A 115,343-nucleotide genomic window follows, 5' to 3' on the forward strand; every position below is an offset into this window, starting at 1 on the left:
GTGCCGCTGCATCCGCGCTGGAACTGGCATGACGGTCTGACGCGCCGCATCCTGAAAAACGACCCCAGGGAACAATTCTGGCGCGGAGTGACGCCGCGCCAGGCGGTGGAAGCGGCGTTGGAACCGGGCATTCTGCATTACCAGGGGGTGCACAAGCCCTGGCGGTATAATTGGCGTTATGAAGGGGAGCGTTATGAACATGCCATGCGTGAAGCCGGGCTGCTGCATGGCCCGCTGCCCGGAAGAACCCTCCCGGCTATCCTGAAAAAGCACCTTTACAGGCCTGTTTACCGGATGACCAGGAATAAAATTCTCAGACTGCAAAAGCAGTTTGAGAAGGAGGACGGCACATGCTCCTGAAGCCGGATGCGGGTTAATGCTCCTGTTTTATCCTGGACCGGATATCACGTAAAACCGCCTTGTAATACTTCTCGTAATCCGGGCCATCCGCGTTTTTTCCGGGAGGCGCGGGCGAAGAGGAGCAAACCTCCACATCAAACTCTTCCAGAAGGGCCTTCATGGCTTTGACGGGCTGGCCGTAGAAAACGATGCGGTTTTGAATGTAGCGCGCCTTTTTCAAATCGCGCAGCCAGCGTGACCGGAGATTCAGGATATAAAGCAGGTCTATTTCTTCCGAAGAAAGATTCAGGCCCATGATGTAAACGTTGGAAAAGAAAAACAGGTCAATCCATGATTCCCCCTGTTGAAGCTGCGGCTTGCGCAGCTTTTCCGGGATGCTTGCTATTTCTTTTTTCTGTGTTTGAACCGAGTAGGTGTAGGTGCCCTTGAGGTAGTTGTCTATTTTGCCGATGCAGCCGCAATAGTGTTCGTACCCGTATTGGATCGTGAAGGAAGAAGGCCTTTCATCATACGTGCCGTGAATGTTCCAGATACGGAGGGAACGGCGGCCGTTCTCCATGCAGACATGGCGGCGGATGCTGTATTTGGTTTCCGAATTCTGGCGATGGCTCGTCCTGTAGTGTTGTGATTCCAGGATTTGAATCAGGAACGTATCGTAATTGGTGGTCAGGTAATCGTCTACCGGGAGACCGGCAAGCCGGTGTAAAATGGAGCCGGGATACTTCTGCGGGGTGAATTCTTCCAGTTTTTTCCTGATTTGATCACGCACCCCGGAAGATACTTTAACCATGTCGGTTTCCGGATGCCGCTTTTGTTTTTTCAGGATTAAATATTCGTAAATCAGGGGAAAGGGCAGGTAATCCTCCGGTTCCATGAACGGGCAATAGTCGCCTTTTTTGCAGTCTTCATAATCGTTGCAGGGGGGGGCAAACGGTTTCCTTGAGCAGATCGGTGCTGCTCGGGCTTCCCAGTGTGCGGATTAAGCCGTTCCCAAACAGGACGGCGTTTTTTCTGACGGGGGATTTGATATTGGCGGAAGTAGTCATCAGGAAACAGCGGAACCGTTTTCCATGCTGGTCCATGGACGCGAAAAATCAAGAAACAAAGAAAAATCCTTTTCCTGCCGCCGTCTTGTCCGGCATGGGAACCGGAAGGCCGCGTCAGTGCAGTTCCAGCAGGTAAATCTCCGGAGGGCAGTTGAAGCGGAGGGGGAGCGTGCTGGTTCCCAGCCCCTTGGTGATCAGGTAGGTGTTGCCGCCGGAGATGTGCCAGGGGTAGGTGTAGGGCTGGGCGTGGTCCGGGCTGGCTTCAAACCACAGGAGGTCAAAGGGGAGGCGAATCTGGCCCCCGTGGGTGTGGCCGCTGATGATGATGTCCGCGTCTCCGTGGGAGAGCATGTGGTCCGCTTCCGGACGGTGGGAGAGCAGGAAGTGGGGAATATCCGGAGACTGGCGCTGGGGGCGGTGTTTTTTGGAATTGCGCGAGGTGTCCAGGATTCCGGAAAGCTGGAGCTGTCTTCCGTCCCTGAACGTGATGAGAACGCTTTGATTTTCCAGAACCGTGATGCCGGCATCGGACAGTTCCCTGCGCCAGTTGTTCCAGCCAAAGGTGAAGTCATGGTTTCCCTGAATGGCGAATACGCCGTAGGGCGCTTTCAGCCCGTGAAGCAGCCGGCCTGCGGCGGAGGGGCTCATGCTGGCATTGGTACTGGCTCCCCGGGCATAATCCCCCGCCAGCAGGATCAGGTCCGGTTTAAGCTGCATGATTCTCTGGACATAACGCAAGGCCCTTACTTCATCAAAGGCTGTGGGCATCAGGTGCAGGTCCCCGGCAATGACGACTTTCAGGGGTTTTCCCCGTCCGTTCCATTGGGGGACGCGGTAGTCCACCTTCCGGACGAACAGAAGATTGGGCTCTATCAGGTATGCCCAGGTGATGCCGGCCACGCCGAGCGCGCAGGCGCCCAGCAGGATGGAGCCTAAAAGCCGGAGTATTCTGACGGAGAAGGGCATGGAAAAAGAAATGGCTGGGAAAGCCTATAATTCCCAGGGACCGGAAGCGAGCGCTGAGTGCGTCTTGCCGTTTGAGAAAGGCCCCTTTGCGCCGTAGGGCAGGCGGAAAGAAGCCCCTCCGGGAGATTTTAGCAAATTTGATTGACGGGCGCCCGCATGGTATGCTTTTATGCTCCAAGATATTTCCATATCCTTTATCACCCATCATTTAACCACGCATATGAAGAAGATTACCGTTATGGCTCTTTCCGCTTTTGCGGCGAGCATCATGGCTTCCTGCTGTTGTCAGGATCAGGGTGCCCCCCCCCTGACCCCCCTTCCCAAGTTCAATGACCTGAACCAGCCCGCCGTGGATGTGGCGCCGGTAGTCATGAAGTCCAAGAAGTAATCCTCTTCCGGGATTAGATACGACTTTTCAAGCCGCACTTGGTGATTGTCCAAGTGCGGCTTTTTCTATAGAAACGTGGCAGAACATATGGAAGATTGGAAACATTGTCCCGAATTTGCGCCTTTGGCGGACCTGCTGCGCAAACATGACAGCTTTGCGGTAATCGCGCACGTGCATCCGGACGGTGACGCCATCGGTTCCACGCTTGCCCTGGGGGAAGCCCTGAAACAGATGGGCAAGAAGGTGATTATGATGAACGAGGACGGCGTGCCTTCCAATCTGGCCTTTATGCCGGGTGTGGAGAATATCATTCCCACGCCCGACGAACCGGTGGAGGTGGACGTGGCCGTCTCCGTGGACAACGGCGCATTCAAGAGGCTGGGGGAACGGAGCCTGAAGGCCCTGGCGGGAGTGAAAGTGTGGGCGAACATCGACCACCACCAGACGAACGAGCTGTTCGGGGACGTGCAGTGCGTCCTGCCGGACGAGTGCGCCACGGGTGCGGTGCTTTATTACTTGTTCAACTACCTGGGCGTTCCCATTACCCCTGTCATGCGTGATGCCCTTTACGTGGCCGTGAGCACGGATACGGGCTCCTTCCAGTACCAGATGACGACGGCCGCCGTGATGGAACTGGCCGCGGACCTGATCCGGATGGGCGTGGACGTGCAGGACATCAACCGCCAGCTGTACCAGGAAAAGCCCTGGGTGAAGATGCAGCTGATGCGTGAAGCGCTGAACGGCATGAGGCTGACGCCTGACGGCAGAATCTGCACGTTCTGCCTGACGAATGAGGCGAAGGAGCGGATTGGAAGCCGTCCGGAAGACACGGAAGGCCTGATTGACCTCCTGCGTTCCGTGCAGGGAGTCTGGCTGGCCGCCTATCTGGAGGAGGCGGAGGACGATCCGCGCATCCGCATTTCCCTGAGATCCAAGACTCCGGAAGTATCCGTGGCGGAGCTGGCCTCCCGCTTTGGAGGCGGAGGGCACGCCATGGCCGCCGGCGTGCGCATCAGGGGACCCATTGAAGAAGTGCGCCTCATCATCCTGAAGGCCATGCAGGAGGAAGTGGAACGCGTGCTCCAACAGCAGATTTCATGAATACTTCCGATTCCATTCAAGCGCCCTCCGGCGTCCTGCTGGTTGACAAGGCGCAGGACATGACTTCCCACGATGTGGTGGCGATCGCCCGCCGGTCCCTGGGGATTAAGAAGATAGGCCACTGCGGCACGCTGGACCCCATGGCTACGGGGCTGCTGATGCTGGTGGTGGGAAAGGCGACCAAGCTTCAGGACAAGCTGATGTGCGAGCATAAGGAGTACGCCGGAACCCTCACGCTGGGGGTGGAAACCTCTTCCCAGGACGCCATGGGGGAAGTGGTAGCGGAGTATTCCGTGGACGGCGTAACGGAACAAGCCGTCCGTGCGGCGTTTGACCGGTTTGACGGCGCGTTTGAACAGATTCCCCCGATGGTCTCCGCCATTAAAAAGAATGGCGTGCCGCTGTATAAGCTGGCCCGGAAGGGGCAGGAAGTTGTGCGGGAGCCGCGGCCTGTGGAGGTGTTCGGCCACCAGATTTCCCGTGTGGCCGTTCCGGAAGTGGACTTTACCGTGCAGTGCTCCAAGGGTTTTTATGTGCGTTCCTATGCGTATGACATCGGGAAGGCGCTGGGATGCGGAGCACATTTGAGCGCCCTGCGCCGCACCAGGTCCGGCGCTTTTACCCTGGAGCGCGCCATTACGGTGGATACGCTGAAAACCGCTCCCAGGGAAGAGCTGTTTCATGCCATGCTTTCCCTGGAGGAGCTGGCGGATATTCTGATTGCCAGGTAGGAGCATGGTCATTTACCAGGAGTTCAAGGAACTACAGGGCGTTTCCTCCCCCGTGCACTGGGCCATGGGAATGTTTGACGGGTTGCACCTGGGGCATGCCGGAGTGATTGCCGCGGCAGTGGAAGGCGCTGCGCGTGACGGCGGCATTCCCGCCGTGCTGACCTTCCGCACCCATCCCCTGGCCCGGGTGCGCCCGGAAAGCGTACCCCCTGCCATTATGGCGGCGGACGCAGAAAAGTTCGCACTGCTGGAAGAGCTGGGGGTGAAGATGGTGCTGACGCTGGAATTTTCCTTCCGCCTGGCCTCCATGAGCCCGGAGGAGTTTATTAAGGAACTCTGTTCCTCCTGCCGGGTGGCGGAAATTGCCGTGGGAGAAGACTGGCATTTTGGCCGGGGCCGCGCGGGCGATGTGGGAACTCTGCGCCTTCTGGCAAGCCGCTACGGGTTCCGGGTGACGGCCGTTCCCCCCATCCTGCGGGATGGGGAGCGCGTGAGCAGCACCCGGATTCGGGAAGCCGTGCGCGCGGCGGAATTTTTACAGGCGGCGGAGATGCTGGGCCGTCCCTACCGCTGGAAGGGCACGGTGATTCACGGGCGCCAATTGGGGCGCCTGCTGAATTACCCGACGGCGAACATGAAACCCGGCAGCGGAGTGCAGCCTCCCCACGGCGTTTACGCCGTGCGCGCCCGGGTGAAGGGGGCGGAATATGGGGGTGTGGCCAATCTGGGGGTGCGCCCCACCGTGGAAGGAGCCGGGGGGGAATTGCTGCTGGAAACCCATTTGTTTGGGGAGCCGGGGGACATCTACGGAGAGGAAATGGAAGTGGAGCCGGTGCGGTTCCTGAGGGCGGAAGCCAAATTCCCCTCCCTGGATGAGCTGAAAAACCAGCTTGCGCTGGACGCCGCCCATGCCGCGGAAGTGTTGAAACGGGGTAAGTAAGACACAGAAAACCGTAAAATGAAGGATGACGGCTTGACCGCAGGGGCGATCGGGGTTTTGTTGTTCGGACGTCATGTTGGTTGAGCAGTTAAAATCAAAAATCCACCGCGCCATGGTCACCCGTGGCGATGTTCAATATGAAGGCAGTATTGAAATTCCTGCCGATCTGATGGCCGCTGTGGACCTGTGGCCCGGAGAAAAAGTTCTCGTGGCGTCCGTCACATCCGGAAACCGTCTGGAAACCTATGCCCTGCAGGGGCCTGCCGGTACGGGAAACATCATCATGAACGGCGGCGCAGCCCATTTAATCAAGACGGGTGAACGGGTGGTCATCATGAGCTTTGCCTTGTCGGACAAGCCCATCGTCCCCAAGAAAATCGTTTGCAACGAGCATAACGAAATCATTTCCTAGACTTTACAAACCATCGGAATTCACACATACTCCCCGCGTTCATGAACCTTTTTTTAGCAAATTCACTCAATATCAGCATACAATTACTCTTTGCCGTTCTGGTGATTGTGTCACTTCTTCTCCTGGGCGTGGTGCTTATGCAGAGACCCAAGCAGGAAGGGCTGGGCGCCGCCTTCGGCGCCGCCATTACGGACCAGGCCTTCGGTGCGCGCACTACGGACGTGCTGAAAAAAGCCACAGTGTACTTCGGCACCGCTTTCATGATTCTTTGCCTGGTGCTGGGCATGCTGATCAACCGTCAACACGTCAAGAGCTCCGAGAGCCTGCTGAGCCCGGAAATGATGAAGGCCGCCGCCAAGCAGGAAGCCGCCGTCCCCGTCAAGACGCCGGAAGAACTCCAGCAGGAGGAGCTGCGCAAGCGCGCCGCTGAGGCGGAAGCCGCTTCTTCCCAGGCCCCGGCTCCCGCCGCTCCGGAAGTACCCGCGGCGCCCGCCAGCTAAGGAAATTTCCTTTTCAAGCACCCCGGCTGTCTGATGATGGCCGGGGTGCTTGCGTATCCGGGCAGGGCCGCATGTTTGCCGCACCGGAAGCGCGTTTTGAAATTGGCGGCTCCGGTTGTTTTCCGCTTGCCCTGAACCGTAATTGCGCTACTCTTGGCAAAGTATGAAGGCACCTTTTTTGAACCGTAAATCCAGAGGATTCACGTTGATTGAATTGCTTGTGGTGATCGCCATTATCCTGACGCTGGCCGGCATTGCCATGACGGTGGTGAATGGCGTGATGGAAAAGTCCCGGGTTACCACGGCGCGGAGCGATTGCAACGGGTTGCAGACGGCCGTTGAAAATTACATGCTGGACAATGGCCGCGTTCCCGTAGCCTGGAACAGCCGGGAAATGGCCAAGCAGTCCCGCAAGGACGGACAGTATTACGTGACGACGGCCGTGGATGACGACAGCCGCATCATGAGCATTCTGACCAATTACATGGACCGCGGCGACGAGGACAGGAAGCTGAACCCCAAGAAGACGGCTTATTTCAACACCACCACCACGGATGTGGAAGGCTCCCCCGGCCTGTTCTTTGAAAGCCGCGGGCGCGTGGGCCTGATGGACCCGTGGGAATCCCCCTATTACATCATTCTGAATGCCAATCCGGACGACCGCACCCCCCGCGTCCAGGTCGGTTCCCGCATGGTGACCAAGAATGTAGCCGTTTACAGTACCGGCAAGGACAAGCAGGGCAGCACGGTGGACGGGCACATCAATAATCAGGAATTGACGGAAGACAACGTTACTTCCTGGTAACGCATTACCGGACCGTCAGTTGAGAGACGGGCCAATTTATGTTGCGGGGCTTCCGGCTTATGGCCGCGAGGCCCCGTGATATATTCAGGCATAAAGCCGCCAAACCGTATTTTTTTCTTTTCAACCACTCTTAAAAACCCCTCAATAAGCCCAGACATGAACTGGTTCAAAACAGACGACGTACGCATTCAAGACATCGAGCCCCTGATTTCCCCCGCCATCCTGATCAAGGATTATCCGGCGACCACGGAAATCGCCAAAATGGTGGCTACGACACGCAAGAATGCGGAGAACATCATTTCCGGCCACGACGACCGCCTGCTGGTGGTGGTGGGGCCGTGCTCCATCCATGATCCCCAGGCCGCGGTGGACTATGCCTCCCGCCTGAAGGAACAGATGGCGCGCTTTGAAAAGGATCTGGTGATCATCATGCGCGTGTATTTTGAAAAGCCCCGCACCACGGTGGGGTGGAAGGGCCTGATCAATGACCCGTTCATGAACCACACCTTTGACATCAACCGCGGCCTTCACATGGCCCGCGGCCTGCTGCTCCGCCTGGGAGACATGGGAATTCCCGCAGCCACCGAGTTCCTGGACACCATTACTCCGCAATACATTGCGGACCTGATTACATGGGGAGCCATCGGCGCCCGCACCACGGAAAGCCAGGTGCACCGTGAGCTGGCCTCCGGGCTTTCCATGCCCGTAGGGTTCAAGAACGGCACCAGCGGCAGCCTTCAGATTGCCGTGGACGCCATCATTTCCTCCTCCTGCCCGCACTGCTTCCTTTCCGTGACCAAGCAGGGCGTTTCCGCCATTGTCTCCACCACGGGCAACAAATCCTGCCACCTGATTCTGCGCGGTTCCTCCCTGGGGCCGAACTTCGATGGCGAGCATGTGAAGGAAGCCGCGGAAGCCTTGCAGAAGGCCGGCATTAACAACCGCATCATGGTGGACTGCTCCCACGGCAACAGCTGCAAGGATTACCGCAAGCAGCCGTCCGTGGCTGCCAGCATCGCGGAACAGATTTCCAATGGTTCCGACCAGGTGGTGGCCGTGATGATTGAAAGCAACATCGTGGAAGGAGCCCAGCCGCTGAGTTCCGACCTGGTGTACGGCAAGAGCATCACGGACCAGTGCATCGGCTGGGACACCACGGTAGAAGTGCTGGAGAACCTTGCCGGCGCCGTCCGGAAGCGCCGCGCCAAACGGCAGGAAGCGTAAGTCTTCCGGTATGGCCGGAAGGCAGTTGCCGGGGATGAAGGATTAACCGGTTACGCTAGGGATCATTGCGCCCGGAAATTGTAGTTCCAATCTTTCATATCCGGTCATTTTCATTGGCCCTTCGGCGTTTTTGCCGGAGGGTCAATAGTCGTCTCCCCACAGGTAGGAATGGCGTTCGGAAATGGTTTTGCCCCGGTTGTCTTTCAGGACGAGCTTCCATGCAAGAATCTCTCCTTTTGTTTTGGCCTCATCCCCGGTGAATTCAAAAACGGAGTGTTGCGTGCCTCCTTTTCTCCCGACCGGGTAGGAGATGGATTTGTTCAGAACGGTGGAGCCTGTTTTACCCTGCCGGTACATCATGACCAGGGTGGCTGCCTGTTCCGGGTGTGCATCATTCCACGTGACAAAGTAGTATTGGCCCAGCCGCTGGAGGCGCTGTTGCTGGGAGACGGCGCCATGCAGCAGGTAAGTGGCTTGGGAACGGTGCATGCCTACGTCTTCCGCAGGAATTGCCGTGGTTTTCAAGGGAACCTCCCGCACGTGTTCAATCCGGGAAACCTGCTCCGCACAGGAAAACAGGACCGGCAGCACAGCAGCGGTGAAGAGGGGAGCAGGAAACTTCATGGAGCCCATTCAATACATATCCGTCCGGGGAGTCAACACAAAGGTGGGAAAGCCCCAGCATGGAAACGTGGTATGGACGCAGAAAAAATGCAGTCATTCAAGAGGCGGAATTGTTCTGCTGAGGAAGTAGGCGGAGCCCTTGCTTTTCCCGGCAGGCAACGCTGGTTTAAGCAAGGCCATCCGGGCAATGTGCCGCCACCCTAATACAGCGGTACGACCAATGTAGAGCCCAGCGCCAGCCAGCAGGGCAGCGTGATGAAGGAGGCCACGGTAGTGGTCAGCAGGATTTGGGTGCCCAGGTCCGGATGGCCGCCGAAGCGCTTGGCCAGAATGACCGGAATAACGGCGGAGGGGATGGCAGCCTGGATGATGATGACGCGCTTGATGTAGTCGTCCACCGGCAGGAAATAGGCCATCAGGAGCAGGAGCGCCGGAGCCAGTCCCAGGCGCGTCAGCAAGCCGCAGACGATGGGTTTGGGCTCCCATTTCATGTTGTGCCACAGGTCTCTCATGGAGCAGCCGAAGAGGATCAGGCAGAGGGGAGTGGCGCAATTGCCGATCATTTCAAAGGTTTTCATCAGGGGCGGCTGGGCCACGTAGATTCCTAGGCCGGACCAGGCGAGGGTGAGGCCCGCAATGACCGCCAGCAGCGGTCCGCGGAAGAAGACGCCCATGTTCAGGTTGCCCGGCCCTCCGGCAATGATGATGACGCCGATGCTCCAGACGACCAGTTCACACCCTACGTTGTGGACGAAGAGGACGCCCAGCGTGGGATCATTGCTGGCCGTAAACAGCATCTGGATGATGGGAATGACGAAGAAGGCGTAGTTCTGCACCCCCGCCGTCAGGGTGAAGGTGCGCAGCCCCGTGCCGATGCGCATGCGCAGCATTTTGGCGACCAGCCATGCGGACGCGATCCCCAACAGGAGTTCCAGCGCCCCTGCCGCAATGGCCTGAAGGGAGAAAGAAATGCTGCTGAGCGTTTCATTTCCGGAGAGCACCATGTATTTCATGATGCTGTGGAAGACAAGGCAGGGATAGGCTACGTCCATCGCAAGGCGCATGATGGGCGCGTCATGGTCCGCCTGGATAACGTGCTTGTGGCGCAGGTAGAAACCCGTGGCGAAGAAAAGATAAACGGGAATGGTGGAGAGGAAGGAGGTGAGGATGATGGAACCGGTATCCATGGCGGGAAGATTGCTGGGCGCGACTGGTTAAGGCAAAGGAACGGAGCAGGTCAGGTGCCTTCCCGCAAATGGAGCAGGAAATGCGACAGATCCTCAATGCTGAAAAATACCCTTGAAGGATTGGCTTCTTCCAGGCCGCTGATGTCCGCAGTGGTTCCCCAGGCGGCGGACAGGCAGGGCACGTCCGCTTTTTTACAGGCGGTTACATCCGAAACCGCGTCCCCGATGTAATAAAATTCATCCTTTGCCACGTGATAGGCATCCAGTAGTTCCTCAATGGCTTCCGCCTTGTTCGGCCTGTCTTCCGCACCAGTTTTAACAGAGCAGAACAGGTCCTGCATGCCGAATTTTTCAAGAGTGATGCGGCAGCTCTTTTCTCCCTTTCCGGTAATCAGGGCAACGAGTATCCCGGCATCCTTCAGGGTGTGGATCAGCTCGCGAATGCCTTCATACGGTTCCGGGCATTCATCATGCATTTGCTCATAAACCGGATAAAAGTCATGAAGGGCTTCCCGCCATTTTTCCCCGGCCACTACCTTGATCATTCCGACTTCATTGAGGCCGAAGGTTTGCGTGATTTCCCGTTCGCTCAGCGTACGGCCCGCGTAGGGGGAGACCGCCTGCTCAAACGCCCTGATGCACATGGGGACCGTCTCCCCGATGGTGCCGTCCAGGTCAAACGCTATCAGTTTAATCATTGTTCCGGGCTTCCGTTGATTTTACGGATAACTTTGCAGGGATTTCCCGCCGCCAGGCTGTTGGCGGGAATATTCCGGGTGACTACGCTGCCGGCACCGATGACGCTGCCTTTTCCAATCGTAATGCCCGGCAGGATGATCACGCCCCCTCCAATCCAGCAGCCGTCTTCTATCGTCACCGGAAGGGCAAAGGTATGGCGAACGTATTCAATGCCTTCCGCCGTTTCAACGGGGGTGAGGCGCTCATTCAGGTCAATGGGATGCGTGGCGGTGTAAATCTGCACGTTGGGGGCGATCAGCACATTGCTGCCAATGGTGATTTTATTACAGTCCACGAACGTGCAGCCCGTATTGACAGTGACGTTGTTCCCGATATGGATATTGCAGCCGTAGTCGCAGGTGAAGGAATGGCCTATGGAGACTTTGGCGCCGATGCTGCCAAGCATTTCCTTCAATACCTGGTATTTCTCCTCCTTATGGTCGTAGGGCAGGGAATTGTATTTCATCAAGAGGCGGTGCGTCTTGGCCTTGAATTCCAGAAACACCTTGTCGTGGCAGTCATACCACTCTCCCGCCATGCATTTTTCCAGTTCAGTCATGATGGTTCTCCTTTCAATTACCGGCGGTTATTGGCGGCAGGCACCCTGCTGCATGGTCGTCAGCAGGGTGCGGAAGCCTTATTCCCACTCAATGGAAGCCGGGGGCTTGGTGGAAATATCGTAAAGGACCCGGTTGATGCCTTTCACTTCATTGAGGATTCGGTTGCTGGTTTCACGCAGCAGGGCGGGTGGCAGTTCCACCCAGTCCGCCGTCATGGCGTCTTCCGACACGATGGCGCGCAGGTTGGTGGCCCATTCATAGGAGCGTTCGTCGCCTTTCACGCCCACCGTCTTCACGGGAATCAGGCCGGCATAAGCCTGCCAGACTTTTTCATACCAGCCGTACTTTTTCAGATTGCCGATGAAGATGGCGTCACATTCCCGGATGATGTCCAGGCGGTCCCTGGTGACCACGCCGGGGCAGCGTACGGCCAGGCCGGGACCGGGGAAGGGGTGGCGCCACAGGATGTCGTGCGGGATGCCCATGGAGGCTCCCAGTTCGCGCACCTCGTCCTTGAAAAGCTCCGCCAGGGGTTCCAGCACTTTCCCCTGTGCCTGGAGCTCCAGCACGCGTTCCACGCGGTTGTGGTGGGTCTTGATGACGGAGGCCTTGGATTTGGCATTGGAGGCGCTTTCAATCACGTCCGGGTACAGGGTGCCCTGGGCAAGCATTTCCGCGTCTCCCACGGCATCCCAGAACACGTCGATGAACAGGCCGCCGATGATGCGGCGCTTCTTTTCCGGATCGCCTTCCCCGGCCAGGGCCGTCAGGAAGCGTTCGGAAGCGTCCACCGTCTCGATTTCCACGTTCATGCGGGCGAAATTGGCACGGACTTCATCAGCCTCATTCTTGCGCAGCAGGCCGTTGTCCACAAAGATGGCGCGCATGTTCACGCCTGCTTCATGCAGCAGGACGGCCAGCACGGTGCTGTCCACGCCGCCGGAGACGCCGCAAACCACCTGCTTGCTGCCCACGCGCTCCTGAATCTCACGTATGAGCTGCCTCTTGAAGTCGCCGATGTCGAACTTCTTGAGGTTGGCGGCGCAGGAGAGGAAGTTGCGCAGGATGGTGCGCCCTTCATGGGAATGGGTCACTTCCGGGTGGAACTGGATGCCGAAGGTGGTTTCTCCCCACTGGAGGGAGACGGGAACGCCTTCCGCATTGCGGGCGATGACCTGGCAGCCTTCCGCCAGATGGTCCACCGTATCCGAATGGCTCATCCATACCTGGGAGGAGGCTGACATGTCCTGGTACAGGCCCGCGCAGGCTTCCGGCAGCAGGGCGGCGGGGCCGTATTCACGCTTGTTGCTGGCCTTCACGGAGCCGCCGTGCTTGATGTTCAGGAGCTGCATGCCGTAGCACACGCCCAGCACGGGGACGTTCAGGCTCTGGAGCCATTCAAAGTCAATGTCCGGGGCGTCCGCGTCCGTGGTGCTTTTAGGGCCGCCGGAAAGGATGACGGCGCCGGGTTCATGAATCTGGTCCAGGTCTTCCAGCGCGTACAGTTTGGCCATGTAGCCCAGTTCGCGCACGCGGCGCACAATGAGCTGGGTGTATTGGGAGCCGAAGTCAATGACGGCTACGAGGTGCTTGTCGTCCATGTGAGAGGGGGGTTAACAGGAATAGTTGATGGGTTCTTCCGTAATGGTAATGTCGTGGGGATGGCTTTCCTTTAGGCCGCCGGAGGTAATCTGGACAAAACGGGCCTTGTCCCGGAGTTCCGCCAGGGTGTGGGCGCCCAGGTAGCCCATGCCGGAGCGCAGGCCGCCCATGAGCTGGAAGACCACGTCCGCCAGCATGCCCTTGTACGGGACACGCGCTTCCACGCCTTCCGCGACGAGCTTGCCGGAGCTGTTCTGGCCGTAACGGTCGCCGGAGCCGCGGCGCATGGCGCCCAGGGAGCCCATGCCGCGGTACTGCTTGAAGTGGCGGCCCTGGTAGTGGACCACCTTGCCCGGACTTTCTTCCGTGCCGGCCAGCAGGCCGCCCAGCATCACCAGGTCAGCGCCGGCGGCCAGGGCTTTCACGATGTCCCCGGAGTAGCGGATGCCGCCGTCCGCAATGACGGTGACGCCTGCGGGACGCGCTACGGAGGCTACCTCCTGAATGGCGGTGAACTGGGGCATGCCCACGCCGGAAATGACGCGGGTGGTGCAGATGGAGCCGGGCCCCACGCCTACCTTGATGGCCTGCACGCCTGCCTTGATGAGGTCGGAGGCGCCTTCCGCCGTGACCACGTTGCCGGCCACGATAGGGCGGTCCGTCAGTTTGCGGAGGTTGGAGACCACGTCCATGACGCGGGTGGTGTGGCCGGTGGCGGCGTCAATGAACAGGGCGTCCGCTCCGGCGGAAATGAGAGCCTTGGCGCGGTCCAGGTAATCGGGGCCCACGCCCACGGCGGCGCCGCAGCGCAGGTGGCCGTGTTCGTCCTTGGAGGCATCCGCAAACATGGCGCGCTTCTGGATGTCCGTTTCCGTGATGAGGCCGGCCAGCACGCCGTTTTCATCCACCAGGGGAAGCTTTTCAATGCGGTGGGTGTAAAGAATGTGGCGCGCTTCCTCAATGGTGGTGGTGGGAGCTGCCGTAATCAGGCGGGAAAGGGGAGTCATGACGTCCTTGACCCGGACGTTCTGGTAATCGTCCACGCCGCGCATGTCTCGTCCGGTGATGATGCCTTCCAGACGGCGGTTGGCGTCCACCACCGGGAAGCCGGAATAGCCCTGTTCCATCATGATTTGATGGACTTCTTCAAGCGTCATGTCCTTGTTCACCGTGACGGGATTCGGGATGACCGCGTTTTCAAAACGCTTCACGCGGGAAACCATGGCCGCCTGGATGTCGATGGGATTATTGCGGTGAATGACGGCCAGGCCGCCTTCCCGTGCCAGGGCAATCGCCAGTTCCGATTCGGAAACGGTATCCATGGCTGCGGACAGCATGGGGATTTTCATGTCAAAGCCGGGAACAAGCTGGGAACTGATGTCCGCATCACCGGGAAGAATCGCGCTCAGGCGGGGCAGCAGGAGCACGTCATCAAAACTTAATCCAAGAGGGAGATCTGCCATGCGATAATCTACAGCCGAACACCCTCCGACGCAAGCCGAAACACGGGAGAATCTTATTTTTGGACGGCACGGCGGCGTTCTGCGGTTTGCTCCCTGCGTTGTCCCGCCGCGTGTCTGCTTTCCGTGCAGGAAACTCTTCCCTCTTGATCCGGGGAAGCGTCTTGCCTATCCTGAAAGAAAATAATTGTCTCCCATGAATGCTTCCGAACCTTACCGAGTCCTTTTTGTCTGCCTGGGCAATATCTGCCGTTCTCCCGCGGCGGAAATCATTTTTAAAAAGATGGTGGAGGAGCAAGGTTTGGAAAACCTGATTGAGAGCGATTCCGCCGGAACGATCGGCTACCACCGGGGCTGTCCGCCGGATGCCCGGATGGTGCAGGCCCTGGAAAAATACGGTTATCGGAATCCGGGAGTCAAATCACGCCCCGTGCGGAAGGATGATCTGGAACAGTTTGACCTGGTTGTAGGGATGGACCGGGAGAATCTGCGGGATTTGAAACGGCTGGACAAAAGCGGGCAATGGGAAGGGAAAATTGTACCCATGTGCTTTTTCACCACCCGTTTTCTGGATGAGGAAGTGCCGGACCCCTACTACGGAGGCCAGGAGGGCTTTGACCATGTGGTGGAATTGCTTCAGGACGGCTGCGCCAACCTGCTGGAGCATTTGAAGGAGCAGCTCTCTGAATGATAGAAATGTCCCGGCAGAAAGGATATTCTTCCCTTTTGCCTGTAACGGCTCCCGTACCGGGCTCCGGCGGGAAAAGACCGGTTTGATGCCCGGGGGACAGGATTGGTCATCTATTCCGGGCGAGGGGGAGCCAGCCGTTATTCAATGAAGCTTCCACAGTAATGAAAAAATCCCCTCTTTTTGAAGGGAAAGAAGTAGTTTTCCTGCCGCCGGAGTGAATGGAATGGCAGATATTCTTATGACCCTTGGAGCGCGCCTATCCCGTTTTGGACGTGTTGAAAAGTAAAAATTAGTTGGCATAGGTAATGAATTGATAAAGTTATTGCTGGGATTCCCGTACCGGAATCAAGCAATGATTGATAATCAACAATTAATCTATTTCAACCATGAGAGAACAATTTAACGATGATATCAATTCCCTGACAGGCGCGCGCAGTTCCGGCAGCGGAGGAAAACCGACGCCCATTGATGAAAGCGCTCCGGATGCTTTTGACCGGAACTGGAATTGGGAATTTGAGGTGCGCCCGCTGGGGCCTTCTGAAACGGCCAAATGCTTTGTCACCATGGGCGCCGATGATTTGGCGACGCTGACGGTGGATCAAAAGGAGGTGATGGATCTCGGTCCGCGCGGACCGGAAGGAGGCGGTACTTATAGTCCGGAGACAACCTCATTTGATATCCAGGGAGGGAAGCATGAGGCCCATTTGGAATATCATAACATTACCCTTAAGGACCATAAGAAGAACGTCGCCAAACTTACTTTTGACATGAACGTGGTCATCACTGACCATCAGACCGGTTCTTCCTCTTCCTATGTTCCTCCGGATACGGAAACGGAGCCGATGGACAATGATGATGAAGGTGAAGACGATGCATGCGGCTCCAGCAGCGAAGGGAGCAGCAGCTCTCCCAACAGCAGCTCCAGCAATCCATGTCCGGACGGCAACAATGGAGGGGATGAAGACGGTGATGATCCGGTTGGCAACCCTTCTTCCTCGGACGGATGCATGGATAACACAGGTGGAGATGCTCCCCTTCCTACAGCTCGCGGGCTGTTCTCTTCTCCCGCCATGCGCGGCAACATTTCTTCCGCCGGCAGGCGCGTAACCACCCAGACCAGGAAAACCAGCATGGTGTGGCGCACCAATTTCGGCGCTTTCCGGGGGATGGAAGGAATGCCTTATGGCATGCTGGAAATTGTAGCTTACAACTTTTCATCCAAATTGTGGACTCCCGCCGCTCTTCAATACCTGCACCCGATGGCAAGCAGCATCCGGCCGCCTGCCGGAAGTCCCTTGAGAGCGGACACGGCTTTTCAGATCAGGAATGGGGGGACCAATGTCAACTACTATTGCTATGCCGGCGCGGCCAGTGCGGGTTCCATAGGCGGCTCCAAAAAACGGGGAGGTTCCGTTTCCATGACTTACGCACAGGAAAGCAGCCGTACTGCCGATGCGGCTTCTTCCTTTGCCGCGGAAATGCGCGTGAGCAATAACAGGGGGAATTCCGTTCTGTACGGAGGGTCTTCCCTCTCTTCCCTAAAGAATGCTACCGGGTATGTCTCCAAACTTGGTTCTTCCTATACGGCACAGGATTTTTCCCGATACCTGGACATCGTGCGGGGGAGTGACGGAAACATCCGCCAGATATGGAATCTGTGGGATGGCCTTGTCAGCATAGAACATGTGACGGCTGACGGCTATGTGATTGCCTTTTATCTGCCGGAGCAGGTGAGGGAAAAGGCGAATGGCGTTTATCCCGTCACGGGGGCCCCTTTTAAAACTTTCTCCATTTCCGGAGATGCGGCAACCAGCAAGCTCACGGTTACGGAACAGGCTGAAGGCCGTTCCCCATATGTTACCCGTTATTGGCAGGGGACGGGAGGCGCCTGGTGCATGTCCCAGGGTGAAGGAGAAGACGCCATTTACACCCTGCGGGAAAAACAGGCTGTCACTTCCACCACATGGAAATTGATTACTACCGTTCAGCGCAGAGAAACCGGAACACCCATTTCACGCGTATGTGAAACTTATGAACAGACGTCCAAGGGGAACCTTTGCACCAGCCGCATTGAAGCTTACGGCACCGACTATGCCCGGGAAACCACCTACGGTTATAACAGCATAGGAAAACTGTCCCGGGAGACGGCTCCCGACGGGAGTGTCAAGACGTGGGCCTACGATGCTTTTGGCCGTGAAACAGTTCGCATGGAACCCTGGGCCGGAGGAGAAAGAAAAGGCACTTACACTTATTACCGGTACTCCGACCGTCCTGATCCGGATATCATCCACCAGTACGTCGTGCTTACCATTAAAGCCGTGCGGCTGAGGGACACGCGCTACACCTATGAGGAAGCCAATGACGTACGCCGTGTGACCAAGCGGACGACTGCGCTGGGTGCGGAAGGAGAACAAGTGGAAATAACGGAAACGTGGATGCCCTCGGCCTTGAATGTCCATGCAAGGGGTCGGTTGAAGATGCGGCAGGCTATCAATGGAGTGCAGACCTTTTACGAGTATGAAGCAGACAGTCAGCACGGCGCTCTGTACAGGATTACGGCGGAAATCCGGGTTGAGGGAGAAGCTGTGCCGGGGCAGAGCAAGCGCAAATTGACTTACGTGTCCGCGCAGGGTACCAACACCCGGATAGAAAAATACGTTTTTCTGATGGATGGAACCTGGGCATTGACAGATACAGCGGACTACGAATATGACAAGGAGAGGCGATGGATCAAGCGCACGCGCGGTAACGGACGCGTGACGGAACGTGAAATGATGTGTTGCGGCCCCTTGTGGGAAAAGGATGAAGACGGAGTAATGACTACGTATTCCTACAATACGGCCCGCCAGCTTGTGGAAACCATTCGTTCGGCTACGGAAACTACTCCGGAAACCATTGTCAGCTACACGCGGGATGCTTTTGGCAGAGTCCTGGCAATGCGGCGGGACGTCGGTTCCATGGCCACCAGTGAAGGCCGGGAATACGATCTTCTGGGGCAGCTTATTCGTGAAACGGATGTGCTTGGGAGAGAACGTACTTATGCCTATAGTGAGGACGGATTAACGGAAACCGCTACCACGCCGGCAGGAGCTACGCTTGTCACCCGCCGCCATGCGGATGGAACCGTTTTGGAACAAAGCGGAACGGGACAGAGGCATTTGCTTTATCAAACGGAATGCACGGAAGAAGGGATTCTTCACTCCTCCCTTATACCGCAGGAAGCCGGGGAATCGGTCCTCATGGAACAATCTGTAACGGATGGCCGGGGCAATGTGGTCCGCCTTTCCCGGGCCAATGCCAACGGCGGCCTCATCCATGAACGATACAGCTTTGACACGAAGAACAGGCTGTTGCGGAGGGGAGTAGATGGCATGGCTCCGAGGCTCTACGATTATGACTCCTTCGGCAACGTGGTGAAAGAGACATGGAAGTTGTCGGAAGAACCTGCTCCGGCTAACTCCCGTATAACAGAATACTCCTATGCCTGTGAACGGAGGGAAGACGGCATATACCGTGTGAAGACTGTAGTGAATTACAATAGCTACGGGCAGCCTTACTCGAAAAGCACGTCTACGCTGGTCTCTTTCCTGTCTCCCGTTGTTGCTGAAAAGATCATCTCTTCGGATACGAGAGGCAATGAGATTCCGGAATGGATGGAATATACGGCCCCCGGCAAACGAACGATCCGGAAACAGGTTCCTGATTCCATAGTCATTGCAGAAGTACTTGTCATTGACGGTTATGAAGTCTCCAAAAAGGATTTCGCAAACATGACCACGACTGCGGCGCGTTCCTACACGGCCACGGGGAAAAAGGAAATCCTTACGGACACACGCGGCAATGAAACCACGATCATGTTTGATCTTGCCGGACGTGAAGTCGGAAGAACAGACGCTGCCGGCAATACGGTTACGACTGCCTATGATCCGGCGACGGCATTGCCCTCCTGCATCACGGACGCATTGGGGAAAACGGCTTGCTATGCTTACGACTTGCGCGGGCGCAAGACTGCTGAATACGGTACGGCGGTTCAACCCTCTGTTTTTGCTTACGACGATGCGGACAGGCTGATTGAACTCAAAACTTTCCGGGCTCCGGAAGAAACCATTGCAGGTGATCCGCGTGAACGGACGGATGGCGATACCACCGTGTGGAGCTATGATGAAGGCTCCGGCCTCATGACGACAAAAACCTATGCTGACGGACATGGGGAAAACTATTCCTATGACGGGTGGAACAGGCTGGTGGCCAAATCACAAGCCCGGACGATTGATGAACAGGGAACTCAACTTATCACGACTTACGGCTACGATGAGTTGACGGGAAATCTGCTCTCTGTCACCCACAATGATGCCACGCCGGCCATAGGCTACACATACAACCATCTCAATCTCTTAACGCAGGTAACGGATGATTCCGGTACGCGCACGATTTCCTATAACCAATATAATGAAGCGGTACAGGAAAATACGGCAGGTCTGGTGGCCAGCCGGCTTGACTACCAAATTGACAGTCTGGGACGGCTTTCGGGCTATGGTTTGCAATACAAAGACAATGTCGTTTTTCAGACCATTTGGAATTATGATATGTATAAACGCCTTGGCACCGTTTCTTTCAGGCATGCAGGCGAACGGTTTACCTACGGCTATCATGCAGTTCACGGACTTCTGGAAACGCTCACCTACCCCAACGCCCTCAAGAGATGGTATACCCGGGAGGAAAAACGTGACTTGCTGACTAAAATAGCCTACCAGCGTCCCGGGAGCTCCGACTACGTGGCTAAAGTCGACTATACTTACGATGCGCTGGGGCGTCCTCTGGAAAAGAAGGATTACTTCAATACTCCCAATCCCGATCTCACTCATGTGTACATGTATAATGACCGGGGAGAGCTGGCGGCGGACACGATGAGCCGGGGCGGAACGTACAGCTACTCCTATGACAATATCGGTAACCGGTTGACCTCACAGGAAGGAGCGGAAGCGCCTTCCACCGTTTATGTATCAAATAATCTCAACCAGTACGTTTCCGGTGATCGTGCACCTTCCCGGGGAGGTACGGAAGAGGTTGCAATCGTCTATGAGACAAATAGTCTCAACCAGTACACTTCCATTATCGGTGGAGAAGAAAAGCCTTTGGTGCGGGAATATGACGAAGACGGCAACCAGATTAAGGTGAAAACCTCTACAGGCGAATGGGAGGTAAAATATAACGCCCTGAATCAGGCGGTCAGATTCACGCAGGACGCCAAGCGGGTGGAATGCCGTTATGACTACCTGAACAGGAGAGTGGAAAAAGCAGTCTATGAAGGAGAAGTACTGGTTTCCCGGAAACGGTTTATTTACCGTGGTTTCCTCCAACTTGCGGAACTGGATGCTGCCAATGCAACGGAAATGGTACAACCCGTTCTTCGGAAAGCCTATCTGTGGGATACGATGGAGCCCACAGCCACGCGAATCCTGGCGATGACCTTATTCGACGAAACGGGAACCTATGTGGAAAACCTTTTTTACACCCATGACCTGCTGAAAAATACTACAGGCCTATTTGATACCCAGGGAGAATGCCGGGCTCTGTACGAATACGGGCCCTATGGCAATGTTCTCAGGATGGAAGGCAATATGGCAGAGGACAATCCGTTCAGGTTTTCTTCTGAATACTCTGATGACGAATTGGGGCTGGTATATTATAATTACAGGTATTATAATGTTTTTAACGGTAGATGGATCAGTCGTGATCTCATCGGAGAATTATATTCAAAAAATCTCTATGGCTTTGTAGTTAATAATCCTATAATTAGATTTGATTTTGTGGGGTTGGATATGATGCCTTGGGTCACTGATCCCTCTGTGATCTCACAAGCTGCTTTGTCATGGGGGGATTTCCAACGGCAATTAGACGAAGCCGCAAAAACGGCGGAACAAAGGCGAAAAGAAAAAGAAATCCTCAAGAAAAAATATGATGAATGTGTGAAACGATGTGAGGAACAAAAACAATCTTCTTCAGAAGAGTTAAATAAACAAACTGAAGATCCATTATCAACAGCATGGGGAGATGTTATGAAGACTTCTAAAGAATGTGAAAAACCTAAATCTGAACGGATGATTAAATTATTAAGTGAAAGTTTGGGGGCTGCCCAAGCTTGTAGCCCTGTGAATGGTCCTCCTGTACGGTATGATCCGAACTGTCTTGGAAATTCTTATGCAAAAGCTGCGAAGCAGGTGCTCACTGTGGTAGATATTGAGAAGAAATATAGAGAATGTTTAGATAATTGTAAAAAACAATTTCCTTATGAATAATATTATAAATATATATTGTATTGGGATTTGTATGCTTCAAACAGCGTATGGTGGGAATGATCAGGTTTTTGAAAAAAAAGAGAGTTCCCGTTTTTCTGAAGAGAAAGAGGAGATATCTTCACCTGCTAAATCTTTTTCTGTGGAAGAAAAGCAAGCTCTTTTTTATTATATCAATAAAGAATTTATTAATAGATTCCGATTAATTTCTGACTATTACTTAAAAAAATCGAAAGAATCCGGGAAAGTAAGTGATTTCCTTGATTTCTCAGATAGATTCTGGGTAGTGGGATTAAAAGATATTATGGAGAAAAATATGAAATCTTCATGGTTTAAGAAGCTGCCTGTTTTTTATAAAAAACAGTTGGAAATGCAATATGAGGAACTGACGAAGCTTACCCAATCCCATGGCAATAAGGTACCTCCTGGAATAGTTGAAGAGTTATTCAATACGACTTATAGTTTTAGTCGTTCTGACTATTTAAAAAATCTTAAAGAGTATGGGTTTAAAAATAACAATGATTTTTTCTCTGAATTTTCGAATTATAATTTATCTATTGCCGAAGAGGCTGCATCATCTGTTTTTTCTAAAATTTCCTATAGGGAAAACACAAATTATTTAAATTCAAAAGTCTTTTTAGAAATAGCGAAAATATTGGAAAAAAAATTGAGGGAGGGAAAATGTCGTCCATTAGAGAAGATGTTTTCCGAGTTGAAAAGAATGGCGCTTCAGGAAAATGCAGAGGCCCAATATTCTTTAGGCATGTGTTATTTTTACGGATGGGGATGTCAAAAAAATATTGAAAAAGCAAGAGATTGGTTGAAAAAATCAGCAGACCAACTTGATAAGAAAGCTGAAAAGGCTTTAGAACAGCTTTTCAGCAATGAAACAATATAACGATGCTTTCTTTTGCATCATTGATTTCCATCCTTCCATAGAGAACTATAAAGAATGCATTGGATTGATAGAAGAGGTAGGAAAAATATTAAAGAGAAATAGTATAATGGGTGCTCTAATAGTTCTATGTCTTGCTTCATTATCTATGGTTTTACACGCAGAATTTGTTGAAATACCAGCAACGGAAATAAACATGGATAAACAATTGCATGACAAGGAAAAATCGGCAATTAAAAGAATTGCTTTTCAATCTGGTGCATTCTTGCTACGTGCTGTTGGAGAGTCTAAATATCCATCCGAAATACTTAATGATTGTAATCATAAATTTATAATAGAGCAAAATATTAAATTCTATAAAGAAGGAAATTTTTCTGATGCACCTGAAGCAATCAAAAAATATTTCCACGAATGTTTCTTAATAAATTCTTTTCTTTTAAAAAATAAATCAGATAAAAAATTGAAGGAATTTAATGAAAAAAGAAAAGAATTGAAAAGCGACTTAAATAAATATTTGTCTCAATATGGCATGGAATGGGATAATATAATTTTGAGACGACAGGAAAAACAGGAAGCGATTTAATGTGTCCTTTTGTTAAAAAGAATTTTTCAAAATACAGCCTTGAAAAAGTGAATATGAATGATCCTGCAATTAGGGAAAAAGTAATCAAACAGTCTTATGTTGATTTAGCAGATTTTCTCGATGCAGAGTCTTTAAAATTGGTTGATAAATAATAGATTAAATTATTGTGACAGGCTGCTGTCGTCCAACTTGACGTTAATATAAAAGCTGCCTTCCATACTTTACAGTAGAATGGGAGGCAGCCTTTAATTATTTGAACAATATGGATACCATAGTAAGGCTGAAATTTTGTGCCCTGAACAAGAAGCTGGCCCTGGCATGAATCGGGGGGTTATCATTGCATGGAATAAAGAAAAAGCGTAAATTAACATGGCTATGGCTTATTATACTTCCGAGATTTTCAATGATATGATTCACGAAGTAGAAAAAGCATTTCCGTTGGAAACTCCTGTTTTTCCAACAAGTAGCATTCGCGATCTTATCGAAAATCCCGACCATCCGGATGATGAAGGGCGAGAATGTGGTGAACCATTTTTGAACCAACGCTGGATTGATGTTACGGCCATGCAATGGTATGATAACGCCGAGTTTGTGAGTTTTGCTACAAGTAATGCTCTTGCCTATTTTCTCCCTTCAATCATAAGGCTTTCTTATCTTGAGGAATTATCAAATGAAAAAAGGTATATGAGTGACACAAGGGAGTGGATGATGAATACTCTAACTGGCACGGATTTCTGGGGAGAAGAAGTGGATTGGAGGATAAAAACCACGAATGACATCTATCATTCGTATACAAAAAAACAACTTGATTTAGTCAGAGAATGGATTTTATTCGAGAATAGAAAGGATCACTATGAAGTTCGTTGTGTACATGCGTTAGATCTGCTAGACCGGGCAAGAGGAAGGTTTTAAACAGAACCCATCCAAATTGTTTTTTAGTACAGTGAGAATATGCCTGTGAATTCAACTGCTGTTGCGGCTGTTGTTATTTTTACACGCAAGGGTTGCAACCCTTGCGAACCATTTGCGAGATCAAAACGGCATGATCTTAGCACCTTGGAAAATATTCGAACTCCGCCAGAGAGATGCCTGGATAGCTCTCCTTTTTCAAATCCTGAACCTCTTAGTGGGCATTTATAGTAAGTAAAATATAAGAATAATGAAAACCGTTTCTTATCCCGATGGACGGCCAGTGAAAACAGGTGATATTGTGTGGAATAATGAGGGCGTGAATGTACGCAAAGTGATAAGGATTGTCACGGAAGAAGATGCTAAGCAGGTGTTTGTTGCAGATGGCATGACGGACGGAGCCGGATTTTTCTGGTCGCGTTATATTGGTGAATCCGATCTAGGTATCCTTGGATTTGAATCGAAAGAATCTTTTGAAGAAGAAGGCGTGGGAAAACTCTCTCGACCAGAACTATTATGCGTGAAATTTTTATCCCATTTGCTGGGAAAGCAGATCGGTTTGAATATATGGAATAATAAAGATTATCTGTATTATCCTGTTCTGTGGCCGGAAGAAAAGGAAGACGGAAAATATGAATGGATATGGTATTTATTTTTCCAACCGTATCACCTACCAGTCACATCGTTTGATGAAGAACAATGTTTTCGGTTTGATGAACATTCATGGCATTTTGAAAAAGTGGATCGAAAAAAGCAGGATTTGGTTCGAGGCCTGTAACAAGTGCTATGTTTTAAGTACTAAACGTTAATATAGTGGCTGTCTCCTATTATTTAAAGTAGAATAGGAGGAAGCCTTTATAGAATACAGTTCAGAAGCTTGTTACATATTTGATTAAAGTTTAATTCAATCAATGCTAGGCCCGTTTTTTATTTTTTCCTGGACAGAGATATGATGGCATTAAGTACACTTGCCTGCAAAATATGGATCCAGTAGCTGCCTAAATAATCTATTCAATGTATATGAAAAATAAAAAAATGATTTGGATTTTGATAAGCTTGATATTCAGTTATATTATATATTGTTGGGTTTCTCTCTTCATTTCAGGTTTGAATATTGGGAAGGGGTATGAGAACAATAAACGCTATTATGATGCAATTAACAATAATCTGGACTTAGTAAAAGTGTTTTCCAAATATGGTTTAACACTGGATCATGTCTATCATGATTATTATGGTAAAACTTGCGTTTTGCAATTTGTTGTTGATGGCAACTCTGTTCCAGCCATCCCTCAGGAAGTGGATCAATATATTTTACACCATCCTGACCTCGTTAAAGATTGCCGAGTTATTGTAGAAATCATGTTTCCTCAAGGAAAGAATCTTCCTGACAAGATATGTTGTAGAAAAACTTATTTTTGGTGGAGGCTTCTGTACTGACCTTATTATCGTGGCTTCCATCCCTCTGCAGAGGGATGGAAGCGGAACTATGTACTAAATCAAGATGAGGAAACTTGATAAAAATGCATTGGAAATGCATTTTTATTGGCATTAAATAAATTAACCATGATTCCTTTATACATTATCGGGTTTCCGTCCCTTTATGGAGGGGCGGGAGCCGAGCTTTATCACCAGATTAAGGTTTGGAGACACATGGGTGTGGACATTCACCTCATTCCCACACAGAAAAACATTCACCGTGCCGAGCTTTATCCGGAAATGGTTGAGCGGGGCGTCACAGTGCATGAGGGGTATGACTGGTCAGCTATTCCGGAAGGCGCGCCCGTCATCAGTTTTTGCAATGAAGAGTTCCTGGCTGCGCTGCCGGAGATACGGAAACGGACGAGAAAGACAGTGTTTGTTAATTGCATGACCTGGCTTTTCGGACGGGAGAAGGAAGCTATGAATAGGGGAGATATTTCCCTGTTTCTTTACCAGAATGACCGGGTGAGGAAGAACATGATGACGCGCCTGAGAGCCTTGAATGCTGATCCGTCCATCCAGTTCATGACGTTCAAGCCGTATTTTGACGCGACCGATTTTCCCTTCATTGCCCAGCGATCCGCGGACTGGTTCGGCGCGGGACACATTTCCCGGCAGGATGAGGATAAATTCAGCAAGGATACATGGCACATTTACGAGAATTTCGCCTCGCCCGTCCGGAAGAGCGGAACTTTTCTCGGGTTTGACCACCGGAGTGAGGCAAAGACCGGGAAACCTCCCGGGTGGGTGGAGACTTTTCATGACCAGAAGTCCCTGTCCCAGCAGGAGTTTTACCAAAGGTGCCACATTGTGCTGCAACCCACGGATACGACGGAGAATTGGCCGCGTGTTGGGTTTGAAGCGATGGCGAGCGGAAGCGTGCTGATTGTGGACAAGCGCGGAGGCTGGGAACAGATGGTGGAACACGGCAAAACCGGATGGTTGTGCGAGAGCCCCGGGGATTTCATCACCTATGCCACCAAGATGGCCTGGGAGCCGCATTATCGTGAGGACATAGCCTCCGCCGCCCGGGAACGCGGCATGGCCCTGGGAGGGCTGGAGGCGTCCAGGGAAAGCTGGCGGGAGGTGTTTGAAGCAATCAGCCGGTTACCGGGTTAGCATCCTTCTCCCGCTGTGATTGGCATGTGTTCTGTTGCCGTACACGGTCAGATAAGCCACGTGCCATATTGGCAGAGGTTTTTCTGCCTGTTCATGCTGTAGGCGAGGATGTATTTGAGCAGATCCGCCTGGGAGTAGCCGTGTTCCGCGGCAGCCAGGCAGATGGAACCGCTTTTGCCCAGGTGACAGCAGATGTTCATTTCCAGGATGCGACGTTCACCTTTTTCAAAGTCAATCCGGTAGTCGATTCGGAAGTAGTCCATGGGGCCCAGAGCATCCCAGACTTTCTGGACGTCTCTGGCGATGTCCTGTTCCAGGTCGTGCACGGAGACTATCTGGTAGCCCAGGTGGTCATGCAGTTTCAGGTCTTCCGTGATGATGCTGCCCGGTTTGTCGGATTTCGGCTGCACGTATCCCAGGATAATGGGCTTTTCTCCGCCTAGAACGGGGACCGTCACGTCAATGCCTTCGCAGTATTGTTCCACGAGCACTTCGTGTCCTTCCTCCATGAGGCGTTCGGCACACGCGGCGACTGCCTCCCAGGAGCCGCAGATGCTGTCTTCCCGGATGCCGCCGGAAGCGGCTCCAAACCGTTTTTTGACGAAGTAGGGGCCGGGGAAGGGCGCCTTGTCCGGAATGCCTTTTTCCCTGGACAGCCCCATGCCTTCCGGAATGTTCAGGCCCAGGGAGCGGAATACCATTTTGGTCAGGAACTTGTCCTCCGCAATGGCGCGGATGTTGGGCGGAGCGCCCAGATAGGGAACCTGGATGAATTCGCAGTAAGAGGAGATGAATATTTCAGGCTTGGACATGGCGAACCTGTTCATCAGGGAGAACACGTAGTCCACGTTTCCTTTGGCAAATTGCACGGAATAGGGTTTGGAGGTGGAGACGACGTCGTAGCCGATGTCCTGAATGGCCTTGTAAATATTGTAGTGATACTGGGGATAGCCTCCGTTGCCGGAGTAGGGCTTTTTGGAGAAATCGGGAGCGTCGGGGGCATAGGGGGCCAGATACATGATCCTTGCCGGCTTGCCGTATTGATTGAGTTGAATATCCGGTACTTCAAACATGGTTTGTGGCGATTGCGTGGAATGTTTCTTGGATTATGGAAATCGCCGCAGTGTTCAAACAATAGATAAATAATAAGGGACGGCGTGCAGCCGTCCCTCCGGGAATGAAAAACTGGTAGTGGGATTCAACCCCCCTATTTTCTGGCAAATCCCCTGGCCAGGCGCTGGACGTATTGTTCCATGACCGGAAGTTCTCGTTCAATGCATTCCGCCAGCTTGAGCTGCGTGCGGCAGCGGATGAGGTTGTGGTCCGGACGGGAGACTTTGAAGTACTGGTCCCCTTCCAGGTAGTCCGTCAGGAACCGGATGCCGATTTCCAGCGTGATAAGTTTTCCAGAAAAGGCAAGCTGGTCTATTTCCTCCTGGGTCAGGAAGCCGTGGGCGGCGGCCAGGTAACCCTCCACGATGGACTGGAACATGGGCATGCGCATGCGCACCTTGTCCAGGTCTTCCTCATCTTCTTCCGTGGGCGGGGTGACGGTGCGGACCATGTCGCCGAAGTCGTACAGGACAAGTCCGGGCATGACCGTATCCAGGTCAATAACGCAGACGGCGTGGTCCGTATCTTCATCCAGCATGACGTTGTTGATCTTGGTGTCATTATGGGTGATGCGGGTGGGGAGCACGCCGCTGGCCTGAAGGTCCAGCAGGCGGTCTACATCTTCTTCCCGCGCCTTGATGAAGTCCAGTTCCGGAAGGCAGGTGGAAAGGCGTTCCCGGGGGTCCTGTTCCGCCACTTCCATCAGGCGGTTAAAACGGTTCCGGGTATGGTGGAAGCCGGGGATGGTTTCCACGATGTCTTCCGGATTCATATCGCTGATCAAGTCCTGGAAGGAGCCGAACGCAAATCCGGCCTGGTAAGCCTGCCGGGTGTTTTCCACCACGTCATAGGTGTGCGTGCCGGCCAGGTAATTGTAGCAGCGCCAGATGCCGTCACCGGGAATGTCAATGTAGTTGCGCCCTCCGCGGGCCGGATAAAGATTGAGGGTTTGCCCGGCGGAGTCCTTCAGGCGGCGCAGGACCTTCCAGTTGATGTGCCGCGTGACTTTCTCCACATTGCGCATGACGGCCCTGGGATCCTTGAATACGTAGTCGTTGATGCGCTGGAGGATGTAGGAGTCTTCCGTCCCGTCGCTTTTACGGTAGGTGGCCTTGTAGGTGGTGTTGATATGGCCGCTGGGGATTTCCTTCCCGGTGACGAATTCCCCTTCAATGGCGAAGAGGTCTCCAATTCCGGCGATGCGGCACAAAAGCTGGCTGGGGTCTGTTTCTTCAGTAAGCGGAGCGGTCATGTCGGATGGGGAGAGAGGATTGGCGGTTAGCTTTAACGGACGAATTTATAGCCTACAAGCTCATCAAGCTTGCTTTTGAGCTGGGAAATGCCATCCCCGTTGAGGGCGGAGATGGGAATGACGTCCACCTTCGGGAAACGCATGCGGAAGTTGTTCAGGTTTTCCTCCGCGCCTTCCAGGTCCATTTTATTGGCGACGACGAACCAGGGTTGTTTGGCCAGGTCTTCACTGTACAGTTTGATCTCCGTGCGGAGGTTCTGAAGGTCTTCAATGGGGTCGCGGCCTTCGCTGCCGGCCATGTCCAGAACGAAGACCAGCACCTTGCAGCGCGTGATGTGGCGCAGGAATTCATGTCCCAGGCCGCGGTTGTTATGCGCTCCCTCAATGATGCCGGGAATGTCAGCCACGACGCAGCGGCGGAAGCTGTTGAATTCCACCACCCCGATGATGGGCTGGAGCGTGGTGAAGGGATAATTGGCAACCTTGGGCTTGGCTTGCGAGATGTCGCCCAGCAGAGTGCTTTTGCCCGCGTTGGGGTAGCCCACCAGTCCGGCGTCCGCAATGCGGCGCAGTTCCATGAAAAAGACGCCTTCCTCCCCTTCCGTCCCCAATTCGGCTTCCGTGGGGGCCTGGTTGGTCGCAGAACGGAAATGCCAGTTGCCCTTGCCGCCTATGCCCCCCTGGCACAGCGTGAACCGGGTGCCGATTTCCGTCAGGTCCGCAATTTTTTCCAGCTCAATGCCTTCGCCTTCCCGTTCCAGCCATGTCGCCTCCGACATGGAAGACGCATTGCTGCGGTAAATGATGGTGCCGGGAGGCACTTTCCCGATGACGGATTTGCCGTTTTTGCCATGTTTTTTGGCGCCCTGGCCGCCTACTCCATCCGTGGCAATCAGTTTGGGATCATAGAAAAAGGAGCGCAGGTCATTCGTATGCGGGTCCACCTCCAGAATGACGCTTCCGCCGTCGCCGCCGTCGCCGCCGTCCGGGCCGCCCTTGGGCACGAATTTGGCCCTGCGGAAACTGACGAGCCCGTTTCCTCCCTTTCCTGCCCTGGCAAATATGCGGATGTTGTCAACAAACATGTTCTGAATATGAAACATTTCCCCCCCAAACGCAAGACAAGTGCAGGACTGTACGGCTTTTCCATGGCATGTGGCGCTGACTTTTCCAGTGAACAGGAAACAGGCGCCGCGGCAGAAAACGGCGCTGGTGGGGCGGCAAAGCCGTCACCGGTAAAAAACGGCATAAAGAAGCCGTTGCCAGGGAATGCCGATGTTCTGGAACCGGGCTGCCGCCATTCGGAGGCGCTCCGGTGTTTTTTACTGCCGGAGGAGGCGCAAACGGTCTTTTGGATTGAAAATGAGCATCGGCATGGCATCATGCCCGCAAATCATGCCCCGCCTTTCCATCCAACTCCCTGACGGTTCCGAGAAAACCATAGTCCTTCCGAAGAACGGCGAATATTTCGCCCGCATCGGGCGGGACGAACATTGTGAAATCGTGCTGCCTTTTCAATCCGTGTCCGGGGAGCATGCCCTGCTCCAGTTCAAGGAAGGCGGTTATGTCCTTGAAGACCTAGGCTCCACCAATGGAATTAAAATTAACGGGCTGACGCCCATGGGCGGCGCTCCCCTTTACGACGGGGACGAGATAGCCCTGGGGGATGCCCGGCTCCGGTTTGTTGAAGAGCCTTCCCCCGGCCTGTCTCCCGCACCGGATGAAGAGGAGGACGAGAATATGGCCCCGTCTCCCGCCATGCGGAATTTGCAGCAGCTGGCGGACCAGGCTACCCGTACGGCGCGGAAGAATTATTTATGGATGGCCCTGTATGCCGTCCTGATGTTTCTCCTGGCCGTTTTCGCCGGTTTGACGTACAAGCATTACAAGTTGACGGGAGAGCTGCTGCCTCTCCAGTGGCTCGGCATTGAATCTCCCAAGGCTGCCTTGAAGTCCATGGCTCCTCCACAGGAGGACGCGTCGCACTGAGAACGGGCGCGGCTTCTGTGCCGGAATCAGGAATCGGCGGGGATGTCCCATAACATGCGTTCCGTATCCGGAAACAGCATGAACGGGGCTACGGCCCCCTGTTCCAGTTCTAGCAGGTATTGCTTGATGGTCATGCCGCCTGCATAGCCGGTCAGTTTGCCGTTGGCTCCAATGACCCGGTGGCAGGGGATGATGATGCCGATGGGGTTCTGGTTGTTGGCATGTCCCACGGCCCGGCAGGCGGACGGACGCCCTATTTGCCGGGCGATGTCTCCGTAGCTTCTGGTTTCTCCATGGGGAATGGTCTGAAGGGCTTTCCAGACCGTTTGTTCAAATTCCGTTCCCTGCGGGGATAGCGGCACGTCAAAAGTGCGGCGCGTGCCTTGGAAGTATTCGTCCAGTTGCCGGGCTGCGCGGCGCAGCAGGGGAGTTTCCTTCCATTCCACATGCTCCGGCTGCATCAGGCGGCCAAAGAAGACATGCGTGACAGCCGTTCCGTTCTCCACGATGACGATGGAGCCTGCCGGAGTTTGATGAAGAAGAGCCGGACCACGGGGAGGGGGATTTGCCTTCATACCGTACATGATAGCATGCGGCGGAGGGAGGTTTCGATTCATTTTACCCGGTAGTTTTGCCATCCGGAGGGGAGGAAGAAGGGAAAGGCGCCCGTCCGGACGTATTTTGTTTGAAAGGCCGGGGTTCCAGGTACAGTATTGCTCCGTATGAAGAAAAGCCTGTTTGCCGTGCTGTTGACCGCATGTTTTTGCATGTCCGGAAAGGGAGAAGACGTCAAGCCCCCTAAAACCCTTCCCGGCGGATGGGTTTATGTTTGGGGGGATGAGTTCAACGGTTCCAAGATAGACGCCAAGAAGTGGAAGCCGGAACTGGGCGTGGTGCGCAACCAGGGTTCCCAGCAGACTTATACCGGACGCCCGAAGAATATGAGGGTGGAGGACGGCTGCCTGGTGCTGGAGACTCATTTTGAAAAGTTCGCCAATATCAATTACAAGAAGAGCCCGGCGGACTGGATCAGGAATACCAAGTTCATGCCTTACACGTCCGGATCCGTCACCACGATCAAGACGAAAAACTTCATGTTCGGCAGGCTGGAAGTGCGGGCCAAAGTCCCCAAGACCAAGGGCATCTGGCCTGCCATCTGGCTGCTTGGCAAGAACAAGTGGGGCTGGCCCGGCAATGGGGAGATTGATATGCTGGAAAACATCTCCCAGCAGCCGGACGTGGTTTACTCCACCTTCCATTTAAGCCCGGACGGCGTATCCAGCAAGGACGCCTCCCGCGGGGGCACGGTGAAGATTGATCATCTTTCCGATGATTTCCATACTTACGTCATGGAATGGGACAAGGATTCCATCAAACTGCTGGTGGATGACAAGCTCGTGAAGTCCATTGACCTGAATACCACGAATTACACCAAGGATGAGGGCAATCCATTCCGCACGCCGTTTTACCTGATTCTCAATTCCGCTGTGGGCGGCAACTGGTGCGAGAAAGCTCCGAAGGACGGCCAGGGCTATCCCGTGAAGTTCCTGATTGATTACGTCCGGTTCTACCAGACGAAGGAACACGCCCAGCAGGCCAAGCAGTTTGACCCGCAAACCGGATTGCCGAAGAAGAAATAGGGCTGTCTTTTTTCGCGCCGGGGTGCGGCTGTCCGGAGGATCAACGGAGTTTGGGCTTTTTTGAAGCGTCTCTCCGTTGCGCTCCGGAATAAATTGCTCCAGGAAGGCCGGGAGGCCTTCATTCCCGGCTGGCGTTTTTCATTCAAACCGTGGAGACAATCCTTCCACCGGGTCTTTTGACGGCCGCCCTGCTGGGAACAAGAGTCTCCTGGCCCTTGTAAGGGATAATCTCCGTTGTTTTCCGGAATGAACCAGGTATGAAAGCCGGAGACTCCGGTTCCAATTGGCTATGTTAAATTCAAGCCGTGGGAATGCGTCCTTCCCCTTCTTCCGTCTCTGTTGCTGGCCGCTCTGCCGGGAATGCGGGTTTTCGGGCTCTTCCCCTATAAAAACTACGGTCAATGAATCCCATCCGGCTCTCCGGTCCTGATGCAACAAAAACGGCCCCGCCGATTGGGGGGGCCGTTTTTGCTGTTTAAAAGGGAATCAGCGGGTCTCAGAAGTCCGTTCCCGTGGTCTGGTCAGTTCCTGGAAGCGGGCCAGGATGCGGGCCGTCACCGGGCCGATTTTTCCGGAACCCAGTTGGTAGGCGTCCAGCTTGGTGACCGGGACGCATTCCGCTGCCGTGCCGGTCAGGAAGCATTCATCCGCGCAGGTGATGGTAAAACGGTTCATGGTTTTTTCTTCCGCAGGGATTTGCAGTTCCCGGCAAATTTCCAGCACCACGCGGCGCGTGATGCCGTCCAGGCAGCCGTCCGTGACGGGCGGCGTGAAGACGGCGCCGTCCTTCACGATGAAGATGTTGTCTCCCGTACATTCGGCCACGTTGCCCAGGTCGTTCAGCATCAGGGCTTCCGCCACGCCCTGGCGCACGGCTTCCATCTTGGCCAGGATGTTGTTGAGGTAGTTGAGGGATTTGACCTGGGGGCAGAGGGCGTCCGGACGGTTGCGGCGCACGGAGCTGGTGATCAGGGCCAGGCCGTTTTCATATACGGCGGGATCATACAGGGAGATTTTATCCGCGATGATGAAGACGCTGGGGCGTTTGCAGTTGAAAGGATTGAGACCCAGGTTGCCGATGCCGCGGGTCACCACCAGGCGGATGTAGCCGTCTTTCAGGCCGGAAGCCGCTGCCGTATCACATACGGCCCTGGAGAGTTCTTCACGGGTATAGGGAATGTCCAGGAGGAGGTAATGGGCGCAGTCGTACAGGCGGTCCATGTGGTCCTCCAGGCGGAAGACGCGCTTGTTGTAAAACCGGATGCCTTCAAAAATGCCGTCTCCGTATAGCGTACCGTGGTCAAAAACGGAGGTCTTGGCCTCCTCCTGCTCCACCAGTTTTCCATCTAACCAAATCTTCATCTTGTCTAAAATTAGAAATTATTTATGCCAGAGCAGGATAGCCCCATTTGAAGGCAGGGGGAAGCTATAAATTCACCGCAGAAGATAAAAGTTCCGTCACCTGCGGCTGTCACGGCACGCGCGCGCGTAAAAAATATATGGAGGTATTCATGGAGCAGGCTTGACATTTATTTTCCAGTGCTTTTAGCTCTCGCGCGCAATGTCAGACCCTTCCAAGTTCCGCAACCTCGCTATTATCGCTCACGTTGACCATGGGAAAACGACCCTGGTTGACCAACTTTTGCAGGCGGGGGGAGCCTACCGGGCCAACCAGGCCGTGCAGGAACGCGCCATGGATTCCATGGATCTGGAACGTGAAAAAGGCATTACGATCAAGGCCAAGAATACTTCCATCCTCTGGAATGGCTATACCATCAACATTGTGGATACGCCCGGGCACGCCGATTTCGGCGGCGAAGTGGAGCGCGTGATGAAGATGGTGGACGGCGTGCTCCTGGTGGTGGACGCTTTTGAAGGTCCGCAGGCCCAGACGCGCTTCGTGCTCCGCAAGGCCTTGCAGGAGGGACTGATGCCCATCGTGGTGATCAACAAGATCGACCGTCCCCATGCGGACCCCGCCGCAGTGCATGACCAGGTGCTGGAACTCTTTCTGGAACTGGGTGCTACGGACGAGCAGTTTGAAGCCCCCTTTGTATACGGTTCCGCCCGCGACGGCTATTTCATGAATTCCATGGAGGGGGAACCTCCCGTGGACTGCACGCCTCTTCTGTTCAAGATTGTGGAACACATTCCCGCTCCGAAGGATGCCGATCCGGAAGGCGAGTTCAAGATGCTCGTTTCCAATATTGACTGGGATGACTATGTAGGCCGCGTGGCCATTGGCCGCATTACCTCAGGTACCGTGAAGAAAGGGGACACCGTCTGGCTTCATCAGAGCGACGGCACCTGCATCTCCGGTAAGGTGACCCGCATGTTTGAATATTCCGGCCTGGGCGCCACAGATTCAGCCATTGGCGTGGCGGGTAACATCGTAGGCGTAGCGGGGTTTGAAAACGTGAACATCGGGGAGACCCTGGGCGGTTCCGCAGAGACGGAACCCCTGCCGTTCGTGGCAATTGACCCGCCCACCATCTCCATGGAGTTTTCCATCAACAACGGGCCTTTCGGCGGCCGTGACGGCAAGAATGTAACTTCCCGCGTGATTCGCGACCGCCTGATCAGGGAAATGCGCACGAATATTTCCATCCAGGTGGAAGATACGGACAAGGCCGGCGTCTTTTCCGTCTCCGCCCGCGGCGCCATGCAGATCGCCGTGCTGGTGGAAACCATGCGCCGTGAAAATTATGAACTGTGCGTCTCCCGTCCCACCGTAATCATGAAGAGGGATGAGAACGACCGCCTTACGGAACCGTATGAAACGATCTATGTGGAAGTTCCGGACGAACACGCCAATGGCGTCATGAAGCTTCTCCATGCCCGCAAAGGGCAGATGGAAGACATGGTGTGCAAGGAAGGGACAGGCCATACCTTCATTCAAGCCTACATTCCTACCCGCGGCATCATCGGGTTTGAGTTTGAGCTGGTCAACCTGACGTCCGGCCACGGCATTTTCTCCCACCTGTTCAGGGATTACGGCCCTTACGCCGGAGACATCACCACGCGTACCACGGGAACGCTGGTTTCCATGGAAACGGGCGTCTCCACTCCCTTTGCACTGGTGGCCCTGGAAGAACGCGGACGTTTGTTCGTAGGAGCCCAGGAAGATATTTACGAGGGCCAGATCGTGGGTGAAAACCCGCGCCAGATGGACATGCCGGTCAATCCGTGCAAGGAAAAGCACCTGAACAACATCCGGTCCGCCACGAAGGGTGACGGCATCCAGCTTTCCCCTCCCGTCATCTTTTCACTGGAGCGTGCCATTGAATACATTGAACCTGATGAACTGGTGGAAGCCACTCCCCACTTCATCCGCCTGCGCAAGCGCATCCTGAACGCCAACGACCGCGTGAGGGAGTCCCGCAAGGCAGGCAACTAGGGGCGCCGGAACGCCGGAGAGGCGCCTTCTTTCTATGTAGTTGCGTCCTGATGGCCGTTAAGGTACAATCAGGGCGATGGATTACAGCCGGATTCCCTGTCCCCCTGTCCCTGTTCACGCGGTGATGGAGCTTCTGCGTGAGCTGGGGCCATTCCATTATATGATGAACCAGGGGAATGTGGGGGATGCCCTGATTGCCGCCTCCACGGTTGCCCTGTTTGAAAGAGAGAGGCTGGATTTCAGTTCATGCGGGCAGGATCTCCCTGCCGGAAAGGAAGAAATAACGCTGGTCTACGGCGGTGGGGGAGGTTTTGTCCCCTATTTTGGCATGCTGCCCCATTACGTGCGCCTTTTTTCGGATCCGCGCCTCCGGAAGTGCGTGATCCTGCCGCAGAGCTTCAGGGATTGTGATGAACTGGTGGATGTGCTGGATGAACGTTTTACCGTATTTTGCCGGGAACGGGCCAGTTATGACTACTGCCTGTCACGGAATGGAAAAGCGCGGTTCCTGCTGGCGGATGACATGGCCCTGGCCGCAGAACCTGAGATGCTGAAGAAACGGCCCGTCAGACTGCCTTTTCTGGAGATGGAGGAACGGGCGTGGGGCAAATGCATGAAAAAGGATACCAGAACTTCCCTGGTGACGCTCCCCGGCGCCGGAAGGCTTGCCGTCTGCCTGCGGGATGACGCGGAAAGTACCGGCCATGCCCAATCCCTGAAGGAGCTCCCCTTGAATACGGACCTTTCCGCATATTCCGTACGCGTGATTGATGAAGTGGAACACGCTTTTGCCTATACCCGCTGGCTTTTGAAGGCGCTGGATCAGCCTGACATCATTTTGACGGACAGGCTGCATCTGGGTATTTCCGGAGCTCTTCTGGGCAAGGAGGTTTTCCTGATAGATAACGTTTACGGAAAGATTTCCGGGATTTATGAGTTGTCCCTGCGGGAGCGTTTCCCCCGCGTGCATTTGCTGAATGGGCTAAGTGAGTTTCCATGGCTGGACAAGGTTTTGGCTGCTCCGGACATGGACCGCCGCCGGAAGAAGAAGGCCGCGCACGCCCGGCAGATAGGGAAGGCCGTCGCTTTGTCCAAATACCTTTATTACCGCAAGGAGGAGAACGGAGTGCTTCGTGTGAAGGTCTGCGGTTTGCGGGTCTGCAAGAGGCGGCTGGGGCATCCCCCGGTTGGGAAGACGGGGACTCCTTCCTTTTAATGCCGGGACCGCTGGAATGGCTGGAATAACCGCTTGCGGAGGTAAAGAAGGCGGAGACGGCGTTTTTCCTGCTGTGTCAGGGCGGCGGAAATCGGAATGAGGCTCTCCGTTTCCTTCCTGAAGTGCGGGTCTTGCAGCATGCCCAGCGCCAGGAACCGGACAGGGTCTTCCCGGAAAGGCGCCAGATTGAAAACTTTGGAGAATGAGAAAAGTTTTTCCAGCAGGAATAGCTGTGAAATGGTGCGGCGGCATTTGGCGCATCTGCCACAGTTTTCCACACGTTCCAGGCAAACGTTCAAGGCCTGGTATGCCGGAGGGTAGTTCGCAATGATGGCGGTTTTCTGGGCCCGCGTCAGGTCAAGCCCGTGCATCTGGAAACGGGTGGTTTCCGTTTCACAGCCCTGGAGAATGTGAGATTCCAGGTGAAAGGCGCAGTATTCTGTTTTATCCCTTTTAGTAAAGCTGGGATGGTTGATTTCACAGGAGGTGGAATAGTAATAGGAGGAAAACAGGCCGTTCAGAGCCAGAATGCTCCCGGCATCCAGAAAGGGAAAGAAGTTCAGGTACCCGTCATTGCCGTAGAAGTCAGACAGGCTGGAGTCCATCCAGACGAATTCCTTGCGTTGTTCTGCGGCAAATTTCCGGCAAAGTTCTCTGCGGCCATCCAGCAGTTCCCGGCTGCCCCAGTGGGAGCCGCAGTTGTTGTGGAACAGGTGGGTGACGGGCGTGCCCGCCTTTTCCAGTTCTGCAATGGTGCACAGGGAATCCACCCCCAGGGAACCGCCCGTGCCGGTACGGCGGCCGGGAATGGGAGAAAGCGCTTCCGCGTTAACTTCTCCTACCAGTTCAACAGGTTTCAGAAAAGGGCCTATTCCCGTAAGGATATGAGACAGAATCCGTATGCCGAAGTGGTACAGGCGCGGGGAGATGGCGGGAAGAATGCGAGCCTGGCCGCCCTGCCGGGAAATCCAGGGAAGCAGGGCTACAATGGCTCCGTCCGCCCTGCCGGGATTCAGGAAGTCACGGAAACGGGAGTCTACTGTAAACGAAAGAGTGCGCGGCGCCTGCCCGTCCTGAAGAATGGGGTAGGAGATGGTGGCCGCTCCGTTCTCTGTGCGTATGGACGGATGATCAATCGTGATCATGAGCGTTGAAAGAACTGCCGGATTTTACGCCCCATGCCGGTTTGCGGCTTGTCCCTTTCCTCCAACCGCCGTTCCAGGGTGACCACCCAGAGCTCCTGCCCCAGGCCGTTGGCTTTGGCATGCTTGAGTATTTCCTGGGCATAGAGGACGCGGAAGGGTCGGTTGAACTGAATTTGTGAGATGTCTTCATTCAAGGCGTTGCGCGGCATGCACGCTATCCTGTCCCTGGGCACTCCCATGGCCATGAAGTTCATGATGGTCAGGCGGCATTTGGTGCACACGCCGCAGTTGCCGGAAGCGTCTTCACCTTCCCAGCAGCATCTGAGCAGGGACATGGCCTTGTCCCACTGCGCGATGATTCCGGCTTTTTCCGTACGGTCATGGCCCATGCCGTCCGTGACTGATTCCTTGCTGTGAGAGCCGAGATAATGGTCTGTGATAGGGTTGGAGGCCCAGGGGTAGGAGAAGGAGTCATAGGACCCTTCGCTGCCCGCCATGAAGTAGCCGAAGCGGGAGGTGAAAACGCGCATCCCGCCTATGAGCATGGTATGGTAGGTCATTTCATAATCCATTTCCATGCTCCGGAAATTGGTCCGGATGCGGTAGAATTGGCGGATGCCGATGTCTTCCAGCAGTTCGCGGGCCTTGGAAAAGGCCTTGTCAAAGTGTTCCTGGTTGGTTTCCGCAATATCCGCTCCCTGGAACATGACGCAGGCCGTCAGGTTCAGCGTCTGCGGGCCTGCGAGCCCCTTCCGGTGGCGATAGGCGGTGAAGCAGGCGTCCAGACCGCCGGAGAAGCAGGAAATGGCTTCTTGCAGCTGGGGGACTGCGGAGTCCTCCCGCAAGGCGGCATGGATGGTGATGCGGTGAAAGGCGTCAGGCATCCAGCGGTTCCAGGCTTCAGCGTAGCGGTCCAGATTGACCAGCAGGGAGCGGGACAGCCGCCCCGGTCCCGTAACGGTAAATTCCCCTCCCGTCTCCATCATTTTATGGATGAAAAAAATGCACCAGGCGTCCGCCAGGTCGTCTTCGTCAATGTCCACGTTTCCGGTGGATTCAATGTCCATGTATTGATGGAATTCCCGGCCCGCGGTTGTGAAGAGGACCGCTTTCAGCGTGGTTCGGTGCGGAGAGTGTACCTCGGGGGGAAGAATGCGGAGTTCGTGGGTCATGCCGGAAAGGAATCAGTCTTAAAGACGGACGAACCTTAACGGATAAGAAATCCGCAGACAATATGTTTTTTTGAGGGAGAGGGGGTAGCAGCGGAAGAGAGGAGGATGGAAGGAAGAATGGAGAAAAACCGTCCCATGTTTTTTTCTTCTAAACTTCCTGTCAAATGAATGGTTCAGGGAAAATGTTCCATTTCCGTCCGGGTGACGGATTTCTTATCCGCAATCCGCAGATTGAAAAAATGCCCGGTTCCTTTCGGGGAACCGGGCATTGCATCAAAGCAGTTAAGGGGCTGTTTAGATCTTGCCGAAGAGGGTCTTGCCGGCGGACATGAGGTTGTCTGCGGCTTCCTGGAGACGGGCGGCGACTCCCTTTTCACCCTTGGCGAGGTAGGAACGGGGATCGTAGTCCTTCTTGTTGCCCACTTCACCGTCAATCTTGAGCACTCCGTTGATGTGTTCGCACATGTGGGAGACGATCGGGCGCGTGAAGGCGTACTGCGTATCGGTGTCGATATTCATCTTGACCACGCCGTAGGAAACGGCTTCCCGGATGTCGGAAAGCTCGGAACCGGAACCGCCGTGGAAGACGAGGGGCATGCGGGCCGCTTCGCCGTGCTTGGCAACCACGGCTTCCTGGCCGTCGCGCAGGATGCTGGGCTTCAGCTTGACGTGGCCGGGCTTGTATACGCCGTGCACGTTGCCGAAGGTGGCGGCCAGCATGAATTTGCCGAGGGGGGCCAGGGCTTCATACGTCATCAGCATGTCTTCCGGAGAGGTGTAAAGCTTGTCGGCGGGGTGGCCGGAGTTGTCCACGCCGTCTTCTTCGCCGCCCACAACGCCGATTTCAATTTCAAGGACGATGCCCAGTTCGGCGCATTCCTTCAGCAGTTCCCGGGAGAGCTTGAGGTTTTCAGCCATGGGAAGAGTGGAGGCGTCCAGCATGTGGGAGTTGAAGAGGGGGGCTTCACCGCGTTCCACGCGGCGGCGGGATTCGGCGATCAGGGGGCGCAGGAAGGTGTCCACGTGTTCGGGCTGGCAGTGGTCCGTGTGCAGGGCCACAAGCACGTTGTGCTTTTCAGCCAGGCGGCGCGTGGCTTCCGCCAGAACAATGGCGCCAAGGGCGGAATTGCCGATGGATGTGCCGGAGGCGAATTTGCCGCCGCCGATGGAGACCTGGATGATGCCGTCGCTCTTGGCTTCGGAGAAGGCGCGGAGGGCGCCGTTGATCACTTCGATCGTGGTTACGTTGACGGCCGGATAGGCATAGCCTTCCTTCTTGGCCGTTTCAAGCATGGTGATGTATTGTTCTGGTGTGGCTATTGGCATAACGGCAGTATAATAGGTGTTTTTTTTCAGGAGGGCAAGGCTGAACTCCGGCGCGCACAGGGGCGCCGCGCTCTTGCGGGACATGGTCATTCACGGATCATTTTTGCCTCCGGCTGCGCCGGTTCTCCGGAGTCCGTCCGGTAGTTAACGCGCAGCGCGTCCAGAAAAGGCTTGTGCCTGTCCAGGCGCTCCTTGAAATCCGTAAAATCCTTGCGGCCGGGCTGCGTCCAACCCAGTTCCGCGATGGCGAACATGCGCGGAAAGACCATGTACTGCCACTTGGCCAGCGTGGTCATGTATTCGCTCCAGCAGCTTCCCTGCACGCCCAGGACGTTTTTTTCCTGTTCCGGGGTAAGCCCCTTGGGGATGGGATTCATGTTGTAGACTTTTTGCAGGGGAATGGTGGAAAAAGTAGCCATTTCATATTCGGGCCCTTCCGGATGCGGGCCTTCCTGCCGGATCAGGTACGTGCTTTCAAACGGGGTCATGATGACCTTGTTTCCGTGCTTGATGGCTTCCCTGGCAATGCCGGGATCGTGCCAGACCATCAGGGTGGCCGTCTTGGAAAGGCCGCCTTCCCGGATTTCATCCCAGCCGATTATTTGCTTGCCGCGCGCGTTGACGAGCTTTTCTACGCGGTGGATGAAGTAGCTCTGGAGCTCTTGTTCGTTTTTCAGGCCGTTTTTCTTCATTACCTCCTGCGCCTGGGGAGAGTTCTTCCACTGCTGCTTGGGGGCTTCGTCCCCGCCTATGTGGATGTAGGGGGAATCCGGGAAAAGCTGGCAGACTTCTTCCAGGATGCCGTCAATGAATTTGAAGGTGGGTTCCGTGGGACTGAACGTGAAGGGAAGAATGCCCCAGCGCGTCGCCACCCGCGGCTTGTAGCCGGGAATGTCCTTGTTGCCGAATTCGGGATAGGCCGTGATGGCGGCCGCGGCGTGTCCCGGAGTTTCTATTTCAGGCACGATGGTGATGTGCCTGCGTTTGGCGTAGTCCACCAGTTCCTTCACTTCCTTCTGGGTGTAGAAGAAGGTGAAGGGCTTGCCGTCCCCCTTGTTGCGGTTGCCCGGAATGGGGCTTTCCGGCCGGGTGGCGCCGATGGAGGTGAGCCTGGGATACTTTTTAATTTCCAGCCGCCAGCCCTGGTCTTCCGTCAGGTGCCAGTGGATGGTGTTCACCTTGTAACGGGCGAGCAGGTCAATGATGGTTTTCAGCTCCTCAATGGACCGGGGGTTGCGCCCGCTGTCAATCATGATGCCGCGCCATGTGAAGCGCGGGCTGTCCGTGATGGTCATGCAGGGAAGGGCCCAGCGGCCGGAGGCATCCTTCTCCAAGGATTGCTTGAGGGTCTGCGCCGCATAAAAGGCCCCGGCAGGGGATGTGCATGAGACGGTGACGCCCTGCGTGGTGACCTTGACGGAGTACCATTCCGGAGACAGGGAAGCGTCTTTTTTCAGGAGGATCTGCACGGCATTGGCCGCAAAGGGGGCCGGACTGATTTTGATTTGCCGGAGGTTGTCGGAGAACCCCGTCACGAAGGAGGCAATGCAGCTTTTGTCTCCCGTTTTGGAAACGGACAGCACGTTGTTAACCAAAAATCCCGGCTTGTTCTTTTCCACGTCCAGTGTGGAGGGAAGAGGGATGATGGCCGGGTTTCCCGGTACGGGCCTGGAGGGCACGGAGAAGGTGAAGGACGCGGACAGGAGGCCGGCGGCCAGAAAGAGGCTTTTGGAAAACATGACCAAGAAAGGGAGAAAAAAGTTTTAACGTAAATAGTACATTCCGCAGGCGTTTGCAAGGCGGCTTTACGGGATTTGACTTCCGGATGCGGAAAGACTGGAAAGGGGATGCCCATTCCCGGTTTTAACCTGGAGGGACATCCCCTGAAGAGGAATTGAATGGGGGAGAGATTATTCCGGAATGGATTCTCCCCGGATGAGGTCTTCCCAGGTCTGGCGGCTGCGGATGACGTTCCACTGGTTTCCGTCCACCAGGACTTCTTCCGCCATGGGGCGGGAATTGTAGTTGGAGGACATGGAAAAACCGTAGGCGCCGGCGGACAGCACGGCCAGGAGTTCTCCCTGGCGCACGTCCGTCATGTCCCTGTTCTGGGCCAGGAAGTCCCCGGATTCGCAGATGGGGCCCACCACGTCCGTGGTGATGCAGGATTCGGAGAGGTGTTCCTTTACCGGAATGATTTCATGATAACCCTGGTAGAGGGCGGGGCGGATGAGGTCGTTCATGCCCGCATCCACGATTTTAAAGGTCTTGGCCTTTCCCGTTTTTTCATACAGGCAGCGGGTGATGAGCGCGCCGGCATTCCCCACGATGAGGCGCCCCGGTTCCACGATGATGTGCAGTCCCAGAGGCTGGAGGGTGGGCACGACGGCCTGGGCGTAGGTGCTCAGCGTGAGCTGGGCGCAGTCCTCGTTCCACCATTCCTGAACGCCGGAATCCAGCGTGTCCTGGTAAACGATGCCGATGCCGCCGCCGATGGAGAAGAATTCAATGCCGTGCTTTTCTTTCAACGCGGCGGCCAGCGGAGCCACTTTCCTGACGGCTTCCAGGAAGGGTTTCGCCTGGGTGAGCTGGGAGCCGATGTGCATTTGCAGGCCTTTCAACTGGAGGTGCGGAAGTTCGCGGGCCGCCATCTCGTAAAGAGGCTCAATGAGTTCAAAGTCTACACCGAATTTGTTTTCAGCCTTGCCGGTGGTGATGTATTTGTGCGTTCCCGCCTCCACGTTGGGATTGACGCGCACGGCTACCGGGGCTTTCACTCCCATGGATGCGGCAATGGCGTTAATGGCGCGCAGTTCCGCCTCCGATTCCACGTTGAAGCAGTAAATGCCCTGTTCCAGGGCGTAGCGGATTTCCTGCTCCGTTTTTCCCACTCCGGCATAAGTGCATTTGGAAGGGTCTCCCCCGGCTTTGAGGACGCGGAAGAGCTCGCCGCCGGAAACGATGTCAAACCCCGCGCCGTTGCGGGCCATGAGGTTCAGGATGGCGATGTTGGAGCTGGCCTTGACGGCGTAGGCCACTTCCGCGTTAAGGGGCGCCAGGGCTTCCCGGAGGCGGTGGAAATGGTTCAGGATGGTCTGCTTGCTGTAAACGTACAGGGGCGTCCCTTCCTTGTCCGCCAGTTCCTGGAGGTTGACGTTTTCACAGTAGAGCGTGCCGTTTTTGTATGCGAATGAATGCATGGATTATTCCTTGGTTGTGCTTTCGTTGGTTTTCCCGGAATGGAGAGGGGGGAGCGGGAATCTGGGCGTGGGAGGGTTGTCGATAAGCTGGGCGATCCAGGCGAGGTCCTTGGAGCTTTCCAGCCCCAGCTTGATCAGCATGGTGATGGGTACCGCCAGAAGCATGCCGATGGGACCCCAGACCCAGCCCCAGAAGATGACGGAGAGCAGCACCATGCTGGTGACGATGCCGAACTGGCGCCCCAGCAGCATGGGTTCCAGGCAGCTCCCCAGGGCCGTATTAATTACCAGATAGCCGCCGGCCACGATGATGCCCGCCGTAGGGCTGATCAGCAGCATGGCAAGCAGGGTGGGGGGAATGGCCGCGATGATGGAGCCGAAGGTGGGAATGAAGTTGAGCGCAAAGGCCACGATGCCCCACAGCAGGGGAAAGTCCACCTTCATGTAGTAGCAGAGCAGGAAGGCGAGCAGGCCCGTAGCCGCGCTGATGAAGGTTTTGATGATCAGGTATTTCTGGACTCCGGCCAGGGCTTTGGAGAATTTGCGGATGCCCGTGTCGCTGTTGTTCCCCAGCTTGTTGATGTTCATCCGGAAACGGGGTGCCTCTCCCAGGAAGAAGGTCATCAGGATCAGGATGAGGGTGGTGAAGGTCAGCATGGAGGCGAGCTGCCCCATGACCCCCGTGGAAAACGCCACGATGCGCTGGCCATTGAGCAGGTCCGGCAGTTCCTGAAGTACCTGGTCCGCCAGGTTGTTCCAGTCATGTTCAATCAGGAAGGCGCGGAGTTCATGGATTTTTTCCACCAGCATGGGCTGGTATTTGTTCGTAACGGTGTTGGCGAGGTCCTGCCCCAGGTACTGCGCCAGATAACCCAGTCCCGCCAGAATACCAAAGTCCATGATGACCGTGAAGGTCACTGCCAGCCAGTGCGGAAAGCGCAGGCGCCCTTTGAAAAAGGAGGTCAGCGGATAGCTGACAATAGCCAGGAAGCCGGATAGAACGATGGGAAGCAGCACCGGCTTTCCCGCCTGTAGTCCGGCCGTGATGACGATGACGCTGGCGAGCATGAGCAGGATTTTCAGGCCCTCTTTTCCGGATTCTTTCTGGGAAGTCATTGAAGGATTGGTTTTAACGGGGTGAACAATGGTGTCTGATTTCCTGCGGGATTGCAATATTAAAGGCCTTCATTTCCACCATGGAGCGGCGTCGGCCCGCCCGGCGTTCCGGGCGCATGCTCCCGGAAAAAGCGGTCCATGTCTTCAAAGCGGGTCAGCAGGTAGTCCGGCTTCCGTTCTTTCAGCCCTTCCACGTCCGCTTCCGCGGCCCAGCCCGCGGCAAGAATGCGGATGGGAACGGCGCGGCACGCGTCCACGTCCGTGGGGGAGTCTCCAATGTAGATGGCTTCTTCAGCGGTGGAATTCAGGCGGTTCAGCGCCCGCTTGATGCAGTCCGGCTTGATGCCTCCTTCCGGGGAGCCCGTTTCCAGAATGGGAAAGAATTCGTCCAGGTGGAAGAACCGGAGGGAAATGTCTGCGCTTTCCAGGCGCTTGCCGGTGACCATGGCCAGCCGGACGCCGCGGCTGCGGAGGGCGTGCAGCAGCTCGTGGACGCCGGGGAAGGGGGCGGGAGCCAGTTCCGGGTGGAGTTCCCGGTAATAGCGGATGAAAAGCTCCCTGCCGCGTTCGTGGAGCTCCGGCTTTCCGGGAAGCAGCCTTTGAATGACGCCCAAGTCGTCCGGCCCGAACTGGCGTTCTATTTCTTCATCCGTCACCGTCCTGCCGTCCAGATCCCGCACGGCCCGGCGGAAGGCTTCCCGGCACAGGGGCAACGTATCCGCAAGGGTCCCGTCAAAGTCAAAAATGGCGGTTTTGATCATCAGCCGTACCCTACATGCCCCCTGCGGGCGGTTCAAGGGGAAAGCCGTGCCGGAATAGTCATGATGACGTTGTACGTCCGGAACCGGCAGACGTGTCATGCCGCGGGGAAAGGTCAACGTTCCGGGAGCCTGAGCTTTCTAATTCCCTTATGCACGGAAAGGCTCCAAAAGAATATTTATCCCTGTGGAGCGTGATTGCATTGGGAATAGGTTCCATGGTGGGAGCGGGAATTTTCGCCCTTATGGGTCAGGCGACTCTGATGGCGGGCAAAAACGTGTACTGGTCTTTTCTGCTGGGGGGCGCTGCCGCCCTGCTTTCCGGTTATACGTATGCCAAGCTGGGCTCCCGTTATCCCGGTTCCGGAGGAATCATGGATTATTTCAATCAGGCGTTTTCCCACAAGACCTTGTCCGGAGCGCTCACATTGATTTATTTGGGAACGCTGGTCATCACCGTGGCTCTGGTCGCCAAATCCTTTGGCGCGTATGCGTCCCGCCTGTTTTTGCCGGACGGAGTGGTCAGCATGTATTCCACCGCGCTTTTTGCCAGCGTTGCCATTCTTTTGCTGGGGGCGCTGAACATGGGCGGGGCCAAGGCCGTTGGGAAATCGGAGGTGGTGATGGTGGCGTTCAAGCTGCTGATTCTGACGGTGCTGATGCTTGCCAGCTTCGGTTCTACCGTGCCGGTGGGCGCGGACCCCATTCCGGTAAAGGGACTGGACGGCCTGCTGGGCAGCGTGGGGTTGACATTCTTCGCTTTTGCCGGTTACGGCATGATGGCCAATACGGCGGGCAATCTGAAGAACCCGGCCAAAACATTGCCTAGGGCCATTTTCGTGGCGATCGGCATCGTGCTGGTGCTGTATCTAGTGCTTTCCTACGTGGTGCTGTCCAATGTTCCCGCCACTTCCCTGGAAAGCCATACGGAAACCGCCGTAGCGCAGGCCGCCTATCCCGTGCTGGGCGTGTGGGGGTTCATGGCCGTCTCCGTAGCGGCCTTGATTGCCACGGCGTCAGCCATTAATGCCACCATGTTCAGCATGCTGGACATTTCCAGGGCCCTGGCCCACAACGGGCAGTTGGGAGCCATTTTCAAACGGCCATTCTGGGGGAACGGCACAGAGGGCTTTTTTTACCTGCTGCTGGGCATTCTGGTGATGACGAATGCCTTTAACCTGGTAGCCATCGCCAATCTGGCGGGGGCATGTTTCCTGATCAGCTATCTGGCGGTGTTCGTAGCCCATTGGCGGTTACGGAAGGAGACGAACGGGAACATCCTGCTGATTATCCTGGGATTCCTGCTGATGCTGTTTATTCTGGGCGCCTTTTTCTACCAGATGTTCTTCAGCCAGCCTTACCTGATTCCGCTGATTGTCCTGTTTGTGGCCGCCTGCTTCGTTCTGGAGTTCCTGATTCGCAGGAAGATGGCGAAAACGGCGGCGTCCCAGGCCCCCTGAGCCGCGGCAGTAAAGAAGAGGCCCCCGCTCCTGCTTTTAATGCAGGAAGGAAGTGAGGGGACTGGTGGCGGCGGCCTTGGCGGAGACGGAGGGAAGGCCGGACAGATAGGCCATGCGGCCTGCACGGCAGGCCAGGGCAAAGGCTTTTGCCATGCCCGCAGGGTCTCCGGCGGCGGCGATGGCCGTATTGACCAGCACGGCGTCCGCTCCCATTTCCAGGGCTTCCGCCGCGTGGCTGGGCGCCCCCAGCCCGGCATCCACCACGACGGGAACGACGGCTTGTTCAATGATGATGTTGACCAGTTCCCTGGTGAGAACGCCCTTGTTGGTGCCGATCGGCGCGCCCAGGGGCATCACCGCCGCCGCTCCGGCTTCCTGAAGGCGCTTGGCGAGCACGGGGTCCGCATTGATGTAGGGAAGCACCGTGAAGCCTTCCCTGACGAGAATTTCCGCCGCCTTGAGCGTTTCTATGGGGTCCGGCATCAGGTACTGGGCATCCGGGTGGATTTCCAGCTTGATCCAGTTGGGAAGACCGGCCGCCACGGCCAGGCGCGCCAGGCGCACGGCCTCTTCCGCCGTGGCTGCTCCGCTGGTGTTCGGGAGAAGGAGGTGTTTTTCCGGATCAATGAAGTCCAGGATATTGGCGGCGGGATCATGGGAGCCCGTCAGGTCCGCCCGGCGCAGAGCCACCGTAACAATTTGAGAGCCGGAAGCCTCCAGAGCATCTTTCATGCTTTCATTGGAAGAAAACTTTCCCGTTCCCACCATCAGGCGGGAGGTGAATTGGCGTCCGGCTATCTGCAAAGGTGTATCTGTCATTGCGGGGAGAAGGGTACCTCCCCTTTCTTTTCCAGGCAAGGGAGAATGGAGAAAAGGGTGAACGGGGAATAGTGCGGGAGGCGGTTTTCCCGGGCAGAAGACCGGGAAGGAAGCGGCTTGTTGCCCCCGTACGGAGTCCAGGTTTCATCGTTACAAGGTCCGGAAAACCGGTTTTCCCGGAATGTACCGCTTGAACCCCGCAGGGTGTGCAAAATCCAAAAGGTGAAGGAAGCGGCCCCTTGCTTTCAGAAGCGCGTCCATCGGAAGACATGAAGGAGCCGCCGGCTCAACCACGGGGGGAAAGTTCCTCCCTATTCCCCGCTGAAGGAGACGCCCCGGAGGGCACGGGGCTTGCCCAGGATTTCCTGATAAAGAATAGCCGTTTTCAGGGATTGGGAACGGCGCAGGGAATTTTTCAGGGTAAGGGGGCTGTCTGGAGCAACCGCCGGGAGCGGTTCAGGAAGGTTTTCCTTCATTTCCCTTTCCTGTAAACGGCGCAGGGCGGCTTGCTCCGCGTCAGACAGGGCTCGCATGGACTGCTGTGCTTCTTCCGTAGCTTTCACGTACTGCTCCAGAACGTTCCGGGCTGCTTGCTGGGCAGTGGGCACGGCCCGTTCCGGCACGGAGGCCGGTGCAGGGCGCGGCTTGCGGGCCACGGAGGGGTTGGGGAGCTCCACAGGAGGCGCAGAAGGGCGCGGTGCGTGCTGTGGAGGTTGCGGAGGGGTCCGGCGCATTTCCGCAATAACCTCCTTCACGCGTTTTTCATGGTTGTCCTCCGTGTCCAGAATGGGTTTTTCCTTTTCCTCCTCTTTTGGTTTCAGGAAATTTACCACCATCTTGATGAGGTAGATAGCCCCCACGACCACCCAGAACCAGATTTTCAAGTGGTCGTCATCGCCGCCGGAGGCAAGCATGTATGCCAGTAAATCCATAAGGAAGGAGGGGGCCTCCGGAGAGACCGTCCGGGTCTCTCCGGAGGCCGGAAAGTTTATTTAATGGAGGAAGGAGAGGTATCCGGCTTGGCGATGGAGTCCCTCATCCGGGTGTCAGCCACCACGTTCTGGTAACGGGCATAGTCCAGCACACCCAGGTTGCCGTTGCGGAAGGCTTCCGCCATGGCCATGGGGATTTGAGCTTCCGCTTCCACCACCTTGGCGCGCATTTCCTGCGTCTTGGCGGCCATTTCCTGTTCCGTGGCTACGGCGGCGGCGCGGCGCACTTCCGCCTTGGCCTGGGCAATTTGCTTGTCCGCTTCCGCCTGCTCTGCCTGAAGGCGTGCGCCCACGTTGCCCGCTACATCCACGTCTGCAATGTCAATGGAGAGCACTTCAAACGCAGTGGCGGCGTCCACTCCCTTGTCGCTCACGGTGCGGGAGATCACTTCCGGTTTTTCCAGAACGTCCTTGTAGGAGGGGGCGGAACCTACCGCGGAAACGATGCCTTCCCCTACGCGGGCGACCACCGTTTCTTCCGTGGCGCCCCCGACGAAGAGGTCAAGGTTGGTGCGCACCGTCACGCGGGCGCGCACCGCCACGGCAATGCCGTCACGGGCCACTGCCGTCAGGCGCGTCTGGCCGGAGCTGGGGTTCGGGCAGTCAATGACGCGGGGGTTGATGGAGGTTCTCACGGCTTCTAGCACGGTTTTGGACGTGCCTTTCACGGCCAGGTCAATGGCGCAGGCGCGGTCATAACTCAGCGGGATTCCGGCTTTTTCCGCGGCGATCAGGGCCAGCACGCAGTCCACGATGTCGCCGCCGGCCAGGAAGTGGGCTTCCAGTTCATCCGTGCTGATGTCCAGTCCGGCCTTGGCTGCCGTAATGCGGGTGTCCACCACCAGGGGGTAGGGCACTTTCCGGAGCCACATCCCCAGCATGTTGCTCATGGAGACGGGAGCTTTTGCCAGCCGTGCGCGCAGCCATGTCTTGAAGAATTTGGCGATGATGGCGAAGAAGATAACCAGGAAGATGACCAGAACGACTACCAGGATGGTCCCCCAGGCAGTGGTGTTGGAAATGTTTGCTGACAGCAAGTTGTTCATGTTCCCTTCCATACCATATTATCCGGTACAGGCAAAGATATAATTGTGTTACCTATGGTTTAAAGGTATTGACCTTTCAGCGGATTCGTGGCAATGCACTTGGCCGTGCGCACCATTGATTTTGATTATCCGCTGCCGGAAGAATTGATTGCGGACCGGCCCCTTCCGGACCGCGCCGCATCCCGGATGATGGTCATCCACCGGGACACGGGCCTGATTGAGCACAGGCATTTTAGTGATTTGCCGGAGTATGTGCGGGCGGGGGACCATTTTATCCTGAATGATACCAGGGTGGTTCCGGCGCGGTATTTTTCCAATGACGGGTCTATTGAAATTGTGCGTGCGGAGGTGCTTAACCCCCTGCTGTGGAAGTGCATGGTGCGTCCGGGGCGCAAGATGAAGCTGGGGCGTACAGTGGCCATTGGAGAAGCGGTGGGCACTGTGGAAGGCATTGATGAGGAAGGCTACCGCCTCATCCGGTTTGACCGGGAGGTGGATGAGGAGAAGTACGGCCGCTTGGCGCTTCCCCATTACATGAACCGGGAGAGCGACCCGTCCGACAAGGAGCGCTACCAGACCGTTTACGCCAGGCATGAGGGAGCCATTGCCGCCCCTACGGCGGGCCTGCATTTTACGCCGGAGCTGCTGGCGTCCGTTCCCCATGATTTTCTGACGCTTCACGTGGGCGTAGGGACGTTCCGCCCGGTCAAGGCGGACAGGATTGAAGACCACCAGATGCACACGGAGCATTTTTTCCTGCCTGAAGCCACCGCCCGGGCGATCAATGAAGCCGGGAGGGTGTTTGCCGTGGGCACTACCAGCGTGCGCGTGCTGGAACATGTGGCTGCCGCGGAGGGTTTGCCCTTGAAGGAGTGCGCCGGGTCAACGAGCATTTTTATTTATCCCCCCTATAAGTACAAGGTGGTGGATGCCCTGATTACGAATTTCCACCTGCCGCAGAGCACGCTGCTGATGCTGGTGAGCGCCTTTGCCGGGAAAGAGCTGGTCATGAAGGCTTACCTGGAAGCCATCCGGGAACGGTACAGATTCTTCTCCTACGGGGACTGCATGCTGATTCTGTAGGGTTACGGCCTGCGGCCCGGAACGGATTCCCGGTCACGGGAGGCCGCCGGAGTGCATGGGGCGTCAACCGGGTTTTGTGAATATTGTTCCCGGCTGAGTGTCAGCATGTTTTTGCCGTGGTTCCTGATTTGCCGGAGGGAAACCAGGGAGCGTAGAGTTTCCCCCAGCAGGATGTACATGAGGTTGGCATAATGGCGGTCCGTGTTTTCCCGGCATAATCCCGGGAAGTAGTCCTCCTCCAGCTCCGGCGCGTTCCATTTGTCCCGGATGAGGCGGCTCCTGCGGGAATCCGGCGGCCAGCAGGGATGCTGCCTGTCTTTCAGATAAAGGAGGTAGCAGTCTTTTAACATATCAAGCTGGGAAGTTGTTTCAGTTCCCGCGTGCGGCTTGATGAAAGGCGGCTCATCCTTTACCCCCTGGAGCGTCATGTGGATATTCGTTTCCGCGAGGACGGTCCAGTAAAGAATGGATTCCGCCAGGGAGCGGCTTCTCCTGCGGAACCGCAGGTAAAAGTGATGGCTGAGTTCTAGGATGGACAGGGCTTTGATGTAGTGCGTCAGGACCATCAGGCCATACTGGCGGAAAATGAAGTGTTCCAGCTTTTCCCGGAGGGCAGCGGAGTCCATTTCCGTTTCCTTCCGGAGGAGTGCCCATTGTTCCTCGAATATTGAATCTCCCGTCATGAATTTGATAAGGGTTTATTTTCAATAAATATGGAATATATTTCTATTAAATTCAAATAAAATAACAAGTAAGCCTGATAAATATCAAATACATGCAGGGAGGAGGAATGAAAGTTCGCGGGAAACCGTTTGGGGAAGTTGAAGCGGCATGTGCGCTTGAAGTTGGGAAACAGGACATAAAAGCGCCATGCCCGGAGTGCAGGCATGGCGCTTGTCAAATGCGGCTTGGGCCGGATCAGAAGTTATAGCGGTAACCGAGGGCCGCGCCAATGGAGGTGTCTCCGGAGCGGAGGTCGGCGTTGCCGTCCACATAAACCGCGCCGTAGTCGGCGCAGGGGATGTGGAGGCCCACGCCCAGCTGGACGCCGGTACGGCCAAGCTTGGCGCCTCTGATGGTCTGGATGAGGCCCGGATTGGCAAGATAGGCCACGTTGGCCTGCGCCTTGTCATCTCCAACGTCCTGGGAGAGGAGGACGCGGAATTCTCCCATGATGTCGCGCCCGGTCAGGCTGGTGCCCAGAACGCCTTTCAGGCGCAGACCGGCGGCAACGCTTCCGGTGGTGATGTCCATGTCATCCACACGGAGCCCCGCGCCGCCTGCCCCGGCTTCATTGAAGCCGTCCACGGAGGAACGCATGATGCTGACGTTGGCGACCGGCTGGAGGATGGTCGTCTGGCGCTTGTTGAGAGCCAGGTCATAGGTAAGCTCGTACATGGCCCCGAAGCTCATGCCCGTGGTGCTGAAGCTGGTCTGGTAGCTCCCCAGGTCATGGCGTACGCTGCGGGTGATGTCCGCATCCGACCATCCGGCGGAAAGAATGAGGGAGTGCCCCCACTTCTTGTGACGGTAGTGGCCGAAGAGGCTGACGTAGTAGGTATCCAGATTGCCGGAGGCGGAATCGGCTCCGTCGGAGGAGTAATCCCCGTAGTTGGCGGAGAAAGCGCCGCCCACGGTGAAATTCTCCGCGCAGTTGACGTCCAGTCCGGCCGTGCCGCCCCAGGAATTGAGCGTGAATCCGTTGCCTTCATTGGAGCCGTCCAGGGAGTCCCTCCCCGTGTTGGCTTCAATCCAGCCGTTTACCTGGGGAAGGTCCCCCGGGAGGTTGTTGGGATTAAGGCCCATGGTTTCCGCCCGGTTGCGGAGGAAGGTCATTTCCCTCCGCAGGCCGGACCTCTGGGCGGCCAGGATGCCGGGAATGGCCGTACCCGCGGAAGCGCTCAGCAGGCGGTTGGCTCTGGAGTAGTCCCCGTCATTCCAGGCATCGGAAACGGCGCGGTTCAGATAGCCCAGCTCCGTTCCGTCTTCAATCTTGTCACAATTCCAGAGGAGGACGGCCCCGGCGGCGGAATTGGAGGTGTCAGCCGTTGCAAGCAGGGCGTTGTCCGCCTTGCGCGTGCCGGTCAGCACGATCCGTCCGTCCCGGTCTTCCGCATGCAGGTCGGAATAATAGGTGCCCAGAGCTCCATAGGCGTTGATATTGAGATCAGCGCCTACCAGGTCCCCTTCAAAAAGCACCAGTTCCAGCGTTCTTTCCGGCGCGGCGACATTGGATTCAATGTTGAGGGTGGTTCCGTTCCGGTCTCCCTGGACGGTCAGCGTGGCCCCGTCTTCCGTGGAAATGAAGGGCGTGTTGTTCTGCGCCAGCAGGGGATTGATCACGAGCGTGATGGTGGAGCCGTTCATGAACTGGCTTGCTCCGTTGAGAAGAAGCGTGGTGTTATGGGCGGCCCCGGCGGATGCCATGGCAAGCGTGAGCGTGCCGCCGGACGCCACCGTGAGGGAGTTGAGCAGAATGGGGTTGGCGGAATCCCGGATCAGGGACACCCCGCCTTCCGTAATGTTGAGGTTCAGGGTGGTTGATCCTGCTCCGGTATAAGTCCATCCCGCTTGTCCGGTCTTGTTGATCGTGCCGTTCCCCTGGAAGGAGCCGGAGAAGACAGAGGATTTCTCAGCATGGATGCCAAGTTCCCCATTGTTGAAGGCCACGGAGCCTTTCCCCAGCAGGCCGCCTGTTACGGAATTGCGCGTGGAGCCCAGGTCCAGCGTGGCGCCCGCGGAGTCCGGGCCCACGACGACCGCCGCCCCGTCAAATTTTGCATCCCCGGACAGGGTGAAGGTTCCTCCCTGTACAACTAGCAGGCCGGAACCGCCGATGGTGATGTCCGTGTCCAGTTTGTTGCCGTTGCGGACGGTGAGCATGGAATCCGCGTTCAGTTGGAGGATGCCGGTTCCGGTGATGGAGGCTTTTTCCGTCAGGAGGTTGGCCGTTCCGCTGATGGACAGCGCGGCGTCATTCAGCGTCAGGGCGCCTTCCTGTCCGTTCAGGCGCGTGGTGGAGGAGGCATGGAAGATGGAAATGCCGCCGCCGTTCAGCGTCATGGCGCCGTAGGAGGAGGATTCTGCGGTCAGGATGATGGTGCCGCTGGAGGAGTCCAGATGGAATCCCGCAGTGCCTGCGCCGCCCAGCGTCAGATCGCCATCTCCTTTTTTGTTGAGCGTGCCCGTGCCCTGGAGAGTTCCGTTCCAGGTAAGGGGATTTGCCGTATCCAGCGTGATTTTACCGCCCTGGGCCGCCAGAATGCCGTCTCCCGTGATGGAATGGATGACAATATGCTGCGTGGCTCCCGCATTAAGGGTGGAAGTCCCGGAATCCAGGGCCAGTGCGGCTATTTCCATCCGGGCCTGGTTGGTGAAGGACAGCGTGCCCCGGGTGATGTGCACGGTTCCGTTCCGGGACCCGTCAATGTAGATGGCGTCTCCAATGGTATTGCTGCCGTCAAACGTAAGGGACTTTCCCTCCGCCAGGGCGATGGTGCCGATGCCCACCAGTTGCAGGCCGCTGTAAATGGTGTTGTCCGTTCCGGTCAGGGTAAGCGTGGAATGAAGGAGGTTGATGGAGCCTTTGGCGCCCGTCAGCTTTCCTGCCTCCGCCGTGGCTTCCTCCTTGGCAAGCTGGGACACGCCGAAGGCACCGCCGTTTATCTTCAGTTCCCCGATGGTGTTGGAAGCGCCGGAAAGCACCAGGCCACCCTGCTGTACGTCCAGGGCGCCGGTGGTGGAGAAGCCGCCGGCCAGCACCAGGTTTTTACTTCCCGTCTTGAGAAAGTTGGCGTCATTGCCGATGACCTCGCCCGCGCAGATGGAATCCATGGCCGTGTTGGAAAGGTTGACGGTCAGGGATTTCCCGGCGGTAATGGTGACGTTGTATTCCGCCTTGTCCCCTCTCAGGGAAGGCAGGATAATGGTGGCTCCGTCACCCGGATCAATGGTCATGTTCCGGTTGACGAGAACAGAGGTGAAGAAATCCAGGTCAATCTGGTCCGTGATGGAAGCGCCGTCCACGGACGCATAATAGGTGGGGTCATCCTTGAGCACCCAGCCCATCTCCGCAAGGAGGGCTTTTTCCAGGCCGCTGAGGTCTCTCCTCTGGATGCCCGTCCCGATGGAATATTGCATCAGCGCCTCCGGATCGCTTAAAGCATCCACGTGGGACATGCTGGACCCTGGATTGAAAATAAAGGGGTTGTAGACAGTGAGGCCGCCGGACCCGATGGTGTAGGAAACGCCGGTCTGGTAATCGAAGCCCGCCTCTCCCGGATGGTTGCCCTGGGCATCCGTGATCAGGGAATCCCAGATCGTGTAATACTCTCCGTATGCTCCTGCGTTGTTCAGCGAGTTGAAACCGACATTGTGTCCGATTTCATGCAGGAGGACGCTGATGAAATCCGTAGAGTCCTGGGGCGTGGTGTTGCCTGTGCTGAAGCCGTAGACGGGGTTGAATTGGAGCCTGAAATCCATTTCCCCTTCGTCCAGCGCGACATCTTCCCCTTCTTTCCAGATGACTTCCGTGGAAGTGGCCGCATTGTAGTTTTCCCCGTCGTATCCGACATAATTGGAGAAAGAAGCTGCCAGGGTGCCTTCTCCCAGGGCGCCCCAGGAGATGGTCGCTTCAATCTTCCGGGAAGCGGTATTGCGGAAGGTGTCATCCCAAATATTGAGCGTGGTGGTGACGGCGGCTATCTGGGCGTCACTCCAGTCACGGGTCCCCATCCAGTCCGCCGGACCGTCCCCGTTACCGAGGAGCGTGATGTGGAAGTTTTTGGTAGTGATTTCATGGGTGGCCGCCCAGCCCATGGGGGCCAGGATAGAGAGGCCCGCCAGATATGACACGATAAATAGGGTGAGTTTCATCAACACGCTTTATAGGTAGCCCGTGTCAGTGAAGTCAATCAGAAACAGTTGAAAGTAAAATAAAAACAGTATTTTTAATAATAATAAAAATATGGTAGAATCCGGCAAATCCCCGTTTTCCGGGCGCTGGATCGGATGCCTTGAAAAAGTGCGACTGCATTCCGGTGCGGCGCAATGCGTTCTTGTGGGGGGCAATCAAACGCGGTAGCGTGGGAACGGCCTGCTGGCCAAAGAACATTCCCCAGACCTGACACGCGCGTATGGATCACGATTTTAGCCTCATCTTCACTTTTGTCGGCGGATTGACCGCTGCCCTCCTTTTCGGTCTTATTGCCAGAAAACTGCATTTGTCCCCGCTGGTGGGGTACCTGCTGGCCGGGGTGGTGGTGGGGCCGTACTCGCCGGGCTTTGTGGCGGACTCCCATACGGTGGAACAATTCGCGGAGCTGGGAGTTATCCTGCTGATGTTCGGGGTGGGGCTTCATTTTCATCTGAAGGATTTGATTGCCGTGCAGAAGGTGGCCGTGCCGGGGGCTGCGGTGCAGATCTCCGTGGCAACCGTGCTTGGGGTGCTGGTGGGCTGGATGTTCGGATGGTCCACCATTTCCGGACTGGTGTTCGGCATGGCAATTTCCGTGGCAAGCACGGTGGTGCTCACCCGGGTGCTGGAGGACAACCAGAACCTTCACACGCCAAGCGGCCATGTGGCCCTGGGCTGGCTGGTGGTGGAAGACCTTTTTACCATTCTGCTGCTGGTGCTCATTCCTGCGGTGATGGAAGCGCGCCAGAGCGGCGCCGGGGACTGGAACGGCATTCTCCTTGAACTGGGGTGGATGTTCGTCAAGCTATCCCTCCTGGTGGCCCTGACGCTGTTTGCCGGAAAAAAGGTCATTCCCTTGGTGCTGCGCTACGTGGCGCGGACGGGAGCGCGGGACTTGTTCACGCTGGCCGTGCTGGTCATTGCGCTGGGCGTGGCGGTGTGCTCCGCGGAATTCTTCGGCGCCTCCATGGTGCTGGGCGCCTTTCTGGCGGGCATGGTCGTGGGCCAGTCTGACTTCTGCGCGCGTGCGGCGGCGGAGGCCATGCTGATGCGGGATGCCTTTGCCGTGCTCTTCTTCGTTTCCGTGGGGATGATGTTTGACCCCATGTCCGTGGGGGACTGCTGGCCGCTGGCCCTGGCGACGCTGGCGGTGGTCATGGTCGGCAAGCCCCTGGCGGCCTATGTGGTAGTGAGGTGCCTGCGGCGTCCGCTGCCGCTGGCTCTGAGCGTATCCGTGGCCCTGGCGCAGGTGGGTGAATTCTCCTTCATCCTTGCCGGGATGGGGCTCATGTACAATATTCTGCCGCCGGACGCCAACCAGGCCATCATTCTGGCGGCCGTGGTTTCCATTTCTCTCAATCCCATCCTGTACCGCCGGATTGGCCCTGTGGTCAAGTGGCTGCAAAAGCGCGGCATTGGTCTTACGGACATGGGCGGGGTGAACAGCATGGCTCTTCCATCGCCGGACGCGCGGCGCGTGGTGCTGGTGGGATTTGGTCCCACGGGGCGCATTCTTAAAAGAATCCTGAATGACAACGGGGTGGAAGTCGTCATTGTGGAGATGAACATAGATACCGTTACCGCGATAAGGGAACAGGGCGGAGACATCGTTTACGGGGATGCCAGCCAGCGGGAAATCCTGCGCCATGCGGGCATTGAATATGCGGAAAGCCTGATTCTCTCCGCCTCCATTCCGGATGCCAGGGAGATCGTGAGAGTGGCCCTGGAACTCAACCCCCACATTGACGTCATGATTCACACCAAGTACATGAGGGATGTGGACGTGCTGAAGGAGGCTGGAGCCTCCCAGGTCTTCTCCTCGGAATCGGAAGTGGCCCTGTCCATGGCGGAATACTTCCTGCGTGAGGGCGGCGCGGACGACGAACAGATCGTTTCCGAGCGCCAGCGCATCCGGGCGGAGCTGGACCGGGAAGTTCCCGGAACTCCCGTTGCCGGGCGCTGATAACCGTGCGCGCTACTTCTTGCGGGCGGAGATAATCAGCATCATGGGGCGGCGCAGTTCATCCTGCATGCCGGGCACGGACTCCAGGAGTTCCTGCGGCGGCTGGGGTTCCTCCAGGGCCGTAACCTCAAATCCGTTTGCGGCCAGCGCGCTGAGGTAGGAAGTGAGCGTCCTGTGGTATTTGGTCACCTCTTCTCCCAGGAAGAGAGCCTGCCGCGGCCCTTCCATGAAATAACGGTCCACGGGCCAGTGCATGATTTTTCCTGATTCATCACGCTGCCAGTCCTGCGTTCCCTGGGCGGTGAAAACGGGATGCTCCACGGAGAAGACAAAGACGCCTTCCGGCTTGAGCCAGCGGAAGACATTCCGGCAGACCTCGTTGAAATCCGGCGTATAATGGAAGGCCAGGGAACTGATTGCAATGTCGAAGGAAGCCTCGGGCAGCTGGATGTCTTCCATGGGCATGCAGCGGTACTCAATGATGCCCTCATTTCCCATGGAACGGGCTTTGGCGATCATCTTTGAAGAAATATCCACGCCCAGGACGGAGGCCGCCCCGTGTTCCGCCGCATACCGGCAGTGCCAGCCGAAGCCGCATCCCAGGTCCAGTACGTCCTTCTCACGGAAATCCGGCAGGAGCCGTTCCAGCGTCTTCCATTCTCCGGCTCCTTCCAGCCCCTTCACGGAGCGGTCCATCTGGCTGTATTTCCGGAAAAAAGCGTTATCGTCGTACTTGTTTTGTTTCATGATGGGCGGAAGTGTCTTGTATGGGATGAATAAGATACTTTTTATTTGGATGGTTTCAGAATAACGGTGACGCGGCCCAGATGGTGCAGGGCGTTTTCTATCTGGTTTTCCAGCTGTGAGGCAATCTGGTGGCATTCCCGGATGGTCAGGGAGGCGTCTGCGGAACACACGCACGTCAGGGTTGGGAAATTGTCCTCCCGTGCCAGGTCCAGCTTGAGAACCTTGCAGATGCTCCTGTGCTGCTGGAGGATGAGATTTACCTTAAGCCGGACTTCCTCCGGAGAAACGTGTTCCGGAATGGCGTTCGCCTTCATGTCCCGGCAATCCGGCTCAATGCGGCAGATCACCTTCTCCGGCTTGAGAGCATGCCGCACGGAATCCCGGAACGATTTCACTACCTGGTAACCCCGTTCCAGAGGCCAGTCCGCAGGAATCTCCACATCCATGAAATAACAGGGCGCATGCTTGCCCCTGCCGGCGTAAAAACCATGAATGCGGACGTGGTGGCGCAGCGCCAGCCGGTGGACGACCGTGTCCGGCTCCATGTTGGAAAAATTCTCCTGCGCCGGTTCGATATGGACGATGACGTCCGCCTCCGGCAGCTCATACTTCACAATGCCCTCAATGGACTCCGCCACGTCGTGAGCGTCGTCCACGTGCAGCTCCGCGGGGGCTTCCACGTCCAGCTCCACAAAAATGCGTGCGCCGCCGTCACGCAGGCGGATGCGCTTGACCGGGTAATCCGGGGCGTTCTTCTTCATGGCGGCCAGCACCTGGTGCGTCAGGGCGGAAGACCCCCCGTCCATCAGGGCGTGAATGGAACGCTTGGCAAGGCCGAAGGCCACGGAACAAACCAGGGCTGCCACAAACAGGGCCGCGACGGCGTCCGCCTTTTCCAGCAGTCCGTGCCAGACGGAATCTGCGGGAACCAGATGAGCCAGCCATACGCAGAAAAGGCCCAGCAGCACCACGGCGGAAGACCAGATATCCGTGGTGAAGTGGAGGGCGTCCGCCTCCAGTGCCTGGCTCTTGTGCTTTTTGGCTACCCGGCGGAGCATCGCGGAGCGGTTCACGTCCACCAGCAGGGAGACGGCCACCACGGCAAAGGCCCACCAGGTGAGGGTGATCTCCGCCTCATTGTAAAACAGGCGGTCCACCGCCTCCCAGACAATCCAGGCGCAGGTGATCAGGAGCAGGGCCGTTTCCGCCAGCGCGGAAAGGTTCTCCACCTTCTCATGCCCGTACGGGTGGCTTTCATCCGCGGGGCGGGCGGCCACCTTCACGGCGTAAAAAGTCATGGCCGCAGCCATCAGGTCCAGGCCGCTGTGCAGGGCCTCGGAAATAATGCCCAAGCTGCCCGTCACGATACCGGCCCAGAGCTTGATCCCCGTCAAAAAGGCGGACCACAGGACGGAGGAAAAGGCCGCATGTGATTTTTCTTGGTGCGCTGCTTGATCCATAAGACAAAGAAAAGGAAGAAGAGCATATCTAAGCCTGCCCCCCTTTCTTAGTCAATAATAACACAGACGGCGTTGAACTTCCCTTCCGTTCCATGACGGAATCAGGAAAAATAGCCGTATACTGTCTCCAAACCATAAGGAAAGACAATGCATAGCAATATCATATTATGAGGGTAAATGAAGAACGGGTTTTATAGTTTTTTTATCTCCAGCATCCTTCGGAACTTCCATGATGGGAGTTTTTGGGTCTTCTTCAATGAGAATGGCCCGTGTGTTTTGTGCGGCTTTTTTTTTGACAGGTATCGAAATATTAGGAGCCATGCCATCGAGCGATGGACTACGAAGAGGATCAGATTTCGGACGGTCCTCCGGAGAAATATAATTATAGATATGTAAATCTCTAAAATTATTCTTATCGAAGGAATTATTGATAGTGTTGGATATATTTTTATTTTCTTCAGAAGCAGTATCTTCTGAATTTTTTAAAAATGTATAGATAAAGAGAGAGATGATAAGCACTGCGGAAATTTTCCAAAACAAATATCCCTGTGCTTTCGTATATTTATTTCTATTTTTAAAAAAAATAAATGTAATATATAGGAGAATAGAGAAGAGTATTATAAAAAATATCTGTGTCCCTACTCCTTTATTACTTAAAAATGAAAGTGTCCCTGTAAGAGCGCTTAAAACAGCGCAAATAGGAAAGAGAGTAGTTTTAAATCCATATGAATTCTGATCACTGGTTTTGTTATTTGGCCCTATATCCATACGAAATTATTTCACATAAAACATTTCGGCGGGAGGGTAACTTTTTGCAGTAGCCTTTCCTTGCGGTCTCAAAGAGAATTTGTAAGATATCAACGAAAGGGCTGGGTCATTGCAACGGCCTACATAGGCAAAAATTTCCACTTTATGAAATCCTGGCTCTAAATTAATTGTGTTAGTGTCGATGGCTGATTTTCTTAAATAAGTATTATTTTTTGCATCGCTCATACTCAATATCAATTCTCCATTAATACGAAGGAAAACATGTGAAGTGAATGACCCGGCAGGATCACGATCCGTATAAGCTTCGAGTATGGCTGCATGATCTCCTGATGTTTCAACCTTAATTAATCCCGTCCATTTTACAGCGAAGAAACTGTCCAAAAAATTCTTTAAATCTTTTCTGGACTCAAAATTGGTTAGCTTCATAACATTTGATTTGTCAATGAAAACTCCGGCGGCAAGACCTGTTGGCGTATCTTTGTTAAACCCACGATCCACTTTCCAAATTTCCATCATAGCTCCTTTTCCTAAAGTTACAGGATCAATATTTTTGGGAGACTGCACCGGTGCAGTAGATTGAGGGGTGGAAGCTGTGGATACGGAAGAAGGAGATTGTTGTTTGGCTGCCTGGAGCAAGTCTTTGATTTCTCTGATGCCATTTTCCAGGTTTTCAACTCGTTTTTCCAGAGCAGCATCCTGAGCCATGCCAGAAGGTACAAAAGAAATAGTAAGTGCAAAAATGGCGCAGTATCTTTTTGAAATGGAAGACAATTTATTCATGAAATAAATTCTATGTTTTTTATTTTCAATATCAATAAAATAATAATAATGTTGGAAACAATCAAAATATATTAAAAATTAGGCAACGATAGTGGTAGGTATTTTTGGGATTGGCTGACTGCCGTGACCTAAAAAAGTATTGCCAATGCTGGGGAATACGTTATTTTGCATGTGTTGAGAGTGACTGCCAAGCGGTAGCCGGAGCCCTGTGGGCGCGCGGCGTGTTCCCCGGCAGAGTATCCGGTCCCTGTAACGTATTTACGGATGGCCGCACCCTGATTCCCTTCCTGCGTGGTATTTGCGAAAGACAATGTGTTCGCCCGGGTTGAAGAACGGTTCCGCTGGTTAGTTTGTCTCTTTACATTCACTTACTATTATTCCCAATTCTATGTCAGGACATAATAAATGGTCTAAGATCAAGTACGTTAAGGCTAAGGAAGATGCCAAGAAGGGCAAGGTGTTTGCCCGCTTTGCCCATGAAATCATGCTAGCCGCCAAGAGCGGCGGCGGAGATCCTGATCTGAATCCGCGCTTGCGCGCCGCCATTGACGGGGCCAAGGCCGTGTCCACTCCCAAAGAGAATATTGAACGCGCCATCAAAAAGGGAACCGGGGAATTGGGCGGCGCCACCATTCAGGAGATTACCTATGAGGGCTACGGTCCGGCGGGTACGGCTTTCCTGGTTGAAGTGGCTACGGACAACACGAACCGTTCCGCTTCCGAGCTCCGGACTCTTTTCACCAAGAACGGAGGGAGCATCGGCACGCCCGGTTCCGTTGCCTACCAGTTTGAACGCAAGGGAGAAGCCCGCATCATGGCGGAAGGCCTGACGGAGGATTCCGCCATGGATCTGGCGCTGGAATGCGGCGCGGACGATGTGGAGCAGGGGGATACCGATAACGAATGGGTGTTTGTAACGGACCCGACGGAACTGAACAATGTATGCGCCGCCCTGCGCGAGGCTGGCCATACGGTGATCTCCATGAAGCTGATTTCCGTAGCGCAGAACATTTCCGTGATTAATGATCTGGATACGGCAAAAGCCGCCATGCGCCTGTATGAAGCTCTGGACGATTACGACGACGCGCTGAATGTCTTCTCCAATTTCGACGTGGCGGAAGAAATCCTCGAACAGCTTGACTAACGCCGTTGTCTTTCAGGAGACGCCTGTTGTTGCAGTCCAATTTTCTTTTCCATGTCTGATACTCCCCCAGATTTGACTCCGGAGCAGGTTTCTCCGGAGCCTTCGCCCAAAAAACGTGTTGTCCGCAGAACCAAGTCTGCGGCGGAAACTCCTTCGGGGCCCCAGGCTGCCGTTGAGCTTTCCGTGTCCGGACCGGATGCTTCCCCCGCCCCCCGCAAGAGGACGGCAAGGAAAAAAGTTCCGGAAATGGCAGGTGAAGGAATGGGGGAAACGCCTGAGCCCAAAAAGAAGACTGTCCGCAAAAGCAGTGCTGAAATTCCGGCTCCGGAAGGTACGGAAGAAACCCCGGCCAAGCCGCGGCGCGGACGTCCCCGCAAGAAGCCCGTGGAGGAAGCGCCGGAAACGGATGGCGCCCATGAGGCGCCCGTAACGGAGGCTCCCGTCAAGCCTGTCCGCAGGCGTTCCACCAAGGTTGTCGCGCCTGAGGGCGATACACCGGGGGGCGCCAGGGCAGAGGCCGTTGTTCCCATGGTTCCTGCGGAACCGGGCGCCGCTCCTGCGGAGTCCGCTCCGGAACAGCCCGGGGAGGGCAGGCCGAAGGTGATCCGCCAGAGGTTTGTAAGAAAACCTCGTATACAGGAAGGGGGGGAGGATGCGAATGGCTCTGCCCCGTCCATCAAGGTGGTGCAGGAAGGCGCGGCGGATTTATCTGCGGATGCCGCCCGTGAAACCTACCGGGGCAACGACCCGCAGAGACAGCGTTTTGACAGGCAGAACCGCCGCAATAACAATAATAATGACCGTTTCAACAAGAACCGGAACAACCGCCAGGACGGCCGTAATGGCAGGAACGGCAATGACCGGGTCAAGAACCGCTGGAACAATAACCATCAGGAGGGAACCGCCCCCCAGAATAACGCTCCCCGTGAACTGGGACCGCCGGAGCCCGTGGATGGGCTCCTGGAAATCACGAATAAGGGATTCGGTTTTTTAAGAAAGCAGGATAATGATTTTGACGCCTTTGCGGAAGCCGTTTACGTTCCGCAGGACATGATCCGCAAATTCGGCCTGCGTCCCGCCGTGTGGGTGCATGGGCAGGCCTGCCGCCATGACCGCGGCATTCTGCTGACGGAGATCACTGCCATTAACGGGGACGCTCCGGAGAAGGCGCGCAAGAATCCGCATTTTGAAGAGCTCAAGGCGGTCAATCCGAACAAGCGCATTTCCTTTGAAACCCGTCCGGAACGTTATACTACGCGCACGCTGGACCTGATTGCTCCCATCGGGCGCGGACAGCGCGGCCTGATCGTTTCTCCTCCGCGTGCAGGCAAAACCACATTGCTGCAGCACATGGCGGAAGCCATTCTGGAGAATTACAAGGATTCCATTCACCTGATGGTGCTGCTGGTGGACGAACGTCCGGAAGAAGTGACGGAATTCAAGCGTTCCCTGCCCGGTGCGGAGGTGTACGCCTCTTCCAATGACGGAAGGGTGCGCGACCACTGCCGCATGGCGGAACTCTGCATTGAGCGCGCCAAGCGGCTGGTGGAAGCCGGCCAGCATGTTTTCCTGCTGATGGACTCCATCACGCGCCTTGCCCGTGCCTATAATAACGCGGACAAGGGGAGCGGACGCACCATGTCCGGCGGTATTGACGCCCGTGCTCTGGAAATGCCCCGTCGCCTTTTTGCCGCCGCACGCAATACGCGCCAGGCCGGTTCCCTCACCATTATCGCCACGGCCCTGGTGGAAACCAACAGCCGCATGGATGACCTGATTTTCCAGGAGTTCAAGGGAACGGGCAACATGGAGCTGGTGCTGAACCGCCGCATTGCGGAACAGTACATCTTCCCTGCCGTGGATATTCTGAAATCCGGGACGCGCCGGGAAGAGCTGATTATGCCGGAGGCATGGCTGTACAAGATGAACCTGATCCGCCGGGCCCTGGCAGGGCACAAGCCTGTGGAAGCCATGGAACGCTTCCTGTTCTTCCTGAACAAGTACCCCGGCAACGCGCAGATGCTGCTGGACCTGAAACAGAAGGTGTAAGCCGCGGAAGGAGCAGGAAAGGGTTCATGCAGGGAACCCTTTCAGCCGGGGAATTCCGGCCATTTAAAACCAAGGGCGTTTTCAGACGCCCTTTTTGCTGCCCCAGATGGCGATGTGCAGGCGGTCTGAAAAGCGCAGGCCGTAGCGCAGGCACCATTCCACCGTTGGCGCCCGCATGGCGTCCAGTTCCTCCCGTGTGGCAGCCAGGGGCATGATGAGGATGCGTTCCGCGGGAATACCGGCACGGGAAGCCTGCCGCAGGATGGTCTTCACGTCTTCTTCACACGCCACTACAAATTTGAACCAGGCTTTTTCCGTGTCCGCTAGGCGGCGCAGGACATCCGGTTTCCAGGCCCTCCCGGCATCGTTGCCGGAGTGGGGAAGCTTGGGAGACACGTTGAACTGCGTGATGCGTTCCAGCAGCTGCGCATCCGGGATGATGGTGCCGTTGGTCTCCATTTCCACGGCATGTTCCGGCAGCAGGCGCAGGAGGGAGGGAAGAGCTTTTTGCTGGAGCAGCGGTTCCCCTCCCGTGAGGACCAGGCGGCGGCATGGATAACGGAGGACCAGTTCCGCCGTTTTTTCAGGTGTAAGCCGTACTCCTGGAACCGTTCCGTTCCAGGAGTACGCCGTATCACACCAGGAGCAGGCCAGGTTGCAGCCTGCCAGGCGCAGAAAGATGCAGGGCGTTCCCTGGGAAACGCCTTCCCCCTGGATGGAATGGAAGATTTCCGGTTGTCCGTGAAGCTGGGCCAGTATGAGCATGATCAGGCAGGCCTGAGACTACCATATCGGCGCCGTCCGTCAACGCCGCCCTGCGGAGGCTGCCGCAAGAGCGGAAGTCCGGATACCTTCTGCATCCGGAATGTTAAAAAGAACGGGAACAGGTTCAGCCGTTGCTGCGCCGGAAAGCACCCACGGTGAACAGGAGCAGGAGGAAACCCGCTACAGAGGCTCCCCCCGTGAACAGCTTCCGGAAGGAGGCCTGGTCTTTTTCCTCCTTCTCCAGCTTCTTTACTTCATCCCTGGATGAATGGCGCAGTTCTGCACGGGCTTCGTCATAAGCCCGGGAAGCCTGTTCCTCCTCTTTCCGGGCTTTTTCCAGAGCTTCCCTGACGGGTTTGGACTGCTCCCTGTATCCGGCGGTGGCCAGTAATTCTTCATCTCCCAGATCCGGGAGCGCGTTTTCTTCCTGGTCATCGGCGACCAGGGCCTTGTTTTTCTCTTCGGTAAGTTTTTCTTCCACTTTCCGCATTTGGAGTTCCTGCTTTCCGGCATTTTTTTCCTGGGCTTCCAGGGCGGCATCCAAAAGGCGCATTTTTTTATTGGTAGCGGCGGTTGCCGCGCGGATACGGTTCATTTGCGCCTGAAGGTCCGCGATATTATCCTTCTGGGGGGCGGCACCGGAAAATTTCTTTTTAGCTTTGGCGTCTTCACGGTTCTTGGAGAGCTCCCGTTCCGCCTGGCCCAGTTCCGTCTGAAGGCTCCGCTGCCTGTCGGCCAGCTTGGCAAGCAGGGTTTTCAGGCTCTCCCTCTTCTGCAGCAATTCTTCCCTGGCGGATTTGGAGTTTTCCTTCTGCCTGTTCATGCGGCGGCGCAACTGGTCAATTTTCTGGTTATGTTCCGCTACTTCCTCCTGCTGGTCCGCCATGCTCTTCCGGTAGGCGGCATCCAGGGCCTCCTGCTGCTCCTGCCTTTTTTGATCAAGATAAGCCTGCTGGAATTTTTCCACGGCTTCTTCCGCCGTATGCGTGGCGTCCTGGGTTTCATCCAGCTTTTTCCGGGTCTCGCCGACGGTTTTTTCCAGCGCCACGGCATGTTGTTCCATGGCCGTTTTCCGGGCGGCCAGTTCCCTGCCTTCCGGGGAGATGCGGTTCTGATAGTACCAGACGGAAAATCCGGCGGTTAAAATAGTAAGGAGAAGCAGTATGTAGCGCATGAGAGTGTTCCAATGATTCGGGTAAAAGTACAAAAATGGACGTGCCTTGTCAACATGGCAGAAAAAAGACAGCCCGCCTTCCACCGTGGCAGGCGGAAAAACGGGCTGTGTGGAAAGCGGTATTCCGGAATTTTCCGGAGGGACGCCTTTCCAGGTTAAAGATTCAGGGCGAAGGCGGAAATAGCGCCTATCTCTCCTGCAATCTTGTCCAGCAGTTCGTCGGAAACGGGCTTGTTGGTCTTCAGCACGGCCAGGGCTTCATGAGTCGCGTGGTCAGCCGGAGCGGCAATGTTGTCAATGTTGATGCCGTTGGAATACAGGGCGGAACCAATGGTGGCGATGATGCCCGGACGGTCCTTGTAATGCAGGAACAGCGTCGTGCCGCGCAGGTCCGCATACAGGCCGTTGAAGTTGTTCAGACGGGAAACCATGGGAATGCCTTCCGTCACCACGCCGCGCACGCTGGTGGAGACGTATTCCCCGTCTTCCTCCATGGCGATGTCCAGGGTGATGGAGTCTTCATACGGCTTGTCATCCTTAGGTTCACGGGCTTTGAAGACGATGCCGTGCTCCCGCAGGGATTCTTCCGCCGCGGCGGGCATCAGGCCCTTTTCCGCGTGCGGCAGCAGCCCTTCCAGGATCGGGGCCGTGAACCATTTGCGGAATACGCGCAGGTTGCCGTAAAAGGTGCATTCCACGCGGCGGATCGGCTTGTTGCCCCCGGCATTGCGCGCCAGGGCGGCCAGCAGGAAGGCAAGCTGGAGATGGGCCGGATTAAGGCCGTTGGGGGATTCCCCGTTCACCACGCAGGAGGTGTCCCCATCGGAGAAATAGGCCACCATCTGTTCCGCGGCGCGCTTGGCGGCCTTGGTGTTGGCTTCCTGGGTGTTGGCGCCCAGGTGGGGCAGGATCAGGTCCGCCACGGCGGCGGAGGGCTTCTCCCCTGCGGCGTCCTTGGGGTGCACGTCCGTCAGGTAGCCGATGTTCTTGCCGGAGGCCTTGACGGCGGCAACGGCTTCTTCATCCACCACGCCGTAACGGGAACAGTTAATGAGCACGGCGCCGTCCTTCATGCTTTCAAGAAGCTCCGCATTCACCATGTTGTGGGTGGAGGGGCCGCCCGGAACGTGCAGGGTGATGATGTCGCACTGGGAGAAAATGTCTTCAATGCTGGTGGGCGTGACGCCGATGTTCAGGGCGCGCTGGCGGGCCAGGAAGTGGTCATAGCCCAGCAGGGTGGGTTCAAAGCCCTGGAGGCGTTTGACCAGGTTGCGGCCAATGTTCCCCAGCCCGATGATGCCCACGGTCTTCTTGGTCAGCTCGCTCCCCATGTACTTCTTCTTTTCCCACAGGCCGGCGCGGGTGGTGGTGTCCGCCTGGACGATGTGGCGGTAATATGCCAGGATCATCGCCATGACTTCTTCCGCCACGGCGTTGGAATTGGCGCCGGGGGTGTTCATGACGTCCACGTTTTTCTTGCGGGCGTACACGATGTCAATGTTGTCATAGCCGGCTCCGGCGCGGATGACCAGCTTCAGGGACGGCAGGGCATCCATGATTTCCGGAGTGACTTTTTCACTGCGCACGATCAGGGCCACGGTGTCCGGATGGGCGGCGGCCTGTTCTTCCAGAGGCGTGTCCGCGTCTTGGATGACTTCATAACCGGCCGTTTTAAGCGTATTGGCCGCTACGTCGGAGAGTTTGGTGGGAATAAGAACCTTGTTCATATTGGTGTGTGGTGGAAAGATTATTGTTCAATGGTGTGGACGAACAGTCCGCTGCGCAGCTTGGGTTCAAACCAGGTGGACTTGGGCGGCATGATTTCCCCGGCGTCCGCCACGCGGAACAAGTCGTCCATGGTGACGGGATACAGGGAAAAAGCCAGCGTCATTTCACTGGCGCAGCGGCGTTCCAGCTCTCCCAGGCCGCGGATGCCGCCCACAAAGTCAATGCGGTCGCTCGTGCGGGGGTCTTCAATCCCCAGGATGGGGCCCAGCAGATTGGCCTGGAGAATGGCGCAGTCCAGGCTTTCAATGGGGTGGCCGGCAGAGAAAGTGTCCGGCCTAGCGGTGATGGAATACCAGCGGCCGTCCAGGTACATGCCGAACTCATGTTTGGCGCGGGGCGCGTAGCCCTCTCCGGGAACGGTTTCCACGGGAACCGCGTCAAAGGCGGTTTCGAGTTTTTCCATGAATTCTTCCCGGCTCAGGCCGTTCAGGTCGCGCACCACACGGTTGTAATCCATGATGAAGAGGTCTTCATCACAAAAAACTACGGCCATCAGGTAATTGAACTCCTCCTCTCCCGTATAGTCCGGGTGTTCCCGGCGGCGTCTGGCGGAAACGGCGGCGCTGGAGGCCGTGCGGTGGTGGCCGTCCGCAATGTACAGGGCGTCCACTTCTTCAAAGCCCTTCCGGATGGCTTCCACCGTACCGGGGTCGGAAACGGGCCACAGGATATGGGTGACGCCGTCATCCGTGGTGAAATCATATTCCGGCTTATGGAATTTGATCCATTCCCGGATGATGCCGGAAAGGCCTTCGTGCTTCCGGTAGGCCAGGAAGACCGGCTCCGTCTGCGCGGAACAGGCGTCAAAGTGTTCAATGCGGTCCAGTTCCTTCTCCCGGCGGGTCAGTTCATGTTTTTTAATGGTGCCGTTGATGTATTCGTCCACGGAGGCGCAGCCGACGATGCCTGTCTGCACGCGGCCCCACATGAGCTGGCGGTAAATGTAGAAGGAGGGCGCGTCATCCCGCACCAGATACCCCTTGTTCACGAACGCCTCCAGGTTTTCCCTGGCCTTGGCATAGGTTTCCGGGTCATGAATGGCGGCTTCGCTCATGTCAATGTCAGAGCGGCAGATGTGAAGGAAGGAGGCGTCATTCCCGGCGGCCATTTCTTTGGCCTCCCGGTGGTTCATGACGTCGTAAGGCAGGGAGGAAACCTGCGCGGCCAGTTCGCGCGGGGGGCGCAGGGCCGGAAAAGGATGGAGCGTGGACATGGAAGTATGAGAAAAGGGATGGGATCAGGAATAACGGAGCCTGCAACGGAACGCCCGTACGCGGAAAGGAGGCGGCGGAGCGCAGGCCGGGACCATGGCGGACAAGGTATGCAGAGTTGCCTGGAGCATCTTGTGCAAGGAAGCCGTTCCTTTCATGCCTCCGGAGAGGCAGGCTTCTCTTTCCCGGCAGGCCCGGGAAAGAGAAGGGAGAATGGAATTATTTGAGCTTCAGGATGTCCACGATATTGGACGTGATGGAGCGCATGTCATCCATCGTCAGCTCACCCATGTGGGCGATGCGGAAGGTCTTGTTCTTCAGGTCTCCGTAACCGTTGCCAAGCTGCATGCCGCGTTCGATCAGCACATTGTTCAGGGCGGCGATGTCAATGTCCCGGGTATTGCTGATCACCGTCAGGGTGCGGGAGAGGTGGTCACGATTGGCAAAGACGCTGAAATACTCGTCCGCCCAGGAGCGCACGAATTCCGCCATGGCTTCATGGCGCGCAAAGCGGTTTTCCACGCCTTCCTGCATGATGCGCTGGAGCTGGAGGTCCATGGCGTACATGATGGAAACGCAGGGGGTGTTCGTGTACTGGTAATCCTTCTTCTGGATGGTGTCGTAAATGGAACGCAGGTCAAAGTAGCAGCCGCGGTTGGGAACGGAGGCGGTGCGTTCATAAGCCTTCGGGGACAGCGTGCAGACGGCCATGCCGGGGGGCAGGGCCAGGGCCTTCTGGGTGGAAGTCACCAGCACGTCCACGCCCAGCTTGTCCGTTTCAATCCGGGAGCCGGCGGCGGAGCTCACGGCATCCATGCACCACACCACATCCGGGTACTTCCGGAGCACTTCCGCAATTTCCTCCACAGGGTTCTGAATGCCGGTGGATGTTTCATTGTGCGTGATGCAGATCGTATCGTACTTGCCGGTCGCCAGGGCGGCGTCCACCATTTCGGGAGTGGTGGGCTGGCCGAGCTCGCTCTTGAAAATATCTGCGGGAACGCCGTTGCCGGTGGCAATCTTGTACCATTTGTCGCCAAAGGCGCCCACGGAAAAAATGGCGGCGCGCTTGGCGGTGCAGGAACGCACGGCGCCTTCCATCAGGCCCGTACCGGAAGAAGTGGAAAGCAGGATTTCCTGGTCTGTCAGCAGGATGCGGCGCAGATTATCGGAAATGCGGCGCTGCAGGGCGGAAGCGGCCTTGGAGCGGTGACCCATCATCGGGCCGCTCATGGCGGCGAGTACTTCAGGTGCTACTTCAGTGGGTCCGGGAATGAATAATTTGGTTGCCATGGTTTTTTAACAGGGTGCGTGTACTATAGCGTTTTCAAACGGTTTGGCTATTCAAAATTCCTGAGAAACCCGGCTCTTCATGGCGGGAAATGCGGAATGCCGGCCTTTCCGGAAATTTCCTCAGGCCATCCAGGCCGTAACGCCCTTTACCAGCCAGTACCCCCCGAAGAAGAGCCAGGCGTAAAGCAGGGCCGCCAGCAGGAAAGGCCGCGCCCCGGCTTTTTTAAATTTCTCAAAACTGGATTCGGCGCCCAGAGCTGTCATGGCCATGGTCAGCAGAAAAGTATCCAGGGTGTTGATGGCGTCCACCAATCCTGAGGGGAGCAGATTCAGGGAATTAAAGCCGATGACGACCAGGAACAGGAAGGCGAACCAGGGAATGGTGATTTTCCGTTTTCCTTCGTTCGTGCCGTTGGCGGAATCCCGGCGCGCCAGGATGATGCTCAGAATGACCAGCACGGGAGCCAGCATCATGACCCGGATCATCTTGACGATGATGGCGGAATCGGAAATGGACTGTCCCATGGCATTGCCTGCGCCTACCACATGGGCCACCTCATGCAGCGTGGCTCCGGTAAAAAGCCCCATCTGCTCCGTGGTGAGCTCCAGCATCCCGGCACGGAAGAGGGCCGGATACAGGAACATGGAAATGGTACCGAAGATGACGACGGTGGAAACGGCCACGGCCGCCTTGTACGGCTTGCTTTTTACCACGGGCTCCGCGCCCAGTACGGCCGCGGCGCCGCAAATGGAACTGCCGATGGAGGTCAGCAGGGCCGTATCCCGGTCCATTTTCAAGAGCCGTCCCAGGCCCACCCCCAGCAGGATGGTAAGGGTAACGACAACCGCGTCAATAAGCAGAGCCGCTCCGCCGATGTCAATCACGCTCTGGAACGTCAGCTTGAACCCGTAAAGTACAATCCCGGTTCTCAGAACCTGCTTGGTGCAGAACTGAATGCCGGGAACCCATGGTTCCGGAAGATGGTTGCGCAGGCTGTTGGCGTAAAGCATCCCCAGCACGATGCCGACGATCAACGGACTGAAGGAAAGGTGTTTCACCCATTCAAAATCCGCAATGTAAAAGGCGGAAAAGGAGAACAGGACGATAAGCAGAATACCGTGTAGCGGATTGGCGAGGTGTTTGGGAGACATGGGCTGTAGAATGGTCATCACTGCCGCCGGAGACGCCCGGATGAAGGCGTGCTGAAGCGGATGCGGTGGAGATATACTCCACTATTATGATAAAATCTAATCAGAAATTGTTATAGACAATTAGATTTTGTTATAATAATTCCGGCAGAATTTGATGAATAACTCATTGATTCTGCTGTGGTCTCCGTGCCCGGTGGCAAAATGGAAGGAGCGGCGGATTTCCAATTGGCGGACGTGGATTTTTTTCAGATCCCCGCGTTTGAGTTCTTCCCGGACCGCGAGGGAGGAAAGAAAGGAACAGGCGGGCGAATGCGCCAGATACAGCTTGATGCTCTCCGTGTTCCCCAGAGTCATCAGGATATTAAGACCGGAAGTGGTTATTCCGTGCGCCTTCAGGGCTTCCTCCACCACCCGGCGTGTTCCGGACCCCGGCTCCCGCATAATCAGGGGAACGCCGGAAAGCTGGGGAAGGGAAAGCCCTTCCCGCGGCACGGCGGCGTGGGCGCCTCCGGCCAGAATAATTTCATCCTCCATGAAGGGCAGGTAATGCAGGTCCGTCCGCGTTGCTGTGCCTTCCACGATGCCCAGCTGCACGGCTTCATGCTGTACGGCCTGCTCCATTTCTTCCGTATTGCCGCTTTTCAGCCGTATCCTTATCTCCGGATAATGGCGGTTGAACAGGGCCAGCAGCGGAGGCAGCACGTACTGGGACATGGTGGAGCTGGCCCCCAGGCTCAACTCTCCGGAAATGGGGGCGTTCCTGCCGGAAGACATGTCTTCCTCCAGCGTTTCATATTCTTTCAGAATGCGGCGGGAATGAGCCAGCAGGCGTGCGCCTTCCGTCGTCAGGGCGATGCCGCGGCCCTCCCTCTTGAAGAGTCGCACGTCCAGCAGACGTTCCAGTTCCTTGATATGGCGGGTGACAGCCGGCTGGGTAATGAACAGCTCCTCCGCCGCGCGGGTGAAGTTAAGCCGCCGCGCAACGGTCTCGAACACTTTCAGCCGGAAATCCGTAATCATGGAATGATGGCATTCAACCATTTCACCCGGTCCCCGGCAAGGTTCTTTCCCGGTTTCTACGGGCTGATAAAAAATACTTTCCCGGAGAATTGGATTACAAAATCACTCCTATAAGCGGTAATACCCGGTTTTTCATGGGTATGAATAAGTCCCCGGAAGCAGCTTGCTCTGTGGTGGCCATGCAAGACAGAAAGGAGGGAAAGTTTTGAATGTGGATTCGTTTCTGATTGAAGGTCAGATTGTTGTTTGCTGTGAATGAACCCCGGAAAAGGTTTTGCGGTCACTCATGGTCTGAACGGTTGCGGGCGGAAGGGACTCCAATGCCTATATGAAACTGCAATCCATGATCATTGTCGGCGGCGCCAGCCTTTTACTGCTGGGAGCCTGTTCGCCTTCATCCTATCAGACTACGTTTCCGGAACCGGCCTATGTGAAGGTTTCCACCAATAACGGAGCGTATGCGCCTTATCCGGATAATCCCGCGGGCCAGCAGGAACTGGTCTACTGGTATGATTCCCTGACCACCCCCATGACCGTGGTGGCGGAAGTGCCCCCTACCCCCATTGTGACCAAGGGGCCCGGCCCGGTGATACTTGATTCCGACGGTTTTTCCGCCAAACTGTACCGCGACAGGACGGAAGTGAAGAAGAAGGACAAGGACGGCAACTGGGTCACCAGCGTGCGCCCCACCACCCCTGCCGACCAGCGCATGAGGAATTATCTGATTGCTTCCAAGAAGGCCCGCTAACCGCGGCTTTCATCAATTAGAACACGTTTAACCGCATCCGGCCCGCTTTCCCCTTGAACGGGAAGCGGGCCGGATTCATGGCAGGAGCACTCCTCCTTTCAGGAGGGAGGCGCTTACAGGTCTTTCAGCGTCCATTCATCCTTCCATTCCAGAATAATCTGGTCCCCGTCCCATTTCATGGGCAGCCACATGTGCCGCCCGTCAATGGCGTTTTTGGGCCTCCAGATGTCCGCCATGAAGATGAATTTGCCGGGCTTGCCTTGCACGGGCAGGATGTAGGTGCTCTGGCCGCCGAAGGTGATGCCGGCTTTTGGCCCCACGCAGGGGTTCTTGAGTTCCGTCCACGGTCCGGCGATGTTCTTGGCTACGGCGCTGCGGGCGGCATTGGGCGCCCAGCCGGAGCACCCGGAAGCGATGAGGTAGTATTTCCCGTTGTGTTTGCAGATAGCCGGGGCTTCCATGTAGCGGTTGACGAAGGCCCGGACATATTTTCCCGTATGTCCCGTGTAGTCCGGCGTCAGTTCCGCGATGTGCAGGGTGATGTTGCCTTCCGAAGAGTAGATGTGGTAGGCCTTTCCGTTGTCGTCCACAAAGATGGTCATGTCCCGGCTCATCTGGCCTCCCGGGTAATCCCTGCGGATGATGCGGACGTAGTCGGGCATCTCCTTGGTGAACTCGGTCGTCCGGTCCTTTTTGTCCAGGTTCGCGGGCCATTTGCCCGGGTTGACGCGCCCGGCTTTCAGGAATGTGAACGGCCCCGTGGGTTTTGTGGCCGTCGCCACGCCAGCGTACGCGGAGCCGTAACCCTTCCCCTTGAGTTCCAGATGGAACCACATCACGTATTTTTTAGTCTTTTTGTTGTAGACCACCTTGGGGCGTTCCAGGATGCATCCTTTGGCGATGGGGTGGGAGTTGTCCCCTTCCACCACTTTCAACGCAATGCCTTCATCCTTCCAGTTGTACAGGTCCTTGGAGGAGTAGCAGTGCACGCCTACCTGGGCGCGGTTTCCGGCGTCTCCCTCCACCTTGTGCTCCCCGTACCAGTAGTAGGTGCCCTTGTCGTAAAGGATGCCGCCGCCGTGGGCGTTAATGTGCACGCCGTTGTTGTCCGTCCAGATTTCTCCCGGCTTGAAAGACGTGTGCCTGACGGGGGCGTCAGCCGTGGCAACGGGGAAAAGGCAATAGGCCAGCCCGGCAAAAAAAGTAAGCAGAAGCGGTTTCATGAGCAATGTTTGTAAGAGGTGTTACATGTCTTCCAGTTTCCATTCATCCTTCCATTCCAGCTTGATCTGGTCACCGTCAAACTGGATGGGCAGCCACAGGTAGCGGCCGTCTATGGCGTTTTGGGGCCTCCAGATGTCCGCCATGAAGATGAATTTGCCGGGCTTGCCATGCACGGGCAGGATGTAGGTGCTTTGGCCATCGAAGGTTCTCCCCGCCTTGGGCCCCACGCAGGGATTTTTGAGCTCCGTCCACGGTCCGGCGATGTTTTTGGCTACGGCGCTGCGGGCGGCGTTGGGCGCCCAGCCCGTGCAGCCGGACGCGATGAAGTAGTATTTCCCGTTGTGCTTGAAAATGGCCGGAGCTTCCATGAAACGCCCCGGGAAGACACGCACGAATTTCCCGGTGTGCCCGGTGTAGTCCGGCGTCAGCTCCGCGATGTGCGTGGTGCTGTTTTCTTCCGAGGAATAGATGTGGTAGGCCTTTCCGTTGTCGTCCACAAAGATGGTCATGTCCCGGCTCATCTGGCCTTTTTCAAAGTCTTTCTTGAACATGTCCTCGGAACGGACTCCTTCCGGCAGTGCGCTGGAGGTCAGGCCGGGTACTCCCTTGAACGTCTTCATGGTCTGGTCCTTCTTGTCCATGTTCGCGGGCCATTTGCCCGGATTGACGCGCCCGGCTTTCAGGAAGGTGAACGGTCCGGTGGGCTTGTCAGCCGTCGCCACCCCGGCGTAGGCCGCCCCGTAGCCCTTCCCCTTGAGTTCCAGATGGAACCACATCACGTATTTTTTAGTCTTTTTATTGTAGACCACCTTGGGGCGTTCCAGGATGCACCCTTTGGCGATGGGGTGGGAGTTGTCCCCTTCCACCACTTTCAACGCGATGCCTTCATCCTTCCAGTTGTACAGGTCCTTGGAGGAGTAGCAGTGCACGCCTACCTGGGCGTAGTTCCCGGCGTCACCCTCCACCTTGTGCTCCCCGTACCAGTAGTAGGTGCCCTTGTCGTAAAGGATGCCGCCGCCGTGGGCGTTGATGTGCACGCCGTTGTTGTCTGTCCAGATTTGTCCGGGCTTGAAGGAGGAATGTTTTTCCTGGGTCTCTCCGGTGGAGACGGCGGCTGCGCCGCAAAACAGGCAAAGGGCGGCAAGTGATTTAAGAACCTTGGTCATGGCTGAGTGGATTTGGGCGTGGTTAGTGGTCCGGTGGGCGTGCCGTAGAGCTTGTCCCATGCGCGGGAGAGGGCGTACAGGGCATAACCGGTACCGTAGAATTTGTGGTAATTGTACAGGGGATAGTCCCACCAGGAACCGTCGTCGCCTTGCCGGGTGAGAATATCGTTCGCCAGCAGAGACGCATGCCGTTTTACCTTGTTTGGGGGCAGCATGTCCAGACACATTCCCGAATAATAATATCCATAATAAAAAAAGTAGCCGGAGTTCTGGGCAAAACTTTCATGCGGCGTCGGCTTGTGAAGGGCCATGGTCAGCCAGCCGCGGCGGCTCCACAGACGGTCCAGCCCGTCAATGAGCTGGCGCAGGGAGACGGCTTCCGGCTCCCACAGCCTGAGGGCGTAATCGCAGGCGGGGGTGCGGGCCAGGCTGCCGGTATGGCGGTTGATGGGGCGCCCGGGATAGAAGGCGTGCCCCAGGGAATAAACGTAGGTTCCCGCCGGAGTCCGCTGGGATTTCAGGAATTTCAGCGCCCGGCGGAATACCTTGCCGTCCAGGGAAAGATTGAATGTCCTGCCGGCCATCCAGGAGGAGATGAGTACCGTTCCCGTCAGGAAGGAAGTGGGTTCCGCCGCGGGCCGCCGGCTGTAGCCCGTGTAGGTCAGGTAGCCCCAGCCGCCTTTGGCGGAGGCCAGTTCATTGAGCCGGTCCACCTGGAACCGGGCGCAGCCCATCAGTTCCCGGTAGCGCGGGCTGTTCCGGTCCAGGGCGGCTGCCCGCATGCTCATGGCGTCCAGCACGTAGGTGTGGGCCCAGGTGTTGTAAATGCAGAGGGCGTCTCCCCGTTTCAAATGGGGCATCGTCCGGATCAGGTAATCTTCCGCACGGGTCATGGCCTGCTGCACGGCCGGTTCGTTCCGCAGGGGGCTGGCGTTCAGCCCCGCGATGCACAGGGCCGTGCTGGCCGTTTTAAACGTCAGGGGGCCATCCGGATAGGGGCAGAGGATGTTCCACGTGCCGATCACCCGGTGATCACCCCAGGAGCCGTCTTTGTTCTGGCTCTTCAGCAGGAAGTCCGCGCCGCGGCGGAACGCCCGGTCAAACTGCCCGGCTTCCGCAGGGGGAACGTCCGGGATTTTGGCGATGGGGACGGCATCCGCATTGCCGGGGGGGGCGGACTCCGCTTCCACTGCGGCAGCGTGCAGGGTGGCCGTCAGGAACAGGCTGGTCAGCAGCAGGCGGAACATGGGTTCAGGGGGCGGGAGCCGGGCTTGGAGGGTACAGTGAATCCCGCACGCGGGAAACGGCAAACAGGGCATAGCCGGTGCCGTAGAATTTGTGGTAGTTGTACAGGGGGTAGTCCCACCAGGAACCGTCCTTTTCCTGCATGGGCAGCAGGTCGGCCGCCAGATGGGAGGCGTGGCGCTTCAGGCGTTCCGCAGGCACTTCGGAAAGGCAGCGGGCGGCATAATAGTAGCCGTAGTAGAAGAAGTAGCCCGCATTCTGGGCAAAGCTTTCATGCGGGATGGGCTTTTTCACGGCCAGTGAAAGCCATCCTCCGCGGCTCCAGATGCGTTCCAGGCCGTCTTCCAGCTGAAGCCTGGAAATGAAGTCCGGATCATACTGGATCAGGGCCAGATCCCCCGCCGGGGTGCGGGCCAGGCTGCCGGTGTGGCGGTTGATGGGCCTGCCGGGGTAGAAGGAGTGGGAGAAGGAATAAACGTAGCTCCCGGCGGGAGTGCGCAGTTTTTCCAGCCCGGCCACCGCCCGTTTGAGGATGCGGGGATCAGGCTTGAGGCCGAAGGCCCGTTCCGCATCCTTGTAGGCGATCAGCACCGTGGCGGTCAGGAAGGAGGTAGGTTCTCCGATAGGGCGTTTGGAGAAAGTCTGGAACGTGTAATACCCCCAGCCGCCCTGGACGTCCGCCATCTGGTCCAGCGCTTCCACTTGCAGTGCCGCTACTTTTTTCAGTTCCGCATACCGGGGGGAGTCTTCCGGAAGGCCCCGGGCCGCCCTGCACAGGGCGGAAAGTCCGTAGGCATGCCCCCAGACGCCGAGCACGGTGCGCGTATCTCCGCGTTTCAGGGTGGGAAGCGTGGTAAGCAGGTACTGGATAGCCTTGTCCAGAGCCGTTTTCACGACCGGGTCTTCCTTCAGCGGGCTGGCGAGCAGGCCGATGACGCACAGGGAGGTGGAGGCGGTCCTGAATGACCTGGGGCCTTCCGGGTAGGGGCAGATGACGTTCAGCCCCTTGGTGAGCGTATGGCTTCCCCAGGAGCCGTCTTTGTTCTGGTTGCCCAGCAGGAAATCCGCCGCCTTGCGGATGGAGGCGTCCAGTTTTTCCCGGGAGGGCGGCGGAACGTCCGGCACCTTGGCGATGGGGATGGTGTCCCTTTTCTCCTTCTTTGCCGTATTTTCCGGTTGCGCGGGAGCGCAGAACGCCGTGCAGGCGCCCAGGGCGGCGAGAAGGAGGATAGCCTTGTTCATGGCAGTCCGTAGGGGCTTACGCCTGCTGGTCCTTGATCGTCACCTGGACGGGAAGGCCGGGGGCGAAGATCTGGCTGGCGGGAACCTTGGGCGTGATGATGATGCGCCGCTTGCCGTCGGCACCCGGAATGGGGCTGGCTTCCGTGATCACGCCCGGAATCTGCATGTTCGTCACCTTGATGATGACAGTTTCCCCTACCTTGGGCGTGGCGGTGGAATCCGGCAATGTGGCCTGAACGATCAGTTCCGAATCAGGGGGGACAATGGTGGCTATTTTATCAAAAGCTTCCAGCTTGCCGCCGGGTTTCAGCTTTTCCGCCACCGGAATGGCTACCCATTTGTCCGCCACGTAGCCGCCGTAAAGCAGGATGCCACTTTCCGGCGCCTTGAAGGCGGCCATTTCCCGGTCCGCTTTCAGTTCATTGTACTTGTCCTGGAGGCGGCGCAGGGAGACTTCCGCTTCCGTCAGGGCTATCTTTTTCTGTTCCAGGTCAAAGTCCGCCTGTTTTTTGGCTTCCGCCAGGTCTGTCTGCTTTTCCCTGACCGCGGTGGCGTAGTCTTCCCCCAGGCGGTGGATGTTGCGCAGCTTGGCAAGTTCCGCGACGAGCTTGGCCCCCTGCACGGCAAATTCGCTTTCGCCCAGTTCGTTTTTCAGGCGCTTCAGGATGATCTCTTCCGTTTCTTCCGCCACCTGGTCGTCCTTGTACATCTTGGTGAGCTGGTTCAGCTCCTCCTGCTTGTAGGACATGTGGCGCAGGGCCCGGTTCACGCGTTCCTCCTCTTCCGCCAGCATGCGGGCCTTCCGCTTTTCCAGAAAGTCCTTCTGGTCCTCTTCCGTGCGCGTCAGGGCGGTCTGGTATTTTTGCAGGGCCATGGCGGAGCGTTCCTTCTGCTGGTCCAGGGCGTAGCGGAGTTTCAGCACTTCCAGGTTCTTGCTTTTAATGGTGCGTTCGTAGTCCTCAATGCTCCTGTCCAGAATGCGGAAGTCGGCCTGCGCCACGGATTCCCCCTTTTTTACGGAACTGCCCTGGGACATGATGCCCAGGAGGAAGATGTCTGAGGTTCCCTTGGGGGAGAAGGAAATGGATTTGGTATTCTTTTTGGGCAGCAGGATGCCCGGGGCGATGGAGTCCGCCATGGCGGGGACTCCCATGAGGAGGGCGGCCAGAAGGCCGGCGGTGGTGAGGGATATGCGCTTCATATGGAATGGTGAAATCAGGACTGGTGGGCGGAGAAGGGGACGAAACGCCCCTTCTTTCCAAGAAGAACGGTGTGAAAGGTGGTTTTCTTTCCTTTATGTGAGGCAGGCACGGCTTCCGTGCTGACTTCAAAGCCCGCTTTTTGCAGGGTGCGGGCCAGGCGGGTGTCCGGCCGGGCTATGGTGATGACCAGCAGGCCGCCCTGCTTGAGCGCGGCAAAATAGTCGGAAGCCTCCGCCACGGTCAGGTTCATGCGCTCATGCGTGGAGCGGCACAGGATGGCATGGAAGCTCTTCGGGTTCTTGCGGGCCACCTGGAGCGCGGAAGTAAATTCCACGCTGACGCGGGGATCATGCAGAAAGCCGGGGCGTTCCTTATCCAGCAACTGCTCATGCCAGTCCACGAGCTGTTTGCAGGGTTCCCCCACAATGAAGCTGGCTTTTTCCCTCTGCACCTGGTCCATCAGGGCAAACAGGGTGAATCCCAGGCCGAGGCCGTCCAGGAGAAAAGAGGGCTGGTTGGCCCTTTTTACCGGGGCTGCGGCCATGGCTGCGGCCGTTTCATTGCTTCCATGGGAAAAACTGGACGCCATCTGCATGCCGTCACGGAGAAGAAAATGAAAGCCGTCCCGTTCCCAGAGTTCAAGAAGGGAACCGTCAGGCAGGCTGGTGGAAGCTAATTTGGTAATGGGTTTCATATGAAATAATGCCGGATACACAGCGTAGGAAAGAACGCTTTTCAGGGCAAGTCCGGACAGCGTGTTTAGGATGGAATACGGTTCAATTTGAAAAAAATTGCACGGAATTCAGGCTTTGCGCATTCTTTTTCTTGATTTACGGACGGAAATAAGCGAGAGCTATCGTTCAGCACAGCTATTTTTTCCGATATGAGTAATCCACCTCCCCCCTCCATTCCGGGCGGTACTCCGCCCCCGCCCAGCATCCCGACTCCGCCGGCAGCTCCTTCCGTGCCCAGTGCACCGGCAGCTCCCGCGGCGCCTCCCGTAGCCGGCGCTCCTGCGGCTCCCGCCGCTCCGCCTGCCGCCGCTGCGCCCACCATCCCCCTGCGTCCCGCCGGACTTGGCGGCGGCATCAAGCTTGGCGGCGGGTTGAAGACGGTTGCTCTTGGTTCCGCCACCACGCCCATCACTCCTCCTGCCGGTGCGGCCCCCGCCGCCGCTGCGCCCACCGTTCCCCTGACGCCTCCCGGCGCAGGAATGGCTACCGCCCAGCTTCCGCAGGCCACCATCGGGCTGAATACCGCTCCTGCGGCCGCTCCCGTTTCCTCCACTTCCTTTACGGCCAAGAAATTTGAAGAGGATACGCAAGCCGCCCCCAATACGCTGCTGAATGTCCTTTCCTTCGTGGCCCTGGCTTTTGCGCTGATTTTTGTTGGTTACCAATACTTCACGGATACTCTGGAATCCCGCAGCATGACGGGCTGGCTGGGCGGCGATTCCAAGCCCGCCGCCGCGGCTCCCTCCGCCGCTGATGAAGAAGCAACGGAGGATACGGCTGCTGACGAGCCTTCCGATGACGCTTCCTCCGACACAGCCGCTGACGAGTCTTCCGACAGTGCGGATGCAGAAGAATAAGTGAACGTAATCCTTGTTGAACTACTCTAAGCGGTACTATGGCAAACGTATTTTCTGAAGCAAATTTTGAGGACGAAGTTCTTAAGTCCGACATCCCTGTGCTTGTCGACTTCTGGGCTACATGGTGCGGCCCCTGCCGCATGATCGCCCCGATCATTGACCAGCTCTCCACGGAACTGGCCGGCAAGATCAAGGTGGGCAAAGTGGATGTGGACGCCAATAACGGCCTGGCCGCTACCTACGGCGTGCGCACCATCCCCACGCTCCTGATTATCAAGGATGGGGAAATCATGGACACGATGGTGGGCGCCTCTTCCAAGGACGCCATCATGCAGCGCTTGCGCCCGTTCATGTAACCGGACTGGTTATTCATTCAAGGCGGCCTGTTGCGGATTCACCGTGGCAGGCCGTTTTTTGTATAAGGGATGGGCCTGAATGATCCTGATGCAGGGAAGGGGAACGGTCGCCTTTCCTCCAGTCCGCGTGATTCCTTTTTTCTTGGCAGAGCCGTCATGGGAGAATACATTGTCAGTATAAATCCCGCGCCGCGGGATAGCCCTCAACTCCTTTTCCGTGATGCGCTTCATCTCTTCAGTCCTGTCTCTTTTTTCCGCCTGCTGTCTTCTTTCCGCTGCATGGGGTGCGGGGGACATTGCGCCGGATTTGAAGTCCGGTGCGTTCTGGAATCTGCCTCAACCGGATTTGTTCGGAAAATATTTTAACGGGGAGTCCGGAGGCTGGGTGGACAAGGGAAAAACCCAGCTGCGGATTGCGAAGCCTGCGATCAAGCTGGGAAAAATGTCCCTGGGGGAAATGCTGGTGCATTGGAAGGAGGGCGTTCCCCAGTCCATGACCATCATGATGTATAACAAGGGGGACAACGGGGCCATTGACAAGGAAGAGTTTGAAAAGCGCCTGGACCATATCCGGGAGGCCCTGACCGGGCTCACCGGTGTGCAGCCCAAGGAATACCGGGCCTCCCGCCGGGAGGCGGTGGTGAAAGTCAACGGCTGGTCCTGGAACTGGGACAAGGGGGCGATTGCCCTGGAGATCAATACGTCCAGGGAGGGCAGGGAATTTGAAGCGGAATTCATCCGGTTGAAGGCCGGCCCCACGGAGGCTTCCATTGCGCGGGGAGACACTTCCTCCCGCGCCAGGAAGGCTGACGTGAAACAGCATGTCAGGAAGGAGGGAAAACGCGTGGTGATCCATGATATTCCCATGGTGGACCAGGGGCAGAAGGGGTATTGCGTGGTGGCTACGGCAGCCCGCATTTTTGCTTATTACGGGATGGATTACGTGGACCAGCATGAACTGGCTTCCCTGGCCAATTCTTCCGCTGAAGGAGGCACCAGCACGAAGGAAATGGCGGAGAACCTGAAAAAGATCGGGGCGCGCTTCCAGATCCGGATCAAGGTGCTGGATTCCCTGACGGATGCCCGGGATTTCAGGAACCTGCTGAAAGCCTACAACCGCGCGGCGTCCAAATTGAAAAAGGAGAAGTTCGAGGATGAATATGACTGGCCCGGCTTCTGGGACAATGCGGACGGGGAAGTGTTGAAACTGGCGCGGGCCGGATCTCCGTCCCAGATGGATAAATGGCTTAATTCCATCAAGCCTTATATCTCGGCGGGCATTCCCGTACTGTGGTCCGTGCAGCTTGGAGTGGTTCCGGAACCGATGCGCATTTCCCAGACGCGCGGCGGGCACCTGAGGCTCATCATCGGCTTTGATGAGGAAAAGAAGACGCTGATCTTCTCGGATTCCTGGGGAGTGGAGCACACGGAGAAGGAAATGCCTTTGGCGGACGCCATTGCCATTACGACGGGGCGGCAGGTCATGCAGCCCTCCAAGTAAAGCGGCTTTGCCTCCCCTTCTTTCCCTGGCTGGAACGCCGGATTATTCTCCGCGCGGGAAGGTAATTCTGCTGGAATGGGAAGGGAGCTGTATTATACTTGCGCCATGATCAGCAGAACATTGGTGAAGCATGCCCTGGCCAGTGAGGCGGAAATACCGGACGTACTGATTCAGGGCTGGGTGCGGACGCGCCGTGATTCCAAGGCCTTTTCCTTTCTGGAGGTAAATGACGGCTCCTCCGTGGCTTCCCTCCAGGTGGTGGCGGATGAAGGCATTCCCGGCTATGAACGGATCGGGGAGATGACTACCGGGTCCGCCGTGAGCATCCGCGGGGCTCTCGTCGCCGGGCAGGGCAGGCAGCGCTGGGAACTGCGCGCCTCTTCCCTGGAGCTGGTGGGGACCGCCCCGGATTCCTACCCCTTGCAGAAAAAGGGGCATACGCCGGAATTCCTGCGTTCCATTGCCCATCTGCGGCCCCGCACCAACCTGTTCGGCGCCGTGTTCCGCATGCGCAGCAGGCTGGCGTTTGCCATTCACCGGTTTTTCCAGGCCAGGGACTTTTCCTGGGTCAGCACGCCCATCATTACCGCCAGCGACTGCGAGGGAGCGGGTGAAATGTTCCGCGTAACGACGCTGGAAGTGGGTGACGCCGCTTCTCGGGACGCCGCCCGTGATTTCTTCGGCAAGGCGGCATACCTCACCGTGAGCGGCCAGCTGGAAGGGGAGGCCTTTGCGTGCGCCCTGAGCAATATTTATACCTTCGGCCCCACCTTCCGGGCGGAGAACTCCAATACCACGCGCCACGCGGCGGAATTCTGGATGGTGGAGCCGGAAATGGCCTTCTGCGACCTGCACGGGGACATGGACATGGCGGAAGCGTTCATCCGCTTCCTGGTCAGCGATGCCCTGGAAAACAGCGCGGAGGAAGTAGAATTCCTGACCAGGTTTGTGGACAAGGGGCTGAAAGAGCGGCTGGAGCATGTGAAGGAAACGCCGTTTGTGCGCTGTTCCTATACGGAGGCCGTGGACATCCTTCTCAGGAGTGGAAAGGCGTTTGATTATCCTGTTTCCTGGGGCATCAACCTCCAGAGCGAGCACGAACGCTTCCTGACGGAAGAGCATTTCAAGTGCCCGGTCATCGTGTACAACTACCCGAAGGAGATCAAGCCTTTCTACATGCGCCTGAATGAGGACGGTAAGACCGTTACCGCCATGGATGTGCTAGTGCCCGGCATCGGGGAAATCGTGGGAGGGAGCCAGCGTGAAGAGAGGCTGGACATCCTGCTGGAAAACATGAACCGCATGGGCATGAATGAGGAGGCGTACCAATGGTATGCCGACCTGCGCCGTTACGGCACCGTGCCGCATGCCGGATTCGGCGCCGGGTTTGAACGCCTGCTGATGTTCATTACCGGAGTGACCAACATCCGGGACGTGCTGCCCTTTGCGCGCACTCCGCGGAACTGTGAGTTTTGACCGGAGCCGCAAACAGCCCGTTTTTCCGTCCGGGGCGGTTCAGGGCGGCCTGGGGCGGAACTCTTGACGCATAAGGCGGGGGAGATTTGTGTGAACTGGCTCCGCGGTAAAAGAAAACCCCGGCTTTTCCTTTCAGGAACAAGCCGGGGGATCAAACCGTTTCTGCGGCAGTGAGGCTACTGCCTCTTTCTTCTTAACAGTAGGGCGCCCAGTCCCAGGAGGCTCAGCGTGGCCGTGGCGGGCTCCGGAACGGTTTCATAGTTCACGAGCACCTTGGTAACGCCGTTTTCCGTGACCTGCGTCACGGTCGCATGAACCTGGGAGTTGCTGGCGATGTTCAGGCCGCTCAGGTCCAGGTTGAGATTGCCTCCCTGCTGGGCGGCTTTGATGGAAGCCAGTTCAATGGTTCCACTTCCGGAAAGGCTGTTCATGTCCAGCGTGCCGGTGAAGGTGACGGTCTTTCCATTGGTCCAGAAGTTGGTGAGGTCCGTGGCAACCCAGGAACCGTGTTCCGCTGCTGAGAAGGTGCCGAAGTCCAGCGTAAAGTCCCGGCCCAGTCCAAAGGCGTTGGTAGATTCGAATACCAGCTGGGAATTGCCGTCCAGCTTGAAGGAATTGACGTTGAGGTCTCCTACCGTGGTGGTGCAGAGCAACGTGCTTCCGGAACCGATCTGGACCGTATTGGTGGCGCCGAAGAAGCCTTGGGCAGTGGACCACGTAATGGTTCCGGCATCTTCTCCAATGACGGCGTTGTCATTGGTGCTGTGCTGCGGGTAATAGCCGTTTGGCGTACCGTTCACGGTCCAGTTATTGGAATCTCCGTAAATCCCGTTTCCTGCCGCTCCGCTCCAGACGTAAGTGGCGGCCTCGGAAATCCCCGCGGACAGGCAGCATAAAATGCAGAATGTAGATAGCTTCATGCTTAACAGATACTTTAACGAGGATACGGATAACGGATTTCCAATCCGGGGTCAATGCAAATGTTTGAAGGAAGACGGCATCAGAAAAACATATCTTTACTACAAGTTTAAAGGAAAAAGTAGCCGTGGGTATTTAATTAATTCATAATCCATTATCCGTGAGATATTTGTTTTCCGGCAAACTGTGAACCGGATTGGAAATCCGTAAGGCCGTTGGCCCTTTATTGGAGAATGCCGTTTTTAAAAGAAAAGATTTAATGCGCGGCGGCATGCCATATGTAAATACACGGAAAACCCTTTCCCGCGCCAGGCGGGAAAGGGCCTACCATAACCAAGTAAAAGCATGCGCTAAAGCGCTCTCCTACTTAGAACGTATAGCTGATGGCGCCGTTAATGCCGTGGGCGGTCAGCTTGTTGCGGGTCTCGAACTGGTAGCAAAGGCGGGCTCCCCAGTTGCTGGAGAACAGCACGTCAATGCCGGCATTCAGGCGGAACGCGGTGCGGCCGACGTTGACGCCGCGGGCGTTCCAGGCTCCGAGGGGCCCGGCGACATTGGATTTCGGGTTCATGCGGCTCACATCCTGCGCCGCGGCTACCGTCAAAGCCGGGGTGATGGTGGTGCCGCCGTCCGTCTGGTAGGCGCGGGCAATCGTGACGCCGACCGGAATGGTCCAGTTCTGGGCCCGGGCATGGCCGAAGGTGCGTCCATAAGGACCGCTTTCAGAGAAGCCCTTGAGCTCGGAGGTCATGAATTCGATACCCGTGTAAGGCGTTACGTAAGCCTTGCCGAGTGCGAAACGTTCCGTCCAGGTACCGTACAGGCCACCGCTGAAGGTATCCGTATCTGCTCTGCCGTTGGCGGCGGAACCCATGATGTAGGAATTACCCTTGAAACGGGAGCGGCCGTAGGCGCCGTAGCCGTCCAGCGTGAACTTGCTGTCCCTGAAGGGATGCATGCGTCCGTAAATCATGGCCAGGAAGGAGTCGACGTCGTAGTCGGCGCCGATGCCCGTCTTGTCCTTGAAGTCACCGAAGCTCTGGCCGGCGGCGATACCGATCAGGGAACCCTGCGCAGCCTTGTAGTCGATGCCCACGGCATAGCCGCCGACATTGTACTTGTAACCGGAAACTCCGTCACGGGCGTCCTGGTCATCCCAGATGCCCATGCCGCCTACCCAGATGTTGCCGTTGCCCTTGGCGATCGTCTTGCGGGCGATCGGGGAGCCCTTGGCGTCCACCACTTCAATGGTGTCTTCCGTCTGGCGCGCCATGGAGGCGGCGGACTGGATGCGTCCCAGGTCGGCGAAGTTCCGTACGGTGCGGCTGGCTGCCCAGGTGAAGTTCACTATATGTTCACCACTGACGGATTGAATAATGCGGGCGGCTTCATCCGCGCTCGTGGACCGGAACAGGTTTTCATAGAACTGGGCGGCGGGAGAACCGGCGGCCACGTTCAGGCGGTTGTTTTCCAGGGCGGCCGCTACGGTGTAAACGTTGCCGTTGTAGCCGGACATGGGGCCGTCAATGCCTTTCATGTTCTGGGTGATGGTGGTGGTGCCTTCCGTCGTTCCCGGAGCCATGGTGGTGTTCAGGAACAGGTTGTTCAGCAAGCGTCCGGAAATGTCCGTGCCGTTCAGCGTGACTGTCACGCTTTCCATGCCCTTCTGAAGTTGGGCAAGCGGGACGGGATTGCCGGTGGCGTCGGATACCTGGATGCCCACGCGGGAATTATCCGTGAATGTGGCGGGAGTGCCGAAGTCCAGCACGGAGCCGTCGCTCAGCAGCAGGGTGGAATCACCGCCGAAGGTGGCGGAAGCCCCCTTCATGGTGGAGTTCTGCGCCAGGGTCACTTGGCCCGTCCGGATGTCGTAAACCGTATCGTCCGTGCCCATCACGGCAGCGCCGATGGACTGAAGAGGGCCGACCTTTCCGGTAGCGGCGTCCACCGTGCCGAAGGTGGCATGGCCGATAATCAGGTTGCCTTCAAGCTGCTGGTAGGTGCCTCCGAACGTGTCGGTGGCTTCGCCACTGCCATAGACGAGGGTGCCTGCGCCGGTCTTCGTCATGACGGTCTGGTCAGCGGCCAGCGGGGCGGCGTCAGCCGTGGGTGCGGCGGCGGGTGCGGTGGAGATGCCGTCATTAATGAAGGTGTAGGCGGCGGCGTCCGTATAAACGTTAATCTGGGTGTTCTGGCCCGCATGCACGGAACCAAGGGCGCCGTTGGACGTATTGTCGGAAAGGACTGCGCCGGAACCGATGTACAGGGTCTGGCCGTCCGCCAGGTTGATGGCGGCCTTGTCAGCGTTGGTGGCGGTATTGCCCACGACCTGAGTGCCGTCTCCGATGGAGATCTGCCCTCCCGCGGTGATGATGCCGTCAGCGGCGGTATTGCCGGTGATGACGCTGTTGTCGCCGATGGCAATATTGTCGTCCGCCGTCAGCGTGGCGTTTCCCTTGACAGTGGTATTGTCGCCCAGCGTGATGCTGCCTTCGATGGTGTCCAGCTTTTCCGTACCCACGACAGTGTTCCAGTTGCCGTCGTCATTGCTGTAGACGGTCTTGTTCAGGTCCACGGATTCCGCGGAAACGGTGGTGCCGTTCAGGACGGAGTTGTCCCCCAGGGAAACATTGCCGCCCTGGGTCTTGATGTCGATGGCTCCGGCCGTGGTTTCGCCAAGGACGATGCCGCCGGAAATGCTGTCATCCATGGAGTCGATGACGGTTTTGCTGTTCTGGTTGTTGGCCGCGTCAAATTGTTCCGTGGTCACGGTGCCGATTCCCGCCGTGGAGGTCACGTCTCCGTTCAGCGTAACTTTGGCATCCGGATTGCTGACGATCTGGCCGGTAGCGGTCACGGTGTCCTGCATGGTGACGTTGTTGCCCAGGACCACGGCCTGTTCGTTGGAATCATTGTAGGTGTCGTAGGTCGTCCTGGTATAGGCCTGGCCTGCCGGGGGCGTGGCGGGGTCTACCGTGTGGGCTGCCTGGCCGGTGACGGTCACGGCTTTTTCCATGGAAACGTTGTCGCCGATGCCTACCTGTCCATTCGTGGAAGTGACGGTGGCGCCGACCGTCTTGGGATTGGCGGCGTCATTCGTGCCTTCGATGGCAATGTTCCTGCCATCAATGGTGGTGGTGTCCGTGGCGTTCGTCACCACGATGTCATTGTCGCTTCCCAGGGGTTCGCTCAGCGTGATGTCGTTGAAGCTGACCTGACCATTAACCAGATCATAGTTGAAATTGACTAATTTGCCGCTGGCGTCCGTCATCTGGACGGTCACATTGCCCGTTCCGGAGATGGCATTGAGCTGGGCCCGTTGTTCCTGGGTCAGCGTGATGTTGTCGGAACCTGCCGGCACGGTGATAGTGATGGTTGAAGCTTCGTTGGAAGCGGCAGCCTGGTTCCAGGCCGTAACGAATGTATCGGCACTGTTGGCTGTGTAGTCGGCTGCGGTAGCAACGGATAAGCTACCGAGGCAGGCGATCACCGCTGCCAGCAGCATATGTGGGAGTCTTAATTTCATGCTTTTTTTATTAGTTTAATGATTAGGTGGTTATGCGTTCGTGACAATCACGGCGCTCAAGAGATTAGATGGTTCTCATTCCGGGCCGTTCAAGGACATGACAAGGGGGAAAGTGATAGAACCTGAAAATGAAATTACTCATAATGAATAACTTATGTATAATCTCTAAATGTGTCATTCATGACGGAGTTTTTAAGCCTGATCATGAACGATAATTCAATGAGGCATCAGGGGAATTCATTTCCAGGACAAATAAAATAATCACATTGATCATAAATGTATTACGGAGTCTTCAGGAGCCTCTTTTATTCGTGCCGGGATTCTGCCGAAATAAGGGGCGTCAACATGTTCAGCGCATGAACGAAAAAAATCCGTTTTTACAGGCAACCGGGGCTGGCATGCCGTGTTTTTCTCCTGCCGTGTGCACCCGTTGAAAAAGGGCCGTATCCAAATAGGGCCAGGGTGGGAAATCCTCTTCTCTGTCAACAGGCGGCATAACATGGACAGGGATGGATGACCTTCCAAAATTTGGAATCACTGGAACATAAGGTGGAGATGCGCAGATGGGGAAGGACTGCAGACAGGAATGGAGAGAAAACAGCTATTATATATAGTGGCGCGGATGAAGGGGTGAACCGTACCGTCATCCATGAGGCCGTGGTGCTCAAAAAACGGCGCGCCATGAAGGAATTTCCTTTTCCGGGAAAGCATCAAATAACGCCGGTCCGGAACCGGACGGAAGGCCTCCGGCGGATTGCGTCCAGTGGCTCCTGAAACTTCCGGGGAATGCTTCCTCTTCCGCAGAGAGAATTGAAGTTCCGGCGCGTCTCCGCTTTATGGCGGCAGGGGCGGAAAATTCACTCCACCTGCCACTCTTCCACCAGGCTGGCGGGGAATTCATCCAGAAAGCGGGAAGGCATCTGCATGAAGGTGCCCCCCTGCGCGCGGCAATTCCAGCGGGGATAGGTCAGGTAAAGCTGGTCCTTGGCGCGGGTGATGCCCACGTAGAAGAGGCGGCGCTCCTCCTCCAGCCCCGCCAGGTCTCCGTCATCAATCACGCGCTGGTGCGGGAACATGCCGTCGCACAGGCCGATCAGGAAGACCACGGACCATTCCAGCCCCTTGGCCTGGTGGATGGTGGACAGGGTGACGGCCCCTCCGGAGAGGTCCGCGGCTGCGCTTTCATCATCCGTATTGCCCAGCAGGGAAAGCTGGGAGAGGAAGTCCTCCGCGGAATCAAAGCGCTCGGAAAATCCGGCCAGGTGCAACAGGTCCTGCCTGCGCTGGTCATAGTTCTCAAAAGCGGACTGCATGTACTCGTCATACACGGCTTCATTGATGGAAAGGAGCATGGACGCCGGTCCGGCGATTTTACCGGCAGGGGCCAGTTCGTCCAGCGTGTAGCAGAGCTGCGTCCAGCCTGTTTTGGACTTGGCCGGGACCGGAAAGTCCAGCATCAGGGCGGAGAAGGATTCCGGTGGCGTTTCCAAACGGCTTTCCGGGCACGCGGCCCAGCGTGTCCAGAGCTTCTGGGCCATGCCGGGGCCTATGCCGGGCAGCAGCATCACCATGCGGCGGAAGGAGAGTTCATCCCTGGGATTGACCACAAAGCGCATGAACGCCACCACGTCCTTGATGTGGGCCTGTTCAAAAAACCTGATGCCGCTGGTGATGCGGAAGGGGATTTCCCCGCGGGTCAGTTCCATCTGCAGCTCCATGCTGTGGAAGTGGGCGCGGTAGAGCACGGCTATTTCATTGGGGTCCGTTCCTTCTTCAATGAGGTCCCGGATGCGCTGGGCGATGAATTTGGCCTGCATCCTGTCGTCATTGAGTGGGACGAGGGCGGGCGGCATTTCCCCGGTAGGGCGCACGGAGCGGAGCTGCTTTTCAATCTGCACCTCGTTGGCGGCGATGGCGGCGTTGGAAAGCTCCAGAATCTCCGGCACGCTGCGGTAGTTGGTCTCTATCTTGAAGGTTTTTGCGGCCGGGTAGCGGGTGGTGAAGCTGAGGATGTTCTCCATGTCCGCCCCGCGCCAGGAGTAAATGCTCTGGGCGTCGTCCCCCACTACCATGAGCTGGCCGTGCTCCCGGGACAGCATGTCAATGAAGCGGCTCTGGAGGTAATTGGTGTCCTGGTATTCGTCCACCAGGATGTGCTGGAAGCGGGAGCCGTACAGGGCGCGCAGGTGTTCCTGCTCCTGGAAGAGCCTCACGACGTTGAGCAGCAGGTCGTCAAAGTCCATGCTGTTGGTCTCCTGCTTGCGCGCCACGTACTGTTCGTGCACGTCCAGGATGGCGTCCAGGTGGTTGGAAAGGTACGGATAGGCGTTTTCCAGCGTTTCCTGGATATTGGCGCCTTCGTTGTCCGCCAGGCTGAACAGGGAGGAAAGAACCTCCGCCTTGGGAAAGCGGGTGGATTTTTCATCCAGCTTGAGGGATTTGACCACGCTTTTGATCATGGATTTGCGGTCGTCGGAATCCATGATGGTGAAAGCCGGGGTATAGCCCAGGTATTCCGCATGCTGGCGCAGGATGCGGTTGGCTATGGAATGGAAGGTGCCGCTCCACAGGCGGGACAGGTCCAGCGGAATCAGGGAGCGCACCCGCTCCGTCATTTCCCGCGCCGCCTTGTTGGTGAAGGTCAGCAGCAGGATGTTCCACGGGTCCGTGCCATGGTCCAGAAGCCACGCCACGCGGTAGGTCAGCGTGCGCGTTTTTCCGGAACCCGCCCCGGCAATGACGAGCGCCGCCCCCGGTTCCGAAGAAACGGCGGCGTACTGTTCTTCATTGAGGGCCGTGCGGTAGTCAATCCCTGAGATGGGCGCGGCTGGCGCGGCATCCTGCTTGATGACGTAACGGCGGGCCATGGCGTTTCAGTTAATAGTTAATAGAGAATAGTTAATGGAATTGGCCGAAAAACTTTTCTCTCCACTCTCCACTCTAATCACTCTTTAAAAGTCCAGGTACATTTCCGCGCGGCGGTTTTCCTTGCGGGCTTCGTCCCGCGTTCCTTCGTCCGCCGTGGGGGAATAGGTGCGGCGCGGCTGTGATTTGCCGAATCCCTTTGTAACGATTCTTTCCGCAGGCACGCCGAATTGGACGAGCTGGGCCTTGACCGCCGCCGCCCGGCGTTCGGAGAGGCCCTGATTGTAGCGTTCGCTGCCCACGTCGTCCGTGTGCCCGCTGATTTCCAGCTTCTTGCCGCCGTCCATCTTGATGGCTTCCGCCACGATCTGGAGCTGGCGTTCGGAACGCTTGGAGAGGGCATCTTCATTAAAGCCGAAGAACAGGGCCAGGGAATCCCCCCCCTGCGGGTTCTTTACGATGGGAATGAAGATGTCGTCCCCGGCGCCCTGCCGTTTGGTATAGGCTTCCAGCATGCTGTCCAGGGAGGCTTCCGCAACCAGCCATTGTTCATCCTTCTTGGCTACGGTCAGGCCCACGTTGCCGGCTTTCCGGCCCTGGGCGTCCTGAAGATGCACGAAGAACCCGGCGTTGGTGGGAGCCTCATAGGCGGTCTTGATGGGGGCATCCTCCCGGAGGCGGAAGGCCCCTTCCTCAAACAGGATGCACAGCCCGGCCACGGTGGCGTCCTGCACCCTGGCTCCGTCCACGAATTTCCGCGCCGTGCGGAAGTCCGCCTTGGCGACGGCGTCCATGAAGGAGCTGACGACGCCCATGGGATCATTCATGGCCATGGGGGCGGCCTTGTCCTTGGCCAGGTCCTGCTTGCTGGGCAGGGTGAGGGTGTCCAGCGTCCACTGCTGCTTGTCATTGCGCTTCATGTCCAGGTAGCCGCGCGCGCCGCTGCTGAAATTGAGCGTGTATCTGGCCGTAGGGTTGGCCCCCTGGTTGTTGGCGCCGATGCTGGTGATGCCGGGAGTGGAAAGGCGCACGTGGCGCGCATCCATGAGCTCCCGGATGGTGCGGCTCTGGGCTTCCGTGACGGCCTGCTGGATTTCCAGGGATTTCAAGGTGTCCGCGTCCCTGTCCTGGATGACCTTGGCAATGGCCTGGGCCAGCGTCTGGGGGGAATTGAGGTTGACCACGGAGGACGGCGTGGCCGTCTGCCGGCTGATGTCCTCCTTGGTAAGCGGGTCCACGGTGGGCTGGGGCGTCACCGTCTGGCGCGCCGGAACTTCCGTTTGCGCCGCGGGTTCCGTGGCGGCTGGCTCGTCCTCCCGGTTGCCCAGGAACAGGAAGACCAGGGCCAGGCTGCCCACGACCAGGAAGCTGATGATGAAGGCGGTGATGGTGGATGCGTTTTTCATTGGAGATGAATAATGTAGGAAAAAGGGTCAGGCGTTCAGGGCTTCCAGCAGTTTGGCGTGAATTCCGTCAAAACCGCCGTTGCTCATTACCAGAATAACGTCTCCCGGCTGGGCTTTCTTGCAGACGGCGGAGACGATTTCCTGCGCATGGCCTCCAATGAGAGCGTCCTTGCCCAGCGCGGACAGGTCATTGGAGAGCTTGGTGAGGTCCAGGCGTTCTTCCAGGGCCACCTTGTCCGGGTGGTCCACGGCGGCCACCACGGGGAAATCCGCTGTGGCGAGGGACAGAGCCAGTTCATTCTGGAAGATGTTGCGGCGCGTGGTGTTGGAGCGCGGTTCAAAGATGGCCCAGATGCGTGAGTCCGGGTAACGCTGGCGCAGTCCCAGGATGGCCTGCCTGATGGCTGTGGGGTGGTGCGCGAAGTCGTCCACCACGGAAATGCCGTTAACCACTCCCTTGACTTCCTGGCGGCGCGCCACGCCCTCAAAGCGGGCCATGGAGTCTGCGAGCTGCTTGACGTTCAGGCCCGCGAACTGCGCGGCGGTGATCGCCATGGCGGCATTGCGGATGTTGAATTCCCCGATCATCGGCACATAGTACCGGGTGCCTTCCAGCGTGAAGTGGCTTCCGTCCGTGGAAGTTTCCACATCCAGGATGCGGATATTGGAGGAGTCGGAAAAGCCCAGCGTCTTGACGGGGCAGGGCGCCCCCTTCACCACGTCCAGGCAGTTGGGATCGTCCGCATTCACCAGAGCCAGGCCGTTGCGGGGGATGATCTTGGTCAGGCGGCGAAAGCTCAGCTTGATTTCCTCCAGGGAGTTGTAAATGTCCGCGTGGTCAAACTCAATGTTGTTGATGACCACCAGTTCCGGCAGATAGTGCAGGAACTTGGAGCGTTTGTCGAAAAAGGCCGTGTCGTACTCGTCCCCTTCCAGCACGGAAAAGTCGGAATCCGTGAAACGGCCGCCGCGGCCCAGGTTGCGGGCAATCCCGCCGATCATGAAGCTGGGGTTCAGGCCGGAGTCTTCCATGAGCCACGCCAGCATGGACGTGGTGGTGGTTTTGCCGTGGGTGCCGGTCACCACGTAGTTGCGCTTGCCGCGCAGGAAATATTCCTTCATCGTTTCCGGCAGGGAGAGGTAGCGCAGGCGGCGCTGGAGCACGGCTTCCACCTCTTCATTGCCGCGGCTCATGGCGTTGCCGATGACGATGACGTCCGCATCCTTGGGGATGTTGGCCGCCTTGTAGCCTTCAAAAAGGGTGATGCCCTCTTCCTCCAGGAAGGTGGACATGGGGGGGTATACGTTGGCGTCCGACCCGGTGACGGTGTAGCCGCGGCGCGCCATGGCGGCGGCTACCGCCCCCATGGCGGTTCCGCAGATGCCGAGAAAGTGAAAATGATTGTTCATGACGGGGAGAGGAATGGAACAGGTTTATTTGGAAAAGGAGGGAGCCGCCACGCAGGAATCCGCCAGGGCGCGGTCCCGGCGGCGCACGATGCCGTTGGCGATGTCCGTGACCATGCCGGACAGAACGCGGGTAAGGTGGCTTCCGGGCGTGTAGTCCGCCGGGGCGATGAAGTTGACGCGGTCGGAATTGGAGGCCAGGTTGTAGCACTTGCGGAAGCTGCGGCCCGTTTCATCCTCCGGGTTGTAAACGGCCACGGCATGGCCGCCGTTCCTGCGCATGACGGTAAAGCAGGGAACGTCCGTGGGGCCGTCGCCGATGTAAATCATGTTGGCGAAGGGGATGGGGCGCATGTCCTCCGGCATGTGGTCGTTCACGTCCTGGTCGTAATCCAGCATGCCCTTGTTGATGCGGAAGAGGTACTGGGTCTTCGTGGTGTGGGAGATGACCCTTTTGGGAAAGTTGATGTGCCCGTCCATTTCGCTGAACTCGCAGCCGAACACGGCCTTGAAATAGGGGCGCAGGGCGGAGCCGTCAATCAGGGCTTTCAGGCCGGAGGAGATGATGTAGTATTCAATGTTGATGCCCAGGTCCGTATGAAGGGAGGAAAGGGTCATGGCCGGGAAGGCGTCAAAAAACTCCGGCAGGCCGGGATAAAAAGTGAGACGTTCACCGAGCTGGGTGAGCCGGGCATTGCTGACGCGGTCCAGGGAGAGGGCGTCCAGCAGGCTTTTCATGTAAATCAGTTCACCGTCCCAGCCTTCCTTTTCCCCGGTGGCGTTGCACCGGGTCCAGAACTCCTGCGGGGAGATGCCGAATTCCGGAAAAATGGCCTGGTCCTGCATGTAGAAAGGGCTCAGGGTCTGGTCATAGTCGAACACCAGGGCGATTGTATTCTGCGGGGAGGACATGGGACTGGCGGAAGGAGGTGTTACATGCGGAACTGGTCGCCCAGGTACTGCTTACGGGCGATGGGGTCACTGGCGATTTCCTCTGAAGTGCCGTGCTTGATCACTTTCCCTTCAAACAGGATGTAGGCGCGGTCCACGATGTGGAGGGTTTCCCGCACGTTGTGGTCCGTGATCAGGATGGAAAGGCCGTCCGTGTCCCGCAGTTCCATGACGATCTTCTGGATGTCTGAAACGGCAATGGGGTCCACCCCGCTGAACGGCTCGTCCAGCATCAGCAGCTTTGGATTGGTGGCGAGGGCGCGGGCGATGGTCAGCCGCCTCTTTTCCCCGCCGGAAAGCTGGATGGCCATGGAGCGGCGCAGCTTGGTGATGCCGAAGCGGTCCATCAGCTCCACGGCGCGGTCCTTCTGCTGGCGGGAGGTCATGTCCTTGCGCGTCTGGAGAATGGCCAGGAGGTTGTCTTCCACGGAAAGCTTGCGAAAGATGGATTCCTCTTGCGGCAAGTAGCCCATGCCGCGCCTGGCGCGCAGGTTCATGGGCAGTTCCGTGATGTTCTCATCCGCAAAGATTACCTGGCCCTCATCCGGGCGCACGAGCCCCGCCACCATGTAAAAGGAGGTGGTTTTTCCCGCGCCGTTGGGTCCCAGCAGGCCCACGATTTCGCCGTGGCCCACCTTCAGGCTGACCTGGTCCACGACCGTGCGCGTCTTATAGGTTTTGCAGATGCCTTCGGCGCTCAGCAAAGGGGAGGAGTGGAAGGAACTCACGGCTTGCGGTTGGTTTTCTGTTTTTCCTGGTCGGAAAGTTTTTTATCTATGTGGCGGAACGTGGTCTTGGTTCCCCGGCTGCTGTACATGTTTCCGTTTGAGTACACGCGGATGAAGGCGTTCTTGTTCGGATTCTTGATGATGGCGTCCGGCGTGATGATCACCGGGGAGCCTGTCAGAATGATTTCCCCGGTTTTGGCGTTATAAGTGATCTTGTCCGCCTGGGCGTTGCTGGTTTCCCCTTCCTTGTTGGTATAGCTGGCTCTTACGTTGCCGGAAGCCGCGACGGTTTTAATGGAGTTATAGTCAAAGTTGCCGCCGTTGGGGAGGGCCACCTGGGGCTTCTCTCCCTCTTTTTCTCCGGCTTTTTCCTTTTCCTTCTCCTGCTTGCGTTCGGAAGGCTTTTTGTCGCCCGGCTTTTTGGGAACGAACTCCGCATAAATCTTCAGGTGGTCCGCGCAGTCCATGGAAAGGTTGGGGTTGCGCACCCGGACGTTTTTCATGAACACCAGCACGCCTTCTTCCATGTCAAAGTACAGGTCCCCGTCACAATCCACGGAGTACAGGTTGTTTGCGGAGTTGGAGCGCATGAAGCTTTCTTCCGGATCGGGCGCAGCGGGGGCGGCTTCCGCTGCCGGGACGGCGGAATTGCCGGTGACCTGGTGCTTTTGCCGGAACTCCTGGATCTGCCCTTCCACGGCTTTTTCCTGCTCATTGTAGGTGTTGATCGCCTTCTCCCCGTCTTTCTTCAGATGCGCAGCCGGAACGGGGGCCAGCTCCTGGTTTCTTCGGGCGGTTTCTTCCGCCGTCATGGGGCGTACGATGTTGGAGGGAGGAGTCAGGGGTGGTTCCAGGCGGGGATCCAGTTCTTTAGGCAGGGGCTGGACGATGTGGGCCGGGACGCCGTCAGAGGCGCCGCAGGCCAGGCCCCCGGTCAGGGCGAGCAGCAGCAGGGAGGAAAGTTTCTTCATGAAAGTAATGGTTACTTGTTGCGGTGATCCGTGCGGATGGTTGTTTGGACGGGGCCCAGGATGATGCCCCTCTTGATATCGGTATCCAGGTAAAGGCCGGTTCCCCGGGCGGAGATATTCTCTTCCTTGAGAGTGGTTTCCGTATGGGAGACAACCAGTTTTTTGTCCAGAAAGTAGGACGCGGCCCTGGTGAAAAGCCGGGAAGTCTGGCTGTCCTTCCCGTACAGGTAAATATTCAGGATGCTGGCTGCGATTTCCTGCGGGGCGGCTACCGTCACGCTTGACGCGGTCAGCAGCATGGAAAGGCGCGGGCCTTCATAACGTGACAGGCTCACCTTGGGCAGTACCTTGCCCACGGGCAGGAGCTCCAGCATGGGCAGTTTCTTGTCCACCCCGGCGAAAGGCGTGGCTGCGGGCAGGCTGGTATCCGCCTGCGCCGCCATGCTGTGCATGGCCGTCGCCAGAATGCATGTGGACAATAATTTCATCATGACTGAACCGCCTGATGGATGGACTGAAGGCGTTTCAGCACTCCTTCAAGCAGGTGGAGGGGGATTTGGTTGGGACCGTCGGAAAGCGCTTTGGACGGATCCTTGTGCACTTCCATGAACACGCCGTCAATGCTGCCCGTCGCCATGGCGGCGGACGCCAGCACAGGGGCCAGCTCACTGTCCCCTCCCGTGGTTCCGCCCAGGCCGCCGGGCCGCTGGACTGCGTGGGTGGCGTCAAATACGACGGGGAAGCCTTCCTGCTTCATCCAGTACAGGGAGCGCATGTCCACCACCAGATTGTTGTAGCCGAAGGAGGTGCCGCGTTCGCACATCATGAACTTGTCACAGCCGAAGGCGCGCATCTTTTCCCCGATGTTCACGGTATCCCACGGAGCCAGGAACTGGCCTTTCTTGATATTCACGGGGCGCCCGCTCTTGGCGCAGGCTTCCAGAAGGTCCGTCTGGCGGCACAGGAAGGCGGGAATTTGGAGCAGGTCCACATACTCGGCGGCAACTTCCGCTTCCTGGGCCGTATGCACGTCCGTGACCACGGGAATTTTTAATTCCTTCCCTATTTCCGACAGGATGCGGCAGCCTTCCCGGACGCCGGGACCTCGGAAAGAGGTGATGGAAGTCCTGTTGGCCTTGTCGTAGGAGGCCTTGAAGATAAGGGGAATATCCAGGTTTTCCGCGATGGACTTGATGGAGCGGGCCATCTCCCAGACGAAGGATTCGCATTCCAGGGAGCAGGGGCCCAGAAGGTAGAACGGCCGGGGGCCGCCGATTTCAACGGATTGAATGTAAAACGACATAAAACAAAACCTGTATGTCTTTATATTATGACGGTTTCAAGACCTCCGGTCAAGCCGCTATCCTGCCTCCGGCGGAGATTGGAAGGGAGGGTTGCATTTTATCCGGAACGTTTCTTTTAAAAATTTATAACACAATAATTGACAGCATGATAAGTTGATTTTGTATTCCATTTTCCGGAGGTTGAAAACTCATCAATGGAAAAGACGGTTATGGTATTGCCGTAATCCGGAGTTTCTGTTACAAACGGCAGGCATGCGCTGCCCGGCGTCTCCGGACGGGGAGAGATGCTGAACGCCGCTTCCCCTCCGGGGTCTTACTTGACATGCCCAGAAAGATTTACACGTTATGCGTCTCCTATGATGAGGCGGGGGCCGAACTGCGGCAGCATCTGGCCGATGGCCTCCGGGCGCGGAGCCTGAACCACGCTCCCGTCTGGCAGGCTTCCTTCAGGGACATGGAAACGGCTGACCTGCCGCCGGGCGACGGAGTGGTCCGGGTTTATCCGCTTTTCATGCAGAGCGGCTGGACGGTGACGGAGGCGCTCCCGGAAAAATTGCGTGCCCTGTATGCGGAACGCGGCCTATCCCCGGAATTGGAATTCAAGCCGGTCTGGGGGGCCGGAGAAGGTGTGGAAAACTTCCACGGCGTTATTGGCGCCGCCCTCGCGAAGGAGCTGGAGCCGGGTACGTCCCTGCTGCTTGTGGCGCATGGGGTGGTGGGGAAGGAGCTGCCCCCGGAGCCGGCCGGATTTCTGCGGGCGCTCCGCCCCTGGTTGCAGCCGCAGGTAAAGGACATGGCCCTGGCGTATTTCGGCGCTTCCCCCTCCGTGGAGGAGGTGCTTCCACGATTGAAAGGGAACAGGATCGTAGTGCTGCCGTTCCTGATTGGGGAAGGAAAGCATGTGAGGGAGGACATGCCTTCTCCGGAACTGGCGGCAAAGTTTGGCAAGGAACTTACGGTTTTACCTCCCATTGGCGCGTTTTATTTGCAGAAGGCGCGGGAATACTGGGGAAGGGAGCATTCCGGGTTTTCCGCAAAGGCCTGTGATTGACCCATGCGGGGGCCATGACGGCTTTCCTTTTCTTCCGCTGGTGCATCGGTTCCCGGGGCAAGGCCGCAAAACGCTGCCGTTACACGGCCTGCCGGACGGCTTCCGGTTCTTCCTCACAACATGGCGGAAAGGTCTGCTTCATGGACTGCATCATTTTTCTGCTGGTGAAGTAATAGGCGATGGCGAGCGGCACGCAGGAGCCTATCCAGGCGGCGGGGCTCGCCATGCTGGCGCCCGTAAAGCCCAGGTAGCGCGCCAGGATGATCGCGGCCAGGGCGCGCATGCACAGCTCCATGACGCCCGCGAAGGTGGGCACAATGCTCTGGCCCAGTCCCTGAAGCGTGTACCGGAAGACGAAGAGGAGCGCCAGCACCCAGTACATGGAGGCGTTGATGTTCAGGTAGGTCTGGGCCAGGCTGACGACTTCCTTTTCTCCGTCTCCCACGAACAGCCTGATCAATTCAGGCCCCCAGGCAATGTTGACGGCCGCTACGGCGATGCTGAACCCCACGGACATCAGGTTGCACTGGAGAACGCCCTGCCGGATGCGCGCCAGGTTCCTGGCTCCGTAATTCTGCGCCACGTACGTAGCCATCGTGATGCCGAAGGACATCATGGGCAGCGTGGCTACCATGTCAATTTTCTGGGCTGCGCTGAAAGCGGCCACCGACTGCGCCCCCAGCCGGTTGAGGGCAAACTGCACCAGAATGGCCCCCATGGCGATGATGGAGGCCTGGAACCCCATGGGAAGGGCCACGCGGATGTGGGCCCAGAGGTAGCGGCGACTCATGTTCCAGTCCGCCCGGGTCAGCCGGAGAATGGGGAACTTTTTAAAGACGTAAGCGGCGCAGCACAGCCCCGCAACGAGCTGGGAGGCTACGGTGGCGACGGCCGCGCCCGCAGGCCCCATGCCGAACCGCAGGATCAGCGCCAGGTCCAGCGCGATGTTCAGCACGCAGGCCAGAACCAGGAAATAAAGGGGCGTCCGGCTGTCCCCCAGGGCGCGTAGCACGTTGGAAAGGAGGTTGAACAGCATGGCCGCGCCGATGCCCCAGGAGATGACAATGATATAGGCATGGGCCGCATCCAGGATTTCCGGCGGCGTTTGCAGCAGTTCCAGCACCGGACGTGCAAAGACGACGCTGACAGCCGTCAGCAGGACGGTCATGACAGAACTCAGGACGATGCAGACGGCAAAGCTGCGCCGCACCGCACGCCTGCGTCCGGCGCCGAAGCGCTGTGCCGTGATGATGGCCAGCCCCGCTGTAAACCCGATGACGAAGCCGAGGATGAAGAACATCAGCCCTCCCGTGCAGCCCACCGCCGCCAGCGCCTCCACGCCCAGCGTGCGGCCCACGATCAGGGTGTCCGCCATGTTGTAAAACTGCTGGAACAGGTTCCCGATCAGCAGGGGTATGGTAAACAGGAAAATCAATTTGGCGGGATTGCCGCTTGTCAGGGTCTTGGTCATCCGGAACGCCCGCATGGAACGCCTCTTCCGCGTTTTTTCCAAGACTGTTTTGCGGCATGTTCCTGTTTTTTGTACGATAAGGGTTCGGCGGAATAGGAAAGACTGTGCCGGAGGCCTCTTTCAGGCTATCTCCGCGGATGGCGGAATGGCTGCGTAAATCAATGATTTATGCTTTGACAAGAAGGCCGTTCCGGAGTACATTATCTGTCCCTCGCGTGATTCGTCGCAACCTAAACAATGGGGATCGGAGGGGTAGAAAGCGGCGAAGTCCCCAAAAAACGCTTTTCCTGACGCAAGGAAAGCCACCTACATACAAATATGATTAATGATCTGATTAACCAGATGGTTGAAGCCGGTGTTCATTTGGGCCACCAAACCCGCAAATGGCACCCCAGCATGAAGAAGTACCTTCTCAAGGACAAGGCCGGTATCCATATCATCAACCTTGAGGAAACGGAAAAATGCCTGGACAAGGCTTGCTCCTTCCTGGCCGATCTGGCACGCCGCAACAAGAAGATTCTCTTCGTCGGCTGCAAGCGCCAGGCCCAGGAAGCCGTCCGCGAAGCCGCGGAAGCCACTGGTCAGTACTACGTCAACCATCGCTGGCTGGGCGGCATGCTCACCAACATGAGCACGATCCGCAAGAGCATCGAACGCCTTGCCTACCTTGAAGGGATTGAAAAGACCCCGGAATTCAAGAGCATGTCCAAGAAGGAACTGGCCGCTCTGGACCGCGAACGCCAGAAGCTGGAACGCAACCTCCAGGGTATCCGCAACATGGGCGGCGCTCCGGACGCCATGGTAGCCATCGGCGCCGATCATGAAGACATCGCCATCCGTGAAGCCCATCGCCTGAACATCCCCGTCTGCGTGCTGGTTGACACCAACGCCGACCCGAAGGAAATTGACTTCCCGATTCCCGGCAACGACGACGCCGTCCGTTCCATCCGCCTGGTGCTTGACTGCATTGTCAAGGCCATCAACGAAGGCAAGGGCGCTCCCGCCGAAGCCTGAACACCGATTTAGAAAGAATAGAAACACTATGGCAGAAATTACTGCAGCTCTCGTCAAGGCCCTCCGTGACAAAACGGACGCCGGCATGATGGATTGCAAGAAGGCCCTCAACGAATGCAACGGCGACATGGACGCCGCCGTGAAGTATCTCCGCGAAAAGGGCATTGCCAAGGCCGCCGCCAAGGCTGACCGCGATGCCAAGGAAGGCGTGATCCGCGCCGCCGTGGCCCCCTGCGGCTGCTCCGGCATCATCCTTGAACTCAACTGTGAAACGGACTTCTGCGCCAAGGGCGACAAGTTCCAGGGCCTGGTGAACGACGTTGCCAAGGCTCTCATGGATTCCAAGGCCGCTACGCTGGAGGAAGCCCTCCAGGTGGCTATGCCGGAAGGTTCCACGGAAGAATACATCAAGGCCATGTGCAGCTCCATCGGCGAAAACATGGCTCTCCGCAAGTTCGCCCGCCTGACGGCGGACGGCACCGGCGCCGTGGTCTCCTACATCCACATGGGCGGCAAGGTAGGCGTTCTCCTGTCCATCAAGGCCGGCAAGGAAGAAACCGTCAAGTCTGACGCGTTCAAGGCCCTGGCCAAGGACCTTACCCTGCACATCGCCGCCGCCGCTCCCAAGAGCGTCAGCTCCGACAGCCTGGACCCCTCCTTCGTAGCCGAGGAACAGGAAATCGCCAAGCAGCAGCTCATCCAGGAAGGCAAGCCCGAACACCTGCTGGAAAAGATTCTTCCCGGCAAGCTGAAGGCCCTGTATGCCCAGTCCTGCCTGCTGAACCAGGTGTTTGTGAAGGACCCTGCCGGAAAGATGACGGTGGAAGCCCTGCTCAATCAGGTCGGCAAGGAACTCGGCGACGAAATTACCGTCGTCTCCTTCGTCCGCTACCAGCTCGGCGCGTAAGCTCCGCGGCAGCATCAATCTCAGGAGCCGTTCCCTTCACGGGGAGCGGCTCCTTTGCATTCCGCGAATGCGCTGCATTTCCATTTTCCGCTGCGTTTTTCATTATCTGGCTATCAATTCATTTATTTTAAATGTCATACACAAGTTTCCCGGAAGCCGGAACACCGGGGAGAGCTGGCGGGATGCGAACCGGAGGCGGACGGAACGGTTAAAGCTCCGCTTCATTCCCTCCTAAGGCGCCGTAACCGGCCGTTCCGGCGGGGATGAGTCCGGGTTGGCTGCGTGTTGACGAAGCTGGCACGGTTGGGGTCTTGTCTTGCTCCGGGAGGCTTGTTAGAGTGATGGCATGGCTTTTCTGGAACTGGATCATGTGAGCGTTGTCTTTCCTGCGGTGCAGGGGCTTCTCTCCTCCCGTAAACCGGCGCCCGTGGTGGCGGTGGACGGGGTATCCCTGTCCGTAGAGCGCGGGGAAATCCTGGGCCTGGTGGGGGAATCCGGCTGTGGCAAGTCCACGCTGTCCCGGACGGTCATGCTGCTCCAGAAACCCACGGAGGGCCGCATTTGGCTGGAGGGGGAGGAGCTGACCGCCCTGTCCCCTTCCGAGGTCAGGAAGCGCCGCCCGGATTTCCAGATGGTTTTCCAGGACCCTTACGCCTCCCTGAATCCGCGTTTCACCGTGTACGCCACGCTGAAGGAGGCTCTGGAATGCCGTTCCCGCAAGCGTTCCTTTTCCCAGATGAGGGATGCCGTGGCGGAACTGATGGAGCGGGTGGGGCTGAATCCCTCCCTGATGCGGAAGTATCCGCATGAATTTTCCGGAGGGCAGCGCCAGCGCGTCGCCATTGCGCGCGCCCTGGCACCGGAGCCCAGGCTGGTTATTGCGGATGAACCCGTCTCCGCGCTGGACGTCTCCATCCAGTCCCAGATTTTAAATCTTCTCATCTCCCTGGCCCGTGACTTGAACCTGACCATGATTTTCATTTCCCATGACTTGTCCGTGGTTCATTACATTGCGGACCGCATTGCCGTGATGCGCAAAGGCCGCATTGTCGAGTACGGGGAGGCGGAGCAGGTGTTCTCCTCCCCTGCCCATGAGTATACGCAGGCATTGCTGGCTGCCGTGCCGCGACTGTAGGTGAATGGAAGGAAAAAGAAGAGGGAGGGATTCCTGCCCAATGAATAGATTCGCTCCATCTATGTCCTTTCCAACGATTAGCAAAAGGGAAGTGTCCGGGCTACCTGTCCTGCATGACTAAATGGAGGATCAAGAAAGTGCGATGCAGTCATCAAATCCCGGTCAGTAATTTGAGAATTTTACATTATTCCCATTTCCATTTGTCATTAGGGATAAGGCACATTCTTTTTTAAGCGGAATATCATGGCAATTAAAGGTTAAAGTGATTGAGTGGGGATTGGACCATATTTCCACTACTGTAATGATACATCCGGGCCAGTGTTATTGTTTTGGAAAAACGGGAATGTTGGATGGGTACCAAAGGTATGCTGATGCCAATTATTTTCAGGATGGAATTGATGATTTTATTGTATTTAGGCCTGTAGTAATGGTCGCCGTAAAATCGTTCAGGATAGATGATACGGTCCGTGAATTCAGTATGGAATTCTAAATTTATTTTAATTTCATATCCGCATATCTGGCTCATGTATGAAAGTCGTTTGTTGATTTCATTGATATTTTCGTCTGTAACCAGTGTATCTGACCAGTATTCTTTAAATATAATAATACATGCTGGTTGCTGTCTATATGCAGGGAATCATTTTCCCACCATTCAACGATGCCTGTTAGCTGATGCAAATCAATATTTGAAATGCCGGTTCTTTTCATTTACTTTCATTGGCTCATCGGTTTACAAGCGTGATTTGGTTTTCCTGAATATTAAAATTTCCTTTATGATGCTTTGAAACTTATAATTCTGAGAAATGGCTATTTTCAGTAAAAATTTCTAAAGAAACTTCCATTGCGTTTTCAAAATTTAATACTTTTTTTTGTTCAATGATGTATTCAGGATCTTCTTCGATTATTATTTCAGCATAATTTTTTAGGTTGGATAAGAAATTATGTGACGAATAGTAACCGCCATAAAATATTCTGGTTTTTCCTGAAGGCATTTTAATGAGAATAATTCCATTTGGAAGTATATGGCGAGTATTCGGTATGCAAATACTTGTGTAAACACCTACATGCGTTGTAAGAGTTTCAATTTGATCGTATTTATTTCTTATTTCCTCCGGAGAAGAAGCATTAAATGTTTCTTCAAGATGGCAGGCCTGTCTTTTATTGTTTTCAGAAATGAGGAAAAATGATAAAATAAGAATACATAATAAAAAAGTGAGCCAGAATATGATTTTTTTTAACATCCGTTGAAGCAATTTTAATAAAATTAATTAAATAATTTTTAATATGGATACTGAAATTTACCAATATTTCTATATCCAAATACATCGAATTTTACAAGAGAAAATATCCTGCAATGAATTCGTAATCCATCATTTTACCCCAAATGGCAAGGTTTCAATTCCACTTCACATTTTCACAGCAACAGTGTTCGCCAGAATTAAAATCCACCGGAGGAAAGGTCTCATAAACCGTATCTTTTATTTTTAATTGTTTTTTATTTCTTCAAAGACCCAATCTTTCGTTTTGCTTTCCGGGATAAAAGATATAATTAATGCTGATACGTTGCTTGTCTGATCTTGATCAATTTACTACAGTTGCCATTTCTCCTTTTCTGGAAAGCTCATAGACTGTAAAAGTCGGGATATTGAGCTTGAGGAGTCAGGTATTCATAGGCCATGCTATTGGAGAAGGGGGGCTATTGAGGAAGCTCCCGGTTACGATATTCTAGTTTAGTCATCTGGGATATTGCATACAGGAATGGAAACTAAGATTGTTATTCATATTGGTGAAGGATGGCGTCCGCTGTGAAATCTATGGAGAAAATTATGGTAGCTCGCATGAGGAAGAAGTTCATGACAGATGCATTATCGTCACATATTCTATTTTTCTAATTTTTCTTTCATCCATCCAAGTATGTGGAGGTTTTGGTCAAGCAGGAAATAGTAAATTGTTTTATCTGAAAGATATCCCAAATTAGCCTTGGTGCGTCCCCATGCTGTCCTTGTCTCATAGCCAACTATATATTTTACTTTATTGGCCTCTCTATTTTCGGAGTACCAGTTGATATGCAGGGAATTTAATTTCCCCTCTGTTATGTATCTGGCTGTGACTCGCTCCAGCCGTTCCATATAGGACTGAAAAGCGGAATCATCCTGCTTGGGAGGAACTCTGCTCTTATCTAATCGTTGTTCTATATCATATATCTCTTTAGGATTTTCTTTGATGATTTCATTCATCATCCCAGGAGTCATATCGGGGTTTAAAGTGTATTTTACGTATAAAAAGGGATACATAAAATAAAACGGCATAAAGATCCATATAAATCCGACTACAACAATAATACCTACAATCCATTTGAAAATAATCTTTATTGTTTTCATATTTAGTCTGTCTTGAGATCACCATATAATAAATCAAATGCGTTATACTTAATTTCAAGAAAGTCTGAAAGTAGAAAACCTTCCAGGAGTGATTGGCTTGATTTTACGGGGTTCATGTTTGACCTTTGAAAATTATGAAATGATGGCACAATTTTATGGAATAAAAGTCATTGTGCGTTGTCTGAATAAGAACAGTCCTTCCAGTTTTGCAAACATGAGAATATCGTTTTTAACCTTACTGGCTCTTTTCTTTCAGGCTGTTTCGGCCATGGCGCAACAACCGGAGGTGCGGAGCGCCGCCAGGGACGCCGTGGAGTGGAGGCACCACATTCACCAGAACCCGGAATTGTCTTTTGAAGAATACAAGACGAGCAATTATGTGGCGGACCTGCTTGCCTCGTTCGGACACATTGAAGTCCTGCGGCCTACAAAGACCTCCGTGATCGGCATTCTGCGCGGCGGAAAACCCGGGAAGACCGTCGGGTTCCGGGCGGACATGGATGCGCTTCCCGTGCAGGAGGAGACAGGATTTTCCTTTGCCAGCAAAACGCCGGGCGTAAGCCATGCCTGCGGACATGACATGCACACGGCCATGCTGTTGGGGACGGCCAGGGTTCTGGCTTCCATGCAGAAGGAGCTGCCCGGCACGGTCTATTTCATTTTCCAGCCCGGTGAGGAAAAGTCGCCCGGCGGCGCCCTCCCGATCATCAAGAGCGGAGCGCTCAAGGGCGTGGACGCCATCTTCGGCGCGCATGTGATGCCCAATGCTCCCGCGGGCTCCATCGGCATTCTGCCGGCAGGGGCCGCTTCCTCCGCCTCAGACGGTTTTTTCCTGACCATCCAGGGAAAAGGTTCCCATGGCTCCATGCCGCAGATGGGCGTGGACCCCATCGTCACGGGGTCTGAAATCGTCATGGCGCTGCAAACGGTTGTTTCACGCAGCGCCACGCCCGGAGACATGGCCGTGGTGACCGTGGGCAAGTTCCAGTCCGGCAACGCCCCCAACGTCATTCCGGACAAGGCGGAGCTGGGGGCCTCCATCCGTTCCGTGACGCCGGAAACCCGCAAATTGCTGGAGGAACGCATCCGGACCATCATTGACCACGTATGCAAGGCAAACGGAGCACAGTACAAGCTGGATTACGTCCTGGGTTATCCGTCTATCCAGAATGACGCCGCATTGCGTGAACTGGTGAAGAAGGCGGCCATTGAGGCGGTAGGGGAGAAGAACGTTTTTGACGCTCCCAGAATTCCGGCCAGCGAGGATTTTTCCTATTATGCGCAGGTGGCCCCCACCTATTTCATCACCGTGGGTTCCGGGGACGGTCCCGCCAACCATAATCCCGGCTTCAAGGCAGACGACGGCGCGATTTCCAACGGAATCAAGACCGAGGTTCAAATGATCCTGGATTACCTGAACGCCAAATAAAGGAGGCGTCCAGGGTTCACGCTCCCTTAGTTGTAACAGCGGGCGGCTTTCTCCATTTCCCGGATGCATTCCTCCATCAGGGCGGCGTCTATTTCATGGACATCCTTTCCCCGGCCTATGCCGGTGAGCATCAGGATGGTCAAATGGCCGCCCAGATGCTCGCGGAAGGCCTCCAGGCCCTTCAGGACTTCGCACCGCCCATTCTCCGTCCTGCGGGAGAGCAGGGGATGAAATACGGGCAGTTCCAGGGCTTTCAGCACGGAGATGATTTTTTCCGCCTCTCCGGCAGCCAGCCATCCCTTTTTGACGGAGTAGAGAATGTCCAGGCACATGCCCACGGAGACGGCTTCCGCATGGCCCAGCGTGTAGCCGGACATGGTTTCCATGTAATGGGCCGCCCAATGCCCGAAGTCCAGGGGGCGGCTGGACCCCAGTTCAAAGGCGTCCCCCCCGCGGGCGATGTGGGAGGCGTGCAGCAGGGCGGAATGTTCCACGGCGTATTCCAGCGCATCCCGTTCGCAGGCGGCCAGCGCAGGGGCGTTTTCTTCCAGCCAGTCAAAGAAGGCGGCGTCTTTCACCACGGCCACTTTCACCACTTCCGCCAGTCCGGCCCTCTTCAGGGCAAGGGGCTGGGAATGCAGGAACAGGAAATCATTGAGCGTAGCCCACGCTACGGCGAAGGTGCCCAGGTAGTTTTTCTGCCCCATGAAGTTGATGCCGTTTTTAACGCCCACGCCGGAGTCCGCCTGGGAGAGGGTGGTGGTGGGCACGCGCAGCAGGCGGATGCCGCGGTGGGCCGTGGCAGCGGCAAAGCCCGCTACGTCCAGAAACGCCCCGCCGCCCACGGCAATGATGTAGGAATGACGGTCAATGCCCGCTTCCACAATGTGGCGCAGGGCCGTTTCCCAGGCGGCGAAGGTGGTTTTGGCCGCCTCCCCTCCCGGAACGGGACGGCAACCTGCATAGGCCAGTTCCCCGGCGTTTTTCTCAAAATAACGGTCAATCTCCGCGGGGAGTTCCGGGTAAAACCGTTCCAGGCCTTCTTCCATCAGCACGAGGATGCGGCCTCCGGGCCTCTGCTCCATCAGGCTGGACAGCGCGCCGTTTTCCGGATGGAAGGCCCCATGGGTGAAGCCTGTCCTGTAGGGAAAATCCAGACGGATGTTCAGCGTATGGAGGGACATTTCAGAATGGATGCAATGGAATGGCGGAACGCTGCGGGGCCTAATCCCTGCGGAGTACGGGCACGGCCCTCATCTGGATGAAGCGGTCCGCCTTGGCGGCCTCCTTCTGGGACATGTACATGGTGTACGGCTGCTGGGTCACCTCAATGCGGTGCGTGCCGCCGGGAGCGGGCAGGTCCAGAAGCTGGTTGAGGTGCTTGAGGCTTTTCACCTGCACGCCATTCACTTTTTCCACAATGGAGGGGCTCATCTGGGCATAGCCCAGCGTGGCCTGGGTGGGCAGCGCCATCAGGAAGACCACGATTTCATCCACGCCCTTTTTCCGGATGTCCTCTTTCTTCTGAATGGCTTCCACCAGATTGAGGGGGGGGCGGTTTTTGCTGAGCTTGTTGATTTCCCCTATCAGGGCCCCGGTCAGGGGAACGAAGACCAGGCCGCCGTAAATGCGGTAGGGGGGATTGGAGACAAAGGGGGCCGGATTGACCAGGTCGCCGTCCAGGGCGCTGCGGTCCAGCTTGACGTCCAGGGTCATGGGCTGGCTGACGCCGTCCTTGTCCTTGCGGCGGATGCCCAGTGTGATGGTGTCCCCCGGCATGGCGGAATCACGGAACAGGACATTGGCGGAGACGGGCCCCAGCGCGGGGTCCTTGATCAGTCCCTTGCTGTCCAGCGGGATGCCGTTGACGCTTTCCACCACGTCTCCGGGGCGGACCCCGGCTTTGTAGAATGAACCGTAGACGGGCAGCTTCACCACGTAAAAACCGCCTCCGGTTTCAGGAAGGCCCAGGAATTTGCGGAAAACGGGGTCCGTCAGTTCCGTAACCTGGGTGCCGTCCGCCGGGAAGCCGGTGTAGTTGCCGGACCGGGCCTGCTTGAGGAAGCGGGAAATCATGGTCTGGGTGACGGCCAGCGCCTTCTGGGCGGAGGGGTCGCAGCTGGCGCTGAGAGCCACCAGTTCATTATCCCTCATGATGGGGTTGCCCGCGCCGCCCTTCAGGGGCGTGACGGAGGATTTGACATTGTACAGGACAAAGGGTTCGCTGTTCGTGAAGGGGCTGGCGCTTTCCGTAGCCAGAAGGGTGCCGGAGGTGGTGATGGGAAGGCCGTCGTCATTGAACTGCCAGAAGGCCACCTTGTCCCCCAGGCGGGGGGCGCTCCCCAGCGTAACGGGCACCAGCTTGTCCAGGAATGGGGCGTCCTTTTCATTTTTCAGGCGCAGCAGGGCAAGATTGGCCTCCGGGTCAAAGGCGGTCACGGTCACGGGAACCGTCTGGGAGCCGTCCGCGGAGGTCACCTCCACGAAACTGGCGGAATAAACGATGTTGGCCGCCGTCAGGATGTCGCCGTCCCCCAGGTAGATGCCGAAGCCCTGGCTGTACGCCGGGTTTTCCTTGCTCCACGGCTGGACCATGGCATAGCCCTGGTTGGTGGCGTTAATGCCCACCATGGAGTTGGTGGGGGAGGGGAGACTGGCCGGGGCAGGCGCTTCCTCCGGCTGTTCCTGAGGGGATTCCGGCTGCTGTTCGGGCTGCGGCGCGGGGGCCGGGCGGCTGTCTTCGCGCGGCTGGCAGCCGCTGAGGAGAATCAGGGAAGCAAGGGAGAAAAGGGAAAGAATTTTCATGGCGGTTAACGGGCGGGAGTGGTGTTCCTTTCAGGCTGGCGGCCGGGAATGGCGCTGTCCAGGCGGGCATTTTTCGGAATGTTGTAGGTTTTGGAGATGCGCTTGTTGGCCGCCTCCATGGCCTTGCCTTCAAAGACCAGGGGGCGTTCCCCGTCTTTCAGTTCAATGACCACGTATTCCGGCATGTTCTTCGGGTAAAGCAGCTCGTAGGCGTGGGTGAGGCCCTTGACCTTCACCCCGTTGATTTTTTCCACAATGGCGTTGGAGATGGAGCCGGACAGGCGGGCATTCACTTCATCGTCCAGCACCTTGGTAATAATCACCATGTCTTCATGGTCCACGCAGCCCCCGTCTTCCTGGTAATCCCGGATGTCCAGGGCCACGTCCAGCAGGGAGATGTCCGCCGCCGCCAGCACGTTGCGCTGGATGGGCTGGAACACCAGGCCGCCAAAAACGACGTAACGGGGCATTTTATCGTATTCAGCCATCAGCAGGTCTTTGGAAAGAGAGGGTTTCATCACCATGTCCACTTTCATGGGCTTGCCGTCCCGGATGATGTCCAGCGGGAGCCGGTCATCCTTGAAACAGCGTTCAATGAGCTCTTTCATGCTGATTTTCTGGCCGTCCAGCTCAATCATGGCGGAGCTGTCCACGTCGTACCCGTCCACCTTCATCAGCAGGTCTCCGTTGCGCAGCACGCCGTCCGCGGAGGAGCCCTTGAGCACCTTGCCGATCAGGACGCCCTTTTCGTCGTCCGGCAGGCCGAATGCCTTGCGCATGGCGGGATTCAGGATGGGTGCGGCCTGGATGCCCATGTCCACATAGCCGTCATAGACGCCGTCCTTGATGTCTTCCAGAAAGTGGCGGATGACGGGCGTGGGAATCACGTACCCCGTATTGTTGGCGTTGTTCAGGCCCTGGAAGGCCACGCCGATGACTTTGTTCCCCATCAGGGCAGGGCCGCCGCTGTTGCCCGGATTGATGGCGGCGTCCACCTGGATGGTCAGGTGCTCCGTGTTCCGGGGATGGGCGTACGTGGTGAAGTCAATGCGGGAGACCACGCCGCGCGTGACGGAAAGCCTGTTCCCGCCGATGGGGTAGCCGATCACCCGCACTTCATCTTCCAGATGGGGCAGGCTTTTACTGAATTCAAAGGGCTTGATGCCCTTGAAGGGCTTTGGGTCCTCTGCCTCCAGCAGGGCCAGGTCCGCGTCATGGGCAATGAATTTGACCCTGGCGGGAATCTTGCGGGAGTCCCCGTACATGGAGATGTAAATGCGCTCCGCGTTGCTGACCACGTGGGCGTTCGTCATGAACGCGTTTTCCCCGATCAGGAAACCGGTGCCGATGCCGCCCTGGTAGCGGCCCGTGTCCCACGGCGTGGCGTAATCCGGCGTCAGGGAGTCCACTTCAATCTTGACTACTCCCTTGTACTGGTCGTTAATGGAAAGGACAGGGCCGGACATGACCTTGTCCACGCCGAAGTCTGAGAGGGAAACGGCCGGTTCATCCGCATGGGAAAGAGCGGCGGCGGCGAGGACTGCGCACAGCCCTTGGAAGCAGGTATGGGAATACATGGTGGTCAGCGGTTGAGGATAATGCTGTTAAGAAAGGGGGCTGTGTTTACAAATTGCTCTTCCGGCTTTGGGTGGCCAGGCTTTCCTGGAAGGAGTTGACCTCCTCCAGCAGGGAGGAGAAGCGTTCCGTCACCTCGCCGTCCACCTGGCTGCCGCGGTTGTCCAGAATGCCGACGGTCTGGCGCGTCTGTTCCACGCACAGGGCCATGCGGGCCGCCATGGTGCAGTAGTCCGCATCGTTGTCCTTCTCCTGGAGGAGGCAGGAAAGAATGCGCGGGGTAATATAGCGGATGCAGTAGAAAATCTGGCTCAGGGGTTCCGGCGGTTCCGTACGGTTCCGCTGGGACTTGCTGATCTCCCTGCTGAACTTGCGCTGGCACAGGTCCGTCAGCTCCATGACCTGCTGGAACAGGGGGTGGAACATGCAGGACTGCACTTCCTGGGCCTCCTCTTCATTGAGGATGTCAAACAGGCTGAGCATGCCGGTGCTTTTACAGGAGCACGGGGTTCCCGTTTCTTCCGACTGGGCAATGTTGTCCAGCACGTCGTCCCAGCCCATTACAAAGGCAAGGCGGATGTCCCCGCTGGGGTTCAGCCTGTATTTCTGGAACACCTCCTGATAGGCGATGGCGATGGCTTCCGCCTCCCGCAGGCGCTTGTCCCAGTGGTGGTCCGGCAGGTTGCCGTCCTCCTGGTTGTTGGAGTAGGCTCTGGACCATTCCCTCACCTGGGTGCGCAGCATCTGCTGGCTCGCCATGATCTGGGCCTGTTCCTCACAGGAATCCATTACCCATTCCGGCAGGGATACCTTGGTGGAAAAAGCCGTGCTTTCCAGCAGCACCATGTCGTGATGGTCCGTGAACCATTCCAGGTACAGGGCGTTTTCCATGGTTTTCTTCCCCTTGACGGGCACGCGGCGGCTGGCCGTCATGTCTCCCGCCACGCCCCGGATGTTTTCCGGGAGCTGGGTGAGCTCCGCAGGGAGCCGCTGGGGGGAGGGGTTCCTGAAATCCGCCGTGCATCCGGCCAGATCCTGCAAACAATCCCCCTGCAGGGTGATGTTCACCGGATGGGACAGCCCCATGAGCTGCAGCGTAAGTTTGACGGTTCCGCGTTCACGGTTGTCCAGGGTGCCGTAGTGGACGTAGTCTGTAATTCTGAAAATCATATGGGGAGTAGGGGTAGGGGGAGATTGGTGAATACAGGATCAGCAGGCTGCCGTTACCTGGGGCAGCTCCGCGTTTTTCTTTTCCACGGCCTCCATGTTGACAAGCAGTTCAGCGATGGAATCCCAGCGGCCCCTGCTCAGGGCTTCCCGGGCTTCCGCAGGCATCCGGATGGGGAAGGAACCTTCCTTCCAGGAGGCTGTCATGTTCAGGAGATCGATCGTCACTTCCGTTTCCGGATGATCGGAGATGTACTGGGCCAGGGCGGCAATGTCCGCGGCGGACGCGCACACGCAGGGCAGGCCGATGCCGGTGCTGTTGCCGAAGAAGATTTCCGCGAAGGATTCCGCGATGACGGCATTGACGCCGGAGCGCTTAATGGTCTGCGGAGCGTGCTCGCGGGAGGAGCCGCAGCCGAAGTTGGAGCCACCCAGGATGATGGAAGCCCCCTTGAAACGGGGATCGTCCACCGGGTGGGATTTGGACTGTCCGTTTTCATCAAAACGTTCGTCCCAGAACATGACCCCCGCCAGCTCGTCAAACGTGATGCACTTGAGGAAGCGGGAGGGAATGATGCGGTCCGTGTCCATGTCCGGTCCGGGAACGGGAACGCACGTGCCGGTGATGGAGGTGAATTTGGTCAGAGACATATAGGTAAAAGCTGGATAGTTAATTGAAGGAGAATACTTCGCGGGCGTCACAGACTTTCCCGGTCAGGGCGGCGGCGGCCACCATGGCGGGGCTCATCAGCAGGGTGCGCCCGGTGGGGCTTCCCTGGCGTCCCTTGAAATTCCGGTTGGAGGAGCTGGCGCAGAGCTGGTCCCCCTGGAGCTTGTCCGGGTTCATGGCCAGGCACATGGAGCACCCCGCCAGGCGCCACTCAAAACCGGCTTCACGGAAGATGTCCGCAATGCCTTCCTCTTCACACTGCTTTGCAGTCATCTGGGAGCCGGGAACGGCCAGCGCCCGGACGCCGGGCGCCACATGGCGCCCCTTGATGAGGGCGGCCAC

98 protein-coding genes (2 of these 98 running past the window's edge) are annotated in these 115,343 nt (G+C 56.6%); 37 read left to right on the forward strand and 61 right to left on the reverse strand.

Annotated elements, in window-relative coordinates; translation table 11 throughout:
• Positions 1-360, forward strand: the 3' end of a protein-coding gene (locus HHJ06_RS00450) for a glycosyltransferase family 8 protein (protein ID WP_215426843.1). 624 nt of this gene lie to the left of the window's left edge; the window shows 360 of its 984 coding nt (coding positions 625-984); its start codon lies beyond the left edge, outside the window; the stop codon is at positions 358-360.
• A 13-nt stretch (positions 361-373) separates the two neighbouring features.
• On the opposite strand, the gene HHJ06_RS00455 is transcribed toward HHJ06_RS00450, so the two are convergent.
• Both HHJ06_RS00455 and HHJ06_RS00460 read right to left on the reverse strand, forming a co-directional pair.
• Positions 374-1,150 (reverse strand): SIR2 family protein, encoded by a 777-nt coding sequence (locus tag HHJ06_RS00455; RefSeq protein WP_215426844.1) that lies wholly within the window; start codon positions 1,148-1,150, stop codon positions 374-376.
• Positions 1,151-1,520: 370 nt separating this feature from the next.
• Positions 1,521-2,372, reverse strand: coding sequence for a metallophosphoesterase (locus HHJ06_RS00460; RefSeq protein WP_215426845.1), 852 nt, complete (start codon positions 2,370-2,372; stop codon positions 1,521-1,523).
• Positions 2,373-2,592: 220 nt separating this feature from the next.
• Between HHJ06_RS00460 and HHJ06_RS00465 the strand changes: the two genes are divergently transcribed.
• The 8 genes from HHJ06_RS00465 (at position 2,593) to HHJ06_RS00500 (ending at position 8,473) form a co-directional block, all read left to right on the forward strand.
• On the forward strand, positions 2,593-2,760 hold the full coding sequence (locus HHJ06_RS00465) for a hypothetical protein (protein ID WP_180972336.1): 168 nt from the start codon (positions 2,593-2,595) through the stop codon (positions 2,758-2,760).
• 87 nt (positions 2,761-2,847) lie between these two features.
• Positions 2,848-3,861 carry a DHH family phosphoesterase gene (locus HHJ06_RS00470; RefSeq protein ID WP_215426846.1) on the forward strand — a complete coding sequence of 338 codons (1,014 nt, stop codon included), beginning with the start codon at positions 2,848-2,850 and terminating at the stop codon, positions 3,859-3,861.
• Positions 3,858-4,592 carry a tRNA pseudouridine(55) synthase TruB gene (gene truB / locus HHJ06_RS00475; RefSeq protein ID WP_215426847.1) on the forward strand — a complete coding sequence of 245 codons (735 nt, stop codon included), beginning with the start codon at positions 3,858-3,860 and terminating at the stop codon, positions 4,590-4,592. Before HHJ06_RS00470 ends, truB begins: the two co-directional genes overlap by 4 nt.
• A 4-nt stretch (positions 4,593-4,596) precedes the next feature.
• A complete protein-coding gene (ribF, locus tag HHJ06_RS00480; protein ID WP_215426848.1) occupies positions 4,597-5,532 on the forward strand; it encodes a riboflavin biosynthesis protein RibF in 936 nt (311 codons plus the stop codon).
• A 73-nt stretch (positions 5,533-5,605) separates the two neighbouring features.
• On the forward strand, positions 5,606-5,944 hold the full coding sequence (locus HHJ06_RS00485) for an aspartate 1-decarboxylase (protein WP_215426849.1): 339 nt from the start codon (positions 5,606-5,608) through the stop codon (positions 5,942-5,944).
• A gap of 41 nt (positions 5,945-5,985) precedes the next feature.
• Complete coding sequence (secG, locus tag HHJ06_RS00490; protein ID WP_286010571.1) at positions 5,986-6,444, forward strand: preprotein translocase subunit SecG; 459 nt, start codon at positions 5,986-5,988, stop codon at positions 6,442-6,444.
• Between the two features lie 163 nt (positions 6,445-6,607).
• The gene (locus HHJ06_RS00495) at positions 6,608-7,249 is read left to right on the forward strand and encodes a type II secretion system protein (RefSeq protein WP_286010572.1); all 642 of its coding nucleotides are present in this window, start codon (positions 6,608-6,610) and stop codon (positions 7,247-7,249) included.
• Between the two features lie 156 nt (positions 7,250-7,405).
• Positions 7,406-8,473, forward strand: a complete 1,068-nt coding sequence (locus HHJ06_RS00500) for a 3-deoxy-7-phosphoheptulonate synthase (protein ID WP_215426852.1) — start codon at positions 7,406-7,408, stop codon at positions 8,471-8,473.
• 141 nt (positions 8,474-8,614) lie between these two features.
• Here HHJ06_RS00500 and HHJ06_RS00505 read toward each other — a convergent pair whose 3' ends face one another.
• The 6 genes from HHJ06_RS00505 to guaB all read right to left on the reverse strand — a co-directional run bounded on the left by HHJ06_RS00505 (position 8,615) and on the right by guaB (position 14,647).
• Positions 8,615-9,097 (reverse strand): hypothetical protein, encoded by a 483-nt coding sequence (locus HHJ06_RS00505; protein ID WP_215426853.1) that lies wholly within the window; start codon positions 9,095-9,097, stop codon positions 8,615-8,617.
• A gap of 200 nt (positions 9,098-9,297) precedes the next feature.
• Positions 9,298-10,284, reverse strand: a complete 987-nt coding sequence (locus HHJ06_RS00510; protein WP_215426854.1) for an AEC family transporter — start codon at positions 10,282-10,284, stop codon at positions 9,298-9,300.
• Between the two features lie 50 nt (positions 10,285-10,334).
• On the reverse strand, positions 10,335-10,982 hold the full coding sequence (locus tag HHJ06_RS00515; RefSeq protein WP_215426855.1) for an HAD family hydrolase: 648 nt from the start codon (positions 10,980-10,982) through the stop codon (positions 10,335-10,337).
• A complete protein-coding gene (locus tag HHJ06_RS00520) occupies positions 10,979-11,584 on the reverse strand; it encodes a sugar O-acetyltransferase (protein ID WP_343206585.1) in 606 nt (201 codons plus the stop codon). The genes HHJ06_RS00515 and HHJ06_RS00520 overlap by 4 nt, the downstream gene beginning before the upstream one ends.
• 75 nt (positions 11,585-11,659) lie before the next feature.
• A complete protein-coding gene (gene guaA / locus HHJ06_RS00525) occupies positions 11,660-13,183 on the reverse strand; it encodes a glutamine-hydrolyzing GMP synthase (protein ID WP_102726103.1) in 1,524 nt (507 codons plus the stop codon).
• A gap of 12 nt (positions 13,184-13,195) precedes the next feature.
• The gene (guaB, locus tag HHJ06_RS00530) at positions 13,196-14,647 is read right to left on the reverse strand and encodes an IMP dehydrogenase (RefSeq protein ID WP_215426857.1); all 1,452 of its coding nucleotides are present in this window, start codon (positions 14,645-14,647) and stop codon (positions 13,196-13,198) included.
• A gap of 193 nt (positions 14,648-14,840) precedes the next feature.
• On the opposite strand from guaB, the gene HHJ06_RS00535 reads away from it, so the two are divergent.
• The 8 genes from HHJ06_RS00535 to HHJ06_RS00570 all read left to right on the forward strand — a co-directional run bounded on the left by HHJ06_RS00535 (position 14,841) and on the right by HHJ06_RS00570 (position 26,616).
• Positions 14,841-15,335: a low molecular weight protein-tyrosine-phosphatase gene (locus HHJ06_RS00535; RefSeq protein ID WP_215426858.1), complete on the forward strand. Its 495-nt coding sequence runs from the start codon at positions 14,841-14,843 to the stop codon at positions 15,333-15,335.
• A gap of 386 nt (positions 15,336-15,721) precedes the next feature.
• Positions 15,722-21,634 carry an RHS repeat-associated core domain-containing protein gene (locus HHJ06_RS00540; protein ID WP_215426859.1) on the forward strand — a complete coding sequence of 1,971 codons (5,913 nt, stop codon included), beginning with the start codon at positions 15,722-15,724 and terminating at the stop codon, positions 21,632-21,634.
• Entirely contained in the window at positions 21,627-22,529 is a 903-nt protein-coding gene (locus HHJ06_RS00545) for a tetratricopeptide repeat protein (RefSeq protein ID WP_215426860.1), read from the forward strand. The genes HHJ06_RS00540 and HHJ06_RS00545 overlap by 8 nt, the downstream gene beginning before the upstream one ends.
• The gene (locus tag HHJ06_RS00550; protein ID WP_215426861.1) at positions 22,516-23,109 is read left to right on the forward strand and encodes a hypothetical protein; all 594 of its coding nucleotides are present in this window, start codon (positions 22,516-22,518) and stop codon (positions 23,107-23,109) included. Before HHJ06_RS00545 ends, HHJ06_RS00550 begins: the two co-directional genes overlap by 14 nt.
• A gap of 369 nt (positions 23,110-23,478) precedes the next feature.
• Positions 23,479-24,021 carry a hypothetical protein gene (locus tag HHJ06_RS00555; RefSeq protein WP_215426862.1) on the forward strand — a complete coding sequence of 181 codons (543 nt, stop codon included), beginning with the start codon at positions 23,479-23,481 and terminating at the stop codon, positions 24,019-24,021.
• Between the two features lie 247 nt (positions 24,022-24,268).
• Entirely contained in the window at positions 24,269-24,796 is a 528-nt protein-coding gene (locus tag HHJ06_RS00560) for a hypothetical protein (RefSeq protein WP_215426863.1), read from the forward strand.
• Positions 24,797-25,038: 242 nt separating this feature from the next.
• Complete coding sequence (locus HHJ06_RS00565; protein ID WP_215426864.1) at positions 25,039-25,455, forward strand: hypothetical protein; 417 nt, start codon at positions 25,039-25,041, stop codon at positions 25,453-25,455.
• A gap of 429 nt (positions 25,456-25,884) precedes the next feature.
• Positions 25,885-26,616, forward strand: coding sequence for a glycosyltransferase (locus HHJ06_RS00570; protein WP_251841347.1), 732 nt, complete (start codon positions 25,885-25,887; stop codon positions 26,614-26,616).
• A 47-nt stretch (positions 26,617-26,663) separates the two neighbouring features.
• Here HHJ06_RS00570 and HHJ06_RS00575 read toward each other — a convergent pair whose 3' ends face one another.
• From HHJ06_RS00575 to obgE, 3 genes are all read right to left on the reverse strand, one after another.
• Positions 26,664-27,689, reverse strand: a complete 1,026-nt coding sequence (locus HHJ06_RS00575; RefSeq protein WP_215426866.1) for a hypothetical protein — start codon at positions 27,687-27,689, stop codon at positions 26,664-26,666.
• Between the two features lie 134 nt (positions 27,690-27,823).
• Positions 27,824-28,981, reverse strand: coding sequence for a phosphotransferase enzyme family protein (locus HHJ06_RS00580; protein WP_215426867.1), 1,158 nt, complete (start codon positions 28,979-28,981; stop codon positions 27,824-27,826).
• Between the two features lie 32 nt (positions 28,982-29,013).
• On the reverse strand, positions 29,014-30,066 hold the full coding sequence (obgE, locus tag HHJ06_RS00585) for a GTPase ObgE (protein WP_215426868.1): 1,053 nt from the start codon (positions 30,064-30,066) through the stop codon (positions 29,014-29,016).
• Between the two features lie 9 nt (positions 30,067-30,075).
• On the opposite strand from obgE, the gene HHJ06_RS00590 reads away from it, so the two are divergent.
• Both HHJ06_RS00590 and HHJ06_RS00595 read left to right on the forward strand, forming a co-directional pair.
• Entirely contained in the window at positions 30,076-30,405 is a 330-nt protein-coding gene (locus HHJ06_RS00590) for a hypothetical protein (protein ID WP_215426869.1), read from the forward strand.
• On the forward strand, positions 30,377-30,970 hold the full coding sequence (locus tag HHJ06_RS00595; protein WP_215426870.1) for an FHA domain-containing protein: 594 nt from the start codon (positions 30,377-30,379) through the stop codon (positions 30,968-30,970). The genes HHJ06_RS00590 and HHJ06_RS00595 overlap by 29 nt, the downstream gene beginning before the upstream one ends.
• A gap of 26 nt (positions 30,971-30,996) precedes the next feature.
• Here the strand turns inward: HHJ06_RS00595 and HHJ06_RS00600 are convergent, their stop codons facing one another.
• On the reverse strand, positions 30,997-31,545 hold the full coding sequence (locus HHJ06_RS00600; RefSeq protein WP_215426871.1) for a methylated-DNA--[protein]-cysteine S-methyltransferase: 549 nt from the start codon (positions 31,543-31,545) through the stop codon (positions 30,997-30,999).
• A gap of 147 nt (positions 31,546-31,692) precedes the next feature.
• Between HHJ06_RS00600 and HHJ06_RS00605 the strand changes: the two genes are divergently transcribed.
• Positions 31,693-32,610: a glycoside hydrolase family 16 protein gene (locus tag HHJ06_RS00605; protein WP_215426872.1), complete on the forward strand. Its 918-nt coding sequence runs from the start codon at positions 31,693-31,695 to the stop codon at positions 32,608-32,610.
• 486 nt (positions 32,611-33,096) lie between these two features.
• Here HHJ06_RS00605 and ilvE read toward each other — a convergent pair whose 3' ends face one another.
• Positions 33,097-33,972, reverse strand: a complete 876-nt coding sequence (gene ilvE / locus HHJ06_RS00610) for a branched-chain-amino-acid transaminase (protein ID WP_215426873.1) — start codon at positions 33,970-33,972, stop codon at positions 33,097-33,099.
• 199 nt (positions 33,973-34,171) lie between these two features.
• Between ilvE and typA the strand changes: the two genes are divergently transcribed.
• Together typA and HHJ06_RS00620 are read left to right on the forward strand one after the other, a co-directional pair.
• Entirely contained in the window at positions 34,172-36,007 is a 1,836-nt protein-coding gene (typA, locus tag HHJ06_RS00615; protein ID WP_215426874.1) for a translational GTPase TypA, read from the forward strand.
• A 160-nt stretch (positions 36,008-36,167) separates the two neighbouring features.
• Entirely contained in the window at positions 36,168-37,223 is a 1,056-nt protein-coding gene (locus tag HHJ06_RS00620; RefSeq protein WP_215426875.1) for a polysaccharide pyruvyl transferase family protein, read from the forward strand.
• Here the strand turns inward: HHJ06_RS00620 and HHJ06_RS00625 are convergent.
• The 7 genes from HHJ06_RS00625 to HHJ06_RS00655 all read right to left on the reverse strand — a co-directional run bounded on the left by HHJ06_RS00625 (position 37,220) and on the right by HHJ06_RS00655 (position 45,943).
• Complete coding sequence (locus tag HHJ06_RS00625) at positions 37,220-38,368, reverse strand: hypothetical protein (protein ID WP_215426876.1); 1,149 nt, start codon at positions 38,366-38,368, stop codon at positions 37,220-37,222. The two genes, HHJ06_RS00620 and HHJ06_RS00625, sit on opposite strands and share 4 nt — an antisense overlap.
• Positions 38,365-39,540 (reverse strand): hypothetical protein, encoded by a 1,176-nt coding sequence (locus tag HHJ06_RS00630; protein WP_215426877.1) that lies wholly within the window; start codon positions 39,538-39,540, stop codon positions 38,365-38,367. The genes HHJ06_RS00625 and HHJ06_RS00630 overlap by 4 nt, the downstream gene beginning before the upstream one ends.
• A 294-nt stretch (positions 39,541-39,834) precedes the next feature.
• A complete protein-coding gene (gene fbaA / locus HHJ06_RS00635) occupies positions 39,835-40,866 on the reverse strand; it encodes a class II fructose-bisphosphate aldolase (RefSeq protein ID WP_102712798.1) in 1,032 nt (343 codons plus the stop codon).
• A gap of 86 nt (positions 40,867-40,952) precedes the next feature.
• A complete protein-coding gene (locus HHJ06_RS00640) occupies positions 40,953-42,605 on the reverse strand; it encodes a beta-N-acetylhexosaminidase (protein ID WP_215426878.1) in 1,653 nt (550 codons plus the stop codon).
• A 171-nt stretch (positions 42,606-42,776) separates the two neighbouring features.
• Positions 42,777-44,066, reverse strand: coding sequence for a diaminopimelate decarboxylase (lysA, locus tag HHJ06_RS00645; RefSeq protein WP_215426879.1), 1,290 nt, complete (start codon positions 44,064-44,066; stop codon positions 42,777-42,779).
• A gap of 3 nt (positions 44,067-44,069) precedes the next feature.
• The gene (locus HHJ06_RS00650; protein WP_215426880.1) at positions 44,070-45,182 is read right to left on the reverse strand and encodes an AI-2E family transporter; all 1,113 of its coding nucleotides are present in this window, start codon (positions 45,180-45,182) and stop codon (positions 44,070-44,072) included.
• 59 nt (positions 45,183-45,241) lie between these two features.
• A complete protein-coding gene (locus HHJ06_RS00655) occupies positions 45,242-45,943 on the reverse strand; it encodes an HAD family hydrolase (RefSeq protein ID WP_215426881.1) in 702 nt (233 codons plus the stop codon).
• Positions 45,944-46,092: 149 nt separating this feature from the next.
• Between HHJ06_RS00655 and HHJ06_RS00660 the strand changes: the two genes are divergently transcribed.
• On the forward strand, positions 46,093-47,400 hold the full coding sequence (locus tag HHJ06_RS00660; protein WP_286010573.1) for an APC family permease: 1,308 nt from the start codon (positions 46,093-46,095) through the stop codon (positions 47,398-47,400).
• A 36-nt stretch (positions 47,401-47,436) separates the two neighbouring features.
• On the opposite strand, the gene HHJ06_RS00665 is transcribed toward HHJ06_RS00660, so the two are convergent.
• The 3 genes from HHJ06_RS00665 to floA form a co-directional block, all read right to left on the reverse strand.
• On the reverse strand, positions 47,437-48,219 hold the full coding sequence (locus tag HHJ06_RS00665) for a thiazole synthase (protein WP_215426883.1): 783 nt from the start codon (positions 48,217-48,219) through the stop codon (positions 47,437-47,439).
• 311 nt (positions 48,220-48,530) lie between these two features.
• Complete coding sequence (locus HHJ06_RS00670) at positions 48,531-49,151, reverse strand: hypothetical protein (RefSeq protein ID WP_215426884.1); 621 nt, start codon at positions 49,149-49,151, stop codon at positions 48,531-48,533.
• Positions 49,152-49,207: 56 nt separating this feature from the next.
• Positions 49,208-50,257 carry a flotillin-like protein FloA gene (gene floA / locus HHJ06_RS00675; protein ID WP_215426885.1) on the reverse strand — a complete coding sequence of 350 codons (1,050 nt, stop codon included), beginning with the start codon at positions 50,255-50,257 and terminating at the stop codon, positions 49,208-49,210.
• A 93-nt stretch (positions 50,258-50,350) separates the two neighbouring features.
• On the opposite strand from floA, the gene queA reads away from it, so the two are divergent.
• Positions 50,351-51,340 (forward strand): tRNA preQ1(34) S-adenosylmethionine ribosyltransferase-isomerase QueA, encoded by a 990-nt coding sequence (queA, locus tag HHJ06_RS00680; RefSeq protein ID WP_215427028.1) that lies wholly within the window; start codon positions 50,351-50,353, stop codon positions 51,338-51,340.
• A gap of 2 nt (positions 51,341-51,342) precedes the next feature.
• Here the strand turns inward: queA and HHJ06_RS00685 are convergent, their stop codons facing one another.
• Entirely contained in the window at positions 51,343-52,023 is a 681-nt protein-coding gene (locus HHJ06_RS00685; protein ID WP_215426886.1) for a hypothetical protein, read from the reverse strand.
• Positions 52,024-52,258: 235 nt separating this feature from the next.
• Positions 52,259-56,215, reverse strand: coding sequence for an autotransporter domain-containing protein (locus HHJ06_RS00690; RefSeq protein WP_215426887.1), 3,957 nt, complete (start codon positions 56,213-56,215; stop codon positions 52,259-52,261).
• Positions 56,216-56,475: 260 nt separating this feature from the next.
• Here HHJ06_RS00690 and HHJ06_RS00695 point away from each other — a divergent pair, with 260 nt between their 5' ends.
• Positions 56,476-58,218, forward strand: a complete 1,743-nt coding sequence (locus HHJ06_RS00695; protein WP_215426888.1) for a cation:proton antiporter — start codon at positions 56,476-56,478, stop codon at positions 58,216-58,218.
• A gap of 12 nt (positions 58,219-58,230) precedes the next feature.
• On the opposite strand, the gene HHJ06_RS00700 is transcribed toward HHJ06_RS00695, so the two are convergent.
• The 4 genes from HHJ06_RS00700 to HHJ06_RS00715 form a co-directional block, all read right to left on the reverse strand.
• Positions 58,231-58,965 (reverse strand): class I SAM-dependent methyltransferase, encoded by a 735-nt coding sequence (locus HHJ06_RS00700; protein WP_215426889.1) that lies wholly within the window; start codon positions 58,963-58,965, stop codon positions 58,231-58,233.
• Between the two features lie 41 nt (positions 58,966-59,006).
• Positions 59,007-60,425 (reverse strand): cation diffusion facilitator family transporter, encoded by a 1,419-nt coding sequence (locus HHJ06_RS00705; RefSeq protein ID WP_215426890.1) that lies wholly within the window; start codon positions 60,423-60,425, stop codon positions 59,007-59,009.
• Between the two features lie 165 nt (positions 60,426-60,590).
• The gene (locus HHJ06_RS00710; protein WP_215426891.1) at positions 60,591-61,193 is read right to left on the reverse strand and encodes a hypothetical protein; all 603 of its coding nucleotides are present in this window, start codon (positions 61,191-61,193) and stop codon (positions 60,591-60,593) included.
• 6 nt (positions 61,194-61,199) lie between these two features.
• Entirely contained in the window at positions 61,200-61,973 is a 774-nt protein-coding gene (locus HHJ06_RS00715) for a hypothetical protein (RefSeq protein ID WP_215426892.1), read from the reverse strand.
• A gap of 388 nt (positions 61,974-62,361) precedes the next feature.
• On the opposite strand from HHJ06_RS00715, the gene HHJ06_RS00720 reads away from it, so the two are divergent.
• Complete coding sequence (locus HHJ06_RS00720) at positions 62,362-63,117, forward strand: YebC/PmpR family DNA-binding transcriptional regulator (protein WP_215426893.1); 756 nt, start codon at positions 62,362-62,364, stop codon at positions 63,115-63,117.
• Between the two features lie 246 nt (positions 63,118-63,363).
• On the forward strand, positions 63,364-65,166 hold the full coding sequence (gene rho / locus HHJ06_RS00725) for a transcription termination factor Rho (protein ID WP_251841349.1): 1,803 nt from the start codon (positions 63,364-63,366) through the stop codon (positions 65,164-65,166).
• 81 nt (positions 65,167-65,247) lie between these two features.
• On the opposite strand, the gene HHJ06_RS00730 is transcribed toward rho, so the two are convergent.
• The 7 genes from HHJ06_RS00730 to HHJ06_RS00760 form a co-directional block, all read right to left on the reverse strand.
• Positions 65,248-65,931 carry a 7-carboxy-7-deazaguanine synthase QueE gene (locus HHJ06_RS00730; RefSeq protein WP_215426894.1) on the reverse strand — a complete coding sequence of 228 codons (684 nt, stop codon included), beginning with the start codon at positions 65,929-65,931 and terminating at the stop codon, positions 65,248-65,250.
• A gap of 124 nt (positions 65,932-66,055) precedes the next feature.
• Positions 66,056-67,105, reverse strand: a complete 1,050-nt coding sequence (locus tag HHJ06_RS00735) for a hypothetical protein (protein WP_215426895.1) — start codon at positions 67,103-67,105, stop codon at positions 66,056-66,058.
• A gap of 155 nt (positions 67,106-67,260) precedes the next feature.
• Positions 67,261-68,832 (reverse strand): 3-phosphoglycerate dehydrogenase family protein, encoded by a 1,572-nt coding sequence (locus HHJ06_RS00740; protein ID WP_215426896.1) that lies wholly within the window; start codon positions 68,830-68,832, stop codon positions 67,261-67,263.
• 20 nt (positions 68,833-68,852) lie between these two features.
• A complete protein-coding gene (locus HHJ06_RS00745; protein ID WP_215426897.1) occupies positions 68,853-70,106 on the reverse strand; it encodes a DUF1015 domain-containing protein in 1,254 nt (417 codons plus the stop codon).
• A gap of 217 nt (positions 70,107-70,323) precedes the next feature.
• Positions 70,324-71,397 (reverse strand): pyridoxal-phosphate-dependent aminotransferase family protein, encoded by a 1,074-nt coding sequence (locus HHJ06_RS00750; protein WP_215426898.1) that lies wholly within the window; start codon positions 71,395-71,397, stop codon positions 70,324-70,326.
• Positions 71,398-71,517: 120 nt separating this feature from the next.
• Entirely contained in the window at positions 71,518-72,549 is a 1,032-nt protein-coding gene (locus HHJ06_RS00755; protein ID WP_215426899.1) for a YeiH family protein, read from the reverse strand.
• A 120-nt stretch (positions 72,550-72,669) separates the two neighbouring features.
• Positions 72,670-73,569, reverse strand: coding sequence for a LysR substrate-binding domain-containing protein (locus HHJ06_RS00760; RefSeq protein ID WP_215426900.1), 900 nt, complete (start codon positions 73,567-73,569; stop codon positions 72,670-72,672).
• 328 nt (positions 73,570-73,897) lie between these two features.
• On the opposite strand from HHJ06_RS00760, the gene HHJ06_RS00765 reads away from it, so the two are divergent.
• Complete coding sequence (locus HHJ06_RS00765) at positions 73,898-74,317, forward strand: hypothetical protein (RefSeq protein ID WP_215426901.1); 420 nt, start codon at positions 73,898-73,900, stop codon at positions 74,315-74,317.
• Positions 74,318-74,430: 113 nt separating this feature from the next.
• Here the strand turns inward: HHJ06_RS00765 and HHJ06_RS00770 are convergent, their stop codons facing one another.
• The 6 genes from HHJ06_RS00770 to HHJ06_RS00795 are packed head-to-tail and all read right to left on the reverse strand — an operon-like array spanning position 74,431 to position 81,090.
• A complete protein-coding gene (locus tag HHJ06_RS00770) occupies positions 74,431-75,540 on the reverse strand; it encodes a glycoside hydrolase family 43 protein (RefSeq protein ID WP_215426902.1) in 1,110 nt (369 codons plus the stop codon).
• Positions 75,541-75,561: 21 nt separating this feature from the next.
• On the reverse strand, positions 75,562-76,707 hold the full coding sequence (locus tag HHJ06_RS00775) for a glycoside hydrolase family 43 protein (RefSeq protein ID WP_215426903.1): 1,146 nt from the start codon (positions 76,705-76,707) through the stop codon (positions 75,562-75,564).
• Positions 76,704-77,954, reverse strand: a complete 1,251-nt coding sequence (locus HHJ06_RS00780; RefSeq protein ID WP_215426904.1) for a prenyltransferase/squalene oxidase repeat-containing protein — start codon at positions 77,952-77,954, stop codon at positions 76,704-76,706. Before HHJ06_RS00780 ends, HHJ06_RS00775 begins: the two co-directional genes overlap by 4 nt.
• 4 nt (positions 77,955-77,958) lie before the next feature.
• Positions 77,959-79,194, reverse strand: a complete 1,236-nt coding sequence (locus HHJ06_RS00785; RefSeq protein ID WP_215426905.1) for a hypothetical protein — start codon at positions 79,192-79,194, stop codon at positions 77,959-77,961.
• Between the two features lie 16 nt (positions 79,195-79,210).
• The gene (locus HHJ06_RS00790; RefSeq protein ID WP_215426906.1) at positions 79,211-80,395 is read right to left on the reverse strand and encodes an HlyD family efflux transporter periplasmic adaptor subunit; all 1,185 of its coding nucleotides are present in this window, start codon (positions 80,393-80,395) and stop codon (positions 79,211-79,213) included.
• 14 nt (positions 80,396-80,409) lie between these two features.
• Positions 80,410-81,090, reverse strand: coding sequence for a hypothetical protein (locus HHJ06_RS00795; protein ID WP_215426907.1), 681 nt, complete (start codon positions 81,088-81,090; stop codon positions 80,410-80,412).
• A gap of 270 nt (positions 81,091-81,360) precedes the next feature.
• Between HHJ06_RS00795 and HHJ06_RS00800 the strand changes: the two genes are divergently transcribed.
• The 4 genes from HHJ06_RS00800 to asnS all read left to right on the forward strand — a co-directional run bounded on the left by HHJ06_RS00800 (position 81,361) and on the right by asnS (position 85,320).
• The gene (locus HHJ06_RS00800) at positions 81,361-81,987 is read left to right on the forward strand and encodes a hypothetical protein (RefSeq protein ID WP_215426908.1); all 627 of its coding nucleotides are present in this window, start codon (positions 81,361-81,363) and stop codon (positions 81,985-81,987) included.
• A gap of 38 nt (positions 81,988-82,025) precedes the next feature.
• A complete protein-coding gene (gene trxA, locus HHJ06_RS00805) occupies positions 82,026-82,343 on the forward strand; it encodes a thioredoxin (RefSeq protein WP_012419743.1) in 318 nt (105 codons plus the stop codon).
• 220 nt (positions 82,344-82,563) lie between these two features.
• Positions 82,564-83,844, forward strand: a complete 1,281-nt coding sequence (locus tag HHJ06_RS00810) for a C39 family peptidase (RefSeq protein WP_251841359.1) — start codon at positions 82,564-82,566, stop codon at positions 83,842-83,844.
• A 108-nt stretch (positions 83,845-83,952) separates the two neighbouring features.
• On the forward strand, positions 83,953-85,320 hold the full coding sequence (asnS, locus tag HHJ06_RS00815; RefSeq protein WP_343206587.1) for an asparagine--tRNA ligase: 1,368 nt from the start codon (positions 83,953-83,955) through the stop codon (positions 85,318-85,320).
• Between the two features lie 176 nt (positions 85,321-85,496).
• On the opposite strand, the gene HHJ06_RS00820 is transcribed toward asnS, so the two are convergent.
• The 10 genes from HHJ06_RS00820 to kdsA form a co-directional block, all read right to left on the reverse strand.
• Positions 85,497-86,240: a PEP-CTERM sorting domain-containing protein gene (locus HHJ06_RS00820; RefSeq protein WP_215426911.1), complete on the reverse strand. Its 744-nt coding sequence runs from the start codon at positions 86,238-86,240 to the stop codon at positions 85,497-85,499.
• Positions 86,241-86,605: 365 nt separating this feature from the next.
• Positions 86,606-89,764, reverse strand: a complete 3,159-nt coding sequence (locus HHJ06_RS00825) for an autotransporter outer membrane beta-barrel domain-containing protein (protein WP_215426912.1) — start codon at positions 89,762-89,764, stop codon at positions 86,606-86,608.
• A gap of 857 nt (positions 89,765-90,621) precedes the next feature.
• Positions 90,622-92,631, reverse strand: coding sequence for an ATP-dependent helicase (locus HHJ06_RS00830; RefSeq protein WP_215426913.1), 2,010 nt, complete (start codon positions 92,629-92,631; stop codon positions 90,622-90,624).
• Between the two features lie 84 nt (positions 92,632-92,715).
• Positions 92,716-94,035 (reverse strand): OmpA family protein, encoded by a 1,320-nt coding sequence (locus tag HHJ06_RS00835; RefSeq protein ID WP_215426914.1) that lies wholly within the window; start codon positions 94,033-94,035, stop codon positions 92,716-92,718.
• 27 nt (positions 94,036-94,062) lie between these two features.
• Positions 94,063-95,445: a UDP-N-acetylmuramate:L-alanyl-gamma-D-glutamyl-meso-diaminopimelate ligase gene (gene mpl, locus HHJ06_RS00840; RefSeq protein WP_215426915.1), complete on the reverse strand. Its 1,383-nt coding sequence runs from the start codon at positions 95,443-95,445 to the stop codon at positions 94,063-94,065.
• 24 nt (positions 95,446-95,469) lie between these two features.
• On the reverse strand, positions 95,470-96,354 hold the full coding sequence (locus HHJ06_RS00845; RefSeq protein WP_215426916.1) for a haloacid dehalogenase-like hydrolase: 885 nt from the start codon (positions 96,352-96,354) through the stop codon (positions 95,470-95,472).
• Between the two features lie 20 nt (positions 96,355-96,374).
• Entirely contained in the window at positions 96,375-97,121 is a 747-nt protein-coding gene (gene lptB, locus HHJ06_RS00850; protein ID WP_215426917.1) for an LPS export ABC transporter ATP-binding protein, read from the reverse strand.
• On the reverse strand, positions 97,118-98,092 hold the full coding sequence (locus HHJ06_RS00855; RefSeq protein WP_215426918.1) for an LptA/OstA family protein: 975 nt from the start codon (positions 98,090-98,092) through the stop codon (positions 97,118-97,120). The genes lptB and HHJ06_RS00855 overlap by 4 nt, the downstream gene beginning before the upstream one ends.
• 11 nt (positions 98,093-98,103) lie before the next feature.
• The gene (locus HHJ06_RS00860) at positions 98,104-98,583 is read right to left on the reverse strand and encodes an LPS export ABC transporter periplasmic protein LptC (protein WP_215426919.1); all 480 of its coding nucleotides are present in this window, start codon (positions 98,581-98,583) and stop codon (positions 98,104-98,106) included.
• Positions 98,580-99,395: a 3-deoxy-8-phosphooctulonate synthase gene (kdsA, locus tag HHJ06_RS00865; protein ID WP_215426920.1), complete on the reverse strand. Its 816-nt coding sequence runs from the start codon at positions 99,393-99,395 to the stop codon at positions 98,580-98,582. The genes HHJ06_RS00860 and kdsA overlap by 4 nt, the downstream gene beginning before the upstream one ends.
• Before the next feature lie 323 nt (positions 99,396-99,718).
• Between kdsA and HHJ06_RS00870 the strand changes: the two genes are divergently transcribed.
• Positions 99,719-100,447 carry a sirohydrochlorin chelatase gene (locus tag HHJ06_RS00870; RefSeq protein WP_215426921.1) on the forward strand — a complete coding sequence of 243 codons (729 nt, stop codon included), beginning with the start codon at positions 99,719-99,721 and terminating at the stop codon, positions 100,445-100,447.
• A gap of 79 nt (positions 100,448-100,526) precedes the next feature.
• On the opposite strand, the gene HHJ06_RS00875 is transcribed toward HHJ06_RS00870, so the two are convergent.
• Positions 100,527-101,918: an MATE family efflux transporter gene (locus tag HHJ06_RS00875; protein ID WP_215426922.1), complete on the reverse strand. Its 1,392-nt coding sequence runs from the start codon at positions 101,916-101,918 to the stop codon at positions 100,527-100,529.
• Positions 101,919-102,236: 318 nt separating this feature from the next.
• Here HHJ06_RS00875 and rpsB point away from each other — a divergent pair, with 318 nt between their 5' ends.
• The 3 genes from rpsB (at position 102,237) to HHJ06_RS00890 (ending at position 104,974) form a co-directional block, all read left to right on the forward strand.
• Entirely contained in the window at positions 102,237-102,932 is a 696-nt protein-coding gene (gene rpsB / locus HHJ06_RS00880; RefSeq protein WP_215426923.1) for a 30S ribosomal protein S2, read from the forward strand.
• A 28-nt stretch (positions 102,933-102,960) separates the two neighbouring features.
• Positions 102,961-103,839, forward strand: a complete 879-nt coding sequence (gene tsf / locus HHJ06_RS00885) for a translation elongation factor Ts (protein WP_215426924.1) — start codon at positions 102,961-102,963, stop codon at positions 103,837-103,839.
• Between the two features lie 346 nt (positions 103,840-104,185).
• Entirely contained in the window at positions 104,186-104,974 is a 789-nt protein-coding gene (locus tag HHJ06_RS00890) for an ATP-binding cassette domain-containing protein (RefSeq protein WP_215426925.1), read from the forward strand.
• Positions 104,975-105,762: 788 nt separating this feature from the next.
• Here the strand turns inward: HHJ06_RS00890 and HHJ06_RS00895 are convergent.
• A complete protein-coding gene (locus tag HHJ06_RS00895) occupies positions 105,763-106,215 on the reverse strand; it encodes a hypothetical protein (protein WP_215426926.1) in 453 nt (150 codons plus the stop codon).
• A 639-nt stretch (positions 106,216-106,854) separates the two neighbouring features.
• On the reverse strand, positions 106,855-107,355 hold the full coding sequence (locus HHJ06_RS00900) for a hypothetical protein (protein ID WP_215426927.1): 501 nt from the start codon (positions 107,353-107,355) through the stop codon (positions 106,855-106,857).
• A 268-nt stretch (positions 107,356-107,623) separates the two neighbouring features.
• Here HHJ06_RS00900 and HHJ06_RS00905 point away from each other — a divergent pair, with 268 nt between their 5' ends.
• Positions 107,624-108,784, forward strand: coding sequence for a M20 metallopeptidase family protein (locus HHJ06_RS00905; protein ID WP_215426928.1), 1,161 nt, complete (start codon positions 107,624-107,626; stop codon positions 108,782-108,784).
• Between the two features lie 26 nt (positions 108,785-108,810).
• On the opposite strand, the gene HHJ06_RS00910 is transcribed toward HHJ06_RS00905, so the two are convergent.
• The 6 genes in view from HHJ06_RS00910 to leuC are tightly spaced (at most 46 nt apart) and all read right to left on the reverse strand, a layout consistent with a single transcriptional unit that may run on beyond the window.
• The gene (locus HHJ06_RS00910) at positions 108,811-109,968 is read right to left on the reverse strand and encodes a 3-dehydroquinate synthase (protein ID WP_215426929.1); all 1,158 of its coding nucleotides are present in this window, start codon (positions 109,966-109,968) and stop codon (positions 108,811-108,813) included.
• Between the two features lie 40 nt (positions 109,969-110,008).
• Positions 110,009-111,589 (reverse strand): S1C family serine protease, encoded by a 1,581-nt coding sequence (locus tag HHJ06_RS00915; RefSeq protein WP_215426930.1) that lies wholly within the window; start codon positions 111,587-111,589, stop codon positions 110,009-110,011.
• A gap of 5 nt (positions 111,590-111,594) precedes the next feature.
• The gene (locus HHJ06_RS00920) at positions 111,595-113,166 is read right to left on the reverse strand and encodes a S1C family serine protease (protein WP_215426931.1); all 1,572 of its coding nucleotides are present in this window, start codon (positions 113,164-113,166) and stop codon (positions 111,595-111,597) included.
• A gap of 46 nt (positions 113,167-113,212) precedes the next feature.
• Entirely contained in the window at positions 113,213-114,334 is a 1,122-nt protein-coding gene (locus tag HHJ06_RS00925) for a hypothetical protein (RefSeq protein ID WP_215426932.1), read from the reverse strand.
• Positions 114,335-114,373: 39 nt separating this feature from the next.
• Positions 114,374-114,982 (reverse strand): 3-isopropylmalate dehydratase small subunit, encoded by a 609-nt coding sequence (locus HHJ06_RS00930; RefSeq protein WP_215426933.1) that lies wholly within the window; start codon positions 114,980-114,982, stop codon positions 114,374-114,376.
• A 19-nt stretch (positions 114,983-115,001) separates the two neighbouring features.
• A protein-coding gene (gene leuC / locus HHJ06_RS00935) for a 3-isopropylmalate dehydratase large subunit (protein WP_215427030.1) crosses the window boundary here: on the reverse strand, positions 115,002-115,343 show its end. Its footprint extends 1,071 nt past the window's final position; 342 of the gene's 1,413 nt are visible here — the last part of the coding sequence; the start codon falls outside the window, past its right edge — the gene reads right to left on this strand; its stop codon occupies positions 115,002-115,004.

The organism is Akkermansia muciniphila, assembly GCF_018709685.1.
GTDB classification, from domain to species: domain Bacteria; phylum Verrucomicrobiota; class Verrucomicrobiia; order Verrucomicrobiales; family Akkermansiaceae; genus Akkermansia; species Akkermansia muciniphila_E.

Coding starts and splice junctions, on each gene's coding strand:
- HHJ06_RS00710 (WP_215426891.1), bottom strand. CDS start 61,193: ATGGATATAGGGCCAAATAACAAAACCAGTGATCAGAATTCATATGGA.
- HHJ06_RS00910 (WP_215426929.1), bottom strand. CDS start 109,968: ATGTCCCTCCATACGCTGAACATCCGTCTGGATTTTCCCTACAGGACA.
- HHJ06_RS00715 (WP_215426892.1), bottom strand. CDS start 61,973: ATGAATAAATTGTCTTCCATTTCAAAAAGATACTGCGCCATTTTTGCA.
- trxA (WP_012419743.1), top strand. CDS start 82,026: ATGGCAAACGTATTTTCTGAAGCAAATTTTGAGGACGAAGTTCTTAAG.
- HHJ06_RS00650 (WP_215426880.1), bottom strand. CDS start 45,182: ATGACTTCCCAGAAAGAATCCGGAAAAGAGGGCCTGAAAATCCTGCTC.
- HHJ06_RS00505 (WP_215426853.1), bottom strand. CDS start 9,097: ATGAAGTTTCCTGCTCCCCTCTTCACCGCTGCTGTGCTGCCGGTCCTG.
- HHJ06_RS00820 (WP_215426911.1), bottom strand. CDS start 86,240: ATGAAGCTATCTACATTCTGCATTTTATGCTGCCTGTCCGCGGGGATT.
- HHJ06_RS00465 (WP_180972336.1), top strand. CDS start 2,593: ATGAAGAAGATTACCGTTATGGCTCTTTCCGCTTTTGCGGCGAGCATC.
- HHJ06_RS00535 (WP_215426858.1), top strand. CDS start 14,841: ATGAATGCTTCCGAACCTTACCGAGTCCTTTTTGTCTGCCTGGGCAAT.
- kdsA (WP_215426920.1), bottom strand. CDS start 99,395: ATGTCGTTTTACATTCAATCCGTTGAAATCGGCGGCCCCCGGCCGTTC.
- fbaA (WP_102712798.1), bottom strand. CDS start 40,866: ATGCCAATAGCCACACCAGAACAATACATCACCATGCTTGAAACGGCC.
- HHJ06_RS00695 (WP_215426888.1), top strand. CDS start 56,476: ATGGATCACGATTTTAGCCTCATCTTCACTTTTGTCGGCGGATTGACC.
- HHJ06_RS00700 (WP_215426889.1), bottom strand. CDS start 58,965: ATGAAACAAAACAAGTACGACGATAACGCTTTTTTCCGGAAATACAGC.
- HHJ06_RS00550 (WP_215426861.1), top strand. CDS start 22,516: ATGAAACAATATAACGATGCTTTCTTTTGCATCATTGATTTCCATCCT.
- HHJ06_RS00470 (WP_215426846.1), top strand. CDS start 2,848: ATGGAAGATTGGAAACATTGTCCCGAATTTGCGCCTTTGGCGGACCTG.
- HHJ06_RS00600 (WP_215426871.1), bottom strand. CDS start 31,545: ATGAAGGCAAATCCCCCTCCCCGTGGTCCGGCTCTTCTTCATCAAACT.
- obgE (WP_215426868.1), bottom strand. CDS start 30,066: ATGTTTGTTGACAACATCCGCATATTTGCCAGGGCAGGAAAGGGAGGA.
- HHJ06_RS00750 (WP_215426898.1), bottom strand. CDS start 71,397: ATGGCAACCAAATTATTCATTCCCGGACCCACTGAAGTAGCACCTGAA.
- HHJ06_RS00655 (WP_215426881.1), bottom strand. CDS start 45,943: ATGATCAAAACCGCCATTTTTGACTTTGACGGGACCCTTGCGGATACG.
- HHJ06_RS00590 (WP_215426869.1), top strand. CDS start 30,076: ATGAAACATTTCCCCCCCAAACGCAAGACAAGTGCAGGACTGTACGGC.
- HHJ06_RS00785 (WP_215426905.1), bottom strand. CDS start 79,194: ATGAACAAGGCTATCCTCCTTCTCGCCGCCCTGGGCGCCTGCACGGCG.
- HHJ06_RS00540 (WP_215426859.1), top strand. CDS start 15,722: ATGAGAGAACAATTTAACGATGATATCAATTCCCTGACAGGCGCGCGC.
- floA (WP_215426885.1), bottom strand. CDS start 50,257: ATGAACAACTTGCTGTCAGCAAACATTTCCAACACCACTGCCTGGGGG.
- HHJ06_RS00920 (WP_215426931.1), bottom strand. CDS start 113,166: ATGTATTCCCATACCTGCTTCCAAGGGCTGTGCGCAGTCCTCGCCGCC.
- HHJ06_RS00730 (WP_215426894.1), bottom strand. CDS start 65,931: ATGCTCATACTGGCCCAGCTTCACGGACAACCGGAAATCTTCCATTCC.
- HHJ06_RS00760 (WP_215426900.1), bottom strand. CDS start 73,569: ATGATTACGGATTTCCGGCTGAAAGTGTTCGAGACCGTTGCGCGGCGG.
- HHJ06_RS00625 (WP_215426876.1), bottom strand. CDS start 38,368: ATGATCACGATTGATCATCCGTCCATACGCACAGAGAACGGAGCGGCC.
- HHJ06_RS00575 (WP_215426866.1), bottom strand. CDS start 27,689: ATGTTTGAAGTACCGGATATTCAACTCAATCAATACGGCAAGCCGGCA.
- HHJ06_RS00685 (WP_215426886.1), bottom strand. CDS start 52,023: ATGACGGGAGATTCAATATTCGAGGAACAATGGGCACTCCTCCGGAAG.
- HHJ06_RS00930 (WP_215426933.1), bottom strand. CDS start 114,982: ATGTCTCTGACCAAATTCACCTCCATCACCGGCACGTGCGTTCCCGTT.
- HHJ06_RS00735 (WP_215426895.1), bottom strand. CDS start 67,105: ATGCGCTACATACTGCTTCTCCTTACTATTTTAACCGCCGGATTTTCC.
- HHJ06_RS00665 (WP_215426883.1), bottom strand. CDS start 48,219: ATGACAGATACACCTTTGCAGATAGCCGGACGCCAATTCACCTCCCGC.
- HHJ06_RS00510 (WP_215426854.1), bottom strand. CDS start 10,284: ATGGATACCGGTTCCATCATCCTCACCTCCTTCCTCTCCACCATTCCC.
- rpsB (WP_215426923.1), top strand. CDS start 102,237: ATGATTAATGATCTGATTAACCAGATGGTTGAAGCCGGTGTTCATTTG.
- secG (WP_286010571.1), top strand. CDS start 5,986: ATGAACCTTTTTTTAGCAAATTCACTCAATATCAGCATACAATTACTC.
- HHJ06_RS00485 (WP_215426849.1), top strand. CDS start 5,606: ATGTTGGTTGAGCAGTTAAAATCAAAAATCCACCGCGCCATGGTCACC.
- HHJ06_RS00915 (WP_215426930.1), bottom strand. CDS start 111,589: ATGAAAATTCTTTCCCTTTTCTCCCTTGCTTCCCTGATTCTCCTCAGC.
- HHJ06_RS00720 (WP_215426893.1), top strand. CDS start 62,362: ATGTCAGGACATAATAAATGGTCTAAGATCAAGTACGTTAAGGCTAAG.
- HHJ06_RS00905 (WP_215426928.1), top strand. CDS start 107,624: ATGGCGCAACAACCGGAGGTGCGGAGCGCCGCCAGGGACGCCGTGGAG.
- HHJ06_RS00555 (WP_215426862.1), top strand. CDS start 23,479: ATGGCTATGGCTTATTATACTTCCGAGATTTTCAATGATATGATTCAC.
- HHJ06_RS00900 (WP_215426927.1), bottom strand. CDS start 107,355: ATGAAAACAATAAAGATTATTTTCAAATGGATTGTAGGTATTATTGTT.
- ilvE (WP_215426873.1), bottom strand. CDS start 33,972: ATGAAGATTTGGTTAGATGGAAAACTGGTGGAGCAGGAGGAGGCCAAG.
- HHJ06_RS00790 (WP_215426906.1), bottom strand. CDS start 80,395: ATGAAGCGCATATCCCTCACCACCGCCGGCCTTCTGGCCGCCCTCCTC.
- HHJ06_RS00895 (WP_215426926.1), bottom strand. CDS start 106,215: ATGTTAAAAAAAATCATATTCTGGCTCACTTTTTTATTATGTATTCTT.
- queA (WP_215427028.1), top strand. CDS start 50,351: ATGCACTTGGCCGTGCGCACCATTGATTTTGATTATCCGCTGCCGGAA.
- HHJ06_RS00925 (WP_215426932.1), bottom strand. CDS start 114,334: ATGATTTTCAGAATTACAGACTACGTCCACTACGGCACCCTGGACAAC.
- guaA (WP_102726103.1), bottom strand. CDS start 13,183: ATGGACGACAAGCACCTCGTAGCCGTCATTGACTTCGGCTCCCAATAC.
- HHJ06_RS00545 (WP_215426860.1), top strand. CDS start 21,627: ATGAATAATATTATAAATATATATTGTATTGGGATTTGTATGCTTCAA.
- HHJ06_RS00670 (WP_215426884.1), bottom strand. CDS start 49,151: ATGGATTTACTGGCATACATGCTTGCCTCCGGCGGCGATGACGACCAC.
- HHJ06_RS00795 (WP_215426907.1), bottom strand. CDS start 81,090: ATGAAACCCATTACCAAATTAGCTTCCACCAGCCTGCCTGACGGTTCC.
- HHJ06_RS00740 (WP_215426896.1), bottom strand. CDS start 68,832: ATGAACAAGGTTCTTATTCCCACCAAACTCTCCGACGTAGCGGCCAAT.
- HHJ06_RS00660 (WP_286010573.1), top strand. CDS start 46,093: ATGCACGGAAAGGCTCCAAAAGAATATTTATCCCTGTGGAGCGTGATT.
- HHJ06_RS00890 (WP_215426925.1), top strand. CDS start 104,186: ATGGCTTTTCTGGAACTGGATCATGTGAGCGTTGTCTTTCCTGCGGTG.
- mpl (WP_215426915.1), bottom strand. CDS start 95,445: ATGAACAATCATTTTCACTTTCTCGGCATCTGCGGAACCGCCATGGGG.
- HHJ06_RS00595 (WP_215426870.1), top strand. CDS start 30,377: ATGCCCCGCCTTTCCATCCAACTCCCTGACGGTTCCGAGAAAACCATA.
- HHJ06_RS00705 (WP_215426890.1), bottom strand. CDS start 60,425: ATGGATCAAGCAGCGCACCAAGAAAAATCACATGCGGCCTTTTCCTCC.
- HHJ06_RS00810 (WP_251841359.1), top strand. CDS start 82,564: ATGCGCTTCATCTCTTCAGTCCTGTCTCTTTTTTCCGCCTGCTGTCTT.
- HHJ06_RS00765 (WP_215426901.1), top strand. CDS start 73,898: ATGAAACTGCAATCCATGATCATTGTCGGCGGCGCCAGCCTTTTACTG.
- HHJ06_RS00570 (WP_251841347.1), top strand. CDS start 25,885: ATGACCTGGCTTTTCGGACGGGAGAAGGAAGCTATGAATAGGGGAGAT.
- HHJ06_RS00515 (WP_215426855.1), bottom strand. CDS start 10,982: ATGATTAAACTGATAGCGTTTGACCTGGACGGCACCATCGGGGAGACG.
- HHJ06_RS00835 (WP_215426914.1), bottom strand. CDS start 94,035: ATGAAAAACGCATCCACCATCACCGCCTTCATCATCAGCTTCCTGGTC.
- HHJ06_RS00630 (WP_215426877.1), bottom strand. CDS start 39,540: ATGACCCACGAACTCCGCATTCTTCCCCCCGAGGTACACTCTCCGCAC.
- HHJ06_RS00690 (WP_215426887.1), bottom strand. CDS start 56,215: ATGAAACTCACCCTATTTATCGTGTCATATCTGGCGGGCCTCTCTATC.
- HHJ06_RS00855 (WP_215426918.1), bottom strand. CDS start 98,092: ATGAAGAAACTTTCCTCCCTGCTGCTGCTCGCCCTGACCGGGGGCCTG.
- HHJ06_RS00460 (WP_215426845.1), bottom strand. CDS start 2,372: ATGCCCTTCTCCGTCAGAATACTCCGGCTTTTAGGCTCCATCCTGCTG.
- HHJ06_RS00875 (WP_215426922.1), bottom strand. CDS start 101,918: ATGACCAAGACCCTGACAAGCGGCAATCCCGCCAAATTGATTTTCCTG.
- HHJ06_RS00780 (WP_215426904.1), bottom strand. CDS start 77,954: ATGTTCCGCCTGCTGCTGACCAGCCTGTTCCTGACGGCCACCCTGCAC.
- HHJ06_RS00565 (WP_215426864.1), top strand. CDS start 25,039: ATGAAAAATAAAAAAATGATTTGGATTTTGATAAGCTTGATATTCAGT.
- HHJ06_RS00640 (WP_215426878.1), bottom strand. CDS start 42,605: ATGTTTTCCAAAAGCCTCTTTCTGGCCGCCGGCCTCCTGTCCGCGTCC.
- tsf (WP_215426924.1), top strand. CDS start 102,961: ATGGCAGAAATTACTGCAGCTCTCGTCAAGGCCCTCCGTGACAAAACG.
- HHJ06_RS00495 (WP_286010572.1), top strand. CDS start 6,608: ATGAAGGCACCTTTTTTGAACCGTAAATCCAGAGGATTCACGTTGATT.
- truB (WP_215426847.1), top strand. CDS start 3,858: ATGAATACTTCCGATTCCATTCAAGCGCCCTCCGGCGTCCTGCTGGTT.
- HHJ06_RS00775 (WP_215426903.1), bottom strand. CDS start 76,707: ATGACCAAGGTTCTTAAATCACTTGCCGCCCTTTGCCTGTTTTGCGGC.
- HHJ06_RS00605 (WP_215426872.1), top strand. CDS start 31,693: ATGAAGAAAAGCCTGTTTGCCGTGCTGTTGACCGCATGTTTTTGCATG.
- HHJ06_RS00845 (WP_215426916.1), bottom strand. CDS start 96,354: ATGTCCTCCCCGCAGAATACAATCGCCCTGGTGTTCGACTATGACCAG.
- HHJ06_RS00860 (WP_215426919.1), bottom strand. CDS start 98,583: ATGATGAAATTATTGTCCACATGCATTCTGGCGACGGCCATGCACAGC.
- rho (WP_251841349.1), top strand. CDS start 63,364: ATGGCAGGTGAAGGAATGGGGGAAACGCCTGAGCCCAAAAAGAAGACT.
- HHJ06_RS00500 (WP_215426852.1), top strand. CDS start 7,406: ATGAACTGGTTCAAAACAGACGACGTACGCATTCAAGACATCGAGCCC.
- HHJ06_RS00870 (WP_215426921.1), top strand. CDS start 99,719: ATGCCCAGAAAGATTTACACGTTATGCGTCTCCTATGATGAGGCGGGG.
- guaB (WP_215426857.1), bottom strand. CDS start 14,647: ATGGCAGATCTCCCTCTTGGATTAAGTTTTGATGACGTGCTCCTGCTG.
- HHJ06_RS00770 (WP_215426902.1), bottom strand. CDS start 75,540: ATGAAACCGCTTCTGCTTACTTTTTTTGCCGGGCTGGCCTATTGCCTT.
- HHJ06_RS00455 (WP_215426844.1), bottom strand. CDS start 1,150: ATGGTTAAAGTATCTTCCGGGGTGCGTGATCAAATCAGGAAAAAACTG.
- HHJ06_RS00560 (WP_215426863.1), top strand. CDS start 24,269: ATGAAAACCGTTTCTTATCCCGATGGACGGCCAGTGAAAACAGGTGAT.
- lysA (WP_215426879.1), bottom strand. CDS start 44,066: ATGCATTCATTCGCATACAAAAACGGCACGCTCTACTGTGAAAACGTC.
- ribF (WP_215426848.1), top strand. CDS start 4,597: ATGGTCATTTACCAGGAGTTCAAGGAACTACAGGGCGTTTCCTCCCCC.
- HHJ06_RS00825 (WP_215426912.1), bottom strand. CDS start 89,764: ATGAAATTAAGACTCCCACATATGCTGCTGGCAGCGGTGATCGCCTGC.
- typA (WP_215426874.1), top strand. CDS start 34,172: ATGTCAGACCCTTCCAAGTTCCGCAACCTCGCTATTATCGCTCACGTT.
- HHJ06_RS00830 (WP_215426913.1), bottom strand. CDS start 92,631: ATGGCCCGCCGTTACGTCATCAAGCAGGATGCCGCGCCAGCCGCGCCC.
- HHJ06_RS00755 (WP_215426899.1), bottom strand. CDS start 72,549: ATGTCTCCCAAACACCTCGCCAATCCGCTACACGGTATTCTGCTTATC.
- HHJ06_RS00620 (WP_215426875.1), top strand. CDS start 36,168: ATGATGAACCAGGGGAATGTGGGGGATGCCCTGATTGCCGCCTCCACG.
- HHJ06_RS00745 (WP_215426897.1), bottom strand. CDS start 70,106: ATGTCCACGCTCCATCCTTTTCCGGCCCTGCGCCCCCCGCGCGAACTG.
- HHJ06_RS00580 (WP_215426867.1), bottom strand. CDS start 28,981: ATGACCGCTCCGCTTACTGAAGAAACAGACCCCAGCCAGCTTTTGTGC.